This window comes from Aeromicrobium sp., assembly GCF_023146395.1.
GTDB lineage: Bacteria > Actinomycetota > Actinomycetes > Propionibacteriales > Nocardioidaceae > Aeromicrobium.
This window is the reverse complement of record NZ_JAGLCD010000002.1, coordinates 57,672-166,638: the sequence shown is the minus strand read 5'-3', so window position 1 is coordinate 166,638 and position 108,967 is coordinate 57,672. Positions and strand designations below refer to the sequence as shown.

107 protein-coding genes, 4 tRNA genes and 1 pseudogene (1 of these 112 running past the window's edge) are annotated in these 108,967 nt (G+C 69.2%); 48 read left to right on the top strand and 64 right to left on the bottom strand.

Going from position 1 to position 108,967, the window contains the following annotated elements:
* Positions 1–191 precede the first annotated feature (191 nt).
* Positions 192–761, bottom strand: a complete 570-nt coding sequence (locus tag KAG51_RS01835; RefSeq protein ID WP_290580011.1) for a dihydrofolate reductase family protein — start codon at positions 759–761, stop codon at positions 192–194.
* 74 nt (positions 762–835) lie between these two features.
* Between KAG51_RS01835 and KAG51_RS01830 the strand changes: the two genes are divergently transcribed.
* Positions 836–1,405 carry a TetR/AcrR family transcriptional regulator gene (locus tag KAG51_RS01830; protein WP_290580009.1) on the top strand — a complete coding sequence of 190 codons (570 nt, stop codon included), beginning with the start codon at positions 836–838 and terminating at the stop codon, positions 1,403–1,405.
* A gap of 9 nt (positions 1,406–1,414) precedes the next feature.
* Here KAG51_RS01830 and KAG51_RS01825 read toward each other — a convergent pair whose 3' ends face one another.
* Positions 1,415–1,546 (bottom strand): hypothetical protein, encoded by a 132-nt coding sequence (locus KAG51_RS01825; protein ID WP_290580007.1) that lies wholly within the window; start codon positions 1,544–1,546, stop codon positions 1,415–1,417.
* 43 nt (positions 1,547–1,589) lie between these two features.
* Between KAG51_RS01825 and KAG51_RS01820 the strand changes: the two genes are divergently transcribed.
* Entirely contained in the window at positions 1,590–1,847 is a 258-nt protein-coding gene (locus KAG51_RS01820) for a hypothetical protein (RefSeq protein ID WP_290580005.1), read from the top strand.
* A 76-nt stretch (positions 1,848–1,923) separates the two neighbouring features.
* Here the strand turns inward: KAG51_RS01820 and KAG51_RS01815 are convergent, their stop codons facing one another.
* Positions 1,924–2,208, bottom strand: coding sequence for a winged helix-turn-helix domain-containing protein (locus tag KAG51_RS01815; RefSeq protein WP_290580003.1), 285 nt, complete (start codon positions 2,206–2,208; stop codon positions 1,924–1,926).
* Between the two features lie 127 nt (positions 2,209–2,335).
* Between KAG51_RS01815 and KAG51_RS01810 the strand changes: the two genes are divergently transcribed.
* Both KAG51_RS01810 and KAG51_RS01805 read left to right on the top strand, forming a co-directional pair.
* On the top strand, positions 2,336–3,412 hold the full coding sequence (locus tag KAG51_RS01810; protein ID WP_290580001.1) for a sodium-dependent bicarbonate transport family permease: 1,077 nt from the start codon (positions 2,336–2,338) through the stop codon (positions 3,410–3,412).
* Positions 3,409–4,209 (top strand): SDR family oxidoreductase, encoded by an 801-nt coding sequence (locus KAG51_RS01805; protein ID WP_290579999.1) that lies wholly within the window; start codon positions 3,409–3,411, stop codon positions 4,207–4,209. Before KAG51_RS01810 ends, KAG51_RS01805 begins: the two co-directional genes overlap by 4 nt.
* Positions 4,210–4,268: 59 nt before the next feature.
* Here the strand turns inward: KAG51_RS01805 and KAG51_RS01800 are convergent.
* Positions 4,269–4,344 (bottom strand) — tRNA-Arg (locus KAG51_RS01800).
* 188 nt (positions 4,345–4,532) lie between these two features.
* Here KAG51_RS01800 and KAG51_RS01795 point away from each other — a divergent pair.
* From KAG51_RS01795 to KAG51_RS01785, 3 genes are read left to right on the top strand one after another with little or no spacing between them, the layout of a single operon-like run.
* Complete coding sequence (locus KAG51_RS01795) at positions 4,533–5,729, top strand: glycosyltransferase family 4 protein (RefSeq protein WP_290579997.1); 1,197 nt, start codon at positions 4,533–4,535, stop codon at positions 5,727–5,729.
* The gene (locus KAG51_RS01790; RefSeq protein ID WP_290579995.1) at positions 5,726–6,448 is read left to right on the top strand and encodes a hypothetical protein; all 723 of its coding nucleotides are present in this window, start codon (positions 5,726–5,728) and stop codon (positions 6,446–6,448) included. The genes KAG51_RS01795 and KAG51_RS01790 overlap by 4 nt, the downstream gene beginning before the upstream one ends.
* The gene (locus KAG51_RS01785; protein ID WP_290579993.1) at positions 6,445–7,179 is read left to right on the top strand and encodes a sugar transferase; all 735 of its coding nucleotides are present in this window, start codon (positions 6,445–6,447) and stop codon (positions 7,177–7,179) included. Before KAG51_RS01790 ends, KAG51_RS01785 begins: the two co-directional genes overlap by 4 nt.
* A 215-nt stretch (positions 7,180–7,394) precedes the next feature.
* On the opposite strand, the gene KAG51_RS01780 is transcribed toward KAG51_RS01785, so the two are convergent.
* Positions 7,395–8,258 (bottom strand): hypothetical protein, encoded by an 864-nt coding sequence (locus KAG51_RS01780; protein WP_290579991.1) that lies wholly within the window; start codon positions 8,256–8,258, stop codon positions 7,395–7,397.
* A gap of 140 nt (positions 8,259–8,398) precedes the next feature.
* On the opposite strand from KAG51_RS01780, the gene KAG51_RS01775 reads away from it, so the two are divergent.
* Positions 8,399–8,587 carry a hypothetical protein gene (locus KAG51_RS01775; RefSeq protein ID WP_290579989.1) on the top strand — a complete coding sequence of 63 codons (189 nt, stop codon included), beginning with the start codon at positions 8,399–8,401 and terminating at the stop codon, positions 8,585–8,587.
* 267 nt (positions 8,588–8,854) lie between these two features.
* Entirely contained in the window at positions 8,855–9,238 is a 384-nt protein-coding gene (locus KAG51_RS01770) for a hypothetical protein (RefSeq protein ID WP_290579987.1), read from the top strand.
* Between the two features lie 642 nt (positions 9,239–9,880).
* Here the strand turns inward: KAG51_RS01770 and KAG51_RS01765 are convergent.
* Positions 9,881–10,519: a hypothetical protein gene (locus KAG51_RS01765; protein WP_290579985.1), complete on the bottom strand. Its 639-nt coding sequence runs from the start codon at positions 10,517–10,519 to the stop codon at positions 9,881–9,883.
* 137 nt (positions 10,520–10,656) lie between these two features.
* Here KAG51_RS01765 and KAG51_RS01760 point away from each other — a divergent pair, with 137 nt between their 5' ends.
* Positions 10,657–10,953, top strand: coding sequence for a hypothetical protein (locus tag KAG51_RS01760; RefSeq protein WP_290579983.1), 297 nt, complete (start codon positions 10,657–10,659; stop codon positions 10,951–10,953).
* Positions 10,954–11,131: 178 nt separating this feature from the next.
* Here the strand turns inward: KAG51_RS01760 and KAG51_RS01755 are convergent.
* The 5 genes from KAG51_RS01755 to KAG51_RS01735 form a co-directional block, all read right to left on the bottom strand.
* Positions 11,132–11,221, bottom strand: a tRNA-Ser gene (locus tag KAG51_RS01755).
* 82 nt (positions 11,222–11,303) lie between these two features.
* Positions 11,304–11,744, bottom strand: coding sequence for a hypothetical protein (locus tag KAG51_RS01750; RefSeq protein WP_290579981.1), 441 nt, complete (start codon positions 11,742–11,744; stop codon positions 11,304–11,306).
* A gap of 136 nt (positions 11,745–11,880) precedes the next feature.
* Positions 11,881–11,973, bottom strand: a tRNA-Ser gene (locus tag KAG51_RS01745).
* 59 nt (positions 11,974–12,032) lie between these two features.
* The gene (locus KAG51_RS01740; protein WP_290579979.1) at positions 12,033–13,085 is read right to left on the bottom strand and encodes a hypothetical protein; all 1,053 of its coding nucleotides are present in this window, start codon (positions 13,083–13,085) and stop codon (positions 12,033–12,035) included.
* Positions 13,082–13,888: a carbon-nitrogen hydrolase family protein gene (locus tag KAG51_RS01735; protein ID WP_290579977.1), complete on the bottom strand. Its 807-nt coding sequence runs from the start codon at positions 13,886–13,888 to the stop codon at positions 13,082–13,084. Before KAG51_RS01735 ends, KAG51_RS01740 begins: the two co-directional genes overlap by 4 nt.
* Before the next feature lie 39 nt (positions 13,889–13,927).
* Here KAG51_RS01735 and KAG51_RS01730 point away from each other — a divergent pair, with 39 nt between their 5' ends.
* The 3 genes from KAG51_RS01730 to KAG51_RS01720 all read left to right on the top strand — a co-directional run bounded on the left by KAG51_RS01730 (position 13,928) and on the right by KAG51_RS01720 (position 16,343).
* Positions 13,928–14,917, top strand: a complete 990-nt coding sequence (locus KAG51_RS01730) for an NAD(P)H-quinone oxidoreductase (protein WP_363316129.1) — start codon at positions 13,928–13,930, stop codon at positions 14,915–14,917.
* Positions 14,918–15,224: 307 nt separating this feature from the next.
* Positions 15,225–15,737, top strand: coding sequence for a bacterial proteasome activator family protein (locus KAG51_RS01725; RefSeq protein WP_290579976.1), 513 nt, complete (start codon positions 15,225–15,227; stop codon positions 15,735–15,737).
* Positions 15,738–15,824: 87 nt separating this feature from the next.
* Positions 15,825–16,343: a WhiB family transcriptional regulator gene (locus tag KAG51_RS01720; protein WP_290579974.1), complete on the top strand. Its 519-nt coding sequence runs from the start codon at positions 15,825–15,827 to the stop codon at positions 16,341–16,343.
* A gap of 42 nt (positions 16,344–16,385) precedes the next feature.
* Here the strand turns inward: KAG51_RS01720 and KAG51_RS01715 are convergent, their stop codons facing one another.
* Positions 16,386–17,171 (bottom strand): HAD family hydrolase, encoded by a 786-nt coding sequence (locus KAG51_RS01715; protein WP_290579972.1) that lies wholly within the window; start codon positions 17,169–17,171, stop codon positions 16,386–16,388.
* A complete protein-coding gene (gene serS, locus KAG51_RS01710) occupies positions 17,168–18,451 on the bottom strand; it encodes a serine--tRNA ligase (protein WP_290579970.1) in 1,284 nt (427 codons plus the stop codon). The genes KAG51_RS01715 and serS overlap by 4 nt, the downstream gene beginning before the upstream one ends.
* 129 nt (positions 18,452–18,580) lie before the next feature.
* Here serS and KAG51_RS01705 point away from each other — a divergent pair, with 129 nt between their 5' ends.
* Positions 18,581–20,191 carry a phosphatase PAP2 family protein gene (locus KAG51_RS01705; protein WP_290579968.1) on the top strand — a complete coding sequence of 537 codons (1,611 nt, stop codon included), beginning with the start codon at positions 18,581–18,583 and terminating at the stop codon, positions 20,189–20,191.
* Positions 20,192–20,348: 157 nt separating this feature from the next.
* Here KAG51_RS01705 and KAG51_RS01700 read toward each other — a convergent pair whose 3' ends face one another.
* The 3 genes from KAG51_RS01700 to KAG51_RS01690 form a co-directional block, all read right to left on the bottom strand.
* Positions 20,349–20,735, bottom strand: coding sequence for a hypothetical protein (locus KAG51_RS01700; RefSeq protein WP_290579966.1), 387 nt, complete (start codon positions 20,733–20,735; stop codon positions 20,349–20,351).
* A 63-nt stretch (positions 20,736–20,798) separates the two neighbouring features.
* Positions 20,799–23,282, bottom strand: a complete 2,484-nt coding sequence (locus KAG51_RS01695) for a glycosyl hydrolase family 65 protein (protein ID WP_290579964.1) — start codon at positions 23,280–23,282, stop codon at positions 20,799–20,801.
* Positions 23,279–23,992, bottom strand: a complete 714-nt coding sequence (locus tag KAG51_RS01690; protein WP_290579963.1) for a beta-phosphoglucomutase family hydrolase — start codon at positions 23,990–23,992, stop codon at positions 23,279–23,281. Before KAG51_RS01690 ends, KAG51_RS01695 begins: the two co-directional genes overlap by 4 nt.
* A 126-nt stretch (positions 23,993–24,118) precedes the next feature.
* Here KAG51_RS01690 and KAG51_RS01685 point away from each other — a divergent pair, with 126 nt between their 5' ends.
* The 3 genes from KAG51_RS01685 to KAG51_RS01675 all read left to right on the top strand — a co-directional run bounded on the left by KAG51_RS01685 (position 24,119) and on the right by KAG51_RS01675 (position 28,850).
* Positions 24,119–25,816 carry an S-layer homology domain-containing protein gene (locus tag KAG51_RS01685; protein WP_290579961.1) on the top strand — a complete coding sequence of 566 codons (1,698 nt, stop codon included), beginning with the start codon at positions 24,119–24,121 and terminating at the stop codon, positions 25,814–25,816.
* 30 nt (positions 25,817–25,846) lie between these two features.
* Complete coding sequence (locus tag KAG51_RS01680) at positions 25,847–26,974, top strand: polysaccharide pyruvyl transferase family protein (protein WP_290579959.1); 1,128 nt, start codon at positions 25,847–25,849, stop codon at positions 26,972–26,974.
* A 67-nt stretch (positions 26,975–27,041) separates the two neighbouring features.
* Positions 27,042–28,850, top strand: coding sequence for a glycosyltransferase (locus KAG51_RS01675; protein ID WP_290579957.1), 1,809 nt, complete (start codon positions 27,042–27,044; stop codon positions 28,848–28,850).
* 13 nt (positions 28,851–28,863) lie between these two features.
* Here the strand turns inward: KAG51_RS01675 and KAG51_RS01670 are convergent, their stop codons facing one another.
* The gene (locus tag KAG51_RS01670) at positions 28,864–31,029 is read right to left on the bottom strand and encodes an S-layer homology domain-containing protein (protein ID WP_290579955.1); all 2,166 of its coding nucleotides are present in this window, start codon (positions 31,027–31,029) and stop codon (positions 28,864–28,866) included.
* A 91-nt stretch (positions 31,030–31,120) separates the two neighbouring features.
* On the opposite strand from KAG51_RS01670, the gene KAG51_RS01665 reads away from it, so the two are divergent.
* Positions 31,121–32,332 (top strand): arginine deiminase, encoded by a 1,212-nt coding sequence (locus KAG51_RS01665; protein ID WP_290579953.1) that lies wholly within the window; start codon positions 31,121–31,123, stop codon positions 32,330–32,332.
* 337 nt (positions 32,333–32,669) lie between these two features.
* Here the strand turns inward: KAG51_RS01665 and KAG51_RS01660 are convergent, their stop codons facing one another.
* Positions 32,670–33,365, bottom strand: a complete 696-nt coding sequence (locus KAG51_RS01660; RefSeq protein ID WP_290579951.1) for a nitroreductase — start codon at positions 33,363–33,365, stop codon at positions 32,670–32,672.
* A 65-nt stretch (positions 33,366–33,430) separates the two neighbouring features.
* Between KAG51_RS01660 and KAG51_RS01655 the strand changes: the two genes are divergently transcribed.
* A complete protein-coding gene (locus KAG51_RS01655; protein ID WP_290579948.1) occupies positions 33,431–34,288 on the top strand; it encodes an NAD(P)-dependent oxidoreductase in 858 nt (285 codons plus the stop codon).
* A gap of 99 nt (positions 34,289–34,387) precedes the next feature.
* Here KAG51_RS01655 and KAG51_RS01650 read toward each other — a convergent pair whose 3' ends face one another.
* From KAG51_RS01650 to KAG51_RS01630, 5 genes are all read right to left on the bottom strand, one after another.
* A complete protein-coding gene (locus KAG51_RS01650) occupies positions 34,388–35,233 on the bottom strand; it encodes an ABC transporter ATP-binding protein (RefSeq protein ID WP_290579946.1) in 846 nt (281 codons plus the stop codon).
* Positions 35,230–36,306, bottom strand: coding sequence for an iron ABC transporter permease (locus KAG51_RS01645; protein WP_290579944.1), 1,077 nt, complete (start codon positions 36,304–36,306; stop codon positions 35,230–35,232). Before KAG51_RS01645 ends, KAG51_RS01650 begins: the two co-directional genes overlap by 4 nt.
* The gene (locus KAG51_RS01640; RefSeq protein ID WP_290579942.1) at positions 36,306–37,367 is read right to left on the bottom strand and encodes an iron ABC transporter permease; all 1,062 of its coding nucleotides are present in this window, start codon (positions 37,365–37,367) and stop codon (positions 36,306–36,308) included. Before KAG51_RS01640 ends, KAG51_RS01645 begins: the two co-directional genes overlap by 1 nt.
* A gap of 336 nt (positions 37,368–37,703) precedes the next feature.
* The gene (locus tag KAG51_RS01635) at positions 37,704–39,884 is read right to left on the bottom strand and encodes a 3-hydroxyacyl-CoA dehydrogenase NAD-binding domain-containing protein (RefSeq protein ID WP_290579940.1); all 2,181 of its coding nucleotides are present in this window, start codon (positions 39,882–39,884) and stop codon (positions 37,704–37,706) included.
* Between the two features lie 35 nt (positions 39,885–39,919).
* On the bottom strand, positions 39,920–41,134 hold the full coding sequence (locus KAG51_RS01630; protein WP_290579938.1) for an acetyl-CoA C-acetyltransferase: 1,215 nt from the start codon (positions 41,132–41,134) through the stop codon (positions 39,920–39,922).
* A 244-nt stretch (positions 41,135–41,378) separates the two neighbouring features.
* Between KAG51_RS01630 and KAG51_RS01625 the strand changes: the two genes are divergently transcribed.
* Together KAG51_RS01625 and KAG51_RS01620 are read left to right on the top strand one after the other, a co-directional pair.
* Positions 41,379–42,119: a MerR family transcriptional regulator gene (locus KAG51_RS01625; protein ID WP_290579936.1), complete on the top strand. Its 741-nt coding sequence runs from the start codon at positions 41,379–41,381 to the stop codon at positions 42,117–42,119.
* A gap of 166 nt (positions 42,120–42,285) precedes the next feature.
* On the top strand, positions 42,286–43,248 hold the full coding sequence (locus KAG51_RS01620) for a TerC/Alx family metal homeostasis membrane protein (protein WP_290579934.1): 963 nt from the start codon (positions 42,286–42,288) through the stop codon (positions 43,246–43,248).
* Here the strand turns inward: KAG51_RS01620 and KAG51_RS01615 are convergent.
* The 3 genes from KAG51_RS01615 to KAG51_RS01605 are packed head-to-tail and all read right to left on the bottom strand — an operon-like array spanning position 43,245 to position 46,706.
* Positions 43,245–44,312 carry an alpha-hydroxy acid oxidase gene (locus tag KAG51_RS01615; protein WP_290579932.1) on the bottom strand — a complete coding sequence of 356 codons (1,068 nt, stop codon included), beginning with the start codon at positions 44,310–44,312 and terminating at the stop codon, positions 43,245–43,247. The two genes, KAG51_RS01620 and KAG51_RS01615, sit on opposite strands and share 4 nt — an antisense overlap.
* A gap of 45 nt (positions 44,313–44,357) precedes the next feature.
* Positions 44,358–45,500, bottom strand: a complete 1,143-nt coding sequence (locus KAG51_RS01610; RefSeq protein WP_290579930.1) for an acyl-CoA dehydrogenase family protein — start codon at positions 45,498–45,500, stop codon at positions 44,358–44,360.
* A gap of 39 nt (positions 45,501–45,539) precedes the next feature.
* Complete coding sequence (locus tag KAG51_RS01605; protein WP_290579928.1) at positions 45,540–46,706, bottom strand: CaiB/BaiF CoA-transferase family protein; 1,167 nt, start codon at positions 46,704–46,706, stop codon at positions 45,540–45,542.
* A 139-nt stretch (positions 46,707–46,845) separates the two neighbouring features.
* On the opposite strand from KAG51_RS01605, the gene KAG51_RS01600 reads away from it, so the two are divergent.
* Positions 46,846–47,664: an alpha/beta hydrolase gene (locus tag KAG51_RS01600; protein WP_290579926.1), complete on the top strand. Its 819-nt coding sequence runs from the start codon at positions 46,846–46,848 to the stop codon at positions 47,662–47,664.
* A 108-nt stretch (positions 47,665–47,772) separates the two neighbouring features.
* Here KAG51_RS01600 and KAG51_RS01595 read toward each other — a convergent pair whose 3' ends face one another.
* Positions 47,773–49,263: an MFS transporter gene (locus tag KAG51_RS01595; RefSeq protein ID WP_290579924.1), complete on the bottom strand. Its 1,491-nt coding sequence runs from the start codon at positions 49,261–49,263 to the stop codon at positions 47,773–47,775.
* A 70-nt stretch (positions 49,264–49,333) separates the two neighbouring features.
* Between KAG51_RS01595 and KAG51_RS01590 the strand changes: the two genes are divergently transcribed.
* Entirely contained in the window at positions 49,334–49,864 is a 531-nt protein-coding gene (locus KAG51_RS01590; protein WP_290579922.1) for a TetR/AcrR family transcriptional regulator, read from the top strand.
* A gap of 62 nt (positions 49,865–49,926) precedes the next feature.
* A complete protein-coding gene (locus tag KAG51_RS01585) occupies positions 49,927–50,925 on the top strand; it encodes a glycerophosphodiester phosphodiesterase (RefSeq protein WP_290579920.1) in 999 nt (332 codons plus the stop codon).
* Here KAG51_RS01585 and KAG51_RS01580 read toward each other — a convergent pair.
* Entirely contained in the window at positions 50,848–51,651 is an 804-nt protein-coding gene (locus tag KAG51_RS01580) for a crotonase/enoyl-CoA hydratase family protein (protein ID WP_290579918.1), read from the bottom strand. The genes KAG51_RS01585 and KAG51_RS01580 overlap by 78 nt on opposite strands.
* 9 nt (positions 51,652–51,660) lie before the next feature.
* The gene (locus KAG51_RS01575; protein WP_290579916.1) at positions 51,661–52,653 is read right to left on the bottom strand and encodes a MerR family transcriptional regulator; all 993 of its coding nucleotides are present in this window, start codon (positions 52,651–52,653) and stop codon (positions 51,661–51,663) included.
* 85 nt (positions 52,654–52,738) lie between these two features.
* Between KAG51_RS01575 and KAG51_RS01570 the strand changes: the two genes are divergently transcribed.
* Positions 52,739–52,978 (top strand): hypothetical protein, encoded by a 240-nt coding sequence (locus KAG51_RS01570; protein ID WP_290579914.1) that lies wholly within the window; start codon positions 52,739–52,741, stop codon positions 52,976–52,978.
* A gap of 216 nt (positions 52,979–53,194) precedes the next feature.
* Here the strand turns inward: KAG51_RS01570 and KAG51_RS01565 are convergent.
* A tRNA-Leu gene (locus KAG51_RS01565) sits at positions 53,195–53,277 on the bottom strand.
* 118 nt (positions 53,278–53,395) lie between these two features.
* On the opposite strand from KAG51_RS01565, the gene KAG51_RS01560 reads away from it, so the two are divergent.
* The 6 genes from KAG51_RS01560 to pknB all read left to right on the top strand — a co-directional run bounded on the left by KAG51_RS01560 (position 53,396) and on the right by pknB (position 60,565).
* Positions 53,396–54,118, top strand: a complete 723-nt coding sequence (locus tag KAG51_RS01560; RefSeq protein WP_290579912.1) for a DUF3662 and FHA domain-containing protein — start codon at positions 53,396–53,398, stop codon at positions 54,116–54,118.
* Entirely contained in the window at positions 54,118–54,612 is a 495-nt protein-coding gene (locus KAG51_RS01555; protein ID WP_290579910.1) for an FHA domain-containing protein, read from the top strand. Before KAG51_RS01560 ends, KAG51_RS01555 begins: the two co-directional genes overlap by 1 nt.
* A gap of 8 nt (positions 54,613–54,620) precedes the next feature.
* Positions 54,621–55,919 (top strand): BofC C-terminal domain-containing protein, encoded by a 1,299-nt coding sequence (locus KAG51_RS01550; RefSeq protein ID WP_290579908.1) that lies wholly within the window; start codon positions 54,621–54,623, stop codon positions 55,917–55,919.
* The gene (locus KAG51_RS01545; RefSeq protein ID WP_290579907.1) at positions 55,916–57,295 is read left to right on the top strand and encodes an FtsW/RodA/SpoVE family cell cycle protein; all 1,380 of its coding nucleotides are present in this window, start codon (positions 55,916–55,918) and stop codon (positions 57,293–57,295) included. Before KAG51_RS01550 ends, KAG51_RS01545 begins: the two co-directional genes overlap by 4 nt.
* A complete protein-coding gene (locus KAG51_RS01540; RefSeq protein WP_290579906.1) occupies positions 57,292–58,761 on the top strand; it encodes a penicillin-binding protein 2 in 1,470 nt (489 codons plus the stop codon). The genes KAG51_RS01545 and KAG51_RS01540 overlap by 4 nt, the downstream gene beginning before the upstream one ends.
* Before the next feature lie 64 nt (positions 58,762–58,825).
* Positions 58,826–60,565: a Stk1 family PASTA domain-containing Ser/Thr kinase gene (gene pknB, locus KAG51_RS01535; protein ID WP_290579904.1), complete on the top strand. Its 1,740-nt coding sequence runs from the start codon at positions 58,826–58,828 to the stop codon at positions 60,563–60,565.
* Between the two features lie 14 nt (positions 60,566–60,579).
* On the opposite strand, the gene KAG51_RS01530 is transcribed toward pknB, so the two are convergent.
* Positions 60,580–61,308 carry a DUF881 domain-containing protein gene (locus KAG51_RS01530; protein WP_290579902.1) on the bottom strand — a complete coding sequence of 243 codons (729 nt, stop codon included), beginning with the start codon at positions 61,306–61,308 and terminating at the stop codon, positions 60,580–60,582.
* A 115-nt stretch (positions 61,309–61,423) separates the two neighbouring features.
* Between KAG51_RS01530 and KAG51_RS01525 the strand changes: the two genes are divergently transcribed.
* Complete coding sequence (locus KAG51_RS01525; RefSeq protein ID WP_290579900.1) at positions 61,424–61,870, top strand: cell division protein CrgA; 447 nt, start codon at positions 61,424–61,426, stop codon at positions 61,868–61,870.
* Positions 61,871–62,122: 252 nt separating this feature from the next.
* Here the strand turns inward: KAG51_RS01525 and KAG51_RS01520 are convergent, their stop codons facing one another.
* Positions 62,123–62,977: a rhomboid family intramembrane serine protease gene (locus KAG51_RS01520; protein WP_290579898.1), complete on the bottom strand. Its 855-nt coding sequence runs from the start codon at positions 62,975–62,977 to the stop codon at positions 62,123–62,125.
* Between the two features lie 12 nt (positions 62,978–62,989).
* The gene (locus KAG51_RS01515) at positions 62,990–63,514 is read right to left on the bottom strand and encodes a peptidylprolyl isomerase (protein WP_290579896.1); all 525 of its coding nucleotides are present in this window, start codon (positions 63,512–63,514) and stop codon (positions 62,990–62,992) included.
* A 93-nt stretch (positions 63,515–63,607) separates the two neighbouring features.
* On the opposite strand from KAG51_RS01515, the gene KAG51_RS01510 reads away from it, so the two are divergent.
* Both KAG51_RS01510 and KAG51_RS01505 read left to right on the top strand, forming a co-directional pair.
* A complete protein-coding gene (locus tag KAG51_RS01510; protein ID WP_290579894.1) occupies positions 63,608–63,730 on the top strand; it encodes a hypothetical protein in 123 nt (40 codons plus the stop codon).
* Between the two features lie 76 nt (positions 63,731–63,806).
* Positions 63,807–64,580: an enoyl-CoA hydratase/isomerase family protein gene (locus tag KAG51_RS01505; RefSeq protein WP_290579892.1), complete on the top strand. Its 774-nt coding sequence runs from the start codon at positions 63,807–63,809 to the stop codon at positions 64,578–64,580.
* Positions 64,581–64,721: 141 nt separating this feature from the next.
* On the opposite strand, the gene KAG51_RS01500 is transcribed toward KAG51_RS01505, so the two are convergent.
* From KAG51_RS01500 to KAG51_RS01485, 4 genes are all read right to left on the bottom strand, one after another.
* Positions 64,722–65,096, bottom strand: coding sequence for a DUF3817 domain-containing protein (locus tag KAG51_RS01500; protein WP_290579890.1), 375 nt, complete (start codon positions 65,094–65,096; stop codon positions 64,722–64,724).
* Complete coding sequence (locus KAG51_RS01495) at positions 65,093–65,893, bottom strand: SURF1 family protein (protein ID WP_290579888.1); 801 nt, start codon at positions 65,891–65,893, stop codon at positions 65,093–65,095. Before KAG51_RS01495 ends, KAG51_RS01500 begins: the two co-directional genes overlap by 4 nt.
* A gap of 3 nt (positions 65,894–65,896) precedes the next feature.
* On the bottom strand, positions 65,897–67,165 hold the full coding sequence (gene glyA / locus KAG51_RS01490; RefSeq protein WP_290579886.1) for a serine hydroxymethyltransferase: 1,269 nt from the start codon (positions 67,163–67,165) through the stop codon (positions 65,897–65,899).
* Positions 67,166–67,237: 72 nt separating this feature from the next.
* Positions 67,238–67,876 carry a response regulator transcription factor gene (locus tag KAG51_RS01485; RefSeq protein ID WP_290579884.1) on the bottom strand — a complete coding sequence of 213 codons (639 nt, stop codon included), beginning with the start codon at positions 67,874–67,876 and terminating at the stop codon, positions 67,238–67,240.
* Between the two features lie 321 nt (positions 67,877–68,197).
* On the opposite strand from KAG51_RS01485, the gene rfbA reads away from it, so the two are divergent.
* The 5 genes from rfbA (at position 68,198) to KAG51_RS01460 (ending at position 73,957) form a co-directional block, all read left to right on the top strand.
* A complete protein-coding gene (gene rfbA, locus KAG51_RS01480; RefSeq protein ID WP_290579882.1) occupies positions 68,198–69,067 on the top strand; it encodes a glucose-1-phosphate thymidylyltransferase RfbA in 870 nt (289 codons plus the stop codon).
* 3 nt (positions 69,068–69,070) lie between these two features.
* Positions 69,071–70,069: a dTDP-glucose 4,6-dehydratase gene (rfbB, locus tag KAG51_RS01475; protein WP_290579880.1), complete on the top strand. Its 999-nt coding sequence runs from the start codon at positions 69,071–69,073 to the stop codon at positions 70,067–70,069.
* On the top strand, positions 70,069–71,469 hold the full coding sequence (locus KAG51_RS01470) for a bifunctional dTDP-4-dehydrorhamnose 3,5-epimerase family protein/NAD(P)-dependent oxidoreductase (protein ID WP_290579878.1): 1,401 nt from the start codon (positions 70,069–70,071) through the stop codon (positions 71,467–71,469). The genes rfbB and KAG51_RS01470 overlap by 1 nt, the downstream gene beginning before the upstream one ends.
* A gap of 320 nt (positions 71,470–71,789) precedes the next feature.
* Positions 71,790–72,536: a cyclase family protein gene (locus tag KAG51_RS01465; RefSeq protein ID WP_290579876.1), complete on the top strand. Its 747-nt coding sequence runs from the start codon at positions 71,790–71,792 to the stop codon at positions 72,534–72,536.
* Between the two features lie 239 nt (positions 72,537–72,775).
* Positions 72,776–73,957 carry a site-specific integrase gene (locus KAG51_RS01460; RefSeq protein ID WP_290579874.1) on the top strand — a complete coding sequence of 394 codons (1,182 nt, stop codon included), beginning with the start codon at positions 72,776–72,778 and terminating at the stop codon, positions 73,955–73,957.
* Between the two features lie 115 nt (positions 73,958–74,072).
* Here KAG51_RS01460 and KAG51_RS01455 read toward each other — a convergent pair whose 3' ends face one another.
* Positions 74,073–74,249, bottom strand: coding sequence for an excisionase family DNA-binding protein (locus tag KAG51_RS01455; RefSeq protein ID WP_290580023.1), 177 nt, complete (start codon positions 74,247–74,249; stop codon positions 74,073–74,075).
* A gap of 869 nt (positions 74,250–75,118) precedes the next feature.
* On the opposite strand from KAG51_RS01455, the gene KAG51_RS01450 reads away from it, so the two are divergent.
* On the top strand, positions 75,119–75,337 hold the full coding sequence (locus tag KAG51_RS01450) for a hypothetical protein (protein WP_290579872.1): 219 nt from the start codon (positions 75,119–75,121) through the stop codon (positions 75,335–75,337).
* 89 nt (positions 75,338–75,426) lie between these two features.
* Here KAG51_RS01450 and KAG51_RS01445 read toward each other — a convergent pair whose 3' ends face one another.
* A complete protein-coding gene (locus KAG51_RS01445; protein ID WP_290579870.1) occupies positions 75,427–76,248 on the bottom strand; it encodes a methyltransferase domain-containing protein in 822 nt (273 codons plus the stop codon).
* A gap of 75 nt (positions 76,249–76,323) precedes the next feature.
* Entirely contained in the window at positions 76,324–76,704 is a 381-nt protein-coding gene (locus KAG51_RS01440; protein ID WP_290579868.1) for a helix-turn-helix domain-containing protein, read from the bottom strand.
* Between the two features lie 55 nt (positions 76,705–76,759).
* On the opposite strand from KAG51_RS01440, the gene KAG51_RS01435 reads away from it, so the two are divergent.
* Complete coding sequence (locus KAG51_RS01435) at positions 76,760–77,464, top strand: NAD(P)H-binding protein (protein WP_290579866.1); 705 nt, start codon at positions 76,760–76,762, stop codon at positions 77,462–77,464.
* Positions 77,465–77,602: 138 nt separating this feature from the next.
* On the opposite strand, the gene KAG51_RS01430 is transcribed toward KAG51_RS01435, so the two are convergent.
* On the bottom strand, positions 77,603–78,268 hold the full coding sequence (locus KAG51_RS01430) for a DNA alkylation repair protein (protein WP_290579864.1): 666 nt from the start codon (positions 78,266–78,268) through the stop codon (positions 77,603–77,605).
* Entirely contained in the window at positions 78,265–78,750 is a 486-nt protein-coding gene (locus KAG51_RS01425; RefSeq protein WP_290579862.1) for a GyrI-like domain-containing protein, read from the bottom strand. The genes KAG51_RS01430 and KAG51_RS01425 overlap by 4 nt, the downstream gene beginning before the upstream one ends.
* Positions 78,751–78,839: 89 nt before the next feature.
* Here KAG51_RS01425 and KAG51_RS01420 point away from each other — a divergent pair, with 89 nt between their 5' ends.
* Together KAG51_RS01420 and KAG51_RS14005 are read left to right on the top strand one after the other, a co-directional pair.
* Positions 78,840–79,253 (top strand): helix-turn-helix domain-containing protein, encoded by a 414-nt coding sequence (locus KAG51_RS01420; RefSeq protein ID WP_290579860.1) that lies wholly within the window; start codon positions 78,840–78,842, stop codon positions 79,251–79,253.
* Between the two features lie 306 nt (positions 79,254–79,559).
* Complete coding sequence (locus tag KAG51_RS14005) at positions 79,560–80,018, top strand: DUF5946 family protein (RefSeq protein WP_363316126.1); 459 nt, start codon at positions 79,560–79,562, stop codon at positions 80,016–80,018.
* Here the strand turns inward: KAG51_RS14005 and KAG51_RS01415 are convergent.
* The 5 genes and pseudogenes from KAG51_RS01415 to KAG51_RS01395 all read right to left on the bottom strand — a co-directional run.
* Positions 79,927–80,301 (bottom strand): annotated as a pseudogene (locus KAG51_RS01415) (hypothetical protein); the annotation flags it as partial. The gene KAG51_RS14005 and the pseudogene KAG51_RS01415 sit on opposite strands and share 92 nt — an antisense overlap.
* A gap of 255 nt (positions 80,302–80,556) precedes the next feature.
* Positions 80,557–81,252 (bottom strand): TIGR02391 family protein, encoded by a 696-nt coding sequence (locus KAG51_RS01410; protein ID WP_290579858.1) that lies wholly within the window; start codon positions 81,250–81,252, stop codon positions 80,557–80,559.
* 1,105 nt (positions 81,253–82,357) lie between these two features.
* The gene (locus KAG51_RS01405) at positions 82,358–83,059 is read right to left on the bottom strand and encodes an HAD family hydrolase (RefSeq protein WP_290579856.1); all 702 of its coding nucleotides are present in this window, start codon (positions 83,057–83,059) and stop codon (positions 82,358–82,360) included.
* 147 nt (positions 83,060–83,206) lie between these two features.
* A complete protein-coding gene (locus KAG51_RS01400; protein WP_290579854.1) occupies positions 83,207–83,989 on the bottom strand; it encodes an enoyl-CoA hydratase/isomerase family protein in 783 nt (260 codons plus the stop codon).
* The gene (locus KAG51_RS01395; RefSeq protein WP_290579852.1) at positions 83,982–85,580 is read right to left on the bottom strand and encodes an AMP-binding protein; all 1,599 of its coding nucleotides are present in this window, start codon (positions 85,578–85,580) and stop codon (positions 83,982–83,984) included. The genes KAG51_RS01400 and KAG51_RS01395 overlap by 8 nt, the downstream gene beginning before the upstream one ends.
* A gap of 131 nt (positions 85,581–85,711) precedes the next feature.
* On the opposite strand from KAG51_RS01395, the gene KAG51_RS01390 reads away from it, so the two are divergent.
* Positions 85,712–86,365 (top strand): GntR family transcriptional regulator, encoded by a 654-nt coding sequence (locus KAG51_RS01390; RefSeq protein ID WP_290579850.1) that lies wholly within the window; start codon positions 85,712–85,714, stop codon positions 86,363–86,365.
* A gap of 129 nt (positions 86,366–86,494) precedes the next feature.
* Here KAG51_RS01390 and KAG51_RS01385 read toward each other — a convergent pair whose 3' ends face one another.
* The 7 genes from KAG51_RS01385 to KAG51_RS01355 all read right to left on the bottom strand — a co-directional run bounded on the left by KAG51_RS01385 (position 86,495) and on the right by KAG51_RS01355 (position 91,460).
* A complete protein-coding gene (locus KAG51_RS01385; RefSeq protein WP_290579848.1) occupies positions 86,495–86,863 on the bottom strand; it encodes a hotdog domain-containing protein in 369 nt (122 codons plus the stop codon).
* A 116-nt stretch (positions 86,864–86,979) separates the two neighbouring features.
* Positions 86,980–87,822: a transporter substrate-binding domain-containing protein gene (locus KAG51_RS01380; RefSeq protein WP_290579846.1), complete on the bottom strand. Its 843-nt coding sequence runs from the start codon at positions 87,820–87,822 to the stop codon at positions 86,980–86,982.
* Between the two features lie 27 nt (positions 87,823–87,849).
* The gene (locus KAG51_RS01375; RefSeq protein WP_290579844.1) at positions 87,850–88,497 is read right to left on the bottom strand and encodes an amino acid ABC transporter permease; all 648 of its coding nucleotides are present in this window, start codon (positions 88,495–88,497) and stop codon (positions 87,850–87,852) included.
* Positions 88,497–89,147, bottom strand: coding sequence for an amino acid ABC transporter permease (locus KAG51_RS01370; RefSeq protein WP_290579842.1), 651 nt, complete (start codon positions 89,145–89,147; stop codon positions 88,497–88,499). The genes KAG51_RS01375 and KAG51_RS01370 overlap by 1 nt, the downstream gene beginning before the upstream one ends.
* Positions 89,144–89,917 (bottom strand): amino acid ABC transporter ATP-binding protein, encoded by a 774-nt coding sequence (locus KAG51_RS01365; RefSeq protein ID WP_290579840.1) that lies wholly within the window; start codon positions 89,915–89,917, stop codon positions 89,144–89,146. Before KAG51_RS01365 ends, KAG51_RS01370 begins: the two co-directional genes overlap by 4 nt.
* An 11-nt stretch (positions 89,918–89,928) precedes the next feature.
* Positions 89,929–90,795 carry an enoyl-CoA hydratase/isomerase family protein gene (locus KAG51_RS01360; protein WP_290579838.1) on the bottom strand — a complete coding sequence of 289 codons (867 nt, stop codon included), beginning with the start codon at positions 90,793–90,795 and terminating at the stop codon, positions 89,929–89,931.
* Entirely contained in the window at positions 90,792–91,460 is a 669-nt protein-coding gene (locus tag KAG51_RS01355; RefSeq protein ID WP_290579836.1) for a haloacid dehalogenase type II, read from the bottom strand. Before KAG51_RS01355 ends, KAG51_RS01360 begins: the two co-directional genes overlap by 4 nt.
* 214 nt (positions 91,461–91,674) lie before the next feature.
* On the opposite strand from KAG51_RS01355, the gene KAG51_RS01350 reads away from it, so the two are divergent.
* Positions 91,675–92,193, top strand: coding sequence for an Lrp/AsnC family transcriptional regulator (locus KAG51_RS01350; RefSeq protein WP_290579834.1), 519 nt, complete (start codon positions 91,675–91,677; stop codon positions 92,191–92,193).
* Positions 92,194–92,266: 73 nt separating this feature from the next.
* Here the strand turns inward: KAG51_RS01350 and KAG51_RS01345 are convergent, their stop codons facing one another.
* From KAG51_RS01345 to KAG51_RS01320, 6 genes are all read right to left on the bottom strand, one after another.
* On the bottom strand, positions 92,267–95,758 hold the full coding sequence (locus tag KAG51_RS01345) for an indolepyruvate ferredoxin oxidoreductase family protein (RefSeq protein ID WP_290579832.1): 3,492 nt from the start codon (positions 95,756–95,758) through the stop codon (positions 92,267–92,269).
* A 1,003-nt stretch (positions 95,759–96,761) separates the two neighbouring features.
* A complete protein-coding gene (locus tag KAG51_RS01340) occupies positions 96,762–98,696 on the bottom strand; it encodes a biotin carboxylase N-terminal domain-containing protein (protein WP_290579830.1) in 1,935 nt (644 codons plus the stop codon).
* A gap of 5 nt (positions 98,697–98,701) precedes the next feature.
* Positions 98,702–100,261: a carboxyl transferase domain-containing protein gene (locus KAG51_RS01335; RefSeq protein WP_363316125.1), complete on the bottom strand. Its 1,560-nt coding sequence runs from the start codon at positions 100,259–100,261 to the stop codon at positions 98,702–98,704.
* Positions 100,258–101,091 (bottom strand): aldolase/citrate lyase family protein, encoded by an 834-nt coding sequence (locus KAG51_RS01330; RefSeq protein ID WP_290579826.1) that lies wholly within the window; start codon positions 101,089–101,091, stop codon positions 100,258–100,260. Before KAG51_RS01330 ends, KAG51_RS01335 begins: the two co-directional genes overlap by 4 nt.
* Positions 101,084–101,587 carry a MaoC family dehydratase gene (locus tag KAG51_RS01325; RefSeq protein ID WP_290579824.1) on the bottom strand — a complete coding sequence of 168 codons (504 nt, stop codon included), beginning with the start codon at positions 101,585–101,587 and terminating at the stop codon, positions 101,084–101,086. Before KAG51_RS01325 ends, KAG51_RS01330 begins: the two co-directional genes overlap by 8 nt.
* Positions 101,588–101,592: 5 nt before the next feature.
* On the bottom strand, positions 101,593–102,783 hold the full coding sequence (locus KAG51_RS01320) for an acyl-CoA dehydrogenase family protein (protein ID WP_290579822.1): 1,191 nt from the start codon (positions 102,781–102,783) through the stop codon (positions 101,593–101,595).
* A 100-nt stretch (positions 102,784–102,883) separates the two neighbouring features.
* Between KAG51_RS01320 and KAG51_RS01315 the strand changes: the two genes are divergently transcribed.
* Positions 102,884–103,471, top strand: a complete 588-nt coding sequence (locus KAG51_RS01315; protein ID WP_290579820.1) for a TetR/AcrR family transcriptional regulator — start codon at positions 102,884–102,886, stop codon at positions 103,469–103,471.
* Between the two features lie 16 nt (positions 103,472–103,487).
* On the opposite strand, the gene KAG51_RS01310 is transcribed toward KAG51_RS01315, so the two are convergent.
* The gene (locus KAG51_RS01310; RefSeq protein WP_290579818.1) at positions 103,488–104,258 is read right to left on the bottom strand and encodes an IclR family transcriptional regulator; all 771 of its coding nucleotides are present in this window, start codon (positions 104,256–104,258) and stop codon (positions 103,488–103,490) included.
* A gap of 123 nt (positions 104,259–104,381) precedes the next feature.
* Here KAG51_RS01310 and KAG51_RS01305 point away from each other — a divergent pair, with 123 nt between their 5' ends.
* Both KAG51_RS01305 and KAG51_RS01300 read left to right on the top strand, forming a co-directional pair.
* A complete protein-coding gene (locus KAG51_RS01305) occupies positions 104,382–105,173 on the top strand; it encodes a CoA transferase subunit A (protein WP_290579816.1) in 792 nt (263 codons plus the stop codon).
* A gap of 1 nt (position 105,174) precedes the next feature.
* The gene (locus KAG51_RS01300; RefSeq protein WP_290579814.1) at positions 105,175–105,813 is read left to right on the top strand and encodes a 3-oxoacid CoA-transferase subunit B; all 639 of its coding nucleotides are present in this window, start codon (positions 105,175–105,177) and stop codon (positions 105,811–105,813) included.
* 521 nt (positions 105,814–106,334) lie between these two features.
* On the opposite strand, the gene KAG51_RS01295 is transcribed toward KAG51_RS01300, so the two are convergent.
* The 3 genes from KAG51_RS01295 to KAG51_RS01285 all read right to left on the bottom strand — a co-directional run.
* Positions 106,335–107,555 carry an ABC transporter substrate-binding protein gene (locus KAG51_RS01295; RefSeq protein ID WP_290579812.1) on the bottom strand — a complete coding sequence of 407 codons (1,221 nt, stop codon included), beginning with the start codon at positions 107,553–107,555 and terminating at the stop codon, positions 106,335–106,337.
* Positions 107,556–107,613: 58 nt separating this feature from the next.
* The gene (locus KAG51_RS01290; RefSeq protein ID WP_290579810.1) at positions 107,614–108,651 is read right to left on the bottom strand and encodes a branched-chain amino acid ABC transporter permease; all 1,038 of its coding nucleotides are present in this window, start codon (positions 108,649–108,651) and stop codon (positions 107,614–107,616) included.
* Between the two features lie 145 nt (positions 108,652–108,796).
* Positions 108,797–108,967, bottom strand: partial view of a branched-chain amino acid ABC transporter permease gene (locus tag KAG51_RS01285; protein WP_290579809.1) — the final stretch only. 708 nt of this gene lie beyond the right edge of the window; only the last 171 of its 879 coding nucleotides appear in the window; the start codon falls outside the window, past its right edge; it ends in the stop codon at positions 108,797–108,799.

Sequence of the window (108,967 nt, the reverse complement as noted above, 5' to 3'; positions counted from 1 at the left end):
GCTCTGCGAGCGGCGTATCGAGACCGGGTCAGGTGCAGGCAGCCGTCGCGACCGGCGGCTCCGACCGCTCACGGTCACGCGGGCAGCATCTCGATACACGTCCTTCGTTCCTCAGGACGCACTCGACGACCGGGCTGACCGGCTCGTTCCTCAGGACGCACTCGACGACCGGGCTGACGGCGTCTGCAGCGTCAGCTCGGCCGGTACTCGTTGACGACGACGCCGCTCGCGTAGGGCGTGCTGACGTCGAGCTCCCACGGCCGGCTGCCGGAGGTGCCGTCGAACAGCGGCGTGCCGCCCCCGAGCACGACGGGGTTGACCTTCAGCACGAGCCGGTCGATCTCGTCGATCAGCTGACCGGCGAGGTCACCGCCTCCGCACAGCCAGATGCCGCTCCCTGGCTCGCCCTTGAGCTCGCGAACGAGGTCGACCGGGTCGGCGTGGGTCACCGTGATGCCGGGCGGCGCCTCGGCCTGAGCGTGCGAACGGGAGAACACGTACTGCCGCGTGTGCGGGTACGGGTCGCGGGTGTGCGCGAAGCCGGCGGCGTAGGTGGCCCAGCCCATCAACGTCGTGTCGAACCGGTCGCCGGCGGCCGTCAGGCCCAGGGCGTCGAGGGCGACCTTCGGCAGGGTGTCGCGGTAGTCGCGCACGATCATCTCGACGTGGTCGCCCTCGTACAGGAAGCCGCTGACGTCGTGCCCCGGCCCGGCGATGAACCCGTCGAGGGAGACCGCGACGTAGTAGGTCAGCTCACGCATGGGTGCTCCATTCACTACAGGTGTCGTACTCGATCAAACTACAACATCTGTCGTGGTTCGGCTAGGCTGGTCCCATGGCCCGCAACGACTCGCGTCGCGACCAGCTCGCTGACGCCGGCATCACGGTGCTCGCGCGTGAGGGGTCACGAGGACTCACCCACCGGGCCGTCGATCGGGCGAGCGGGCTGCCCACCGGGACCACCTCGAACTACTTCCGCTCCCGCGCCGAGCTCGTCGAGGGCCTCCTGCAGCGGATCGTCGAGCGACTCACGCCGGACGCCGCGACGCTCGAACGCCTGGCAGCGCTCCCGCCCGGCCGCGACTCGTTCACCCAGCACCTGCGCGACATCCTGCGCCGCCTGCTGGCCGACCGGGACGTGACCCTGGCGTGGTTCGAGATGCGCCTCGAGGCGGCACGCCGACCCGAGGTGTCGGCTCTGATGCACCAGGCCCTCCTGGCCGGCTTTCGGGGCGACGTCGCCTACCACGAAGCGGCCGGGCTCCCCGGTGGCGCCCGCCAGATCGCCCTGTTCCACTACGCCGTGGACGGCCTGGCGCTCGACCGCCTCACGGTCTCGATCGACCCCGAGACCGACCTTGACCAGATCGTGACGGACCTGGTCGAGGGCCTCCTGCCGGGCTGAGCTCCGGGCTCAGAGGGTGCGCCGCATGACGAGCCGGGGCATCTTGGAGGCGACGGCGTCGGTCTGGCCGACGACCTCGAACCCGACCCGCTCGTACATCGCGCGCGTGCCGACGAAGGCCATCGTGAGATCTTGGCCCATGCGGCCACGATGGCAGGAGGCACCGACAACCGAGGAGACCATGGTGGACACGACGATCTACCTGGCGTGGTCGTCCGAGCCGATCCCTGCGGACCTGCTCGGCCCGTGGACCGAGCTGCGGGTGCTGGCCGACGACCTGGTCGCGGTCGAGGGCACCGAGTCGCTGTCGCGCGTCTACCACGAGATCAAGTGGGCACTGCCGGACGACGCAGCGCTCTTCGTGACGCCCCTGAACGAACGCCCCAAGCTCAAGCACCTGCCGGCGGGCACGACCACGTGGTTCCGCGAACACCTACCGTGAGCCTGCCTGTGCTCCGTGCGCCGGCGTGGCTCGGACCCGCACCGACCCGGGGCCGGGTCGCCGGACGAGCCGGACCTCAGTCGCCGAAGATTGCGAGGAGGTCGCTCACCATCGTCCGGGACTCCTCGGGGTGGCGCAGCGGACCGTCGGGGTGCACCTCGTACCGGTTCCGCCGTCCGACCTTGGTGCGCGACAGGTAGCCCGCCTCTTCCAGGTCCCGCAGGATCGAGCGCGCCGCACGCTCGGAGATGCCGACGCGGTCGCTGAGGCTCGTGAGCAGGATCCCGGGCTCGCGCGCGACGAGAACGAGCACGTGCCCGTGGTTGCTGAGAAAGGTCCACGGGGGGCGGGCCGTCGTCACGCGACCAGCCTAGCGGGCAGGTGGCCTTGCTCACGTTCGCTATACCGGCATTACATTACCGGTAATCTGCTTCCCGTAAGTGGTCCTTCGTCCGCGTCGGGCCCGCGCCCCCGACCCAGGAGCTCCCGTGGATCTCGACACCCTCAGCAACCTCACCGACCCGGTGATCCTCTTCTTCGTCCTCGGACTGCTCGCCGGCGCCGTGCGATCGAACCTCGAGGTGCCACCCGCCGTCACGAAGTTCCTTGCGCTGTACCTGCTCATGTCGATCGGCTTCAAGGGCGGTCAGGCTCTGGCAGAGACCGGACTCACCGGCACCGGCGTCACGGTCATGGGCCTCGCGGTGCTGATCGCCGTGGCGATCCCGCTGCTCGGCTACCGGGTCCTGTGCCGGCGCGTCTCTGCGTTCGACGCCGCCGCCATCGCCGCCACGTACGGATCCGTCAGCGCGGTGACGTTCGTGGCTGCCTCGCAGTACGTGGCGTCACGCGGCCACGAGGCCGGCGGACACATGACCGTCGCCCTCGTCATGATGGAGACGCCTGCCGTGATCATGGCCGTGCTGCTCGCCACCTGGGTCCGGTCGCGTCGCCGCGTGGCGGCACCGGTGCCTAGCCACGCCGGGACCCCGGCCGCGGGAGGAGACGCCCTTCCCGCTGCCGGCACGACGCGCGGCGCTGACACCCCGGCGGGCGAGGCGAGCCACGCGCTCCCCACCGGCGTCAGCGGCGTCCTGCGCAGCGCCTTCACGGAGGGCACGTTCCTGCTCCTCACCGGCTCGTTGGTGATCGGCGCCGCGTCCGGCGCGACGGATGGCGAGACCATGGCGCCTCTCCTGGAGGACCTGTTCAAGGGGCTCCTGGCGTTCTTCCTGCTCGACATGGGCCTGGTCGTCGCGCGGCAGATCCGCGAGGTCCGGGGCATCCCGCTCTTCCTGGTCGGCTTCGCCGTCATGATGCCGCTGCTGGGGGCGACCCTGGCGTTGATCCTCGGCACCATCGCGGGCCTGTCGGTCGGCGACCTCACGCTCCTGACCGTGCTCGCCGCGAGCGGCTCCTACATCGTCGTGCCCGCCGAAGCCCGCCACGCGATCCCCGAGGCGCTGCCGTCGCGCTACCTGACGATGTCGCTCGGCCTCACCTTTCCGTTCAACATCGTCGTCGGCATCCCGCTGTACCACGCGATCGCCGGGATGCTCGCATGAGCGCGGCACTGCTGGCCGGCAAGGTCGTGCTCGTCACGGGAGTCGTGACGACGAGCAGCATCGCGTACGGCGTGGCCAGACGTGCCGGCGACCTGGGGGCCGACGTCGTGCTCACGGCGCTCCACCGCGACCTCGAGCGGGCCGAGGAAGCAGCCGCGGCGCTCGGCATCGACACCGTGCTGCCGTACGACGTGACCCAGGCGGGCTCGGGGACCGAGCTCGTGGCGTCCGTGGGTGAGCAGTTCGGGCGACTCGACGCAGCGCTGCACGCCATCGCGTTCGCCCCCCGCGCCGCATTGTCAGGCTCCATGCTGGGAGTCGACCCCACGGACCTCGAGCGGGCGTTCCGCACCAGCACCGTCTCGTACGCCGATCTCGCCGACGTGCTGCGCCAGCTGGCGCCCGCATCCGGTGCGAGCCTCGTCGGGCTCGACTTCGACGCCGGTGGAGCCTGGCCGGTCTACAACTGGATGGGCGTGTGCAAAGCGGGCCTCGAGGCGCTCAACCGCTACCTCGCCCGCGACCTCGGGGAGCTCGGGATCCGCGCCAACCTCGTCGCCGCCGGTCCGATCCACACCCGGGCCGCAGGCGGCATCCCCGGGTTCGACGCCCTGCTCGACGCCTGGTCCGACCGCGCACCGCTGGCGTGGGACCCCCACGCCACCGAACCCACGGCCGATGCGACGTGCTTCCTGTTCTCCGACCTCGCGCGGGCCGTCACGGGCGAGATCCTGCACGTCGACGGCGGCTATCACGCCATGGCTGCCCCGCTGCAGCGCAGTCCGACACCGGCCTGAGCAGGTCGAACGACGAAGGCCCGCCGCTCCCGGAGTTCCGGGGCGGCGGGCCTTCGTGCTGGTGCGCCCGTAGGGATTCGAACCCCAAACCTTCTGATCCGTAGTCAGATGCTCTATCCGTTGAGCTACGGGCGCCCGTCCCGCGCACGCGGCGCGAGGACTCCGAGAGTCTAGCCCAGGCGCTGCGCATTCCTCGAATCAGGTCGGTCGCCTCGTCCCAGCCGACCTCTGGCACGGTTCACCGCACGAGCCTCATAACGATGGATGCTCCGAGTCGTTGCTCTCACTGTTGACCGGTTCGGACACGAGGAAAGAGGCACCGCGTGCGACTGCTCGTGCACGACTTCAGTGGACATCCCTTCCAGGTGCAGCTGAGCCGGGAGCTCGCCCGACGGGGCCATGACGTCGTGCACTCCAGCTGCGACGCCTACGTCTCCGGCAAGGGCGCCCTCGTGGCCGAGCCCGGCGAGACCATCGTGTTCGAGACGATCGGCGACGGACTCGTGTTCGACAAGCTGCGCTTCGCCAAGCGTCTGGTCGTGGAGATCCGGCTCGGCATCGAGCTCGTGCGGCACGTGCGCTCGCACCGGCCCGACGTGGCCGTCCTGTCGAACGTTCAGATCCCGACGCTCGTGATCTTCGCCGTCGCGATGCTGTTCATCCGGATCCCGTGGGTGCTGTGGCACCAGGACGTCTACGCCGTCGCCGTGAAGTCGTTCGCGGGCGACAAGCTCTCGCGCGGGTTCACCGTCGTGTCCGCAATCTTCGAGATCGCCGAGAAGTGGTGCTCGCGCCGCGCCGTCGCGGTCGTCGCGATCTCCGACGCGTTCGTGCCGGTGCACGAGAAGTGGGGCACCGCCGACAAGGTCACGGTCATCCCCAACTGGGCGCCGCTGGACGAGATCGTGCCCGTCGAGCGCAAGAACGACTGGGCCGTCGAGCAGGGCGTCGACGACACCCTCACGCTGCTGTACTCCGGCACGCTCGGGCTCAAGCACGACCCGTCGCTGCTGGTGGCGCTGACCCAGCAGGTGCGCGAGCTCGGCGTCGACGCCGAGCTCGTCGTCGTCAACGAGGGCCCGGCAGCCGACGTGATCCGTGACGAGGCGCGCCGCCTCGACGTCCCCGTCACCCTCCTGCCGTACCAGCCGTACGACCGCCTGCCCGAGGTCCTGGGGTCCGGCGACGTGCTGCTCGTGCTGCTCGACCAGCGCGCCGGCGCCTTCTCCGTGCCGTCCAAGACGCTCTCCTACCTGTGCGCCGGCCGGCCGGTCCTGGGCCTGATGCCGCTCGAGAACGCCGCCTCGACCTTGGTCGAGCGCGCGGGCGGCGCGGTCTTCACCCCGCAGTCCGCGTCGCTGCCGGCCGCGGGCGCCTGGGTCGCCGAGATCCTCGGCGACCCCGAGCGCCGCGAGCGGGTCGGCGTCGCGAGCCGCGCGCTCGCCGAGGACGAGTTCACCGCCGAACGCTGCATCGACCGCTTCGAGACGCTGCTCACCGACATCCAGGACGCCCGATGAGCTCCCCCGTGCACGTCGTCGTCGGCCCCCGGACCCAGCTGGGAGCCACGCTGCTGGCGCGGCTCGACGGCCAGGACGTCGTGGCCGTCGCCCGGCACGAGCGGGACGCCGAGGCCCTCGCCGGCACGACGGGCGCCCGCGTGGTCCTCGCCGCGGCTGCGGCTGGTGCGGTGGCCGGCACCGCTGACCTGGTCGTGCACGTGTGCGCGCTCGGGCCGATCCATCCCGAGGACCCGCGCCCCGACGACGCCGAGCGCTTCGTGGCCGAGCTCGCCACGATCGACGCGATCGTGGCGGCCACCACCGGATCGGTGCGAGTCGTGCTGGTCTCGTCGGTCATCGCGCTGGCCCCCACGCCCGACCGGCGCCTCTACGGCGGGTGGAAGAACCTGGCCGAGGAGCATCTCGACCGCATCGCGCTGCGTCACGGTTCCCGGGTGAGCGTCTCGGTGGTCTACCCCGGGCGCATCATCGCGCCCGCCGACCGTTCTGGCCTGTCGGACCGGTTGTCGTCGACCTTCGAGAAGGTGGCGCGTCGCCTGCTCGCGGAGGCCGCTCGCAAACCCCGTCGGACCATCGTCGGCACCGACGCAAAAGTTTGGGCGGCACTTCGGGCCATGTCGCTCGTTGTCCATGTCGTGCGCCCCTCAGGGACGCCGACCCTGACACTGTCGTCAGACCTCACCTCGACCCCCGATCGACAAGAGGCAAGACCATGAAGCGCAAGCGTCTACTCGACCTGACTCTCATCGCCCTCACTGCGGTCGTGTGGGTCCCCGTGCTGCTCGTCGCCAGTTTGGCGGTGCTGCTCAGCGAGGGCCGCCCGGTCTACTACCGGTCCAACCGTCGCGTCTCGGTCGACCAGGTCATGAAGGTCGTCAAGTTCCGCACGATGGTGCGCAACGCCGACAAGATGGTCAACCGCGACACCGTCCCGGTCGAGGGCCAGGTCCGCTTCCTCAACATCCCGCCGGACTCCCCGCTCTACACCAAGATCGGCAGCCTGCTGGAGCGCTTCGGCCTCACCGAGATCCCCCAGCTCGTCCACGTCATCAGCGGCCGCATGTCGCTGATCGGCAACCGCCCGCTGCCCGAGAACGTGCAGAACCTGCTCCGCGAGGAGTTCCCGCACGCCGACGACCGCTTCCTGACCCCCTCGGGCCTGACCGGTCCCGCCCAGCTCGTCGGACGCCAGGCGCTCACCGACGACGAGCGCCTCACGATCGAGACGGCCTACTGCCGGGCCGCCCTGCGTGGCTACTCCTTCCGCCTCGACCTGTCGATCCTGTTCTCCACGGTGTTCATCGTGCTCCACCTCAAGAAGCCGATGACCTACCTCGAGGTCGAGGCCATGATCAACCGCCGCAGCCGCGTCCGCTCGAAGACCATCCTCATGAGCGAGCGCGCCGAGGCGCCGGTCAGCGACCTGGCCGCCGAGAAGGCCAGCTGACCCCAGCACCACCAGCGCCCGCCGTTCGTCCTCGACGAACGGCGGGCGCGGTCGTGTGCACCACCGCGCTGGTCGAGTGGGTGAGGGCGGCCGCGCCCGACGAACCACCCCACGGCACCACCGCGCTGGTCGAGTGGGTGAGGGCGGCCGCGCCCGAACCCGTGGGGGTACCTCCCAGGACGAAGTCCTTGGGGGAGCGAGACCCCGTTCCCTTCCTAGCTCCCGACCGGCTCCCACGTGCTGCCGTCAGTCGAGCGGATCAGCTCCTCGCCGACCACAGCGACGTAGCCGCCACCGCTGGCGGCGAGCAGCGTGAGCCCCTCGCTCTCCTCCGGCTGGACGCACCCCGAGAACGCCGCCGAACCCGCCGCGACCCGGTAGGACCCGACGGCACAGTCCTCAGCCGGGGCGAGAGCCACCGCGTCGTCTCCGGCGCGCACCACGCTCCGCAGCGACTCCAGGGCGACGTCGCCCTCCCACGTGGCTCCGTCGTCGTCCGACGTGCGGATCCGGCCGTCGGCGCACCCGACCAGTCCCTCCGCGTCGTCCGAGACGAACGAGACCGGCGCGCAACCGGGATCCACGACACCCACAGGGGTCGTGAGGGTCGTCGGGTCACCGGGAGTGAGGTGCCAGCGACGGATCGGACCAGGCGGGTCGATCCAGGCCGTGGCGCCCTCGGTCAGGAGCAGCTCGAGCGGCTGGCAGTCCGCGTCGGCTCCGATCACGTAGACGTCACCGGCGTCGTTGACGTCTAGCCGCAGCAGCTCGGTGATGCCGGGGTCGAGCTCCTCGCGGACGCCGGCATCGTCCCGGGTGAGCACGACCGGCGACCCGCTGCCGCACGAGCCGCGTGCGCCCCACACGGTGAGGTCCTCGGTGGCCTCCACGAGTCCGGCGACGGTCTCGGCCGCCGGAGCGGGATCGACCACCTCGGCCGACTCACCCGGCGCGGTCGCCACCGAGGTCGACGAGGCATCCTCGGAGTCGCCGGAGACGTGGCGGAACATCACCGCGACGAGCACCAGGTCCACGAGGACGAACAGGGCCAACCACCGCCAGGTGCGCTGCGTCGTCATCGGGTCCTCGTCGGTCTTCCTCTCCCTCCGGCAGGCTAGCCGAGGGTCGCGGGAGTCGCGCTCCCGTCCCCCACTTCCGGCCGGCGCCCGACCGACCTTCGGCCGATGCCACCAAGTCGCCGGGCTTCTAGGCTGGGCCCATGAGCGCCTCGATGCACCTGTTCACCGGCTCCCTGCTCGTCCTCGTCGGTGCCGTGCTGGCGATCGGTTTCCCCGAGGCCGAGTTCGCCTGGTTCACCGGCCGACCCTTCGGCGTGGTGCTGGCCCTCTTCGGCGTCGTCGACCTGGCCCAGGGCTTCCGCGAACGGAACCGCTCTACCGACGAGTGAGGGGCTGGCGCGGCGAGTGGATGCCCCGGGGCGACGCGGCGTCGGATCGTGAGAGGAACGCCGGCGAGCCTTCCCGCGCTCGCACACGACGAGGGCTCCCATCCGACTCATCTCGTTGAAGCGGCGGGCCCAGGATGCCCGTCCCTTAGTCCTCCGCACATCGCCGTGCCCGAGAACAACCACAGCCCCGCAGCGAAGAACGCGGCGGGGCTGTGATCGATGGCGGCCCAACTGACACAAGGTTGGAACCAAACTCTCTGGGACCGAGTGTCCCAAGTCGTCGTCCGTGGCGTGCCGGAAGTCTCCGAAGCACCGGTGTCACGAGCAGGAGAGCGACTGGTTCGACGCCACCTGACACGCCAGCAAGCAAGTGACATCGTCACCTCGTACCTGGCAGGCAGGACGGTCTATGCGCTGTCGGTGAAGTACAAGGTCGATGACAAGACGATCATCAAACGGCTCGTCGACGCCGGCGTTGAACTCCGAGTCGCAAAGCACGGGCTACCAGACAGCGAGCTCGAGACCATCGTGGGGCTACAAGCTGCCGGGTGGACGCTGAACCAGATCGGCCAGCACTACGAGCGCAGCGGCACGGCGATCCGGAAGTACCTGTTGCGGCACGATGCGCTCGAGGCTCACGCTGCGCGCTGATCCGAGTCCTGGTCACCCAGGTCACTCAAGGCAACACGAATCGCTCGAGCCACGGCGTCTTCATCGATCTTCGGCTTTGCAACTGCCCAAACGGTGAATGAGTCTTTCGGCAGGCGGGGCTGGAGAGGCGGGTCTTGCAGAGCTGCGCGACGAGACTCTGCGCTCTTTCGGTTCCCCACTCCAGTAGCGCACATGGCACTCCGTTCGACCGGACCGTCGCCTTGCGGTACGCCAACTGGTTCTTGGTCTCCGCCTACGCCTCGAGCTCAAGCCAAGCTCCTGCACGGCCTCAAGGATCACCGCTCAGTGACGCCCATCGCCGACGGATGGGAACAAGCCAGATCAGTGACGTTCCTCAAGTACCACGATCTCGCCAGATGCACCTCTGTAGAACGTCAAGTCGTACCCTCGGCCGCTCAAGCCAGAGATGACCCCGTTAAAGCGTGAGACCTTCACTTGACCCATGTCCTCGAGCGATAGGTCGGCGTTGTGAATTAGTACTCGCGGATCGCCATCAAGTTGCGCTACTAGCGCGCTGAGATCCCATCCGTAAGTGTCGGTTCGAACGATCCAATAGTCCTCGCCTTTCTCGTCCTTCAGGCGGTCACCCATCAACCGAATTCGCACTTTACTCATCGTCGTTTACTTCTTCCAGCGAATGTGAATGGTGTGCTTGAGTTCTCCGCGGCCGTTGAAGAAGTCCACATGACAGTGATTTCCTGCCTTACACGGTCCTCGATACTCTCCCCTTGTGCGGCTCGCGACTTGCTTCGCCTTTGCGATCGCGGCGGCTTTCGAACGTGCGCCCCATGAACTTCCTGAGTAGTTCGCGAAGGGCAATGCCGGGGCCCACTTCCCCGAGGATGACTGCACGTTGACCGGGGCCGACGATAGCTCGGTAGCACGCTGCCCATTTCCTACGTCATAGGTCGTCGACAGCTCGTCCCGCTCAAGCACCTTGGCATCGGCGAGATCCTCGGCCCAGTCCTGCGAGCGATCGTCAGACTCCAGCGCGCCCAGCAGATCCTTCGGGGTTCGGTCCTCATCCGGGACCGCCTCCTTCACAGGAACCTCGAACTCACCCACCGGCACCTCCGGCGCAGGCTCTGCGACGAGTTCCTCGGACTTCAGAGGCGCGACCTGGGCCAGAGACTCCTCCGGGGCCACGGGATCGGGCAGATCAAGACTTGGATCTGCCTGCACGGCCGACACCAGCAGACTGGCCGCCAACGAACCCGACACCATGGCAGCAACCACACGCACGCGACGAGACACGCTCACCCGAGACTCCCCCAACTCAGCACCGGCGCGAACCTGTGCGTGAACAATGAGCCGAAGACTAAGGTCAGACTCAGCTTCTGCTCAGTAAAATCTCATCAAACCTGTGGAAACCATCCGAAAGAACTAGGAGGAGCACCATGCGAACTGCCGCCACCGCGACGATGCTGGCTGCCGTGCTCGTAGCAACGACGGCCTGCTCCGGTGGTCGACCAAGCCGAGACGACCTCGCCTCGGCCCTGCGCTCTCCCGACTCCTTCGCCCAAGTCCCCAGCGAAATCGCCGACTGCACCGCTCAAGTCCTCGACGATTCAGACCTCAGCAACGAGACCCTCCGCGCCATCGTCGAAAAAGACACCGACTACGAAGGCAACGCCGAGGAGCAAGCCATCCTCACCGCGTCGCTCTCATACGCCCAACAGGTGTGCGTCGGTTAGCGGCATTCAACTCGGCTGCAAAGTCCCACTCAGCCTGAGACGGAAACTGGGGGCATTACATGAGTCCGGAGCTGACGGCAGAGATGGGCCACTCGCGTGTGCCCCGCTCCTCCGCACACCGACGAGCCCCAGAATCACCACAGCCCCGCAGCGAGGCGCGCTGCGGGGCTGTGGTCGATGGCGGAGATGGCGGGATTTGAACCCGCGAGAGGTTTAAACCTCAACCCGCTTAGCAGGCGGGCGCACTAGGCCACTATGCGACATCTCCTCGTCGCCGCCCGGAGGTGGCAACCCGGCCACGATACCGGCCACGCAGCCGTGGGGACCAATCGGCCTCCCGGCCGGACCGATCAGCCGAAGCGCGTGTAGCCGTGTGCGGTGTTCAGGCGGTCGTAGACCTCCCGAACGAGCACCTGCCGCGCATCGGGATCCAGCAGCCGCAGCTCGACCCGTGCGGTGCCCTCGCCCGTCAGCACGAGGAAGCCCGCGGAGTCGAGCGCCACGTCGTCGACCTGCTTCCAGGCGGCGCGCACCCGCGGCCTCGCCACGGTGAATCCCGTCGCGTCCAGGCGGATCACCGATGGCGGACGCAGCGCGAACCGGGCCGCCAGGAGCACCGACGCCGCCGCCAGGACACCGAGAACGACCGCGCCGATCAGGCGCGGAGTGGCGTCGTCGGCCATCAGGAAGGCCGCGAACACCAGGACGCCGGTCGCGATCGTCAGGACACCGGTGGCGACGAGCGCGGGGCCGCGCCCCAACCGGTAGACCGAGCTCTCGGGCAGACTCATGGGTGACTCACTTCGACGAATCGGAAACCGAACCAGCGCCCTCTGCGACACCGCTTCGCGGACTGGCAGAGGGGGCGGGACTCCGTCGCAAGCTCCTCCCCGAATCGGCGCCCTCTGCGACACCGCTTCGCGGGACTGGCAGAGGGGGCGGGATTCGAACCCGCGGCTGAGCTGTAGACCCAGCGACCGCTTTCAAGGCGGTTCCGATCGGCCACTCCGGCACCCCTCCTCGTCCGGTCACCGAGGCGTCCGGACGAGGTTCAGTCTCTCATTTACCCACTGAGACCGTCAGCGCAGGCCCGACCAGCGCGACGGCTCCACCCGGCGCGTGGACTCGACCCGGCGCGCCGAACGCTGCGTGCTGGGGGCGAGCACGTAGTGCGAGGCGAGCCAGCCGAGCGCGAAGCCGATGACGGCCGAGTACAGGACCGACAGCCCGATGTACGACGGGTAGGCCGAGGGCGAGACCAAGGAGGTCGTGACCGAGCTCGTGGCGAGGACCGCGAAGACGAGGACCCACCAGCCCTCACGACGCTGCGAGCGCAGCCGTAGTCCGACCACCAGGGCCGGGAATCCGGCGAAGGCCTGCACCGGGCGGGGGATGCCGCCGATCGTGGTGCGGGCCTGGAAGATCGCGTCGTCGATCGCGTTGATGACCGAGGTCGATCCATAGCTGCGGACCGCATACGTGTAGACGACCAGCAGCAGGAGACCCGTGGCCACGACCGCGAGGATCGCCAGGTGGCGGCGACCCAGCCCGTGCAGGCCCTCGCCGAGCGACCAGACCAGGCCGATCACGACGCCGAGCGAGATGCCGATGACCGCGACGCTGAACATCACGGCGTTGACCTGCGCGTTCCACGCAGCCACGCCGGCCGCGCCGCTCAGCGCGAGCCCGACGCTGACGACGAACTCCTTCAGCGTCGACGCGACGCCCTCGCTGGGGCGGGTCAGGACGACCGCGAGCACGGCGCCCACGACACCCGTCGCGGCAGCGGCGGCCGCGATCAGACCGGCCGTTTCGGTCGCGGCTGCGGCGACGCACAGGACCGAGACGAGGCTGACCCAGATGCGCATGTGCCCACCGGCTCGGTGCACCAGAGCGATGGTCAGCGCGATCGTGAGCAGGGCGGCCGAGGGGCGGTAGACCGCGACCGGGACGTCGATCGCCAGGACCGACAGCAGGCTGCCGACCAGGCCGACGAGCGCGGCGAGGGCGACGACGGCGCCGATCGTGGCGGCCGAGCGCCGTGACTCCAGACGAGGCGCGCGGACCGGCTGGTCGTACTCCGCCGGGACGGAGTCGTCGAGGCGACGACGGCCGGTGGTGGCCTCGCTCATGCGTCTCCTCGCGGTCGGTCGATGCGCCGGTTCGCGAGCGACGGATTGGTCGAGCGCGTGCGTCCGGGTTCCTCGGGGTCCAGCACCGCCGACAGCGTCTCGTCGCCTTCGGCGGCCTCGACCACGATAGAACCCTGCGGGTCGGCGACCAGGGAGTGCCCGGTGTAGCGGCGACCACCCTGGGCGGCGGCGAGGACGTGCACCGTGTTCTCGATCGCGCGCGCCGCGAGCAGGGTGCGCCAGTGGTGCAGCTTGCCCTCGCCGGCGACCCACGCCGCCGGCACCACCAGGGTGTCGGCGCCCGCGTCGACCAGGAGTCGCGCGAGCTCGGGGAACCGCAGGTCGTAGCACGTCATCAGGCCCAGCCGGCGGCCCGCGACGTCGACGACCACGGGCTCGATCGTCCCCGGGGAGAGCCGGTCGGACTCCCGGTACCCGAAGGAGTCGTAGAGGTGGATCTTGCGGTAGGTCGCGCTGAGCGTGCCGTCCGGCGCCACGACCACGAGCGTGTTGAAGGGCGGGGCCTCCGCGCCGAGCTCGGCCGTGCTCGGCTCGAAGGTGCCCGCGACCACGGTGGCGCCGATCCGGCGCGCGTGGCGGGCCAGGAGCGCGACGAACGGCCCGTCCAACGGCTCGGCGAAGGACGCCAGGTCCAGGTCGGTCGGACCGAAGTCGGTCATGGTGGCCTCGGGCAGCACGACGAGCGAGGCCCCGGGATCGATGGCCCCGAGTCTTGCGTCGACCAGATCGCGGTTCTCCGCCGGGTCGATCCCGGCCGCGAGCTGCACCAGGCGGACGTCCATGAGGCCCACGCTAGCGGGCTCCGAGTTATCGTCGCAGCCATGACGATCCCTGACCTGATGCGCGCCGTGACCGTCCCCGACCCGGGCGAGGCCGACGCCCTCGTGGTGGGCGAGCACCCCGTGCCCGAGCCGGCCGAGGGCGAGGTGCTCGTGCGCGTGGTCGCCGCGGGGGTCAACCGCGCCGACGTGCTGCAGCGGCAGGGCTTCTACAACCCCCCGCCGGGCGCCACCGACGTGCTCGGGCTCGAGGCTGCCGGCACGATCGTCGCCGTCGGCGCGGGCGTCGATGCTGCGCGGGTCGGGCAGGACGTCGTGGCCCTCCTGGCCGGCGGCGGGTACGCCGAGCACGTCGCGGTTCCGGCCGGCCAGGTCGTCGCGCGTCCCTCGGCGCTCGACGACGCCGCCGCCGGCGGGCTCGTGGAGACCGCGGCCACGGTGTGGTCGAACGTGTTCATGCACGCCGGGCTGCGTCCCGGCGAGACGCTCCTGGTCCACGGCGGTGGCAGCGGCATCGGCACCACGGCGATCCAGATGGCCGTGGCTCACGGTGCACGCGTCGTCGTGACGGTCGGTTCACCGGAGAAGGCGCAGTTCTGCCGCGACCTCGGCGCCGCCGCCACGATCAACTACCGCGAGCAGGACTTCGTGGAGGCGTTGACGGCGCAGGACCTCCGCCCCGACGTCATCCTCGACAACATGGGCGCGAAGTACCTGGACCAGAACGTCCGCGCTCTCGCCACGGGTGGGCGGCTCGTGGTCATCGGCATGCAGGGTGGGGTCAAGGCCGAGCTCAACCTCGGGGTCCTGCTCACCAAGCGCGCCTCGGTGGCGGCCACCTCGCTGCGGGCACGCCCGAGCGAGGAGAAGTCCGCGATCATGGCCGACCTCGTCGAGCACGCCTGGCCGTGGGTCGAGAGCGGCGCGCTACGGCCCGTCGTGCACCAGACGTTCGCGCTCGACGAGGTGGCCGACGCGCACCGCGTCATGGAGGCGTCGTCGCACATCGGCAAGCTGGTCCTCCTGCCGTAGGGGGAGGAGCAACCACGCCGGGCCGCACCACCCGGTGGTCGGGGAGGAGCAACCACGCCGGGCCGCACCACCCGGTGGTCGGGGAGGATCAACCACGCCGGGCCGAACCACCCGGTGGTCGAGTGGGTGCGAGCTCTGCGAGCGGCCGTATCGAGACCCCCGCACCTGACCCGGACGTCGACCATGGGCTGACCGGGTCTCGCTCCCCCTAGGACTTCGTCCTGGGAGGTACCCCCACGGGTTCGGGCGCGACCGCCCTCACCCACTCGACCAGCAGGTGGTTCCGCCGCCGTCCTAGGGTGGGAGCATGAGCGAGACACCCATGACGATCGGCCCCGACGGCAGTCCCGTCGCGGTCCCGGAGGACGACGAGTCCTCCACGACACCGTTGACCGACCTGGTCGAGCAGCCCGCCAAGGTCATGCGCATCGGCGGCATGATCCGTCAGCTCCTCGAGGAGGTGAAGGCCGCTCCGCTCGACGACGCGAGCCGCGCCCGACTGCGCGAGATCCACGAGCAGTCGATCACCGAGCTCAAGGAGGGCCTGGCGCCCGAGCTCGTCGACGAGCTGTCCCGGCTGAGCCGCCCGTTCGAGGCGGCGTCGCCGTCGGAGGGTGAGCTCCGGATCGCGCAGGCCCAGCTCGTCGGGTGGCTCGAGGGCCTCTTCCACGGGATCCAGGCCGCGCTGTACGCCCAGCAGGTGCAGGCCCAGTCGCAGCTCCAGACCATGCGACTGGCGCTACCGGCGTCAAACGACCCCTCCGGTGCCCAAGGTCACCAAACCGGCGAAAACGGCGCCAGCGGGGGGATGTACCTGTAGAGTCACCGTCGTTCGATCGGTTCAGGGAAGAGGGAGCCCATGACCATCGTCGATGATTCTGTCGTACCCGCGTGCGCAGACGACCCGATGACCTTTCTCGACGACGCGCTGGAGACGCCACTCGGGAGACACGGCCTGACCGCAGCGATGCGGCGCGAGGTCGCGCGCAAGCGTGCCGAGGCGCACCGTCGCTGCGCGGCCTGCCCGATCTTCACCGACTGCCTGTACCGGGCGGTCGTGGAGGTCAACGTCTCCGGTTTCGTGGCGTGCACCACCGAGTCCGACCGCCAGGACCTGCGTCGCCGGCTCGGCGTCTCGGTCGCCGACACGGAGATCGCGAGCTTCGGCGCGGCCCGGCTCGGCGGGGGACCGGTCGACCACGCCACGGTGCTCGCGACGCGTCAGTCGCACCCCGACGACACGTGCCAGCAGCTGGCCGAGCGTCTGGGCTGCTCCACGTCGACGATCAAGCGCCACCTGCGCCGCGCGCGGCAGCAGGCCGGGTCCGAGGTCACCGACCTGGTCGTCCTGGTGCCGAGCGTCGACCAGGTGCTCGACGCGTTCGACGACCTGGAGTCCGGCCGGCGCCTCATGCAGGTCGGCTGACCAGGCGTTCTCGACCGCCCCGGCACCTCGGGGCGGCGCGGGTCAGAGGTACGGCCGGAGCACGTCGACGACACCGTCGTCGTCGATCGATCCGGTGACGTCGTCGGCGACCGCGATGACCTCGTCGAGCGCCTGACCCATCGCGACACCACGGCCCGCCCACGTCAGCATCTCGATGTCGTTGTTGCCGTCACCGACCGCGAGCACGTCGGACTGGGCGATGCCCAGGTGGTCGCACAGGAAGTCGAGGCCGGACGCCTTCGACGTGCCCATCGGGGCGATGTCGAGCCACGCGGTGTACCCGATGTAGTAGTTCGTGTCGGTCAGACCGAGATCGGTCACGACCTCCCGGAACTCCTCCGTGCTGTGCTCGGGCGAGCGGATGATGACGCGCGTGACCGGCTCCCCGATGAGCTCCTCGACGCTCTGCACCGTGATGGTGCCGCCGAGCTCGTCGGACGGGAAGGCCCGGTTGACGCGGTAGCCGACGCCGACCTCCTCCACCGCCACGAGCACGTCGGGCATGCGGTCGAGGATCGACCGCACGGCCTCGGAGGCGTCGAACGTGACGGCCCGCAGCATCTCGGTGGGCCGGTAGGTGAAGACGAGCGAGCCGTTGCTGCCGATCGCGTACCCCCGCTCGAAGCCGAGCTTGTCGGCGGTGTCCATGACGCCCGGCACCGAGCGTCCGGTGGAGATGACGACCTCGATGTCCTTCTCCCGCAGCGCGCGCACGGTCTCGCGCACGACCGGGCTCATCTCGTTGCGCCCGTTGACGAGCGTGCCGTCGACGTCCAGCGCGACGAGCCGGGGCCGCCAGTCGCTCATGCGACCGGCTTCAGGACCGGGCCGAGGAACGGGTGCAGCGCCTTCGGCAGAGCGACCGAGCCGTCGGCCTGCTGACCGTTCTCGAACAGCGCCACGATCGTGCGGGTCATGGCACAGAGGGTGCCGTTGAGCGTGGCGGCCGGACCGGTGCTCCCCCCTCCGTCGGACGCAGTGCCGCGCACCCGGATGTCCAGACGCCGCGCCTGGTACTCGGTGCAGTTGGAGGTGGAGCTGACCTCGCGGTAGCGCTCCTGCGTCGGGACCCAGGCCTCGCAGTCGAACTTGCGGATGGCCGAGGAGCCGAGATCGCCCGTGGCCACGTCGATGACGCGGTAGGGCAGCTCGAGGGCGTCGAGCCACTCACGTTCCCAGCCGAGCAGGCGCTCGTGCTCGGCGTAGGACTCCTCGAGGGTCGTGTAGGTGAACATCTCGACCTTGTCGAACCAGTGCACGCGGAAGATGCCTCGGGTGTCCTTGCCGTGCGATCCGGCCTCGCGGCGGTAGCAGGGGCTGAAGGCGGCGTACCGGCGCGGCAGCGAGGATGCGTCGAGGATCTCGTCGGAGTGGTACGCCGCGAGCGGCACCTCCGAGGTGCCGACGAGGTAGAGGTCGTCCTTCTCGAGGTGGTAGACGTCGTCGGCAGCCTGGCCGAGGAAGCCGGTGCCCTCCATGGCCCGCGAGCGCACCAGCGCCGGCGGGATCATCGGGGTGAAGCCCCACTTCTGGGCCGTCGACATCGCGAGCTGCACCAGGGCGAGCTCGAGCATCGCGCCCACGCCCGTGAGGTAGTAGAAGCGCGAGCCGGAGACCTTCGCGCCTCGCTCGATGTCGATCGCGCCGAGCAGCTGCCCGATCTCGAGGTGGTCGCGCGGCGTGAACCCCTCGGCCGCGAAGTCGCGGGGGGTGCCGACGACGTCGAGGACCGTGAAGTCGTCCTCGCCGCCCTCGGGTGCCTCGGGCGCGACCAGGTTGGGCAGCGAGCGGAGCAGACCGTCAAACTCCTCGGAGGCCCGCGCCTGCTCGGCATCGGCCTCCTTGACCTGCGCGCTGAGCGCCTTGGTGCGCTCGAGCAGGGCCGTCTTCTCGTCACCCGAGGCCTGGGCGACCTGGCGACCGATCTGCTTCTGCTCGGCGCGCAGCGCCTCGAACTGCGCGATCGCGGAGCGACGGGCGGCGTCGGCGGCCACGAGGGCGTCGACCTTGTCGGGCGACTCGCCCCGTCGGCGCAGCGACGTGCGCACGGCGTCAGGATCGTCACGGAGCAGGCGGGGATCGATCACCCGGTCAGCGTATCGGCCGGGCGAACCCCTGCCCCGGCGGGCCGAACCGGATCCCGGGGCACGGCCGCTCGGGAGCCCCGCCGTTACGATTGCCGAGGCACGCACCGGGCGCGCCAGGGGAGGAAACACGTGTCGGTCGACCTGCGCCGCGCCGAGCCGAGCCGGGGGGGAGTGCTGTCGGTCGTGCTGGCGTGCCTCGCCCTGCTGCTGGTCCTGCTGACGATCGAGGTCGCGGCGGGCTGGGACCCGCTGGGCGATCTCGACCGCGCCGTCTCCCTGGATGCCGTCGCCCTCACCGCAGACACGACCTGGCTCCTGCGCGTCTGTGAGGCGCTCGCCGCGGCCTTCGCCACGGGGCCGGTCGTGCTCGTCCTGATCCTGGTCGCGGGCTGGGCCGCGTGGCGCCGCGAGTGGCGTATCGCCACGTGGATCGTCACGAGCGGTCTCGTGGTTCTGCTCGGCAACCCGGCCCTCAAGTCGCTCGTCGAGCGCCCCCGCCCGCCCTCGCTCGGCGAGCTGCACGACATCGGCGGCTGGTCGTTCCCGTCGGGCCACTCCGCCGGCGCGGGGATGCTGCTCGTCATCGCGACCCTGCTCACGATCATCACGACCGGCCGCGGGGCGAAGCGCCGCCTCCTGATCACGGTGTGGTCGCTCCTCGCTGTCGCCGTCGCCGCCAGCCGCGTGCTCCTCGGCGTCCACTACCCCACCGACGTCGTCGCCGGCCTGGCGTTCGGCGCCGGCGCGACCCTGGCGCTCTGGATCCTGATCGCGACCGACGCCACCCGTCTGCCGTCGGAGCTCGCGATGCTCACCGGCACCGGCGCACGCCAGGCCGCGGTGATCCTCAACCCCTCCAAGGTCGGCGAGGTCGAGGCCTTCAAGGCGCGGGTTCGGACCGCGGCGGCCACGCACGGCTGGAGCGAGCCGCTCTGGTTCGAGACGACGGTCGAGGACCCGGGCTACGGCCAGACGTTGCAGGCCCTCTCGGCCGGGGTCGACCTGATCATCGCCGCCGGGGGCGACGGCACGGTCCGCGCAGTGTGCGAGGAAGCCGCGCGCACGGGCGTGGCGATCGGGGTCATCCCGCACGGCACCGGCAACCTCCTGGCCCGCAACCTCGGCATCCCCCTCAACTGGCGCGACGCCCTGGACGTCGCGTTCGGCGGCCAGGACAAGGCCATCGACCTGGCGCGCTACCGCACCGACTCCGGGGTCGACACGTCCTTCCTGGTCATGGCCGGTCTCGGCATGGACGCCATGATCATGACCGGTGTCGACGACGACCTGAAGAAGCGTGTCGGATACCTCGCGTACTTCGTGTCCGGCATCAAGGCGCTGCGCTTCCCCGGCATGAAGGTCACGATCACGGTCGACGACGCCGAGCCCGTCAAGATGCGGGCCCGCACCGTCGTGATCGGCAACGTCGGCTTCCTGCAGGCCGGCATCCCGCTGCTTCCCGAGGCCGTGATCGACGACGGCGAGCTCGACGTCGTGGTGCTCGCGCCGCGCCGGTTCCTCGGCTGGCTCGGCATCGCGTGGAAGGTCATCACCCGCCGCAAGCGCAACACCGAGCGGTTCGCCCGGTTCACCGGCCGCACGGTGCACATCACGGCCGGGTCGTCGACACCGATGCAGCTCGACGGCGACCCCGTCGGCGACGGCACCGAGATCACCGCCGAGATCCGCCCCGGCGTCGTGCTGGTGCGGGTACCGGTCGTGCCCACCTCGTCGGTCTGACGCGGCTGACCCACGCCGCCCCGCCCACCAGCGAGGGGCGGTGAGTGTTCCACCGCGCCCGTAGGGGCGGTGGGTGATCCACCGCCTCAGCGCTCAGAGCGTGGAGGACTCACCGTCTCGGGTGGAGGACTCACCGCCCCTCGGGTGGTGGGGAGGCTTAGGCGGGGGTGGCGCTCTCGGGGAGGAGGCGCTCGAAGGTCCGCGGCCGGATGCCGAAGCTGATGTCAGCCGTGAACACGACCTCCCCGGCCAGGTGCAGCTCGACCCGGTTGGCGTCGGCCGTCAGGTTGGCGGCCGTGCCCTCCTCGAGCCAGCGGCGCTGACCCAGCAGCGTCACGAGCGCCACGAACGCGCCGTTGTCGCGCTGTCCCCGAAAGACCACCGGCCCGGGAGCGGTGTCGCGCACGACGAGCGCCTCGCGGCTCAGTCCGGGCAGGTCGAGCTCGACGGTGCAGCCCTGGCGGCCGAAGCTGAAGCGGTCACGCCCGCGCACCTCGACGCCGCCGGCTGTGCCGTCGGCCAAGCGCCAGGACACCGTGAACATGCCCCGATTGTGACGGACCCGCCGTCCGATGTCTGGCGTTCTGCCTGAAATCCCGGGGCTCGGTCAGGTGCCGGGCACCGTGGCGGTGATGACCGACCCGTCGCCGCGCTGGCGTCCGGGGACCGGCTTCGGCTGGCCGGCCAGGCGCGGACCCTGATCGCGCAGCGCGACCGTGACGGGCGCGCCCATCTTCACGACGAGCGGCTCACCCCGCACCGAGAGCTCGGCGCTCTCACCGTCCTCGACCACGAGCTCGACCTCGCAGTCGCGCACCGTGACCCGGACCCGCGTGCCCCGCAGCGTGACGCGGTACGTCAGCTCGTGCCAGCTCTCGGGCAGGCGCGGGTCGATCGTGAACTCGCCACCGTGGTCGCGAAAGCCGCCGAAGCCGGAGGCCAGCGCGCTCCACACACCGCCCGTGGACGCGACGTGCACGCCGTCGGAGGTGTTGGCGTGACGGTCGGCGAGGTCGACGTACAGCGCCGACAGGAAGTACCGATACGCGAGGTCGGCGTACCCGACCTCCGCCGCGATGATCGACTGGACGACGGCCGACAGCGTCGAGTCGCCCGTCGTGATCGGGTCGTAGTACTCGAAGTCGGCCCGCTTCTGCTCCGGCGTGAACTGGTCGCCCTGCAGGAACAGCGCCAGCACGACGTCGGCCTGCTTGAGCACCTGGAAGCGGTAGATCACGAGCGGGTGGTAGTTCAGCAACAGGGGGCGCTTGTCGAGCGGGGTGTTGTCGAGGTCCCACACCTCACGGTCGAGAAAGTGGAAGTCCTGCGGGTGGATGCCCAGGTGCTCGTCGAAGGGGATCGCCATGTCGATGGCGGCCTGCTCCCAGGAGGCGACCTCGTCGTCGGTCAGGCCGAGGCGCTGCACGACCTGGTCGTACTCCAGGCCGTCGCGCGCGGCGAGCTCGCGGACCGACGCGGCGGCGCTCGCGAGGTTGAAACGCGCCATGACGTTGGTGAACAGGTTGTCGTTGACGACGGTCGTGTACTCGTCGGGGCCCGTGACGCCGTGGATGTGGAACGAGCCGTCCTCCTCCGAGCGCCAGAAGCCGAGGTCGACGAACATGCGGGCCGTCTCGACCAGGATGTCGATGCCCTCGCGGACCAGGAAGTCGGTGTCGCCCGTGGCCTGCACGTACTTGTCCAGGGCGAAGGAGATGTCGGCGTCGATGTGGTACTGCGCCGTGCCGGCCGCGTAGTAGGCCGAGGCCTCCTCACCGTTGATCGTGCGCCACGCGTAGAGCGCGCCCTGCTGCGCCAGCTCGCGCGCCCGCCGACGGGCGGACTCCAGCAGCGTGTACCGGAAGCGCAGCGCCGAGCGGGCGATCCGCGGGGTCGTGTAGGTCAGGAACGGCAGGGCGTAGATCTCGGTGTCCCAGAAGTAGTGCCCGCTGTAGCCCGAGCCGGTGACGCCCTTGGCGGGGATGCCGTTGCCCTCGGCGCGGGCCGAGGCCTGCAGCACCTGGAACAGGTTCCAGCGCACGGCCTGCTGCACCTCGGGCTGGCCAGGGATCTCGACGTCGGAGCGGGCCCAGAAGTCGTCGAGCCACGCCCGCTGGTCGTCCAGCTGCTGCTCGAGGCCGTCCTCGCGGACACGGTCGAGCGTGCGCCGGCACCGGTCGACCAGCTCGCGCACCGGCACGCCGCGCGAGGTGTGGTACGCCACGACCTTGGTCAGCGTGATGGGCTCGCCGGGCTGGGCGTCGACCCGGAAGGTCATCTTGGCCAGGTCGTCCTCGACCGTGATCTGGGTCGTGCTGCGGTTGGCCGTCTCGAGCCGGTGGTCGGCCGCGACGGCCAGGGTCATGCCGCTGTCGTGGGTGCGGAAGCCGAGCTCGACCCGGCCGTCCTCGAGGCTGCCGCGGCTGTGCTGCGGGTCGAGCACGCGGCGCTCGAGCGCCTCCGCCTTGCGCGGGTCGACGCCCTCGCCCATCGACTTGGCCCGCACGTGGTACTCGTCCTCACCGTCCTGACGGTTGAGGATCTGCGAGCTGATTGCGACCGGCGCGGCGGAGTCGAGCATCGTGACCTCGAAGGTCATGACCGCCAGGTGGCGCTGCTGGAACGAGACCATGCGGCTCGAGCGGATCCGCACCCGCTTGCCCGACGGGCTGCGCCACACGACCTCACGGCGCAGGACGCCCTCGCGGAAGTCGATCGACCGCTCGTACTCGAGGATGTCGGCGATCGGCAGGAGCAGCGGCTCGTCGTCGACGTAGAGCCGGATGACCTTGGCGTCGGGGGCGTTGACGATGGTCTGCCCGACGCGGGCGAAGCCGTAGGCCTCCTCGGCGTGCCGGATGGGCCAGGTCTCGTGGAAGCCGTTGAGGAACGTGCCGTGCGCGTGGGAGTCGCGGCCCTCCTCGACATTGCCGCGCAGGCCGAGGTAGCCGTTGCCGACCGCGAACAGCGTCTCGGTGACGCCGAGGTCGCTGGCGTCGTAGCGCCGCTCGACGAGGCGCCACTCGTCGACGGGGAAACGGGTGCGGTCGAGGTACTCGTGCACCGGGGGTGCCTCGTGCGAGGGGCTCATGGCAGCAGTTCTTCCAGGTCGTCGACGACGATGTCGGCTCCATGGTCGCGCAGTGCGTCGGCCCCGGCGCCACGGTTCACGCCCACGACGAGACCGAAGTCACCGGCGGCGCCCGCCTCGACCCCGGACAGGGCGTCCTCGAGCACGACGGCCTTCTGGTGCGCGACGCCGAGCTGGTCGGCGGCGTACTCGTACGTGTCGGGCGCGGGCTTGCCCGCCAGGCCCACCTCGGCGGCGACCCCGCCGTGCACGATCAGCTCGAACTGGTCGGTGATGCCGGCAGCCTCGAGCACGGCCGGCGCGTTGCGCGAGCTCGACACGATCGCACGCCGGACACCGGCCGCGGTGAGCGCCTCGACCAGGCGCAGGGAGCCGGGGTACGCCTGGACGCCCTCGTCGTGCAGCACCTGCAGGAAGACGTCGTTCTTGCGGTTGCCCAGACCCCCGATGGTCTCGGCGTCGGACGGGTCGTCGGGGGTGCCCTCGGGCAGCGTGATGCCCCGCGACTCCAGGAACGAGCGCACCCCGTCGTAGCGCGGTTTGCCGTCGACGTAGCGGTGGTAGTCGACGTCGGTGTACTCCGCGTCGACGCCCCGGGCGGTGAGGAACTCGTTGAACATCCTCGACCAGGCACGCATGTGCACCTCGGCAGTCGGCGTGATCACGCCGTCGAGGTCGAAGAGGGCCGCGTCGTACTCGTTCCAGTCCACCCCAGAAGCCTAGGTGGAGCGTGTGTCACGGACGTGAACCGGTGTTGGCACTTTGCCCGTTTCCACCCTGCGCCGACCCCGCGACCTCTACATTCGCGGCGACGCCCTGTCTCGGAAGGACGCCCCATGCGCCGACGTTCGCTGCTCGCGACGACCACCCTGGTCCTGCTCACCGCTCTGGTCGGCACCCTCTCCGCCTCGGCGGAGAGGGCGGAACCCGATCGGATCGGCGGGCCGCAGCAGGCGTGGTACGACACCGGTTTCGAGGACGTCGATGCGTCGCACGTGTTCGCGGACGACATCGCATGGCTCGCCTTTACCGGAATCAGTACCGGCTATGAGCGCGAGGACGACTACCTCGACTTCCGCCCGTCCCAGCCGGTGCTCCGCGAGCAGATGGCCGCATTCCTGTACCGCTACGCGAGTGAGGACTCGACCGACTCGGACGGCGCCTCGTTCACCGATGTCGCTCCGAGTCATACCTTCTTCGACCACGTGGAGTGGCTCGCCGGCACCGGCATCTCCACCGGGTACGCCACACCGAGCGGACCGCAGTTCAGCGGCGCGCAGCCGGTGCTCCGCGAGCAGATGGCCGCATTCCTGTGGCGGTACGCCGGTTCCCCGGCCGTCCCGGATCTCCCGGCGACCTCACCGTTTCGCGACGTCGCGACCAACCATGCCTTCTACGAGGCGATTGTCTGGTTGGCCGACCAAGGTATCTCGACCGGCTACCCCGACGGGACCTTCCGCCCGTCCCAGCCGGTGCTCCGCGAGCAGATGGCGGCCTTCCTCTCCCGCATGGACCTTGCTCCGTTCGGGCCGTACCAGCGGCTGCTCGACTCGTGGGACTCGCCCGTGCTGTCGGCCGATGGCACCTGGGTGGCCTTCGCGGGGACGGATGACCTCCTCGACACGGGTTCCACGGGACGGCGAATCTACGCCGGCAACCTCGTCACCGGCGAGCTGCGACAGCTCGACGCCTCGACCTCCCCACTGCCGCAGACGGGTTTCCAGTCAGTGCACGCCAGCATCACCGACGACGGGCGGTACGTCGCCTTTGCCTCGAACTTCAGTGACATCGTCCCCGGTGTGACCGGTTCGGAGATGTACCTCCACGACCTGACGACCGGCGCGACGACACGAATTCCGCGTCCGGCCACCTCGGGGCCGAGCGGCGTCACACGCGGCGCGATCTCCGGTGACGGTTCGACGGCCGCCATGGCCGTGGTCACCGCGAACTCCACCATCACGGTCGTGCGGGTCGATCTTGCCACCGGGGCGACGACGTCGATCCCGACGACCGAGTACTTCGCCAACTTCGTCGATCTCTCCTACAACGGCGACCGGATCGTGTTCTCGCTGGGGGGTGAGTACCTGTGGGAGCGCGAGTCCAACGCCCTGGAGGAGCTCAAACTGAGCTACGGGGGCTCCCAAATCAGCCCGGACGGAGCGTGGGTCACGAATGGGCGAGAGATCTTCGCGCTCGACTCCGACGTCGTCCACCCGTTCAGGGACTACGTACCCACCTTGAGCATCGGCAATGCCTCGTCGGCATTCTCCGGGGACAGCAGGCACCTGATCCTCGGTGGACCCGCGGGCGAGTCCGGGGGAGCGTTGGTGCGTATCGATCTCTCGACGCAGGAGGTCGAGTCCCTCGCAGAGACGATGGATGGCCAGCCGCTCGAGGGTGACGTCACCGTCGGCGCAGCTTCGTACGACGCGTCACTCGTCGTGTTCGGAGCCGCGACGCGCAACCTGATGCCGGTCCACCTACCGTCGGGTCGCGCGGTGTACTCCTGGCAGGAGGCCCTGACAAGCCGATGATCGGCTGACCCTGACCGATACGCTCCGAACATGCTCCGCGCGCACGGGCGACGACGTCGCCGCACCTATCTGATCGGTGTGGCCGGGCACCCCAACTTCGGCGACGAGGCGATCACCCGTGGCTGGCTGCGCTGGCTCGCGAAGCACCGTCCGCGCGACGAGGTCTGGCTCGACGTCCTCAACCCCGGCGGCGCCGCCGCTCTGCTCCACGACGAACACCCGCGCCTCGTGGTGGTCGACACCGCGCACCGGCTGGGGCTCGAGGCCGACCAGGGCACGCCCGAGTCCGTCGCGGCCCACGTCGACCAGGTCCTCGCCGAGCCGTGGCGCGCTCCGCGGTGGCTCGCCGGGCTCGACGCACTCCGCAGCGCCGATGTCGTGCACGTCCTCGGCGGTGGCTTCGTCAACGCCCACGGCAACCACACCGCGTCGATCCTCGCGACGATGCACTGGCTGGGCGTCAACACCGACGCGCGGCTGGCGGTCAGCGGTGCCGGGCTGACCCCTGCGTTCACCGGCCTGAGCCAGCGGTACGCCGAGCTCGGACCCCGACTCGAGGTCGCGACCGTGCGGGACCCGGAATCGGTCGCGGTGCTGCCGGGGTCGGTGCTCGGGGCCGACGACGTCTGGCTCGGGGGCGTCGACCAGCACGTCGACCAGCGCACCAGCGGACCCGACGTCATGGTCCTCGCCCAGGGCGACGGGCACGAGCGCGCCGACGAGCTCGCGGCGACGGTCGGCGACCTGATGGAGTCGTGGGGCGTGACCGACGGCGCGTACGGTGTCGTCGAGGCCAACCCGCCCGTCGACGGCTACGTCCGTGCCGCCCTCGAGGAGCGGTTCGGCGACCACCAGTTCCACTCCTTCGGCGACGTCATGGCGCACGGCCTGCCGGCGCGACCCGGTCAGCGGTGGATCTCGACGCGCTACCACCCGCACCTCCTCGCCGCGGCGGTCGGCGCGAGCGGGGTCGCGATCTCGGTGTCCGACGGGTACTACGACGTCAAGCACCGTGCGGTCACGGCCGCAGGCTCCCACTGGCCCGTGATCGGCATCGGCGACGCCCCGGTCGAGGCCGGTGGCGCCGGAGACCTCCCCGCCCGCGCCGCTGGACACGCCGCCGAGCTCGAAGCCACCGCGCGCCGCATCCACGCCTGAGACCCCGCGAGATCCGTCCCCGAACCGCCCGCCTCCACCACGCCGACGCCACTAGGATGCCGACGACATGACCTCTCCTGGCACGCTGCTGCAGCGAATCCACCTCGCGGCCACCGTTCCGGCTCCCGACGAGCTGTACGTCCGCGCGGACTCCGGGACGATCGAGAGCAGCCGGACGTCGGTGACGGTGCACCCGTCGAGCGCGGCGTCCACGCGCACGTACTTCGGCCGGGTCGAGGCGTCGCACTGGCAGCGCTGGACGCGGGTCGGCGAGGTCCATCTGAACATGACGGTCTCCGGCCACGGCGAGGTCAAGCTGGTGTCCGACGACTTCTCGACGACGACGCGGATCCTCGAACGGGCCGACATCGACGCGGGCAGCACCCCGACCGCGCTGACGCTCCGGGCGCCGCTCGACTGCTACCTGGACGAGGGCCATCTCTGGCTGGAGATCTCGACGACGACCGGCACCCTGACGGTCAGCGACATCACCGCGACGACGCCGACCCCCGCCGCCGAGCGGCTGACCGGCATCGTGATCTGCACGTTCAACCGGCCGGTCGACTGCCTCGCGACCCTCACCGCCCTCGCCGCCGATCCAGCGATGCTCACGGTCGTCGACTCCGTGGTGGTCGTCGACCAGGGCGACCAGCTCGTCGAGGAGCAGGACGGCTTCGACGCCGTGGTGACGGGGCTGGGCGACCGGCTGCGCATCGTTCGCCAGCCCAACCTCGGCGGGGCCGGCGGCTTCACCCGCGGCATGCTCGAGACCCGCGACCGCTTCGGCGACCGCGACGGAGACGTCCTGCTGATGGACGACGACATCCGCCTCGATCCGGAGACGGTCCTGCGAATGACCTCGTTCGCGTCCCTCACCCTGCGCCCGACCCTCGTGGGCGGCCAGATGCTCAACCTCCACCACCCGTCGCAGCTCGTCGCCCAGGGCGAGAACACCGCCCTCGACCGGTTCCTCGCCGGCGTGCCCAGCGACCGCTTCTCGAACGCCGACCTGCTGACCGAGCTGCCGGGCAAGCGCGTCGACTCCGACTACCCCGCCTGGTGGGCGTGCCTCGTGCCGGCCGAGGTCATCGAGGAGGTCGGTCTCCCGATCCCCCTGTTCTTCCAGTGGGACGACATCGAGTTCGGCATCCGCGCGCGCAGCCGCGGGTTCGCCACCGTGGCGCTGCCAGGCACCGGCGTCTGGCACGCGGACTTCGCGATGAAGGACTGGGACGACTGGCCGCTGTTCTTCCGCTGGCGCAACGCTCTCATCGTGTCGTCGCTGTACCTAGGCGAATTCCCGGGCCAGGGCGCTGACGAGCTCGCACGCCAGCTGCGGCACTTTCTCGTCGAGTACCGGTACGGGCTCATCGCGACGGTCGTGTCCGCGGTCGACGCGTTCCTGGCCGGGCCCGACGAGCTGCAGGACGGCGGTCGCACCGCCCTGGCCGCAGTCCACCGACTGCGCGCCGACCACCCCGAGACCAAGCGCGTCACCCCGACCGAGCTGGCCGAGTCCGGCCTCGGCGACGTCCGCCTCGCGCTCGAGCTGCCCGGGCCGAAGGACCCCGACAAGTTCCTTCGCCGGCTCCTGCGCCGCCAGTTCCTCCTGCAGGTGTCCGGCACCGCCGCGATCGACTCGGTCACCAGCTGGTGGCACGCCGGGTCGTTCAGCACCGTCGTCGCGACCGACCGCACGCAGGCGACGGTCCGCGTGCGACGCATCTCGCGGCGCAAGTCCCTGCGGTCGTACCGCGAGATCCGACGGGCGATTCGTCAGCTCAAGCGCCGCGGTCCGGCCGCGCAGAAACAGTGGCAGGCTGCGATGCCGGCACTGACGAGCCACGAGAACTGGGACCGGCTCTTCCGCTCCTGACCCGCGGTCCGGCCTACAGGCCGGCGTCGTCGTAGCGGAACAGGAAGGCCGCCATCTGCTCGCGCAGCACGGGCTGGCCCGGGCGGAACGTCCTCGTCCCGTTCGGTTCCTCGTAGCCCGTGGAGATGCCCTCGCTCGCGAGCCAGCAGATCTGCTTGGCGAACGTGAGACTCGGCGGCACGTCGACGAAGCCGCAGCTGGTCGACGTGGACGTGGCCCCGGCGAGTCGGTAGAGGAACGCCGCCATCTGCTCGCGCAGCACAGGGGCGCTGGGACGGAACGAGAACGTGCCGTTGCCGTTGTCGTACCCGGTCGAGATGCGCTCGTTCGCGAGCCACTTGATGTGGCTGGCGAAGACGTGACTGGCCGGGACGTCGGTGAACGGCGCCGTGCTGACGACCGGGAGGTCCGCGTCGGCGTAGCGAGCGATGAACGCGGCCATCTGCTCCCGAAGGACGGCCGCTGAGGGCTCGAAGCGCTTGGTGCCGTCGCCGTTGGCGTAGCCCTTCGAGATTCCCTGGCCCGCGAGCCACTCGATCTGCGTGAAGAAGAAGGCCGAGGAGGGGACGTCGGTGAAGCTCGCGGTGCCCGGCGGCGGCGCCGAGACGCCGTCGCAGGTGGCGGACAGCGTGTACGGACCGAGGTTGCCGTAGCCGCCGTCCGGACCGGAGGTGCTGCCGCGCACCAGCGCGTAGTACGGGGTGTCACCGGCCGTCCGGGTGATGCTGCTGGCGACGCCGGTCGCCCGTAGCTGCGAGCCGGACCCGCTCTGCCCCGATGGCGGGTCGGAGGTCACGAGGACGACTGGAGCACTGTTCGTGCCGGTCACCAGGCTCAGCGAGACGTCGAGGTTGGTGGAGTAGGTCGAGGGGGTCGCCGTGACGGTGACCGTGCCGTCGCACCGCCCGAGATTCCACATGTCCTGGTCCCCCGGCGCGGAGACGAGGCCCCTGCGGCTCGTCGTCCACCCGGACGCGGCGGCAGTGCCGATCGTGGCTCCGGCGTCGTCGGCGCGGGCCCGGATGCCGTTGCTGGCGAGGATCGTCAGATCCGGGCCGTCCCCGTTGTTCGCGCCGGAGTACGCGTGCGTGGTCCACTGGCTCAGGGCACGAGCATAGGGCGTGCCCATGATCGGACCCCAGTTGCCGGTACCGCTGTAGTACGCCTGCCCGCCGAAACCCGCGTGGTTCAGTCCGCCGTTGTGCCCGACCTCGTGGCTGATGATCGTCGTCAGCGCCAGCGGGTTCGAGGTGGACGCCGCGTTGATGAACGCACCCTCGTAGTAGCGGTGTCCAGGACCTTGGAACAGGTCGAAGACGTCGACGTACGCCAGGCCGGCGCAGCTCGACGTGATGGGACAGTCTGCGGGGAAGTCGGCCTGCACGACCGGGGTCGTGATGATCGCACGGGCACCGTAGACCTGGTCGGACGAGGACGACCGGGTGATGGCAGCCTGGCCGGGGTCCTGCGTCGTCACGTTGACGTCGAACGGGGCATAGTCCTCCGACACCGCGACCCAGACGTTCTGGATGAACTCCAGCTCGGTGTTCGAGAACGCGGCGGATCCGTCGAGGCTGAACGGCGGCACGGTTCGGCCGTTCGGGATGCCCTGCATCTGGTTCCAGACGGTGTTCGTCAGCGTGTGCCCGGTGAAGTCCAGGTAGATCGTGCGGGTCGAGCCAGGCAGGCTGTTGAGCCGGAACGTCTGGTCCAGGGGCACGACCGCGGCGAGCGCGACCGGATCGGTGCCAGCGGCCGGAGCCTCGGCGGAGTCGTGCGCGTGCCCGGGGTCGCGTGCCTGATCCGCATCGAGGAACTCGGCGACGAAGAGCCGGCCGTCGGGACCGACTCCGTAGGTCGGGTCCTGCAACACGGTGGTGAGCTCGTCGACGCTCAGGTCGTTGAGGGCCGCGACCGCGTCGAGGTCGTCACCCATCGCCTCGACGGCTGCGGGACCGAGCACGGTCTCGTCCGGGCCGACCGGATCGGCGTCCTCCGGGGTCGTCTCCGAATACAGAGCTGACGGAGCGGGGTCGGGGTCCGGTGCCGCCGCAGCGGACGCTGCCCTCGTGGTCGCGCCGCCGGATCCCGGCGTGAAGCCCGAGGCGGACAGACCGGCCACGACAACGGCAGCGACGGCGAGCCGGCCGACCGCACGGGCATGGCGAAGCGTCGTCATACCTCCATCGTCGGTCATGGCTGGCTCACCCAGGCCCGGAACGCAGAGATGACCTCCCCGTCAGGCGCGCACGATCCCTTAGCCTCGGACCATGACGACGCAGCCCGCGCTCGGTGTCGACAGCGAGGTCGGACGACTGCGCACCGTCATGCTCCACCGGCCCGGGGCGGAGATCGCCCGCCTCACCCCCCGCAACAACGACGCCCTGCTGTTCGACGGCGTTCCGTGGCTCGGTCGGGCCCAGGAGGAGCACGACGCCTTCGCCCAGGCGCTGCGCGACCACGACGTCGAGGTCCTGTACCTCGTCGAGCTCCTGCAGCAGACCCTCGAGTCGGCCGAGGCTCGCGATGCCGTCATCGCCGCGACGACCGCGGCCCTCCATCTGGGCGACGGTCTGCGCGCGCACCTGAGCGGGTGGCTGGCGGGCCTGCACCCGACGGAGCTCGCCACCGTCCTCACCGCCGGTCTGCGCAACGACGAGGTGCCCGTGCGCACCCTGGTCACGAGCCTGCTCGCGCACGACGACTTCGTGATCGACCCGCTCCCGAACCTGCTCTTCACGCGCGACTCCTCGGTGTGGCTGCCGGACCGCGTCGCGGTCACGAGCCTCGCGATGCCGGCCCGGGTGCGCGAGACCCAGCTGACCGGGCTCGTCTACGGCCACCACCCCCGCTTCGCGGGCGTCGCCCAGGTGCACGGTCCGCACCTGGAGCACGTCGAGGGCGGCGACGTGCTCCTCCTGGCGCCCGGGGTCATGGCGATCGGGGTCGGTGAGCGCACGACACCGGCCGGGGCGGAGCGTTTCGCGCGGCAGGTCCTCGCCGGGGGTCTGGCCCACACCGTGCTGGTGGTGCCGATCGCCCAGGACCGCGCGACGATGCACCTCGACACGATCGTCACGATGGTCGACGTCGACACCGTCGTGATCTTCCCGACCATGGCCGACGACCTCACGGCCACGACGCTCACGCTCGGCGAGCAGGGCCTCGTGATCGGCGCCCGGGAGCCGTTCTTCGCCGCGGCCGCTCGGGCGATGGGTCTGGAGGAGCTGCGCCGCATCGACACCGGGCTCGACCCCGTCACGGCCGAGCGGGAGCAGTGGGACGACGGCAACAACACCCTGGCGATCGCCCCACGGCTCGCGGTGGCCTACGAGCGCAACGAGCACACCAACGCTCGCCTGGCCGAGCAGGGCATCGAGGTCGTCGCGATCAGCGGCAGCGAGCTCGGCTCGGGTCGCGGCGGCCCGCGGTGCATGTCGTGCCCCATCGTGCGCGACCCCGGCGCCGCTCCCGGCGGTTGAGGTGGCCCCGCCCCCGCCGGTTGAGGTGCGAGTGCGCTCTGGCGCGCGAGCCTCGAAACCTCGGTCACGTGACGGCCCTAAGGTCACACCGGACAAGCGGCCACAGACGACCCGGTGTGGCGGACGGACGATGATGCATCCGGAGTGCCCTGGCTACCGCGAAGCATCTTCCCTGGTGGTCGTGGACGGAATCTGAGGGGTTGCGGGCGTTCTGACACCCTCAACCCCTCAGCCAGCGTCCACCCGGCAACGCGAGGTCACCACAGCCATCCGTCCGTCGCGGTCTGGGGCCGCCTGTCCCCCACCACCGACGACGGCTGACCAGCCGCGCGCTGCGTCAGTCGAGGAACGTGACGGCGTCGCTCACCGGTGCGCGGTGCGCACGGAACGCGTTGCTCGGGTGCTCCGGGTCCGGCCAGCCGAACGAGATGCCGCACACGACCTGACGGTCCTCGCCCCAGCCGAGACGCTCGTGGAGCAGTTCCGACTTCATGGCCACGGCGGCCTGCGCGATCGTGGCCACGCCGTGCGCGTGCGCCGCGAGCAGGAACGACTGCACGTAGAGCCCGCAGTCGACGTACCCGTACGGCCCGAGGCTCGCCGGCGCCGAGACGATCGCCACGTGCGGGGCGTCGAAGAAGTCGAAGTTGCGCAGCATCTGCAGGGCCGAGGCCTGGCGGTCGCCGCGCTCCACCCCGACCGCGTCGTACAGCTGCAGGCCGACCTCGCGACGACGCTCCTGGTAGACGCCGGTGTACCCGGGCGGGAAGTCGATGTCGGGGGTCATGCGCTGGTCGGTCGCGAACGAGGCCCGCAGGTCGTCGATCGCGTCGCCGGAGAAGATCGCGACCTGCCACGGCTGGGTGTTGCACCACGACGGCGTGCGCTGCGCCGACTCGACGATCTGCTCGATCGTGGCGCGCGGCACGGGTTCTGGGCGGTATCCCCGGCAGCTCCACCGCTCCGCCAGGGCCTGGACCACGGTCACGTTGGGGTCGTCCGCGGCCGTGGATGATTGATCGTGCGCCGCCATGGTCATCGTGCCACCACCACTGTCATGATGACCAGACTGCCACACGCGATCCACCTGGAGGACCCATGTCTTTGGCCGGAGTCACAATCATCATGTCCGGCGGCAGCCGCGGCATCGGCGAGGCGATCGCGGTGCGCGCGGCCCGCGACGGTGCGAACGTCGCCCTGCTCGCCAAGACCGCCGAGCCGCACCCGAATCTGCCGGGCACCATCTACACCGCCGCCGAGGCCGTGGAAGCCGCAGGCGGCAAGGCTCTGCCGCTCGTGGGCGACGTGCGTGACGACGCCTTCGTGGCCGACGCTGTGGCGCAGACCGCCGAGACGTTCGGCGGCATCGATGTCGTGGTCAACAACGCGAGCGCGATCGACCTCTCGCGCACCGAGGACATCGCGATGAAGAAGTACGACCTCATGAACGACATCAACTGCCGGGGGTCGTTCCTGCTCGCCAAGACCTCCATCCCGTGGCTGAAGCAGTCGGCGAACCCGCACATCCTGACGCTGAGCCCGCCGATCAGCCTCGACCCGAAGTGGCACACGACCTTCACGGCCTACACGATCGCCAAGTTCGGCATGAGCCTCGTGACGATGGGACTGGCGGGCGAGCTGGCAGGCGACGGCGTCGCCGCCAACTCGCTGTGGCCGCGCACCGCGATCGACACCGCCGCCGTGCGCAACGTCGTCGGCCCCGGGCTCGGCGCCAGCTCGCGCACGCCGGCGATCATGGCCGACGCCGCCTACGAGATCCTCACGCGCCCGAGCCGGGAGTGCACCGGCAACTTCTACATCGACGACGACGTGCTCGAGGAGGCGGGAGTCACCGACTTCAGCGTCTACCTCAACGGGGGCAAGGAGGAGGACCTCGCGCTCGACTTCTGGGTCGAGCCCAAGGGCCCCCACAACCCGGACCTCAGCCTCCACTGAGGGCCGACAGCAGGATGTGGACACTTCCGCACGAACTTTCCGTCAGATCGGGTGCGTCAGTGTCCACATCGTGCAATCGGGGGTCAGCGGTGGTGGGTGCTAGCCGCGCTGGCGGCCGAGGGGCACGACCAGCGGGGTGCCCGTGACGGGGTCGGGCACGACCCGGCACGGGAGGCCGAAGACGTCGTCGACGACCTCGGCCGTGATGACGTCCTTCGGCGCACCCTGAGCGACGACCCGGCCCTCCTTCATCGCGACGATGTGGTGCGCATACCGGCACGCGAGGTTGAGGTCGTGCAGCACCATGACGACGGTCTTGCCGTGCACGTGGTTGAGGTCGTCGAGCAGGTCCAGCAGATCGACCTGATGGCTGATGTCGAGGAACGTCGTCGGTTCGTCGAGCAGGACCAGGTCGGTGTCCTGGGCGAGCACCATCGCGACCCACACGCGCTGGCGCTGACCACCGGACAGCTCCGCGAGCGTGCGTCCGGCGAGCTCGGTCGTGTGGGTGGCCGCCAGGGCCACCTCGACCGCGGCATCGTCCTCGGCGCTCCAGCGACGGAACCAGCCCTGGTGCGGGTACCGGCCGCGGCTGACCAGGTCGGCGACCGTGATGCCGTCGGGCGCCACCGGGTTCTGCGGGAGCAGGCCCATGACCCGGGCGATGTCGGCGCTGGCCCACTCCTTCAGCGGACGCCCGTCGAGCTCGACCCCACCCGCGCGCGGCTTGAGCAGACGGGCCAGGCCCCGCAGGAGCGTCGACTTGCCGCAGCCGTTCGCACCGACGACGACCGTGACGAGTCCGTCGGGCACGACCAGGTCGAGCTCGTGCACGATGTCGACCCCGGCGTAGCCGAGCGTGAGGCCGCGGGCCCGCAGGTCGTGGTGCCGCGACTGCGGGTCCGCCGGTGCCTCTGAGGGGGCCTGCGTGTCGAGATCGGTCATCCTCCACGTCCTTCCCGGTTGACCGAGACGAGCAACCAGATGAGATAGGGAGCGCCGATCGCCCCGGTCACGACACCGGTCGGCAGCTGGGCCGGCAGCGCGTGCTGGGCCACGAGGTCGGCGGCGAGCACGATGCTGGCCCCCACGAACGCGGCGGCGAGCAGCGCCGAGCTGCCGGCCCCCACGAGTCGCGTGGCGATCGGGCCGGCGATCAGCGCGACGAACGCCATCGGCCCGGCCACGGCCGTGGCCAGGGCGATCAGCAGGACGGCGGTCAGCATCAGCGCGAGCCGCATGACCTCGACCCGCACGCCGAGCGCCTTGGCCGTGTCGTCACCGAGCTCGAGGGCCGCGAGCTGGCGCGTCATCAGGAACACCACGGGAAGCACGACGGCGAGGCTGAGCCAGAGCACGCGCAGCTCGGTGTCGCCGGCCTGCCCCACCGCGCCGACGAGCCAGGTCATCGCCTCGCGCGCGTTGTACTGGTTGGCGCGCGACAGGACGTAGCCGGAGCCGGCGAGGAAGAACTGGCTCACGCCGATGCCGATCAGGATGAACCGGTACCCGGTGATCCCGTCGCGCCAGGCCAGCAGGTAGACCAGCAGTGCCGCGACCAGCGCGCCCACGAGGGCTGCTGCGGAGACCAGCTCGCCCTGCAGGTTGAGCACGACGATCGAGCTGACGGCAAAGAAGCTCGCCCCGGCCGAGACCCCGACGAAGTCGGGCGAGGCCAGGGGGTTCGCCAGCAGGCGCTGGAAGATGATGCCGGCCAGCCCCATGGCGAGGCCTGTGCCCAGCGCGGACGCGGCGGTCGAGAGCCGCACCTCGCGGACGACGTACGCGACGCCCGGCTCGGTCTCCAGGCCGAAGGTCGCCCGCACGACCTGCCACGGCGACACCGCGAAGCTGCCGATCATCATCGTGCCGACGAACAGCGCGAACGCGAACGCGGCGAGCGCGAGCGTCACCGCGATCGTGCGTCCCCGCCGCAGCAGGCGCACCCGGGTGACGACCGACCTTAGGGGCGACGGGTCCGGGGGACGGGTGACCACCTCGCGCTCGATGACCGCCATCACAGCTCCGACAGGTTGCGGCGGCGGACCAGGAACGCGAACACGGGGGCGCCGAGCAGGCCGAGGACCACCCCGACCTGCACCTCCCCGGACACCTTGGCGACCCGTCCCAGCACGTCGGCGGTCAGGAGCACGATCGGGCTGAGCAACAGGCAGTAGGCCGTGATCCAGCGGTAGTCGGGACCGCAGATCGCCCGCGCCATGTGCGGCACGACCAGACCGATGAAGACGATGGGCCCGCACGCCGCCGTGGCTCCGCCGGCCAGGAGGGTCACGATCACGAAGAGCCCGGCCCGGGTCACGCCGACGCGCTGCCCGAGCGCCGTGGCGACGTCGTCACCGAGTGCGAGCCCGTTGAGCCAGCGTCCCGTGAACAGGGCCAGGACGATGCCAGCGATCAGGAACGGGGCGGTCTGCTCGACGATCGGCCAGTAACGGCCGGCCAGCGAGCCGACCTGCCAGAACCGCAGCTGGTCCAGCGCGCCGGAGTCGAGCATCGTGACGCCGGTCGTGACGGAGTAGCAACCGGCGCTCACCGCGGCCCCGGCGAGCGCCAGCTTGATCGGGGTGGCGCCCTCGCGCCCGAAGGACGCGACGCCGTAGACCAGGGTCGTGGCCGCCGCCGCACCGGCGAACGCCCACCAGATGTAGGTCGTGACGTCGCTCTGACCGGTCAGCATGATCGACAGCACGACGGCCGCGGCGGCACCGGAGTTGATGCCCATGATCCCGGGGTCGGCGAGCGCGTTGCGGGTGACGCCCTGCAGGATCGCCCCGGCGAGGCCCAGGGCCGCTCCGGCCAGCAGTCCCAGGATCGTGCGCGGCAGACGCAGCTCGCGGATCACGGTCTGGTCGGTGCTGGTCGGGTCGTGGTCGGAGACCGCGGCCCAGACCGTCGACAGTCCCACCCCGCGCGAGCCCAGCACGACGCTCACGAAGGCGACGACCGCGAGCACGCCCACCAGCACCAGGAGCCCGAGGCTCAAGCTCGCGCTCGAGCGGTGCTCGGGCCGGGGGGCCTCGACCTCCGGGGAGGCCGGCGCGGTCAGGGTGGCGGTCACAGTAGACGAGCCTAACTGAGGCGAGCCTCACCTGACAGGCCACGTGACCAGATCGACGGCGAACGCCCCCGTCCCCCTCAGCTGGTCGCGTGGGTGAGGGCGGTCGCGCCCGATCCCGTGGGTACCTCCCAGGACGAAGTCCTCGGGGAAGCGAGACCCGGCCAGGTCGAGGATCTCGGTGGGACTGGTCGCGGCTGAGGCTGCGGTCAGCCGACCGGGTCTCGATACGCCGGCTCGCCAGGGCTCGCCGAGCATTCGACCACCGGAGGGTGCGGGCCCGGACATGACGAACGCCCCCGTCCCGCGCGGGGACAGGGGCGTTCGTGGCAGAGCGGGTCAGGCGTAGTTCTCGCCGTTCTTCGCCTTCTCGACGAGCGAGGCCGGCGGCAGGAAGCGGTCGCCGTACTTCTCGGCCAGCTCGTTCGCGCGCTCGACGAAGGCCTGGATGCCCAGGCGACCGTCAGCGGCCTCGTAGCCGTTGATGTACTGCAGCACGCCACCCTGGTTGGGCGGGAAGCCGATGCCGAAGATCGAGCCGATGTTGGCGTCGGGCACCGAGCGCAGCACGCCCTCGTCGAGGCACTTGACCGACTCCAGACTCATGATGAACGTCAGCCGCTCACGCAGGTCCTGTAGCGGAGGCTGCTCGGCGGCCGTCGGGAACTTCTCGGCCAGACCCGACCAGAGCCCGGTGCGCTTGCCGTCGACGTACTCGTAGAAGCCCGCGCCCTTCAAGCGGCTCGGTCGGCCGGCGTCGATCATCTGGTCGATGACGTCCTCGGCGGCCGCCGGGGTCCAGGTGCCGCCCTCGGCCTCGGCCGCTGCCTTGGACTCGTTGCGGATCTTGACCATGAGCTCCATGTTGAGCTCGTCGGTCAGCTGGAGCACCGGAGCCGGGAAGCCGGCCTGCGTCGTGGCCTTCTCGATCGTGGCCGGGGCCACGCCCTCGGCCAGCATGCCGATGCCCTCGTTGACGAACGTGCCGATGACTCGGCTCGTGAAGAAGCCACGACTGTCGCCCACGACGATCGGGGTCTTCTTGATCGCGAGGGTGTAGTCGAAGACGCGGGCGATGGCCTCGTCCGAGGTCTCCTCGCCGGCGATGATCTCGACGAGCGGCATCTTGTCGACGGGCGAGAAGAAGTGGATGCCGATGAAGTCCTTCGGACGCGAGACGCCCTCGGCCAGACCCGTGATGGGCAGCGTCGAGGTGTTGGAACCGAGCAGCGCGTCGGGCTTGACGACCTTCTCGAGCTCGGCGAACACCTCGTGCTTGAGCTTGACGTTCTCGAACACGGCCTCGACGACGAAGTCGGTGCCCTCGAGGTCGGCGTAGTCGGCGGTGGCCGTGATGCGACCCAGCACCTCGGCCTTCTTCTCCTCGGTGATCTTGCCGCGCGAGACGGCCTTGTCGAGCAGCTTCTCGCTGTACGACTTGCCCTTCTCGGCGGCCTCGAGCGAGATGTCCTTGAGCACGACCTGCATGCCGGCCTGCGCCGTGACGTAGGCGATGCCCGCGCCCATCATGCCGGCGCCGATCACGGCGACCTTCTCGGGCACCTGCTTCTCGACGCCCTCGGGACGCGACTTGCCGGCGTTGATCGCGGCCAGGTCGAAGAAGAACGCCTGCGTCATGTTCTTGAACTGCTGACCGACGATGAGCTCGACGAGGTAGCGGCTCTCGATGCGCGACGCGGTGTCGAAGTCGACCTGGGCGCCCTCGACCGCGGCGCTCATGATGTTCTTCTGCGCCCGGTAGTCGGCGCCCTTGACCTGCTTGCGCAGGTTGGACGGGAACGCCGGCAGGTTCGCGGCGAACGACGGGGTCGACGGCGTGCCGCCGGGGATGCGGTAGCCCTTGCGGTCCCACGGCTGCGTCGCGGCCTCGGCGTCGTCGGCGTGGGCCTCGACCCAGGCCACGGCGGTCGAGAGCAGGTCGTCGGGGGCGACGACCTCGTCGACCAGGCCGAGCTCGAGGGCCTTGGCCGGCTTGAAGCGCGGGCCCTGGAGCAGCACCTTCATGAGCGCGTCGGCGATGCCGAACATGCGGACCGTGCGCGTCACGCCACCGCCACCGGGGAGCAGGCCGAGGCTCGCCTCCGGCAGACCGATGTCGTAGCGGCCCTCGGCCGCGACGCGGTGGTGGGTCGCGAGCGCGATCTCGAGTCCACCGCCGAGGGCGGCGCCGTTGATAGCTGCCGCGACGGGCTTGCCCGCGGTCTCCAGGCGGCGCAGCGCCGCCTTGACGCTCTCGACCTCCTCGAAGAACTGCGGGGCGTCGTCCTTGGTGGCCTTGAGCATGAGCTTCAGGTCGCCGCCGGCGAAGAAGGTCTTCTTCGCCGAGGAGATCACGGCGCCCTTGACGGTGCCGGCCTGGACGTCGGCGACGTAGGCGTCGACCGCGGCGGCCATGCCGTCGCGGTAGGCCTCGTTCATCGTGTTGGCGCTCTGGTTCGGGTCGTCGAGGACGAGGTGACCGATCTGGTCCTTGACCTCGTAGCGCACGGCTGCAGTCATGAAATGTGTCTCTCTTCTCTCAGGTCTCGTGCGGGTCAGAGGGCTTCGACGACCGTGGCGATGCCCATGCCGCCGCCGACGCAGAGCGTGGCGAGGCCGTAGCGCTTCTCACGGCGGTGGAGCTCGTCGATCAGGGTGCCCAGGATCATGGCGCCGGTCGCACCGAGCGGGTGGCCCATCGCGATCGCGCCACCGTTGACGTTGGTGCGCTCGTGCGGGAAGTCGCCGAGGTCCTTCATGAGACGCATCGCGACGGCCGCGAAGGCCTCGTTGATCTCGATCAGGTCGATGTCGTCGATCGACAGGCCGGCCTTGGCGAGGGCCTTCTTGCTGGCCGGGCCGGGGCCCGTCAGCATGATCGTCGGGTCGGCGCCGGAGACCGCGGTGGAGAGGATGCGCGCGGTGGGCGTGAGGCCCGCCTTCTTGCCGGCCTCCTCGTTGCCGATCAGCACGAGGGCCGCGCCGTCGACGATGCCGGAGCTGTTGCCGGCGTGGTGGACGTGGTTGATCTTCTCGAGCTGCGTGTACTTCTCCAGCGCAACGGCGTCGAAGCCACCGAGCTCACCGATGTCGGCGAACGAGGGCTTGAGGCTGCCGAGCGACTCGACCGTGGTGCCCTCGCGCACGAACTCGTCGTGATCGAGGATCGTGAGGCCGTTCTTGTCGACGACCGGGATGACCGACTTGCTGAAGTAGCCGTTGGCGATCGCCTTGGCGGCGCGCGCCTGCGACTCGGCGGCGAACGTGTCGACGTCCTCGCGGCTGTAGCCCTCGATCGTGGCGATCAGGTCGGCACCGATGCCCTGCGGGACGAAGGAGGTGTCGAGGTTGGTGCGCGGGTCCATGGCCCAGGCGCCGCCGTCGCTGCCCATCGGCACGCGGCTCATCGACTCGACGCCGCCGGCGAGGATGAAGTCCTCCCAGCCGGAGCGGACGCGACCGGAGGCCTGGTTGACGGCCTCGAGACCCGAGGCGCAGAAGCGGTTGAGCTGCACGCCGGCGACGGTGTCGGGCAGACCGGCGGCGATGGCCGCGGTCTTGGCGATGTCGCCGCCCTGGTCACCGACGGGCGAGACGACGCCCAGGACGAGGTCGTCGATCGTGCTCGGGTCGAGCGACGGGTTGCGCTTCTGGATCTCGTCGATCAGACCCGTCACCAGGTCGATCGGCTTGACCTCGTGGAGCGAACCGGTCTTCTTGCCGCGCCCACGGGGCGTGCGGATGGCGTCGTAGACGAAAGCTTCGGTCATGGGGGGGTCCTCGCAGACGGGTGGGCAGGTCGGCCGACGTGGTGTCAGCACTGTGCCGACCGGGGGCCAGCACGGAGGCGACTCGGTGTCTCCACCGGGCCGAGCCATTGTGACACTACAACTGTCAGGATACTCCGGTCATGCGCACGGCGGTAGGGCCGCACGATGAACAGTCAGCGCAGACTGTACGCCCTGGCGGACGAGGACCGGACCGTGACACCGGAACTGCCACTATCCTCGGCGTGTGAGTGCCACCGAGGGATCGACCGCCTCCGCGTCGCTGAGCGTCGAGCAGCTGGCGGCCCGCGTCGGCATGACCGTCCGCACCGTCCGCTTCTACGCCGGCCGCGGCCTGATCCCCCCGCCGCGGCGCGAGGGCCGCAACGGCTTCTACGGTCCGGACCACCTCGCCCGGCTCGAGCTCGTGCGCGAGCTCCAGGCACACGGTCTGACGCTGTCGGCGATCGAGGGCTACCTGGAGCGGATCCCGGCCGACGCGACGCCTGAGCAGGTCGCGCTGCACCGCACCCTGCTGGCGCCGTGGAGCCCCGACCTGCCCGAGCAGATGGACCGCGAGGCGCTCCAGACGCGGTCCGGACGCCCGCTGAGCGACGACGACCTCGACGTGCTCGTGGCGATCGGGGTCGTGGAGCCGACTCCCACCGAGGACGTCTTCCGCGTGGCCCCGGCGCATCTCGCGGTCGGCATCGGCTTCCTCGACGCCGGGCTGCCCGTCGAGGCCGCCCGCGCCTCGCGCCGCATCGTGCTCGAGCACGGCACCCAGCTCGCCGACCAGCTGACCGAGCTCTTCCGCCAGGAGGTCTGGCCCCACCTGAAGGCGTCCGGCCAGCCTCCCGAGGCGATCACCGCGATGGTCGAACGCTTCAAGCCCCTCACGGTGCAGGCCCTGGTGTCCGCCTACGAGGACGCCGTCGACGAGCTCAAGCGGCGCACCGTGATCCGCCAGACCGGCCAGCACGACTGACGAGCGGTCCCGCGCTGCGCCCGGTAGGATCGATGCTGAAGGGAAGTATCCCGACGATCCGGCTGCGTCAGCACGGTCCGCGCTTGAGGACCCGCACCGGATGGGCCCGGTCACCGGGTCGGAAAAACCTTCGCGACCCACCACCGCGAAGGAAGGACCCTTCTTCATGCCCCTGGGCTCACCCACCGACTGGGCGCTGCTCGTCGCTGCCCTCGTCGTCCTGCTCGTCATCGACCTGATCCTCGTGCGGGGTCGAGGGGAGATGACACCACGCGTCGCCGCGGTCTGGAGCGTCGTCTGGATCGCCATCGCCATCGCGTTCGGTGGTGTCCTGTATCTCTGGGGCACGACCGAGCAGTCGACGACCTACCTTGCCGGCTACCTCGTGGAGAAGTCGCTGTCGCTCGACAACGTCTTCGTCTTTCTCGTGGTCCTGGGCGCCTTCGCGGTGCCCACGCCCCGGCGCGTGCGGCTCCTGACCTACGGCATCGTCCTGGCTCTCGTCCTGCGGCTGATCTTCATCCTGGTCGGGGCTGCAGCGCTCGACGCCGCCTCGTGGCTCACGTACCCGTTCGCCGCCCTGCTGGGCTGGACCGGCCTGCGCCTGTGGCGTCACCGCCACGACCACGACGGCGACGAGAAGCTCATCGCGGGCGTGCGCAAGCGGATGACGATCGCCGAGGGCGACCACGGCGACAAGCTCACGACCAAGATCGACGGCAAGCGCATGCTGACCACGGGCGGTGCGGCACTCGTGGCGATCGCGATCGTCGACATCATCTTCGCCGTCGACTCGGTCCCGGCGATCCTGGGCATCACGACCGACACGTTCGTCGTGTTCGCCGCCAACGCGTTCGCCCTGCTCGGCCTGCGCCCGCTGTTCTTCCTCGTGGCTGAGCTCGTCGCGCGCCTGCGCCACCTCAAGGCCGCGCTCGCGGCCCTGCTGGTCTTCATCGCGGCGAAGATGGTCTACGGCGAGATCTTCGGCAAGGTCGGACCGGAGTGGTCCCTGGGCGGCGTCCTGCTGATCCTCGGCGCCGGCGTCCTCGCATCGCTGCCGGGACTCAAGGAGGACGGCACGGCGACCGACGACGAGGTGGAGGACGACGAGGCGCGCACCGACGCCTAGGGCCAGGACGATGCCTCGCCCGCGCGGCGCGGACCGACGTATGACGCGTCCAGGTCTGCGGCGCGCGGGCAGCCGAGGAGGGCCAGCGTCGAGTCGAGCTCGGCGAGCAGCTGCTGCAGCACCTCCTCGGCGCCCGCGGCACCACCGCGAGCCAGGCCCCACAGGACGTGGCGTCCCACCAGCACGGCGTCGGCCCCGAGCGCCAACGCCTTGGCGACGTCCCACCCGCGGGTGACGCCGCCGTCGACGAGCAGGTCGGCCCGGCCGGCGACGGCGTCGACGATCGGGGGCAGCGCGTCGATGCCGGCCAGCGTCGTGTCGAGCTGGCGGCCGCCGTGGTTGGACACGATGATCCCCGCCGCACCGGCCTCGACGGCCCGTTCGGCGTCGTCGGCCCGCAGGACGCCCTTGAGCACGACGGGCATCCCGGCCGCCTCGGCGAACTCGGCGAGGTCGTCCCAGGTCAGGCTCGCATCGTGCATCGCGAACAGCTGCTCGATCGTGAGCGGCGGTCCCGACGGGTTGAGCGCGATGGGGTGCTCGACCCGGAACCCCGTGCGCTTGTCCCGCTCGCGCCAGCCCGCGACCGGGAAGTCGACCGTGATGACGAGGGCCTCGTACCCGCTCTCGCGCGCCTCGGCCACGAGGTCGTGCGAGACCGAGCGGTCGGTGAAGACGTAGAGCTGGAACCACCGGTCGGAGGGCCCGAGCGCCTCGGCCACCGCCGAGGGGCTCGTGGTGGTCTGTGACGAGAGCACGTACAGCGACTCGGTCGCCGCGGCCGCTGCGGCGGTGCCCAGCTCACCCGAGGCGTGGGCATGCTTCTGGTACGCCATCGGGGCCACCACGATCGGGTGCGGCCGGCGGCGGCCGAGCAGCGTCGTGCCGAGATCGCGCTCGGACACGTCGACCAGCACCCGCGGGGTCAGGGCGATGCGCCGCCAGGCATCGAGGTTGTCGCGCAGCGTGAGCTCGTCCCCGGCGCCCCCGGCGAAGTAGCCGTGGGCGCCGGGGCCGAGAAGAGCCTCGAGGTCCGCGTCGTCGAGTCCGGGGCGATCGCTCACGCTCGCGACGCTAGCGGACTCAGGGGCCCGCCTCGGGGATCGGACTCAGATGCCGAGGCCGCGGCCCACGATCTCCTTCATGATCTCGGTCGTGCCGCCGTAGATCGTCTGGATGCGGGTGTCGAGGTAGGCCTTCGAGATCGGGTACTCGGTCATGTACCCGTAACCGCCGTGCAGCTGGAGGCACTCGTCGGCCGCGCGCTTCTGCAGCTCGGTCGTCCACCACTTGCCCATCGCGGCGTCCTCGACCGTGAGCTCCTTGGCGTTGTGGCGCACGATCGACTCGTCCACGAACACCTGGGCGATCGAGGCCTCGGTGTGCAGCTCGGCGAGCGTGAAGCGCGTGTTCTGGAAGTTGCCGATCGGCCGGCCGAAGGCCTTGCGCTCCTTGACGTACTCGAGCGTCATGTCGACGATGCGGCGCGTGGCCGCGGCGGCGACGACGGAGATCGACAGGCGCTCCTGCGGCAGCTTCTCCATCAGGTAGATGAAGCCCTTGCCCTCCTCGCCGATCAGGTTGGTCACCGGCACGCGCACGTCGTCGAAGAACAGCTCGGCGGTGTCCTGGGCCTTGAGGCCGATCTTGTCGAGGTTGCGACCCCGCTCGAATCCTTCCGCGCCGCGCTCGACGGCGATCAGCGAGAAGCCCATCGCGCCGGCGGACGGGTCGGTCTGGCAGACCACGAGCACGAGGTCGGCGTTGATGCCGTTCGTGATGAACGTCTTGGAGCCGTTGATGACGTACTCGTCGCCGTCGCGCACTGCCGTGGTCTTGATGCCTTGCAGGTCCGACCCGGTGCCGGGCTCGGTCATGGCGATCGCCGTGATGATCTCGCCCGAGCAGAAGCCGGGGAACCACCGATCCTTCTGCTCCTCGGTCGCGTGCGACAGGAGGTAGCCCGAGACGAGATCGGTCTGGATCACGAAGCCCACGCCGGAGGCGCCGATGCGGGTGATCTCCTCGGTCAGGATCGCGTTGTAGCGGAAGTCGTCGACACCGCCGCCACCGTGCGACTCCGGCATCATGAAGCCGAGCAGGCCCATCTCGCCGGCCTTCAGCCAGAGGTCGCGGGGGACGATGCTGGCCTTCTCCCACTCGTCGTGGTGGGGGGCGATCTCCTTCTCGCAGAAGGCGCGGACGGTGTCGCGGAACGCGTCGTGGTCGGCGTCGAAGATGGTGCGCTTCATGGGGGTGCTCCTCGGGTTGGATCAGGCTGCGGGTGGTGGTCAGTCGTTCTGGACGGCGACGCCGCGCTCGACGAGGGAGTCGATGTCGTCGATCCCCCACGCGGCCAGCGCCGTTCGGGTGTCGGCACCGGTGCGCGAGGGCGGGGTTCCGAGAGTCGCCGGGGTGGCCGAGAAGCGCGGTGCTGGAGCGGGCTGCACGAGCCCGTCGCGCTCGACGTACGTGCCACGGGCGACGTTGTGCGGGTGCTCGTAGGCCTCCGTCAGCGGCACGACCGGGGCGATGCACGCGTCAGTGCCCTCGAAGACCTCGGCCCACTCGGCCTGCGTCCGCGAGGCGAAGGCCTCGGTCAGGCGGGCCCGGAGGTCACGCCAGTTCCGGGGGTCGTTGCGGTCGGGGAGGTCGGCGAACCCGGCCTCGGCGAGCAGCTTCTCGGTCGCCGCCCAGAACTGTGGCTCGAGGCCACCGACCGACATCCACCGACCGTCCGAGGTCTCGTAGACGTCGTAGAACGGGGAGCCGCCGCCGAGCAGGCTCGTGCCCCGCTGGCCGTCCCACACCTGGTTCTGCTGCATCGTCACAGCCATCGACATCAGGTGCGCGACGCCGTCGGTGATGGCGGCGTCGACGACCTGGCCCTCACCCGTGGCGCGGGCGTGCGTGAGTGCCGCGAGCACGCCCGCGACGAGGTACAGCGAGCCGCCACCGAAGTCGCCGAGCAGGTTCTGCGGGAATGCCGGCGCGCCACCGCGGCGCCCCAGCGGATCGAGGCCGCCCGCTACGGAGATGTAGTTGATGTCGTGGCCTGCGCTCTGCGCGAGCGGGCCGTCCTGACCCCATCCGGTCATGCGCCCGTACACGAGGCGGGGATTGCGCGCGTGGCACTCGGCGGGGCCGAGGCCCAGGCGCTCGGTGACACCGGGGCGGTAGCCCTCGAGCAGGATGTCGGCCTTCTCGACAAGGTCGAGCACGAGGTCGATGCCGCCGTCAGCCTTCAGGTCGATGGCCACGCTGGGCCGACCGCGACCCAGGATGTCGCGCTCGGCGGGCCCGAGGGTCAGACCGCCGCCGCCGGGCCGGTCGACCCGGATCACGTCGGCGCCGAGATCGGCGAGCATCATCGCGGCGAAGGGGCCAGGACCGATGCCGGCCAGCTCGACGACACGGACACCGGCCAGGGGGCCTCGGACAGGATTGTCTACGCTCACAGCATCATTGTGACAGTAGTGGTGTCACGGTTGTCAACATACTCGCGGTACGCTGCCGGCCGGAACGTGCCATCATCAATGGCGCATCCCCGTACGGCCCGGAACACCGCACGGCCCGGAACAGAGAGAAGAGTCCCCGATGCTGCTCCCCGACCTCACCTACGTCCGCAAGGGCTCCGGACCCGCGCTGGTCCTCCTGCACGGCATCGGCCACAACAAGGGCGCGTGGGACCCCATCATCGACGAGCTCGCGACGCGGTACGACGTCATCGCGCCGGACCTGTCGGGATTCGGCGAGTCCCCGGCCTTCGCCGGTGGCGTGCCCTACACGATGCCGAACGCGGTCGACCATCTCGCGACGCAGTTCGAGCGCTGGGGCGTCACCAAGCCGCACGTCGTCGGCAACTCCCTCGGCGGCGCGATCGCGCTCGAGCTCGGCGCGCGCGGCCTCGTCTCCTCGGTCACGGCCCTGAGCCCGGCGGGCTTCTTCGGTCCGCTCAGCAAGTTCCAGGCCCTCGCCGCGCTGTTCGTGCTGCGCATCTTCGCGGTGATCTCGCCCGAGTTCCTGGTCAAGCGGCTCACCCGCACGCAGCTCGGCCTGCGCCTGTCCGGGCAGCTGCTCTACGCCCACCCGGAGCGCATCCCCCAGGACGCGGCGCTGCGGGACGCGCGCGGCCTCAAGTACTGCACGGCCTTCGAGCGCACCGCGATCCAGGCACTCGGGTACTTCTTCGCCCACCAGGTGCCGGTCACCACGACCGTCGCGTGGGGCACGAAGGACCTGATCCTGCCCTACTCGCAGTCACGCACCGCCCGGTCGCGACTTCCCCAGGCCGAGCACGTCGACCTGCCCGGCTGCGGACACGTCCCGATGATCGACGACCCGCAGCTCGTCACGCGCGTCATCGACACCACCGTGGCCCGCGCCGACCAGGCCCGGACCGCCACAGCGGCGTAAGGGGCAGCCGTTGGTTCCGCGCAGACCCACCAGATGTGGACACTTCCGCACGCTTTCGAGACCGATTTCCGTGCGGAAGTGTCCACATAGTGCAGGCGCTCCGCATGACTACCTCGGGAGGGTGCGCCAGCTGATGGCGGCGGCCAGGAGCGCGACCAGGATCGCGGCGCCGGACGCGTGCTGGACCCCGAGGTCGAAGGCCGCGACGGCGGAGTCCGACAGCGCGGTGCCGAGCCCGGTCGGCAGCGTCACCGCGTGGTCCAGGGTCGCGCCGAGGGTCTCGTGCGAGCCGCCGCCCACGGCGTCGGCCGGCACCACGAGGTGCGAGCGGTAGGTCGCCGTCAGGACGCTGCCGAGGACCGCCGTGCCGAGGACCGCTCCGACCTCGTACGCCGTCTCCGAGATCGCGGACGCGGCGCCCGCGCGGTGCGGCGGCGCATGGCTGAGCACCATGTCGTTCGTGAGCGTCTCGGCCATGCCGATGCCCAGGCCCATGACGGTGAACGCGATCATGACGCTTGCCACGGTCGGATGACCTGTGAAGGCCGCGATCGCGTATCCGCCGGCCGACGCCACGAAGCTGCCCGCCACGAGGACCCGCGCCGGCACGACGCGCACCAGCGCGACGGCGACGAATCCGGCGGCCACCGTCACGAGCAGGCCCGGGAGCAGCACGAGCGCGGCGATCATCGGCTCGAGGCCGAGCACGAGCTGCAGCAGCTGGGCCGCGAAGAACAGGAACCCGGTGAGCGCCATCAGGCTCAGCAGGTTCGCCAGGACCGCCCCGGAGAACACGCGGTTGCGGAACAGGTCGACGTCGAGCATCGGCGTCACGCTGCGCCGCTGACGTCGCACGAAGGCGATGCCCGAGGCGATGGCCAGGGCGAGGCAGGCGACCGTGACGTCGTCGACCCCGGCGTGGGCCGCGTGCTTGATCGCGTAGACCGCCGGCAGCATCGCCGCCAGCGACAGGGCGATCGAGGCAGGATCGACCGGGCCGGGGCGGGGGTCGCGCGACTCGGGCACGAGCCACAGCGCCAGAGGGACGAGGATCGCCACGACCGGGGCGTTGATCAGGAACACCGAGCCCCACCAGTAGTGCTGCAGCAGCCAGCCGCCGAGGATCGGGCCGAGGGCCGCGCCGCCGGAGAACATCGCCGCCCAGGTGGCGATCGCGATCCGGCGGTCCCGCGCGTCGGTGAAGATGTTGCGGATCAGCGACAGGGTCGAGGGCATCAGCATCGCGCCGAAGAAGCCCTGCGCCGCGCGCATCGCGATGAGCGCCTCGGGGCTCGGGCTGAACGCCGCGGCCAGCGACACGATCCCGAAGCCGATCGAGCCCGTCACGAGGAGTCGGCGCCGGCCGAGACGGTCGCCCAGGCTGCCCATCGCGATGAGCAGGCCGGCGAGCATCAGCGCGTAGATGTCGACGATCCACAGCAGCTGGCTGCCGGTCGGCGCCAGGGCCGAGCTGAGGCTCGGCAGGGCAAAGCTCAGCACGGTGTTGTCCACCGAGACGAGCAGGACGGGAAGCATGAGGGCGGCAAGAGCGGCCCACTCGCGGCGCGTGGCGCGCGCGGAGAGGACGTCGTAGGTCATGCCCGCAACTGTACCGTCTGGACGGTACAGTCCCAAACGTGGCGAGGGTGACTCGTCCTACACTCCCGCCATGGCCTCGAGCGACGACCGCAGCACGCGCGACCGACTCCTCGACGCGTTCGAGCACCAGCTCGTCGAGGGCGGTGGCCGCGCCGCGACGCTCGACGCGGTCGCCGCCGCAGCCGGGGTCTCGAAGGGCGGGCTGCTCTACCACTTCCACAGCAAGGACGAGCTCGTCGAGGGCATGCTCGAGCGCCTCTACGACCAGGCCGACGCCGATGTCGCCCGGATGCGCACGGCCCCGGCCGGGCCCGTCGACTTCTACCTCGAGACCTCGGTCGACTCCGGGAGCGACTTCGACCGTGCGCTCATCGCGGCGACCCGCATCGCCCAGGAGAGCGACCCGCGCGCGGCCGAGGCCATGGCCCGCGTCCGCGAGGCCTGGTTCCAGGTGCTGGCCGAGCACCTGGGCGACGAGGCACTGGCCCGCACCATTCAGCTGATCGGTGACGGGCTCTACTTCGACGACTCCACCGGACTTCGCGACCCGCACGCGCTCGCGCACGTGCGCGCGGTGCTGAAGCGCCTCGACGTGCTCTGAGATTCGTCCACCCGGCGCGTGGATGTCACCTGCCGGACACGTTCAGGGCGTGCAGTCGAGACATGGACCCACGTCCGGTCACCGTCTTCGCCCACCGCGGAGCGTCCGGGTACCGCCCGGAGCACACGATCGAGGCCTACCGACTCGCGATCGAGATGGGCGCCGACGTCATCGAGCCCGATCTCGTCAGCACCCGCGACGGGGTGCTCGTCGCCCGCCACGAGAACGAGATCAGCGGCACGACCGACGTCGCCGACCACCCCGAGCTGGCCGACCGGCGCACGACCAAGGTCGTCGACGGGGTCACCGTGACGGGGTGGTTCACCGAGGACCTGACCCTGGCCGAGCTGCGCACCCTGCACGCGCGCGAGCGGCTGCCCGCCGTGCGCCCGGGCAACACCCTCTACGACGGGCTCTACCCCGTGCCCACGTTCGACGAGATCCTCGACCTGGCCCGGATCGAGGCGGTGCGACGCGGCCGCGTCATCGCCGTGGCCCCCGAGACCAAGCACCCCAGCTACTTCGCCGCACTCGGGCTCGACCTCACGCCCCCGTTGCTCGTCAGCCTGGCTCGGGTCGGGTGGACCGGGCCGGACGCACCGGTGGCCGTCCAGTCCTTCGAGCCCGGGAACCTGCGGGAGCTGCGCCGCCTGGTCGACGTGCCGCTCGTGCAGCTCACCGGGGCGTCAGCGGACCACGCACCGCTGTTGACCCCCGCCGGCCTGCGCGAGGTCTCGACCTACGCGACGTGGCTCGGCCCGGAGAAGAACCAGGTGCTCCCGCGGGACGCCGCGAATGCGATCGGCGCGCCCAGCAGCCTCGTGGCCGACGCGCACGCGGCGGGGCTCAAGGTCGTGGTCTACACCGTGCGGGCCGAGCCCCAGTTCCTCCCGAGCAACGTCGACGTCGACCGCGAGCTCGACGCCCTGGTCGCGGCCGGGGTCGACGGCATCTTCGCCGACCAGCCTGACCTGGCGCTCGCCTCAGTCGAACGTGCGCGGACCGAAGACCGGTGTCTCGCCCTTCGTGCCCGCCGATCGCGCGATCTTCGTGTTGGGTGAACGGAACATCGCGAGCTGGAGTCGGCGCTCGAGCCGCAGCTGAGCACGCAGGCCCCGACGCGCGGCCTCGTTGAGGAGCGTCTTGCTGGCACTGACCGAGTCGGGTGAGCGCTCGATCAGCTGATCGGCGAGCTCGCGGGCCAGCTTGTCGGGATCGACGTCGCTGCCGGTCGCGAGGCCCCACGCGGCGGCCTGCTCGCCGGAGAAGACCTCGCCGGTCATCGTGAGGCGCTTGGCCAGGTCGAGCGGGATCTGCTCGACGAGCGGGACGGTGCCGCTCATGTCGGGCACGAGCCCCCACTTGGCCTCGAGGATCGACCACTTCGCCTCGGGCGTCGTGAAGCGGAAGTCGGCCGCCAGCGCGAGCTGGACGCCGGCCCCGAACACGTGCCCCCGCGTGACCGCGATGACCGGCACGGGCAGACGGCGCCAGGCCCAGAGCGCCTGCTGGAACCGGTTGGTGCCGCGCAGCGGATTCGCGATGAAGTGGGCGACGACCTTGCGCGGGGTCCGGTTGACCGACGGGAAGTCGAGACCGGAGCAGAAGGACTTGCCCTCGCCCGAGAGCAGCACGACCCGGACGTCGCGGCGTCCCGCGATCTCGGACGCGCTGGCGAGCAGCCCGTCGAGCAGCGGAAGGTCGACCGCGTTGAGCTTCTCGGGCCGGTTCAGACGCACGTGGGCCACGGGCCCGTCGATCTCGGTGATCACCCGGGGTTCGGTCATGGGCCGATGCTACTGGTCGGTACGGAGGGGCTTCTCGGACAGATCGGCCAGGCGCGCCAGCACGACGTCGACGGTGTCGGTCAGGCTCGTGGGTCGCGCGACCCGACTCGGCTCCTCGTGGTGCATCCGCGCCGGCCACCCAGGGCCGGCGAGCACGACGAGCGCATCGGCGCGTGCGGCCGAGGACACCTGCCACACGTGGTCGTCGGGCGACATCTCGGCGCTCGACCACAGGAAGACCACGGCGGGGTGCACCGTCGCGATCACGTTGGCGAGCGCGCCGGCCGGGAGCCGGGCACCGAAGGAGTGGCTGGCGACCCCGCGGCCCGCGAGCGCGGCCTGCAACGCCACGACCGGCAGCGAGTGCGGATCGTCCTCGACGGTCGCCAGGAGCACCCCGGCGTGCCGGCGGTCCAGATCGGGCCAGGCGCGCACGTAGGCCCGCAGCTCCGTGGCGAGCGTGTCGCTCACGAGGTGCCCGGCGTCGACGCCAATGATCCCGTCGGCCACCGAGTCGCCCACGTGGCGCAGGGCCGGCTGCAGGTAGGTGTCCCAGGCGTCGATGACCCCGTGCTCGACCACCACGACGGCCAGGAGCCGGCTCAGCCGGCCACCGTCGAACCGTGCGGCCGCGGTCAGCACGTCGGCCGCGAACAGCTCGGGAGCCTCCAGGGCATCGGCCACGTCGGCCGTCTCCCCCGTGTGGGCCACGGGGGTCACGCCCTGGGTCGCCGCCAGCCGCGCCGCCGTACGTGGCGCGACCCCGCGACCGATCAGGCCGTGCAACAGCTCCACCCGGGAGATGTCGAGCTCGGAGTACCGGCGGTGTCCACCCTTGGTGCGCTCGGTGGGCCCGAGACCGTAGCGACGCTCCCACGTGCGCAACGTCGACGGGGAGACGTGCAGACGCCGGGCCACCGCGCCGACGCTCCACGCCAGTGCGCTGACCTCGGGCTCTGCCGACCCGGTGGGCTCCAGGCTCGGGCTCTCGTGGTCGACCATGATCTCAGCACGAGCGTAGGGGGTGGCGGGCGATCCGCACGCCGAGATCGGGCCCCGACCACCCCCAGGAGCTAGCCTCGGCTGCATGGACCCCGTCGGGCTGCTCATCTGGGGCGGCGGACTCCTGGGCCTCGGGGCACTGCTCGGACTCGCTCGGCGCTGGCTCGCCGCGCCGGTCCTGGTCGCACTGCCTGCCGGCATCGCCTGCGTCGTGATCGGCCTGGTCGGCGACGACGAGATCTCGATCCGCTGGGCGGCCCTCCCGGTCGCGGCCGCCTCGCTCGTGCTGGCCCTGGCGTTGATCGACTGGGTGCGGGGGGCGTGAGGGGGCGCGGGGTGGGGGGCTCGCGTCACGCCCGGCGGGGCGCGGCTTTCGCCGCGGTTGCACCGCGGCGGGTGGTGCGGGGTGCGGCCCGGCGCACCTGCGGGCGTGCGCGAGGGGGACCCCGTCGCTCGTTCCTTGCTTCTCCTCAAATCCCCAAGTCCATGAAATGAATCAGCCGGGCCCCCAAAAGAACGGGGGCCCGGCTGATTCATAGCGTGCGCGAGGGGGGATTTGAACCCCCACGCCCTTGCGGACACTGGCACCTGAAGCCAGCGCGTCTACCATTCCGCCACTCGCGCGACAATCATCCGGCCTGAGCCGAACGACGACCGAGTCTAGCACCGGAGGGACGCGCTCCAGACCCGGTGTCGATACGATCGACGAAGGTGCACGACCGATGCGAGCGAAGGGGGCGTCATGGCTGGAGTTCTCCAGCGCTTCGAGCAACGGCTCGAAGGGGTGGTCACGAGCGCTTTCGCCCGAGCCTTCCGCAGCGCCGTGCAGCCCGTCGAGATCGCCGCGGCCCTGCAGCGCGAGATCGACAACTCCGCCCAGGTCCTGTCCCGCGACCGCCGGCTCGTCCCGAACGACTTCACCGTCGAGCTCTCGCCCGAGGACCACGCGCGGCTCGTCCCCTTCGGCGAGACCCTCACCGGCGAGCTCAGCACGCTCGTGCGCGAGCACGTCCACGAGCAGCGCTACACGCTCGCCGGCGGGCTCGCGATCGAGTTCGTCGAGGCCCCCGAGCTCGGCACCGGCCGCTTCCGGGTGCGCAGCCGCACCAACGCCGCCGTGCGCCCGGCCGCTGGCGCACGCATGACCGACTCCGCCGCCCGCCGTGCCGAGGCGTACCTCGAGATCGGTGGCCAACGCCACCCCCTGACCCCGCCCGGCCTCGTGATCGGTCGCGGCTCGGAGTCCGACCTGCGCATCGACGACCCGGGTATCTCGCGGCGCCACTGCGAGCTCACGATCCACGACACCGGCGAGACCGTCCAGATCACGGTCACCGACCTCGGATCCACCAACGGCGTCGTGCTCAACGGCCACCGCGTCTCGTCGGCCGCCGTGCCCGACGGGTCCGAGATGCGCCTGGGCAACACGACCGTCGTCGTCCGACTCACGGCACGGGAGGCCTGATGTCCGAGCTCACCTTGACGCTCATCAAGCTCGGCTTCCTGGCCGTGCTGTGGATCTTCGTCCTCTCGGCGGTCTCGGTCATCCGCACCGACATCTTCGGCACCAAGGTCACCGAGACCCCGGCCGGGCCCGGCGTCGCCGCGCGCACGCCCAAGCCGGCCCCCAAGGCCAAGGTCACCAAGCCGCGCCGCCCCCAGCGCGGCACGCCCAAGCTCCTGTACGTCACCGACGGGCCCAACGCCGGCCAGAGCGTCCCGCTCGGCGACCAGCCCATCCTGCTCGGGCGTGGCACCGACGCGGCGATCCGGCTCGACGACGACTACGTCTCCACCCGGCACGCCCGCTTCGCGAGCAACGGCGCCGAGTGGTTCGTCGAGGACGTCGGCTCCACCAACGGCACCTTCATCGGCAGCCAGCGGGTCACGACGCCCGTGCCGATCGCGCTCGGGGTGCAGGTCCGCCTCGGCAAGACCATCGTCGAGCTGCGGAAGTGACGACGCCCGTGTCCGAGACCCCGCTCGCGCTGCGCTACACCGCGCTCACCGACGTCGGCCTGCGCCGGTCGAACAACCAGGACTCCGGGTACGCCAGTCCCCACCTGCTGCTGCTGGCCGACGGCATGGGCGGCGCCGCGGCGGGTGACCTCGCCTCTTCCGAGGCCGTCACGATCATCCGGTCGGTCGACGACACCACCACCGACGACCCGGGAGAGGGCGACGCCCTCGAGCACCTGACCGACGTCGTGAACGCCGCCAACCAGCGACTCGGCGACCTGATCGAGGCCGATCCCGCGGTCGAGGGCATGGGCACCACCGTCGAGGCGATGCTGTGGGACGGCGAGAAGTTCGCCGTGGCCCACCTGGGCGACTCGCGCGCCTACCGCCTGCGCGGCCAGCGCCTCACGCAGCTCAGCGCCGACCACACGTTCGTGCAGAGCCTGGTCGACGAGGGCCGCATCACGCCGGAGGAGGCACGGCACCACCCGCACCGGTCGCTCCTGCTGCGCGCCATGCTCGGCCGCGACGACTTCGAGGCCGACTACTCGTGGCTGCAGCCACAGCTCGGCGACCGCTACCTGCTGTGCAGCGACGGCCTCTCCGACATGGTCGAGGACGACGCGATCGCCCGGGCACTCGGTGCGGAGTCGATCGACGTCGCTGCCACCGAGCTCGTCCGACTCGCGCTCGAGGGCGGCGGCGCCGACAACGTCACGGTCGTGATCGGTGAGATGGTCGAGGCCTCGTCGATCGACGAGGAGTCCGATCTCGCGTGCGCCGACGGTCGGCCCCAGCTCGTCGGTGCGGCCGCCGAGTCCCCGCAGCCGCGCCGCGGTGCCGCGGTCGACGTCCACGACTCGACGGCGCGGTTCGCGGTCGACCCCGAGGAGCTGCGCTACGCGCCCCGCGAGCCCTCTCGGTGGCGGTGGGCCCGGTGGATCGCCGCGGTCGTCGTGCTGCTCGCGGTCATCGGGGCGGCCGCCTGGTATGCGTACCAGTGGACGCAGGACCAGTACTTCGTCAGCGACTCCGACGGCACCGTCGCGATCTACCGCGGCGTCGACGCCGACCTGCCCTTCGTGACCCTCAAGCACCTCGAGACCGAGACCGACATCCAGGTCGACGACCTCTCCTCGTTCCAGCAGAGCCAGGTCCGTGACGGCATCGAGGCCACCGACCTGGCCGATGCCGAGCAGATCGTGCGCGACCTGCGCGACGACGCGATGCCGGCGCCCACCCCGACCACGCCGACCACCCCGGTCGCTCCGACGATGCCCGCTCCGACGGAGACGGTGGTTCCGTGAGCGGCACCGGAGAGACCACCTGGGTGCCCCGCAAGCGCCGCGGCGCCGAGCTGGTCCTGACCGTCATGGCCGTCGGGCTGGCGATCTTCGCCTACTGCGCCGTGGGCCTGGGTGCCGAGGGACGCGTGCCCGCCGGCGCGGTGGGCCTGGCCGTCACGTTGGTCGTGGTCGCGGTCGCCGCGAATCTGCTGATCCGCCGCTTCGCGCCGTACGCCGATCCCGTGCTCCTGCCGCTCGTGCTGTGCCTCAACGGCCTCGGGCTCGCGATGATCTACCGGATCGACCTGGGCATGGAGGCCCGGCGCGACAGCTGGACGTCGCTGGCCCCCAACCAGCTCATGTGGACCGGCATCGGGGTCGCCGCCTTCGCGACCGTGCTGCTCGTGGTGCGCGACCACCGGCGCCTGCAGACGCTCACCTACTCGTTCGGCCTCGCCGCCGTGGTGCTGCTGATCCTGCCGCTGCTGCCGGGCATCGGCCAGAACATCCGCGGCGCCCGCATCTGGATCAACCTCGGCCCCTTCAGCTTCCAGCCGGGCGAGGCCGCGAAGATCTGTCTCGCGATCTTCTTCGCCGGCTACCTCGCCGAGAAGCGCGAGGCGCTGGCGCTGGCCGGACGCCGCGTGCTCGGCGTCGACCTGCCGCGCGCCCGTGACCTCGGCCCGATCATGATCGGCTGGCTCGTCAGCATCGGCATCCTCGTGCTGCAGCGCGACCTCGGGTCCTCGCTGCTGTTCTTCGGCCTGTTCGTCGTGCTGCTGTTCATCGCGACCGAGCGCGCCGGCTGGATCGTCGTGGGCGGCGGGCTGTTCGCCCTGGGCACGTGGTTCGGGTACCTGCAGTTCAGCCACGTCCGGCGACGCTTCGAGGCCTGGCAGGACCCCTTCGGCGATCCTGACCAGAACGGCCAGATCATCAACGCGCTCTACGGACTCGCCCACGGTGGTCTGCTGGGTCGCGGCTGGGGACAGGGCAGCCCCGAGCTGACCCCGATCGGCTACTCCGACTTCATCGCCACCTCGTTGGGCGAGGAGCTGGGCCTCACCGGCCTCATGGCGATCCTCCTGATCTACGGGCTCATCGTCGAGCGCGGTCTGCGCATCGCCCTGACCTGTCGTGACGCGTTCGGCAAGCTGCTGGCCGCCGGTCTGGCGATCTCGATGGCCATCCAGGTCTTCGTCGTGGTCGGCGGCGTCACGCACCTGATCCCGCTGACGGGTCTCACGACACCCTTCCTGTCCCAAGGCGGGTCGTCGATCGTCATGAACTGGGCGATCATCGCGATCCTGCTGCGCATCAGCGACCAGACGCGGCGCCCGGCCCCGCCGGTGCAGCCCGTCAGCGAGGACGAGGCGACCCAGGTGGTCAAGCTGTGAACACCCCCATCCGACGACTCGCGGTCGCCTGCCTGGTGCTGTTCCTGGCGCTGATGGGCAATGCCACGTACGTGCAGTTCATCGACGCCGACAACCTCAACGCCGAGCCCAACAACAAGCGGGTCATCGACGACGAGTACTCCCGGGAGCGCGGCGCGATCCTGGTCGACGGCGAGCCGGTCGCTCACAGCGTCCGGTCCGACGACCAGTTCGAGTTCCTGCGCACCTATCCGGAGGGCGCACTCTTCGCGCACCTGACCGGCTACTTCTCGTACACCTACGGTCGTTCGGCGGTCGAGAACAGCGAGAACCCGATCCTCTCCGGCAGCGACAACCGGCTGTTCGTCAACCGGGTCGTCGACCTCGTGGCCAACAAGCAGCCCAAGGGCGGCAGCGTGGAGCTCACGATCGACCGGTCCGCGCAGACCACGGCGGCCGCGGCCCTCGCCGCTCTGCCGAGCGGCACGAAGGGGTCCGTCGTGGCCCTCGACCCGCAGACCGGCGAGATCCTCGCGATGGTGTCGCAGCCCTCGTACGACCCGAACGCGCTGGCGTCGCACGACTTCGGCGCCGTCACGCAGGCGTGGACCGCGCTCAACGACGACCCCGCCAAGCCCCTGCTGAACCGCTCGACGCAGGAGATCCTGCCGCCCGGCTCGACCTTCAAGCTCGTCACGGCCTCGGCCGCGCTCGAGCAGCTCAACCTCACGCCCGCCTCGGTCGTCCAGGGCGGATCGGAGCTCAGCTTCCCCGGCATCGAGTACACGCTGCCCAACGCTGGCGGCGGCAACTGCGGGGGCGACCAGATCTCGCTCGAGCAGGCGCTCAACGTCTCGTGCAACGTCTCCTTCGGGTCGCTCGCCACGCAGGTCGGCCAGGGTGCGCTCGAGGAGCAGGCCGCGAAGTTCGGTTTCGGCGACAAGCTCATCGAGGGCATCGCGTCCAACGCGAGCCGGTTCACGACCGAGGGCACCGAGCTCGAGGCGCCCCAGCTGGCCCAGTCCGGCATCGGCCAGTTCGAGGTCGCCGCCACCCCGCTGCAGATGGCTATGGTCGCCGCAGGCATCGCCAACGACGGGGTCGTCATGAAGCCGCACCTCGTCCAGACCGTCCGTGACCCGAGCCTGCGGATCCTGGATGACGCCGGCGACGGCGAGGAGTACGGCCGGGCGCTCTCGCCCGAGCACGCCGCGATGATGCAGCAGATGATGATCAGCACCGTCGAGGGCGGCACGGCCAGCTCGGCCCGCATCCCCGGCCAGACCGTCGGCGGCAAGACCGGCACGGCGCAGCGGGGCGGCGACCTGCCGAACCTCGCCTGGTTCGCCTCGTTCGCCGGCTCCGGCGAGAACCAGGTCGCGGTCGCGGTCGTCGTCGAGTCGGCCACGGCCACCGACGACATCTCCGGGGGGCGGCTCGCAGGTCCGATCGCCAAGGCGGTCATGGAGGCGCTGCTCTCCTCATGACCACGTCACGACTTCATTTCCCCGGTTCGCCCGGGATCGACCTCGACTTTGGGAGAGTGTCCTCATGACGGAACCCCACAGCTCCGCCCTCCTCGGTGGCCGCTACGAGCTCGGCGAGATCCTGGGCCGTGGCGGCATGGCGGACGTCCGCCTGGCCAGCGACCGCCGTCTGGGGCGCACGGTCGCGATCAAGCAGCTCCGTCCCGACCTGGCGTCCGACCCCACGTTCCAGGAGCGCTTCCGCCGTGAGGCCCAGTCCTCGGCCGCGCTGAACCACCCGTCGATCGTCGCGGTCTACGACACCGGCGAGGCCCCCAACGAGCAGGGAACCTCGATCCCCTACATCGTGATGGAGCTCGTCGAGGGTCAGACCCTGCGCGAAGTCCTGCGCGACGGCCGCAAGATCCTTCCCGAGCGCGCCCTGACGATCACCGCCGACATCCTCAGCGCGCTCGACTACAGCCACCGCTCCGGCATCATCCACCGCGACATCAAGCCCGCCAACGTCATGCTGACGCCTTCCGGGCAGGTCAAGGTCATGGACTTCGGCATCGCCCGGGCGATCGCGGACGCCTCGTCGGCCATGACGCAGACCGCGGCCGTCATCGGCACGGCCCAGTACCTCTCGCCGGAGCAGGCCCGCGGCGAGACCGTTGACGCCCGCAGCGACATCTACTCCACGGGCTGCCTGCTGTACGAGCTGCTCACGGGACGTCCCCCGTTCGTCGGCGACAGCCCGGTCTCGGTCGCGTACCAGCACGTGCGCGAGGAGGCCCGGCCGCCGTCCCAGCTCAACCCCGACGTCTCGATGTCGATCGACCACATCGTGGCCAAGGCGCTCGCGAAGCGCGTCGACGACCGGTACCAGTCCGCGGGCGACATGCGCCGCGACATCGAGCGGGCCGTCGCCGGACACCGGGTCGACGCTCCCACCAGCACAGTCCCCGCCACGGCCGCGACCCAGGTCGCGCCGGCGGTCGCCATGCCGCCGCGCGAGCCGGGTGCGCGTCGCGCCGTCGACGAGGACGAGTCCTCCGGCACGGGCAAGTGGTGGGCCATCGGCGCCCTCGTCGTCCTGCTGCTGATCGCGGCCGGTTTCGGCATCTGGAAGCTCACCGAGCCCGATCCGCCGCCCACGCCCACCGTCGAGGTCCCGGACGTGGCGGGGCAGACCGTCGACGCCGCCACCGGACGGCTCACCGAGGCCGGGCTCACGGTCGCCGCCCAGCAGGAGACCCGCGCCGACGCCGAGGTGCCCGACGGCAGTGTCATCGGCACCGATCCCGACGTCGGCACGACGGTCGACGAAGGCACCGAGATCACCCTGATCGTCAGCAGCGGGCCGGAGCCGGTCGAGGTGCCGGACGTCCGTGACCTCACGTACGAGCAGGCAGCTCAGACCCTGCAGCAGCTCGGCCTGCAGGTGACCCGCGAGGATCGCGACTCCGACCAGCAGGCCGACACCGTGATCCAGTCCAACCCGCCCGCCGGCACGATGCTCGATCCCGGCCAGAGCGTCACGCTGATCGTCTCCAAGGGACAGATCCAGGTGCCGGACGTCACGGGCATGGACGTCAACGCGGCGATCGCGGCCCTCACGCAGGCCGGGTTCGATCCGGCGAAGATCGCCCAGCAGAGCCGTACCGAGCCGGACGAGACCGCCGGCACCGTGCTCGAGCAGTCGCTCGATGCCGGCAGCCGCGTCTCGCCGGACTCCACGATCGCCCTGACCGTGGCGGCGGCACCCACCGATGGTGGGGGCGGCGGTGGCGGTGGCGGTGGCGGTGGCGGCAACGGCGGCTGACCCCGGCTCGCGGGTCAGCCGTCGGTCGGCACCTCGGCGTGCCGCAGGTCGACCCGGCCGGTGTAGGCCGGCGCGGTGATGGTGCTGTCGATCTCGGTCTGCAGTCCCAGGCTGTACCGGCGCACGTACTCGCGGTAGACCTCGACCTGGGACGATCGGTCAAGGGCGTTCAGCAGACGCGAGGTCGTGCCGATCGCCTCGATCACGTACGGCGGCGAGTAGGGCACGCCGTCGATCACGACGGTGCTGCCCACGCACTTGATGCCGGACGTCGAGATGAGGCGCTGACCCTGGAGCGTCACCGCACGGGCGCCGCCGGCCCACATCGCGTTGACGAATCCCTGGATGTCCTGCTGGTGCACGACGAGCTGGTTCGGGTCCGTGGCTGCCTCGTCGGCCGAGCGTGGCGCATCCGTGAGGGTGATCCGCAGGCCGGAACCGGACAGCTCGACGATCCCAGCGTCACGAGCGGCGATGTCGCCGGCACTGATCAGCTGGTCGAGCCCTGGCGCACCGACCGCTGCCGACAGCCCGGCGATCTGATCCTCGAGCGAGGTCGCGGACGCGCGCTTGAGCTCGACCTCCCGGGCACGGTCCTGCAGCAGCGGGGCGATGTCGCCTCCCGCGGGGCGCAGATCGGATCCGCGCGAGGTCACGGCACTCGACACGAAGGCGTACCCGGCCACGACGCTGACGCACAGGGCGCCGATGCGCCACGCGCGTGAACGCGTCGATGCGGCCATCGTCTCGCCTCCTCCCGTGCCCCTCCCGCGGGGTGTGCACCTTCATGACTACGCTAGCGGAGGCACCGCAGCCCGGTCGCCACTCGTCGATCGTCCCCCAACACCGAGGTGACCCGTGAGCAAGTCCACCCCCAAGTCCCGAATCCGCGGCGGCTGGTGGCATCCGGCCGCGATCGTCCTCGGCATCCTCGGCCTCGGCTGGTTCGTGACGTGGCTGTTCTACTCGATCGACACCAACCTCCCCGGTCCCGAGACGCCGTCCTTCGTGACCGATCTCGGCAACTGGAACTGGGCCATCGCCGGCGTCCTCGTGGTCGCCGCCTCGCTGATCGCCTCGAGCACGGCCCCCGAGCCCGAGCCCGGTGCGTCGCTGGGCTGGCGCTACGCACCGCAGCTCATGGTCGGAAGCGCACTGATCGGCCTGCTCTGGATCGTGACGTTCTACACGATCTCCAACACCGAGGTCGAGATCCCGGTCATCACCGACCTCGGCAACTGGAACCTCGTCATCGGCATGGGCTTCATCGTCGCGGCCTTCGGGTTCGCGACCAAGTGGGAGTAGGGCGCGCGGCTTCGCCGCTCCAACGGCTCGTTCCTCGCCGTTGACGGGCTTCCCCGTGGGCCTGCCTCGGCTTCGCCTCGGCCTGTGGTCACCACGTAGGCCGGACTTCGTCCGGAACTCTAGCCTCGGCTTCGCCTCGGCCCGTGGTTGATGCGGGCGCTGCTGCCAGTGCCTGGTGACGCTGTCGCCGCTCCGCTCGGCGGACTTACATGGGTGTAATTCTGCACAGGGTGGGGACAAGGCTGTGGATAACTAGCCGTTCAGGGCGAGGGAGCGCAGGGCCGTGATGACCACCGTGAGCACGATCAGCACCGCGACCCCGATCGTCTGGGCCAGCGCACCGCGACCCCGCGGTGCCACCACGATCGCGAGACCGAACAGCACACCGGCGACGAACCCGCCGAGATGGCCCTGCCAGCTGATGCCGTCGCGCAGGCTCAGCAGTGCGTTGATGCCCAGCAGCACCACGAGGGTGCGGACGTCCTGGCCCGACTTCAGCAGCAGCACGAGCGCCAGGCCGAACAGGGCGAAGACCGCACCGGACGCCCCGACCGTGGGGACGTTGGGCCCGGTCAGCCAGAAGACCACGGCCCCCGAGAACACCGCGGACGCCAGGTAGAAGGCCACGAAACGCGCCGTGCCGAGCCGCTCCTCCAGGAACTGGCCGAAGATGTACAGCCCGAACATGTTGAACAGCAGGTGCATGGCCCCTACGTGCAGGAACGCCGACGTCAGGAGTCGCCAGTACTCGCCACCGGCCACGCCCTCCACGAGCTGGCCGTCGTAGACGACCGCGTGGCCCACGATGGCTCCCCACACGTCGAGCCCGGTGCGACCCAGCTCCTGCAGCAGCACCGACACGACGTAGACGGCCACGTTGAGACCGATCAGGACCCAGGTGGCCGCCCCCGCGTTGCGCGGGATGGCACCGCCCGCGGCGGTGCGGGGCTGCCGGACCGCCTTGGCCCCGCGCGCGATGCACGCGGGGCACTGGAAGCCGACAGAGGCGTCGCGCATGCACTCGGGGCAGATCGGCCGCTCGCACCGCTGGCACGAGATGTAGGCCTCCCGGTCCGGATGCCGGTAGCAGACGGACTCAGCGCTCACGACGCGTCTCGATCACGCGCGGGTGATGCTGACCTTGTCGATCGTGACGGCCTCGAGCGGGCGGTCGAACCCGTCGGTGCTGACCGCCGCGATCGCGTCGACGATCGCCCGGCCCTCGGGATCGGTGACCTCGCCGAAGATCGTGTGCTTGCGGTTGAGCCACGGAGCCGGTCCGACCGTGATGAAGAACTGCGACCCATTGGTGCCCGGTCCGGCGTTGGCCATGGCCAGCAGGTACGGGCGGTCGAACTGCTTCTCCGGGTGGAACTCGTCGCCGAAGGTGTACCCCGGACCACCCGTGCCGGTGCCGAGCGGGCAGCCGCCCTGGATCATGAAGCCGGCGATGATGCGGTGGAACGCGAGGCCGTCGTAGAACGGCTCGGTGCTGACCGAGCCGGAGTTGGGATCGACCCACTCCTTGGTGCCTTCGGCAAGACCCACGAAGTTCTCGACCGTCGCCGGAGCGTGGTTCGCGAAGAGCTCGACGGGGACGTCGCCGAGGTTGGTGTGCAGGGTCGCGATCAGCTGGGCGGCCACGTGTGTCCTTTCGGGGGGGAAGTACGCCGCTATTCTCCCACGTCACTCCAATCACTGACGCGCCGCCGGGCCGATGGCCGATAGGTTGGCTGCATGAGGTCTCTTCGTCCACGTCGCACCCTGGTGCTCCTGCTCGGCATCGCGCTCGCCGCGGTGGTCCTCCGCCTGGCCACGGCTGACACCGGCGGGGTCTACGACCCGGCGGTGGCGTCATGAGCGAGCGCCAGCGAGCGAACCACCAGATGGTCATGACGGTGCCGCCTATCGTTGCTTCTCCTGTGGCGGTGGCGTCATGACGGTCGAGGTGACGCGGCACGGTGACGTGGCCGTCCTGACGTTCACCGACGGCGGCGTCAACCTGTACTCCCTCGATCTGCACGCGGAGTTCGACACCGCGCTCGACGCGCTCGAGGCCGACCTGCCCCGGGCGCTCGTGGTGCGCGCCGAGGGCAAGCTCGTCTCCGGCGGTGTCGACGTCGCCCAGTTCCACGCCCGCACGACCAAGGCCGACACCCAGGCGCTGTACGACCGCATGCTCGAGCTGCCCGACCGGTTCGCCGCGCTCGACGTGCCCACGATCTTCGCCGCGCACGCCTTGACGCTCACGTGGGCGCTCGAGGTCGCGCTCGCCTGCGACGTCCTGCTCGCGACGCCGAAGGCGAAGTTCGGGCTCGTCGAACGGGTCATCGGCCTCACGCCCACGATGGGCGGCACGCAGCGTTTCGCCTCCCGCGCCGGGGTGGCCCGCGCCAAGGAGTTTGTCTTCACGGGCGACCTCTACGACGCGGCGACGCTCGAGCGGTGGAACGTCGTGAACCGCGTGATCGAGGACGACGACTTCGATGCCGCGGTGCTGCGGTTCGCCGAACACCTGGCCGTGGGGCCCACGAAGGCCTTCGGCGCCGCCAAGCAGATCCTGCGGCACTTCGAGAGCGGCGGTGTCGCCGAGGCCAACACCCACACGACCGCGATCGCCGCGGAGCTGTTCGACACCCAGGACCTGCAGGACGGCATGGTCTCGTTCCTGACCGACGGACCGGGCCAGGCCACCTTCCACGGACGCTGACGTCTCCCGCCCGGGTGGACGCAATCTGAGGGTTTGTGGTTGCTGCGCCGGCAGATCTGAGGGGGTGAGGGGGCCGGAGCACCCTCAACCCCTCAGATTCGGTCGCTCAGGACGACCACCAGACGAGGCCCGCCGGCCGGGTCAGGCGGCGGGGTGCCCGGCGTGCACGGCACGGGTCGTGCGGCGCTCGGCCCAGAAGCTGACGACCGGGATCGTCGCGAGCAGCATCGTCGTGATCGTCATGCTCGGGCGCCAGCGGAAGCGGCTGGCGATGATCGCGATGATGACCAGCAGCACCATGAACAGGACACCGTGCACCTGGTCGATCGTGAAGATGAGGTCCTCGTTGAGGTTCCACCACGACGTGGGATCGGTGACGCGCTGGGCCACGGCCGCCGTGATGACGAAGATCAGGTTGAGCCCGACGACCGTCGCGACGACCTGGTAGGCCCGCAGGATGCCCGGGGTGGGGGACGCCGCGGACGGCGCCGGTGGGGTGGGGGAGGAGTCACTCACGGCGTCAGGCTATCGACTCGCTCCGAGCGGTCGGGGTCGGGAGCCGCGCGGCGAGCCCGCTCGGACGAGACGAGCTCCAGACCCATGCGCCACCACATGAACAGGGCGAACAGACCGAAGACCCACCACTGCAACGAGTACGCGAGATTGCGCAGCCCGACCGTCCAGGAGACCTCGGGCTCCGGCACCTCGGCGAGGGCGAGCCCACCGGCGACGTCGGTGGACGTGCTGATGCCGAACCCGGGGAACAAGGCGTACGGCAGCTCGTTGACCAGGGCGGGGACGCGGATCGAGGCCATGACCTCGGCCTCAGCGCTCGCGGAGACGTCCGCCGGGTCGACCGGCTCACCCGGTTCCAGGACGACGCGGAAGGTCTGCTCGCTCGCCGGCGGCGTCGGGAGCTCGCCGAGCTCGGGGCTGAAGCCGCGCACCACCAGGATCGCGGTGCCCGGGTCGTCGGCGAGCTCGAGCGGGGTGAGCAGCCAGTACCCGTCGAGACCGCCCTGGGTGCGCCCGGAGACCCAGTGCTGCTCCTGCGCCGGACCGAACGTGCCCGTGACCGTGACCGGCCGGTGGTTCATCGTGTCGAGGAACGGCTGGTCGGGTGACCAGACCTCGTCGATCGGGACCGTGGGCACCTCCTGGCGGTCGGCGCGCTCGTTCTCCTGACGCTGGTCGTAGGTGCCAAGCTGCCAGGCGCCACCGACGAAGCAGATCGTCACGGCCACCACGGCCAGGGCGTGCAGACCCCACATGGGGAGCCGCAACCACAGGCGCAGCGTGCCGTCGCGACCCACGAGTCAGGCGTACGGCGCGACGTCGGGGTACAGCGGGAAGCGCTCGGCGAGGGCGGCGGTGCGCTTGCGCAGCGAGTCGAGGTCGGCGCCCGGCTTGAGGGCCTCGGCGATCACGTCGGCGACCTCGGCGAACTCCTCGGCCGCGAAGCCGCGGGTCGCGAGGGCCGGGGTGCCGATGCGCAGGCCGGAGGTGACCTTCGGCGGACGCGGGTCGTTGGGCACCGCGTTGCGGTTGACCGTGATGCCGACCTCGTGGAGGAGGTCCTCGGCCTGCTGGCCGTCGAGCTCGGAGTGGCGCAGGTCGACCAGCACGAGGTGGACGTCGGTGCCGCCGGACAGGACCGACACGCCAGCCGCGCTGACGTCGGACTGCAGGAGACGGTCGGCGATCAGCCGAGCACCCTCGATCGTGCGCTGCTGACGCTCGGCGAAGCCCGGCTCGAGCGCCATCTTGAACGCGACCGCCTTCGCGGCGATGACGTGCTCGAGCGGGCCGCCCTGCTGGCCCGGGAACACCGCCGACTGCAGCTTCTTGGCCACGTCGAGGTCGTTCGAGAGGATCGCGCCACCGCGCGGGCCGCCGAGCGTCTTGTGGGTCGTGGTCGACACGACGTGCGCGTGCGGCAGCGGACTCGGGTGCAGTCCGGCGGCCACCAGACCGGCGAAGTGCGCCATGTCGACCCACAGGTAGGCCCCGACCTCGTCGGCGATCTCGCGGAACTTGGCGAAGTCGAGCTGGCGCGGGTAGGCCGACCAGCCGGCGATGACGACCTTCGGGCGACGCTCCAGCGCGAGCTGACGCACCTCCTCCATGTCGACCAGGCCGTTCTCGTCGACGTGGTAGGCCGCGACGTCGTAGAGGCGACCGGAGAAGTTGATCTTCATGCCGTGGGTCAGGTGACCGCCGTTGGCCAGGTCCAGGCCGAGGATCGTGTCACCGTGGCGGGCGATCGCGTGAAGCACCGCGGCGTTGGCGGTCGCGCCGGAGTGCGGCTGCACGTTGGCGTACTCGGCACCGAAGATCTGCTTGAGCCGGTCGATCGCGATCTGCTCGACCTCGTCGACGACCTCGCAGCCGCCGTAGTACCGGGCGCCGGGGTAGCCCTCGGCGTACTTGTTGGTCAGGACGCTGCCCTGGGCCTCGATCGCGGCGACGGGGGCGAAGTTCTCCGAGGCGATCATCTCGAGCGTCGTCTGCTGACGGCGCAGCTCCGCGTCGAGCAGTGCGGCGATCTGGGGGTCGGCCTCGGCCAGACGGGCGTTGTGGTCCATGCCGAGAAGGATATCGGCCCGTGAACAGGTGGTGGACCGGGCCAGCAGGACGGTGGGCTCAGGGGCGTGGGCTCAGGGGCGCTTGTGCGTGGCCGCGAGGACCGCGGCCTGCGTGCGCCGCTCCAGACCGAGCTTGGCCAGGAGCTGGGACACGTAGTTCTTGACGGTCTTCTCCGCGAGGCTCATGGCCTCGGCGATCTGGCGGTTGGTCATGCCCTCGCCGATGAGGTCGAGGATGCGACGCTCCTGCGAGGTCAGGCGGGAGATCGGGTCGTCACCGTGGCCGTTGCGGATGCGCTCGAGCACCTGCATCGTGATGGCCGGGTCGAGCAGCGACTGCCCGTCCGAGACCCGGCGGACGGCCTCCACCAGCTCGTTGCCGCGCACCTGCTTCAGGACGTAGCCCGCCGCACCAGCCATGATCGCGGCGAACAGCGCGTCGTCGTCGTCGTACGACGTCAGGATCAGGACCTTCACCGACGGGTCGGCCGACCGGACCTCGCGGCAGACGTCGATGCCGGAGCCGTCGGGGAGCCGGGCGTCGAGCACCGCCACGTCCGGCTTCAGGCGCAGAATCTCGGGCACGGCCTCGGTCGTGGTGCCGACGTCGCCGACGACGTCGAGCCCGGCACCCTCGAGCAGTCCGCGCAGCCCGTGACGCACGACCTCGTGGTCGTCGAGCAGGAAGACCCGCACCGATGGTGTGTCCATAGGCCACATGGTGACGGGTCCCGGGGTCAATCGCAGGTCAATCTGATGAAGGACGGCCCAGGACCTTGGTCACAGAAACTCCACGACTTCCGGCCGCGGTGCCAGCTGGGTGGCCGGTGGCACGATGGAGGGACGACACCCCACGGTGTCGACGCAGCACACGTCCCGCCCCGCGCGTCCTCCCACGCCCGGCCGGGACGGGGCGTCCGGCGCTCCTCCCACGCCGACTCCCACGGGCCCCCGCCTCGGCGGGGGCCTCTGCTGTTCTCACCGACGACGAGTGTTCAGGCGCCCGGCCGCGCCGTGGCAGGATGAGGTTCCGTGAAAGGCATCATTCTCGCTGGCGGCTCAGGGACGCGACTGCACCCGATCACCCTGGGTGTGTCCAAGCAGCTCGTGCCGGTCTACGACAAGCCGATGGTCTACTACCCGCTGTCGACCCTGATGCTGGCCGGGATCGACGAGATCCTGGTCATCACGACCCCACACGACGCTCCCGGGTTCCACCGGCTCCTGGGCGACGGTTCGCAGTTCGGCATCTCGCTGACGTACGCCGAGCAGCCGTCGCCCGACGGGCTCGCCCAGGCCTTCACGATCGGTGCCGACTTCATCGGCGACGACAAGGTCGCCCTCGCGCTCGGCGACAACCTGCTCTACGGCCCGGGCCTCGGCAGCCAGCTGCAGCGGTACGCCGACCTCGACGGCGGCGCGGTGTTCGCGTACTGGGTCAGCGAGCCCAGCGCGTACGGCGTCGTCGAGTTCGACGACGCGGGCAAGGCCGTCTCCCTGGAGGAGAAGCCGGCCGACCCGAAGAGCAACTACGCCGTGCCCGGCCTGTACTTCTACGACAACGACGTCGTCGAGATCGCGCGCAACCTGCAGCCCTCGGCCCGTGGCGAGTACGAGATCACGGACATCAACCGCGCCTACCTCGAGCGGGGTCGGCTCTCGGTCGAGGTGCTTCCGCGGGGCACGGCGTGGCTCGACACCGGCACGTTCGACCAGATGACCGATGCGGCCGACTACGTGCGCACGATCGAGCGCCGCACCGGTCTGCGCATCGGAGTTCCGGAGGAGGTCGCCTGGCGGCGCGGGTTCCTGTCCGACGCCGAGCTGCGGGTCAGGGCCGAGAAGCTCGTGAAGTCCGGGTACGGCGCGTACCTCCTGACGATCCTCGAACGGGGAAAGTGACCCATGGCCCATCTGCTCGTCACGGGGGGCGCCGGTTTCATCGGCTCCAACTTCGTGCACCACGTCCTCGACCAGACCGATCACCGCGTGACGGTGCTCGATGCGCTGACCTATGCCGGCAACCGGTCGTCGCTCGACGGGCTGCCCGAGGACCGCTTCACGTTCGTGCACGGCGACATCACCGATGCCGAGCTCGTCGACCAGCTCACGGGTCAGGTCGACGCGGTCGTGCACTACGCCGCCGAGTCGCACAACGACAACTCCCTCGACAACCCGCGGCCGTTCCTCGACACCAACATCATCGGCACGTACACGCTGCTCGAGGCGGCGCGGAAGCACGGCACCCGGTTCCACCACATCTCGACCGACGAGGTCTACGGCGACCTCGAGCTTGACGACCCAGAGCGGTTCAGCGAGTCGACGCCGTACAACCCGTCGTCGCCGTACTCGTCGACCAAGGCCGGCAGCGACCTGCTGGTGCGCGCCTGGGTGCGCTCGTTCGGCGTGCGGGCCACGATCAGCAACTGCTCGAACAACTACGGGCCGTACCAGCACGTGGAGAAGTTCATCCCGCGTCAGATCACCAACGTCATCCGTGGCATCCGTCCCAAGCTCTACGGCGCCGGCGAGAACGTGCGCGACTGGATCCATGCCGACGACCACTCGTCCGCGGTGCTCACGATCCTCGACCGCGGTGAGATCGGTGAGACCTATCTGATCGGCGCCGACGGCGAGAAGAACAACAAGGAGGTCGTCGAGCAGATCCTGACCGTGATGGGTCAGCCCGCCGACGCCTACGACCACGTCACCGACCGAGCGGGCCACGACCTGCGCTACGCGATCGACTCGACGCGGTTGCGCACCGAGCTCGGCTGGACGCCGCAGTTCCAGGACTTCGAGGCCGGCCTCTCGGCCACGATCGACTGGTACCGCGAGAACGAGGCCTGGTGGGCGCCGGCCAAGGACGCCACCGAGGCCTTCTACGCCTCGAAGGGCCAGTAGTGACGACGTACGGCCGCGAGCTCGCGGTGCACGAGACGCCGATCCCTGGTCTGCTCGTGATCGACCTTCCGGTGCACGGCGACGACCGCGGGTGGTTCAAGGAGAACTGGCAGCGCGAGAAGCTCACCGCCCTGGGCGTGCCGGACCTCGGTCCGGTGCAGAACAACATCTCGTTCAACGACGCCGTGGGCACGACTCGCGGCATCCACGCCGAACCGTGGGACAAGTTCATCTCCGTCGCGACCGGCCGCGTGTTCGGCGCCTGGGTCGACCTGCGCGAGGGTGACTCGTTCGGCATGGTCTTCACGACCGAGATCACCGGGGACGTCGCGATCTACGTGCCCCGCGGCATCGGCAACTCGTACCAGTCGCTCGAGCCCGACACGTCGTACACCTACCTCGTCAACGACCACTGGTCGCCGGAGGCGACGTACACGTTCCTGAACCTGGCGGACGAGACCGTCGCGATCGACTGGCCCATCCCGCTCGACCGATGCGAGCTGTCCGACAAGGACCGCACTCATCCGCGGTTGGCCGACGTCGTGCCGTTCGGCCCGCGACGCACGCTGGTCTCCGGCGCCGATGGGCAGCTGGGTCAGGCCCTGCGCACCGCGTTCGCCGGACAGGACCACGTCGATTTCACCGACGTGGACACCCTCGACCTCACCCTCGACCTCAGCACCGCTCGGCACTGGCGCGAGTACGACACGATCATCAACGCCGCCGCCTACACCGCAGTCGACCTGGCCGAGTCACCCCAGGGCCGCGCAGCGGCCTGGAAGGTCAACGTCCAGGCCGTCGCCAATCTCGCCCGGGTCGCGACCGAGAACGACCTCACGCTCGTGCACGTCTCGACCGACTACGTCTTCGACGGCACCCAGGAGCTGCACACCGAGGACGAACCCCTGACCCCACTCGGCGTCTACGGCCAGACCAAGGCCGCCGGCGACGTCGTCGCGGCCACCGTTCCCCGGCACTACGTGCTGCGCACGAGCTGGGTCATCGGCGACGGCAACAACTTCGTGCGCACCATGGCCTCGCTCGCCGAGCGCGGTATCGACCCCACCGTCGTCGATGACCAGCACGGGCGACTCACCTTCACCGAGGACCTCGCCGCCGGCATCACCCATCTGCTGCGGGAGCGGCCCGCCTACGGCACGTACAACCTCTCCAACGACGGCGCCATCGTCTCCTGGGCCGACATCGCCAAGCGCGTCTATGAGCTGACCGGCCACGACCCCGCCCGGGTCACGCCGGTCTCGACCGCGACCTACTACGCCGCGGCCGAGGGCCCGATCTCACCTCGACCCACCCACAGCGGCCTGGACCTGGCCAAGATCCGCGCCACGGGCTTCGTGCCCCGCGACGCCGACGCCGCACTGCGGCAATACCTGTCCTGATCCTCCCTCGACGGGGACACGACCACGCGTGGCACCTGCGCTCTCTCGACCCCGCACAGACCCGCCTCCGGGGGCGCTGACGGGCCACGGTGGAGGCGGTGCTTCGCGATCCCGTGGTGCTTCTGATCGCGTGCGGGACGACCCGAGTTACATCGATGTAGTTCTCCACAGGTGTGTGCACAGCTGGGGAGAACTTGTGGTGGGAGGCGGTCTCGGACGGGGGCCCGAACTCCCGCACGCGCCGAAGCACCGCAGCCCGGCGTGGTCGTGCTCTCGAGCAGACACTGTGCAATTCTGGTCGCGACCCGAGGGGGTACGACGTGACCGCACCGAGCGACCGACCGCTGTGGCAGCTCCACCAGCAGCTGCAGTCCCGCACGTTCACCGATCTGACCCACGCCTTCTTCCCGGGGATGCCGCACTTCCCGGCCTTCCCCGACGAGGTCCGCACCCAGACCTTCCAGGTCGACCCGGACGGCTTCGCGGTGCACCGCTACGAGCTGGTGGGCCAGTGGGGCACCCACTGCGACCCGCCGTCACACTTTGTCGACGGGGCCCGCACGATCGACGACATCCCGGTGCAGCAGATGATCCTGCCGCTGGTCGTCCTCGACATCTCCGACCGCGTCCGTGCCGACCCCGATGCCGTCCCGACGCTGGACGACGTGGCCGCATGGGAACGCCGCAACGGCCCAATGCCCGCGGGCTGCTTCGTCGCGCTGCGCACCGACTGGCACCAGCGGTGGCCCGACACCGGCGCGATGGCCAACCACGACGACGCCGGCGTCAGCCATGTTCCGGGCTGGTCACGCGAAGTGGTCGTCGATCTCGTGGAGCGGGTCGGCGTCACCGCCATCGGTCACGAGACCACCGACACGGACGCCGGATCGTCGACCTCGGCCGGAGACTACGGGCTCGAGCTGCTGCTCCTGCAGCACGACAAGTGGCAGATCGAGCTGATGGCGAACCTGGACCAGGTGCCGGAGGCCGGCGCGCTCCTCGTCGCGTCATGGGGCAAGCCCCGGGGCGGCTCGGGCTTCCCGGCCCGCGTCTTCGCCATCCACTGACAGGACCCGGGTTCTCGAGCCGCAGTCATGCGGGATGGAACTGGTGGTGGAGCCTAGGGGACTCGAACCCCTAACCCCCTGCTTGCAAACCGAGCCTGATCACACAGGGCAGAACGCTCGGCCCTGGAACGGCAAGGACCTAGCGAGTCAGGAGTGACCAAAAGTGGACACTCCTTCCCCCACTGGTCCCCCAGGGACCACTCCCACTGCTAAAGCAGTAAGGGGTTAGGAGTTGGAAGATGGCTCGACGTCGAGGATTCGGAGAGGTCGAACGACGCAAGAGTGCGCGGGGCGAGGTCACCTACCGTGCGCGGTACGCGATGCCGGACGGGACCAGGTACTCGCGCACCCTCAGCACGGCGATGGACGCAGAAGCGTGGCTGGTCGCCGAACGCACTCTCGTCGACCGGGATGAATGGACCCCACCTCGCGCGCGCATTGCGGCTGAGGAGAAGCGGAAGGCCGAGGCATCGTCGAACACCTTCGGCGGCTTCGCTGAGCGGTACCTGACCGAGCGCGGGCTCAGGCCGAACACCGGACGGCACTACCGCCACCTACTCGACACGCGGATCCTTCCGTACTTCGCAGTGATGCCGCTTAGCGCGGTGACGCTCGGCGACATCAAAACCTGGCGTGCGGCACTCGGTCCGGAGACGGAGTCAACGAATGCCGCCGCCTACCGTCTACTCCGCTCGATCCTGACCTCGGCCGAGGAGGAGGAGCTGATCGACCGCGCACCCCCGAAGATCCGCGGGGCCGGAACGGCTCGGGTCAAGAAGGTCACCACACCCGCCACCTTCGATGAGCTCGCGGTCATCGTCGAAGGTATGCCGGTCCGACTGCGACTGTTTGTCATCCTCGCGGCGTTCGTCGGCCTCCGCGAAGGGGAACTGCTCGAGCTCCGCCGATCCGACATCGACGGCCTGATCGGCCGCGTTGACATTCGGCGGAAGATCGACAAGGACGTCATCGCCGGGGCACCGGGCGCGTGCCCGAATTGCGGTCGTTCGATCTCCACACCGAAAACGGCCAAGGGCATCCGGACGGTCCACGTCCCGCCGCCATTCCTGCCAATGCTGCAGCGCCACCTTCTCGAACACGCCGCACCAGGAATCGATGGACTCCTCTTCCCGGGCGAGCGGACCGATCATATGAGCGTCCGATACCTCACCGACCAGTACCGGTCGGCACGCGAGGCCGCTGGCCGGCCGGACCTCACGATCCACGACCTCCGCCACACAGCGCTGACCCTTGCCGGCCAACACGGTGCAACTGCAGCTGAGCTGCAAGCCCGGGCTGGTCACGCTTCGCAGACGGCTATGGCGATCTACCAGCACGCGACAGCCGACCGTGACTTGAAGCTCGCTGAAGCGATCGGTGAGACCTACGAGCGGTGGAGCAGGTCCCAGAACGAGAAGTAGTTCAGAGCTACTGGCGAATCACCCGGCGACTCCGGCGCGGACCACTGGTCGACCCGGCGCCCTCCCTATCGACGCCGCACTCAGTCTCGGAGACCCTCAGCATCGGGGACCTCCGTCACCATCTCGCGGAGGGAATCCGACGAAAGGCACTATCGAGATCAGCGATGCGAACTCGGATGACTCGACGACCGCAGCGATAAGCGGGAAGTGTCCCGTCCGCGATTCGTCGACGTACAGTCTTCACCGAGACGGACATCAGTTCCGCTGCTTGGAGCAGGGTGACGTAGTCCACGGGGCGCGGGTCAGTCACGGTGCGCCACCTCCCGCGAAGGTGGCTCGACACTCGGGCCGGAAGTCGGCTCCGCCGCGGGAAGTGGGATCTTGCACGTGTCCTCGGGAATCTTGCCGATCAGCATCTGATTGTCCTTCCACCGGGCCGCAGCTAGCCGCGTATGTCCGACCAGCGGTTGTACTACAAGGCATCGCCGCCCTCCCTAGGTGATCACCCCGACGAGGAGACGGGCATCAGGTCACAAGCCCGACGAATGTTTGAGATCACCGGGGCGATCTGGGTGATGTCGAAGTCCCGCTCGGAAGGACCGCAGACCACCTCGAACGAGCTGGGCCCAACATCCAGGAGCATGACTTGCAGGTCGAGGCGAGACCCACCCGAGACCGCCCGGGCTCTGCTCCGCGGCTTTCTCAGCGAAGCCACGTAGTCCACGCCGCCCATCAACGACCCCGTGCGTCACGGTGACGGCCCAAATCACCTGCCCCAAGACCACGAGCGCCCACCGCCAAGCACAACTTCCGGAAGCGGCGCGAGCTCGGCGTCAGTCGACGAGGACCGCTGTCCACGGTCCACGGCGGATCAACACGGTGTCAGCCCTCGCCTTCGCCCGGCGTCGCTGGGCGCCAGCCACCTCGATGGCGAGTACCTGGATTGCCGTGCCCCCAGCCCCCGTGGGTCGCCGTCGCTCGCGGCGAGCGCACGGCCGACGTACTGACTGGATTCGGGGACATGGCATCGCTTGATCTCGCCACTCTGTCCGCCCTGGAGCGCCGCGGGTGGGAGTCGCTATGCCGAGGCGATGGTGCCGCCTTCTACGGCGACATCATGGCCGAGGCCGGGGTCATGGTGCTGTGCTCGATCGGGATGCCGTGGTCGATTCGCTCGACCAGGCCCCGGCCTGGGACTCGTTCGACCTGAGTGATCTGCGCCGCGTGCCGGCCAGCGTGGACGTTGCCGCGCTGGCCTATCGCGCTGTGGCGACCCGCCAGGGCGAGAAGCCGTTTGAGGCCCTGATGTCATCGGTCTACCGACAACGGGTCGACGACGTCGAGCTTGTGTTCTACCAGCAGACGCTCGCGCCTGCCTAGTCCCTGACCAGCTCGCGCTCAGGTCCCCGCGGCTGATCCAGCTGCAGCGATCGGCGATCGCCTCGCTCACCGCTGATCACGGCGGGCCGTCAGACGTGCGCGAGTATCTCACCATGCAGGATCGCGAACCATGCGTCCGACGCGGCGCCCCAGGCACGCCAGGCGTCGGCGATCGTCGCGACGGCGTCCGACCCAGCACCGAGGGCCGCCGCCTGGTTTGTGAAGCTCGCGCCGAGGCATCGGTCGGCCTGTCCGTCACCCCACCAGCGACATGTCTCCTCATCGGCGTAGTTCCAGACGCTGGCCGTGTACCGCACGCCCTGCAGCCCGGCGGCCTGCGCCCAGGACCTCAGTCGTCGCGCCGCGTCCGGCTCCGCACCGTTCGCGCGGGCGGCCGCGCGGTAGACGCGTCGCCACTCGTCGAGCCCCGGCAGCTCGGGATACCAGGTCATCGCCGCGTAGTCGGCGTCCCGCGCCGCCACCCACTCGCCCGGACGGCACACCCGGATCATCTCCCGCAGGGCGGCGACCGGGTCCACCAGGTGCTGCAACACCTGGTGAGCGTGGACCACGTCGAACGTGTCGTCGTCGAACGGGAGCGCCGTCGCGTCGCCGATCTCGAAGCGCGTGCGCGTGTCATCGCGACGAGCCGCCTCCTCACGCGCCGCCACCAAGGGGGCCTCGACGTTCTCGACGCCAACCGCGACCCCTGGCGCCACGATCTCGGCGAGGTCGAGCGTGATCGTGCCCGGGCCGCAGCCGAGGTCGAGCACGTCCATGCCGCGACGCAGCTCCGGGAGGAGGTAGGCCGCGGAGCTCGCCGCCGTCCGGGCGCCGTGAGACGCGAGGGCCGCTCGTTCATGTCCGTGCGTGTACCGCGGCCGTTCGCTATTCGAGACATTTTCGCTCATGATATGAGACATTTCTATGGCAGGCCCGACGTCGTCCAGCCATTATCCGGATGCCGGTCGCCGCTCGGGTGTCGGTCAGACCCGGTGGCGCTCCCGGTGCTCGAGAAGCTCAGCCAGGTGGGCGTCGCTCCAGGCGCGCATCGTGTCGATCACGGGCAGCAGGCTGCGCCCGAGGTCGGTCAGCTCGTACTGGACGCGCGGCGGATTCCCGCCGAGGTCGTGACGTCCGACGAGTCCGTCTCGCAGCAGGTCGCGGAGCGTCTCGGTCAGCACCTTGGGCGTGACAGGCGCCAGGGCATCCTGCAGCTGCGAGAACCGTCGGGGCCCGTCGACCAGGGAGACGACGACCAGGCCGGTCCACTTGCCGCCGACCTGGAACGGGAAGGCGGCCATGGGGCAGGCGTCGTCGATCGGCCCACGTCTCGCGGGCGGCCCGATCGGGAGTGCAGGAGTCATCGCTCGTCTCCGCTTTCGTTGAAGTAAGCCGATCCTCGTCGATACCGTCGCGGCCATGACGACGGGATCAACAGGCGAGATCGTGGTGTTCGGCGCCGGCGGACGGGCGGGCCGGGCGCTGGTGCACGAGGCCCGCGCTCGAGGACACCGCGTCATCGGCGTGGTGCGCGACCCGCACCGGCACCCCGACCTGAGCGCCAACTCCGACGGCGCGTTTCGCGTCATCGCCGCCGACCTCACCGACCGGACAGCCACCGCAGCGGCGCTGTCGGAGTCCGAAGGTCGCGCCGCCGTGCTGGTCAACGCCGTCACCCCGTTCACCGCTCCGCCTGAGTCGTTCGAGGACTTCGACGACGACCACTTCGTGTCGCTGGTCGACACGCTCGCGGACCTGAGCAGGCCGACGGGCGCCCGTGTCGTGGAGATCGGACTGTTCGCGACCCTCCGCACCGACACGGGGCGGGTCGTCGACGATCCCGAGGCGTTCCCACCCTTCTTCCGACCGTTCGGGCAGGCACGGGTGCGTGGGTTAGATCGCTGGGACCACCACCGCGACGTCGACTGGCTCGTCGCCACCCCTCCGCCGGGCCTGTCGCCCGACGCACCCCGCACGGGCCGCTACGTCCTGACGGACGGGACCCTCGCGTCCGACCTCGCTCACCTGCAGCTCTCCTACGCCGACCTGGCCGTCGCCGTGCTCGACGAGATCGAGACGCCCGCTTACCGCAGAACTCAGGTTGGCGTCCACGCAGCGCCGTGACACGCGGCCCGACGGATCAACCAGGCGGCTGCTCTGCGCCAACGGTTCTACGGTGAGATGTGAACCCACGGTGGGTTTGACCCCACATTGCGTCGCCCCACCGACCGAGCGCGGACCCGTCGTCGCAGGCTGGAGGTGTCAGTGCGATCGGCGCTTCGCGCTGGTGCCGACGGAGGCCGCGCGGCGCGCGTGCGGTCGGAGGTCGTGCGTGGCCTCGAAGGCCTCCGCGGCCTCGGGGTGGGCGCGGCGGAGCTCGCGGACCGCAGTGCCGACAGCGGTCTGGACGAACTGTTCGGGGTCGTCGACGAGGGTGGACAGGATGGCGACCGGGTCGCCGGGTTCGCCGTGGCGGATGGTCCAGTAGCTGGCGACCGCGGCGGTGCGTCGCTCCCAGAGGTTGGCCGACCGGGCGAGCCGGTGGAGCGGTTCGCGGGGCCGGTCGAGCAGGTACGCGCCGACGACCCGGGGTGCGGCGCGGTCGACGAGGTCCCAGGTGTCGATCCCGGCGTGGCCGTCGAGGTAGGTCTCGTATAGAGCGGTGCGCTCCGGCGTCGTGGGGTCGTGGCGGCGGGCCCGGGCGTCGAGGATGCTGACGGCGACCATGCGGAGCTCGTACCAGGGCGCGTCGAGCAGCGACCGCACGACGGCCAGGTCGAGGTGCTGGTGCTCACGGGCGAGGTCGAAGGTGTGCTTCATGCGCACGCCGATGACCTGCTCGCGGGGGACGCGCTTGGCGATCGCGTCGACCTGGTCCGGGCTGGCCATCGCGCGCAGACGCGCCTCGATGGCGTCGACGGAGGTCATCGATCGACGGCGGCCGCAGTGACGGGCTGCACCAGGAGGGTGCTCCACTGTGCGGGAGGGGCCCACGTCGCGGGGTTCGGCTCGACGTGGAGCGGGATCCACTCGTACACCTCCCACGGCGGCCCAGCCGGCTCGTGCGCGCCGGTCGCCTCGGCGAGCCGCGCGTAGGCCGCGCCGAGGGCGTCGTGCGCGCCGTCGTGGCGGACCACGACGTGCGTCCCGCCAGGCAGCGACCCCGCCAGGTCGGACGGGTGGGCCGTCGGTGCGGCGAGCGGGATCCCGACCTCGACGTCGACCTCGTCCGCACCCATGTCCCAGTACCGCACGTACGGATGGCCGCTCTGCTCGCCGGCGACCTTCTCGAGCTCGGCCCAGACCGCGGCGAGCGCCTCGCCCTGGAAGGCCATCAGCTCGCCGATCGGCACTCGGCGGCGCAGAGAGAGCGTGGGGGTGTCGGTCGGTTCGTGCCTCAGCTCGCTCATCGAAGCTCCTCAGTGGTAACATTTGCGTACTACTCAGGACGCTATCGTGAGCGGTACGGATCCGCAACTACTTTTTCCGGGAGGCGCCCATGCCGACAGGACGATCGGACTGCCCCATCAACCGGGGCGTCGAGCTGCTCGGCGACCGGTGGAGCCTGGTGGTCATGCGGGACATCCTGTTCTCGGGTCGCACCGGGTTCCGTGACCTGCTCACCCACTCCCGCGAGAACATCAGCGCCCCGACTCTCTCGCGCCACTTGCGGGCCCTGGTCGAGATGGGATTCCTGACCCATGAGCCCGCACCGCGGGGCAAGTCGGGACGCTACGTGCTGACCGAGGCCGGCATCAGCCTGGTGCCGCTGCTCTTCGAGCTGGCGGCCATCGGCCACCAGCTCGACCCCACCACCTTCAGCACCGAGCCCCGGTTCGACGGCTGGTACGGCGACACCGCCAAGATCGCCGCCTACCAGGACGAGCTCCGCGCCTTGCACCTGCAGACCTGACCAACGCCCGCAGGTTCGCAGCGGTCTGAGAATCGCGACCCGACGGAACCCTCCACGGACTCTTTCCGCACCGGGTCCTGGCACCGGGCGAACATGATGCCGCCACCATCAGCACGCCGCCAATGCCAGGGCAACCATTCCCATCCTCGGCGGCGGGCACGTGGTCCCTTCTTCCGACACTGGGTACGGTGCTGTTCAGTGAGTTCGGGCAGCGACCCGCTTGTATTGGCGGACACTTCGACCATCTGCACGTCACCGTCAAGGCAGAACCAGCGTTGAGTGCGTTTCCGAGCGACCAGCCCCGCGATGACCCGAGTTCGTAAACTTGGGCGCATGCCAGTGTGTGAGGACTGCGGTGCGAGCGGTCGGTTTGGGAGCTGCGAAGACCTCTTTCACATGCTGCTGGCATTGGACCATCAGCGGCTCGCTCCCTGGGGACCTCATCATGGCCTGAATGTCGCCTGCTACTACCTCCAGCATCCATCGACGGCGCCACCCAACACCGCCAGCGGGCAGTGGTCTCTTGTCGAGGCGTACCGAGCTGGCGGGCTGGAATCGGCGAATCAGATCGAGAGACACCGTGTTGCCCGGAACAGGCTCAACCTGTTCGACGCGGATGACGCAACGCCAGCGCCCGCCCGAACACGCCCATCTCACTTAACGATCGAGCACCTCAGCGTCGACGGATCATTCCCGGCCGAGGGGTACGAGCAACGCATGAACCAGTGGGTCTCCGCGGTCCTGTTCGAACGCACGACCGAGTAGGCCCCACGCGGGTTGTGAATCGCCCCGGGTTCAGTGGCGGGCGTGTTCTGACCTGCTGATGGCGGTGGTTGTGGGTGGCTTCGAACTCGGCTGGTGGGACGTTGCCGATGGCCTCGAAGAGGCGCCTGTTGTTGAACCAGTCGACCCACTCCAGGGTCGCGATCTCGACGTCTTGAACAGGCCGATGACCGATTCGGCCATAGCGTTGTCGTAGGAGTTCGTCGACCGACCCCATCGAGGGGCTGACACCGGCTTCGGCGAGGAACTCGGGGTAGCGGATCGAGGTCTGCGCTTGCTTGACCTACCCACGCAACTTGTCGACATTGATCCCGACAACGTATCGGGAACTCAGTTTGACGACGAGCTGCTCCCTGAACCCTGGCGGAGGCGCGACGGGGTCCGGACCCAGAATGGGTTGCTGAGATCTGGCCGCAGAGACGGATCGACGCTCACTTCCGACCAACGGCAGCTCCGCGCACCATCGACCTCCGACACCGCAACGCGCACTCCACCACAGAGCTGGCCTGGGGAGGCGCATCTAAGGACTGACAGATCGCCTATTGAGCAGGCGCAGGAGGAGGTCTGCTAACAGAACTGCCTCAGCGGCCACCATCGGGTCGTCATAAGTGACGGTTCGATGACTCGACGGATTCTTGAACGTGCCCAGTGCTCCGGCGAAGAGCCCGCTTAGCGCTTCCTTCTCTCCGGCTTCGGCATTCTGATCTGCCAGCGGACCCCCATCAGGCTTGAACGCTTTCCGCATCAGGCTCACGCCAAGGTCTCCTGCAGCCATCCCAGATCGTTCTCGAACCACTTCCTCGACCTTCCTGAACGCCGCGAAGACCGCCTCCTCATAGTCGCCCTGCAAGAACTGCCGTTTCGCTTTCCCGAGATCTGGAAGAAGTTCGCCCTCGAGTCGCTCGGCCGCGTGCAGGCGACCTAATCCCATCGCTAGAGCCCGTTCGCCTTCAGAGCTGACGCGCCGCGAGTCTGGAGAGTTCTGACCGGGAAGCCGAGACACGAACGTACGGCTGTCCAGCCAGGACCATGCTTCGGCCAGGCGCTCCATGACCCCGGAGGTCGCGGTTTGGTCACGGTGCATCTGGTCCGCACTGTTCAACCAGTTCCACTGGTTCCAACCGCCACCTTCTTTGAAGTCAGCGAGCACCAAAAGGGATAGATCTGGCAGAGGCAGTTCGAGAAGTTCCTGTGCGGTGTGTTCCCAGATCTTCATCTGCCGATCGTTCCAGTTTCCGTCGAGTTGCGACAGATGCGTGGGAAGCCTCCGCTCGGCTGGCGGGTCGTTCGAACCACCATGGGACCCACCAACATCGTTCGACGCGAGGTCGGGCCCATGAGCTTCGAGATTTGGAGCCAAGAGCCGGGGAACCGTCTCTCCGTAATCTCCGCCCGGGTGGCAGTTAGCGACACCTCTATCCGACGGCGCTAGGCAAGATTCTCGGAGGTCTCGTGCGACGACTTCAGCGCATGGGACTGGAGTGGAGCGCAGGCCCACGGGCGGACGCCAGGTGGATCCGCGGCCAACCATCGTCCGCAGACCCCACGAACATTCGCACCAAAGTCCTCTGCACCGTCACGAAGTCTGGCTAAAAGTCATCTTGTCCTACTCCGCGGAATGCATCGCGCTCTCCCGAATCCGGCTAGGCGTCGCAACGACTGCGGCCCGAAGTTCGACCATCCGCTGGTGAGAGCAGGCACAAGAAGGCCGGTTGCAATTTGCTCGGATCGATCAAGGGCAGGCTCCGCAGGCACACGACCGTGCCCACCCCGCGCCCACTGGAACGACGAAGCCCCCGCTCCGCGCTGGAATTCCGGCGGAAACGGGGGCTTCGCAACTGCGGTGGCGGTGGGATTTGAACCCACGGTGGGTTTGAAGGGTCCGAGGGAATCCTCGAGACGCCACGGTCAAGTTGGGCCACTGGCCTTTGGTCTCCGGATCATGCGCAGGCGAGACACGAACTCAACAGCAGCCCTAGCGTTGAGGATGTGACCGTGACCTAGAACGCTGACGCGCCACGAGCGGACCGGGGCAGACCTAACACCCGCCCTCCTCGGCACGGACGCGCTTCTCCCCGGAGGCCTCTCTAGACAAGGTCTCAGAGGTGGTTGAGGGTCCCTAGACTGGTCGTGTTCAACTTCTAGCTGAATCCGGCGCGCCGAAGCGATCGGGTCCTCAACGAGCAGGTCGGCAACCTGACCTTCACTGGATGACGAGAGCCCTTGCTTGCATGGCGAGAGCAGCGCCTCCAGCCAACAGAAACCCCCGATCGCGCTGAACATCCAGCGAAGATCGGGGGTCTCCTATTCGCCGCGTCGCGTCAGTCGTCCTTGGTCAGGTCGCGGAGACCCTGGGGGAGCCCGGCGAGGTCCGGCAGCACCAGGTCGGCACAGATCTCGTCGGTGCCTCCGATATGGATCCACTCGTTGTTCTCAGGGTTGTCCGAGCGGTGGACGAACACGGTTCTGAAGCCTCGCTGGTGAGCCGGCTCGCAGTCATGCCAGACGCTGTTTCCTACGTGAATCCAGTCCTGGGGCGACGGACGGTGCCGGGCGACGAACTCGTCGAACATGCCGTCCCCCGGCTTGTAGCTCTCAACCTCTTCGGCCGTGATCACCTCATCGAATTCGACCGGCAAAGGGCCGGCCAGCGTGCCCCTCATGAGATCAGCATCGGTGTTCGTCAGAATCCCCAGCCGATAGCCGTCTCGCTGCAACTCCTGCAACGCCTCGACGCTGTCGCCGAACGAGGGCCACGAGGGCAGCGTGGTGGATAGGACCCGCAACTCCTGACCCGCGAGAGGGATCTTGAGCTCACCGGCCGCCCGACGAAGTCCCTCCTCGAGAACGTCTCGATAGTTGCGGAAAGGCGACTCTGCCTCCACTGCCGGCTCGTGCCGGTAGTAGGTCTCCATGAGTTCGACTGCCCGGCCAGGGGCCACCGATTCCAGCGCCTCGGTCATACCGGTACGCCAATCGATGATCGTGCCGTAGCAATCGAACGTGACCCAACGATCTGCCATCAATTACACCTATCTCGTGTTCGGCTGGCGCACCATCTCCAGTGTCGCATCGTGGGTAACCAGCACATGGTGGGATTTCGTCTCTCCAGAGGGATCGCGGCCGGCACCGTGGCGGTGCCGGCGTATGCGAGCCGACGCCGAAGGCGCCTAGTCGTACGTGGAGTCGGCACGAAAGCGGTCGATGAGAGCTGCCGACTCCGGGTGAAACTGCGTCGCGTGAATCTCCTCCCGCTCGGCGCGGAGAGCCTCGGCGAAGGGTTGGTCGAGACCGCGACGCATTGCGGCCTTGACCGCGGCAATGGCATAGGGGGGACGCGAAGCAAACTTGGTGGCCAGGCTAAACGCAGCAGAAGGGAGCTCGGCGCCGTCGACCACTTCACTCACCATGCCGAAGGAATGAGCCTCGACCGCGCCGATCGGCTCGCCGAGCAGCACGAAGTAGGAAGCGCGCAGACGACCCACCGCGCGCGCCAGAAGGAATGACGTCCCGCCCCCCATCGCCGTGCCGACGCGAACCTCAGGAAGTCCGAAGACCGCGTCCGAGGCCGACAAGACGACGTCGCACGCCAACGCGATCTCGCAGCCGCCACCGATCGCCAAACCATTTACGGCGGCAATCACCGGCACCGGCATCGTGGCGAGGGTCTCGCCCAGGCGTTGTTGCGCGTCGATCTGTCGGACGCCGTCGTCATCGCGTTCCTCTCGAAGGTCGAAGCCCGCAGAGAATGCTCGGCCCGTCCCTGTCAGGATCACGGCCCGACGCCTTTCAGCGACCGCCCCGGCCAAGGCTTCCTCGAGCGCTCCGACGAGCGACTCGCTGAGAGCGTTGAGCCGCTGCGGACGGTTGAGGCGCATCGTGACGATGCCGTGGTCGTCGTCCGCCGTAATGACGAGCTCCTCGTCGGACGCCGCTCTCGCGATCTCAGGCATCGGCTCGCTCCGCAGCATTCGTGGCCGTTGCTGGACTACTGGTGGCAACGGCTTCTTCGGCGATGGCCCGGAGCGCACGCTTGTCGACCTTGCCGATGGGCAGTCGCGGGAGCTCAGCTCTGATGAAGAGACCCTTGGGAATCTTGTAGTTCGCCAGCTTGGTGCGGAGAAAGGCGCGCAACTGCTCCTCCGTGGGGGGATCACCCTGAGCCACGACGAACCCTGCCCCCACTTCCCAGTAGAGCTCATCCGGGATGCTCACGACGGATGCAGCGGCAACCTGGGGGTGTTCCTCAAGCGCCAACTCGATCTCGCGGGGGTAGACGTTGTAGCCCCCCGACTTGAACATGTCGGTGAGACGTCCACCGAGCCGCACGCGGCCCTCGTCATCCCATGAACCCACGTCGCCCGTGTGGAGCCACCCATCATCGTCGATGGCTTCACGAGTGGCGTCCGGACGATTGAGGTATCCGAGCATGATGTAGTCGCCCCTGAGTTGGATCTCCCCCGCCTCCCCGACGCCACAGACAGCTCCGTCTGGTGAAGCGATCCGGAGCTCGTACCGCGGATCGGGGCGACCGACGGTCTCCAGAAGCGACTCGAGGTCGTCATCATCGTCGGTGTACGTCACGGATCCGACCGTCTCGGTCATGCCGTAGCTGGTGCAGACGATCGGGATCCGTCGCTGGAGCTCCAGCACCAGATCTCGCGGTGGTGCCGCTCCACCCCAGATCGCCCGCTTCATGCTCGAGAGGTCCGCACCGGCCCACTCTGGGGTGCGGGACGCCAGGAGGAACATCGTCGGGATGGCGAGCCAGTACTCGATTCGCTCGGACGCGATGACCTCGAGAACCCCCACGCGGTCGAATCGCTCCATGTAATGAACCGTCCCGCCAGCGATCACGACTGAGGAGCTGATGTCGCCGAGGCTTCCGACATGGTTGATCGGCAGGTCGCACAGCATGCGAGGTCGCGCCTCGTACCAACGCTCTGCCTGAATCGCCGAGCATCGGACCAGTCCTCGGTGCGGAAGCAACGCTCCCTTGGGACGTCCCGAGGTTCCGGATGTGTAGACGAGCACGGCAGGGTCGCTGGGGAGCACCGAGCGCTCCGCTCGCTGGAGCTCGACGTCGGTGACGCTCTCCCCTGTGCGGACGAATTCGTCCCACTCTGCACCGGCCACCACGATCGGCCCGGACAGCCCGACCCGGGACGCAAGTGCCGCAAGCTTCGGTCGGTCCTCTGCCGACAGGCCCAGCAAGACGCTCGGCCGCGAGTCGGAGGTCACGTGGTCGAGCTCACCGTCGGTGTACTTCGGATTCAGCCCTTGCCAGGTCGCGCCAATCCTGACGGCGGCGATGAACGAGACGTAGAACTCCGGACGCGGATCCCCGAGCACAGCAACACGGTCACCGTGACGGACGCCTGCAGCCATCAACGCCCGAGCGAGCGCCGCCGACTGCTCTTCAACCTGCCGCGCCGTCAGCCTCGTCTCGACGTGCGTCAGCATCTCCTCATCAGGCTGGTGCTGAGCCCAGTACTTGACGTAGTCGGAGATCAGCGGGAGATCGGAGAACGATAATGTTGACACAATATCAATGTTGCATGGGCAAGGCATTGTGTCAACATTCACTCCAATGCCACTCGCTTCGCGCGAAGATTGATACAATCCCAAGGCACCCCGGGCGAGCTGGTCCGGGGAGAATTCGAAGGATTCGCTTTGTGACTGAAGAGCTGGGCCGAGTGACGACAGTCGATGCACTGGTCACGTCACTGCGGCAGAGGATCCTGTCCGGCGCCTTTCCGGCCGGCTCCAAACTGCAGGAAGTTCCGCTGTCCGAGAGTTATGGCGTCGGCCGCTACTCTCTTCGCGGCGCCCTCCGCATCCTGACCGACGAGGGACTCCTGCGATATGAGCAGAACCGCGGCGTATTCGTGCCTTCACTGGCCCGAGAAGATGTCGAGGACCTCTTCCGTTTTCGTGCGGCCCTCGAGGTGGAGGCCGCCCGCCTCGCCGTGCAGAGCAACGCCTCGCTCGCCGCAGCCGAGGCGATGGTGGGACGCCTGGAGTCGATGGAACTCGACGTTCCGTGGGCGGAGGCAACGACTGCGGACCTTGGATTCCACCGGGAGGTGGTTCGGGCGGCAGGAAGCATGCGACTCCTCCGGGCCTTCACAGCAATGTCGTCCGAGCTGCAGTTCGCGCTCGCGCGAAGCCAAGAGCTCTACATTGATCCGCAGCGGATCGGGCGCGAACACCGGGAGATTCTCGAGGCTCTCAAGAGCGGAGATTCTCAAGCCGCCGAGGCTGCCCTCCGCTATCACCTCGAAGTGGCATCCCAGGAGCTGTTCGACCTCTTCGACCCCGCCACCTGACAATGGTGCCCTCGGCAGAGGCCGAGGGCACCATCCGGCACCTCTGGCCTGAACCAGACCGACTGCCAGGCCCACTGAGCAGCGATCTCGCCGACATGCGTGGGCAGGCCGGTCCCGGTCGCTCTCACCTCATGCTTGAAGCGCGCCCTCGATCACGGCTCGTTTCAGCACAGCTCGTCGATGCTGGACGCGGGCGACGACGACGCTGCCATCGGTCACCTCGACCTCGAACCGCGCCTTCGTGCCGTTTCGCTCGACAAGTACGGCCGTGGCCGTCAGATGTGCACCTACCGGGCTCGGGCGATCGTGACTGAGCTCGACGCCGGCCCCGACGGTAAGTTCATCGTCGGCCAAGTCAGGCGCGAGCACGCCGTGGCATGCCAGTTCGGCCAGGCTCAGAATGAAAGGTGTCGATGCTGCCGGTGGGAACTCAGGCCCCCACGCCGCTGCCGTGTCACGGGGCTCAACCGTCCGACTGACGGAGTTCTCGGGATTCATGGTGGGATTCCTTCGTTTGAAGTCTGGGATCAACGATGTGAGGTCCGCAGGTCGCCGCTGGATGCCATAGCGAGACGCCGGGGCGGGCATCATCCTCCGCCCCGGCGCCGCACGAACTAGCCGATCAGGTTGAGCGGGCCCGGATCCGCGGCCGAGGGGTCGAGACCGTTCTCCTCCATGATCTCCGCCAGCCGCCCGCTCTCGCGGAGCGAGATGATGTTCTCGTTGATGGCTGTCAGCAACGACTCATTCCCGTTCGCCATGGGGAAACAGACTTGACCCGGGTCGTTGCTCGAACCCACCCGAGGGTCCGCTTCGGCCAGCTCGATCTTCCACGACCCTCCGTTCTGTTCGTTCGCGTAGGAAGCCGACCCGAAGGAGTCAATGGCGGCATCCAGACGACCCGACTGCAGGTCGGCGTACTCGGCCGCAGGAGTCGGATACACCTTCAGGTTGGAGCCGTAGATCACCTGAAGCTCGTCGTTCCAGAGGTAGCCCTCAACGGTGCCCACCGTCCTGCCCTGCAGCGCCTCGAACGTCGACGCGCCGTCGTCGGAGATGATGGCGATCTGGTCACCGTAGACAGGGCCCGCCAAGGTCAGGACCTCGGAACGATCCTTGGTGCAGTACCAATCCCCAGCGGCCAGATCGGTTCGCCGGTTCTGCGCGGCCGGAATGACCGATCCCGTGTCGAGTGGCTGCACCGTGAGGTTCAGGCACTCCATCTCCGCGATCTCGTTGAGGATGTCGCCCTCGACACCCGACATCTCGGTGCCATCGAGCATCACGAAAGGCGGGAAGTTGTAGGTCGAGACCGTCAGGGCTCCGTTCGTCACGGTCTTCAGATCTGGGTGAGCAGGCTCGCAGTCCGAGTCCGGGCCATCCGAGCCGGATCCGCATGCCGTGAGGGCAGACAAAGCGAGGACGCATCCCGCTGTCGTGGTGACGATCTTGCGCATAGTGCCTCTTTCTTCGGGGTTGAACTCTTAGACGTGCCGTTGAAGCTTCTTCTCGACCTGCTCGGTCACGAGGCTTGCGGAGACGGTGACGATGGCGTAGAGCACGCCAGCGATCACGAAGAGGTTGAGGTAGTGGAAGGTGTTGTTCGCGATGGAGCGAGCCTGCGAGGTCAGCTCGGGGACAGCGATGATGAAGGCCAGCGACGTCGCCTGGAACATGAGGATGCAGAAGCCCATGAGCGGAGGGATCGCGATGCGGAGGCCCTGAGGGATCACGATGTCGCGGAGGACGTCGAATGAGCTCATGCCCAGGGCTCGGCCGGCTTCGATCTCCCCACCCGGGACCGACTGGAGACCACCCCGGATGATCTCGCTGGTGTAGGCAGCCGTCGTCAGAGCAAGGGCGATGTAGGCACATACGAATCCCGTGAGAGTCACCGGAATTCCGTTGTAGACGACCTGGAGCATGACCAGAGCGGGCGTGCCGCGCCCGATCTCGATCACGACCACGATGAATCCACGGAGCACGCGGCGCCTCGACGACGCCCCGACCGCGAGAACAAGACCCGCCGGCAGACCCAAGAGGAGGGCCATGAAAGCAAGGCGCAGGCTGACCCAGAGTCCACCGAGCAGCTGATCGTGATGGGTGAGCCAGTCGTTCCAGATCTCCGTCATCACGCAGTCCTCTTCATCAGGTAGCCCTCGAGGCTGCGCGCCGCCCAAGCGGAGGGAAAGGTCAGGGCGACGTAGTAGATGCCCGCCACGAAGAAGGGCGTCACCGAGGCGGTGTTGCTTGAGGCGACGCTCGCGTAGTACGTGATCTCGAAGACGCCGATCGTCGACGCCAGCGATGAGTCCTTCAGCAGGCCGATGGCGTACGAGGCGGACGATGGAATGGCGACCCGGACCATCTGGGGCCCGATCACTCGAGTTGCCGTGTCCAGCCGCGACATGCCGAGCGCTCGGCTGGCCTCGAACTGTCCCTGCTTCACGGCGCGCAGGGCACCGCGATAGATCTCAGCCATGTAGGCCGCCGAGACCAGCGCGATCGCGAGGACCGCCGAACGCCACGAGGTGAAGACCGAGCCGAGTGCCGGGTCGATCTGCGTGGGCCCGTTGTAGATCAGGAATAACCAGATGATCAGCGGGACACCTCGAGTGACCTCGATGTAGGTCCGGGCCAGGGCACGCAATGGCCAGGCTGCCGAGATGCGCAGTACCAGGAGCGGCAGCCCGAGTAGCGCGCCCAAGGCGAATCCGACGGCCGTCAATTGGAGTGTCCCGAGTATGCCCTGAGCGACGATCTGCCACGTGTCGACGGTCACTGTCGGTCCAGGACGGCTCGCAGGAACGCGCGAGTGCGCGGCTGACTCGGCGAAGCGAAGATCTCGTGGGGCTTGCCCTCCTCCAGGATCGCGCCATCGCTCATGACCACGACATGGTCACTCACGTCGCGCGCGAACTGCATCTCGTGCGTGACGACCACCATCGTCATTCCCTCGTCGGCCAGCTCTCGCATGACGGCCAGAACCTCGAGTCCCAGCTCAGGGTCGAGCGCTGACGTCGGCTCGTCGAAGAGCATGACCTTGGGATCCAGCGCCAGAGCTCGCGCGATCGCAATCCGCTGCTGCTGCCCGCCTGAACACCTTCCCGGATACTGCTTCGCCTTATCGGCCAGCCCGACCCGCTCGAGGAGGGTCATCGCCCGCTCCTCAGCTTCTGCCTGGCTCCGCCCGAGCACCCGCTGCTGCGGAAGCGAGATGTTGCGCAGGACGGTCAGATGCGGGAACAGGTTGAACGACTGAAAGACCATACCCACGCGTGACCTGAGTGCAGCCAGCTCCTTGGCCTTGATCGAATGGTCGACCTGGATCGTGACTCCTTCGACGGTAATTGACCCCGACGTCGGGCGCTCAAGCAGATTGATGCACCGCAAGAGGGTGCTCTTGCCGGCACCGCTCGGCCCGATGAGCGCGACAACCTCTCCGGAGCTGACTGACATCGAGACGTTGTTGAGGACAACGTGGTCCCCAAACTGCTTCTCGACGTTCTGCAGCACGATGGCGTCGTGCGGGAGGGCTGGTGAAGTGGTCATGACACTCGCATTCAGGTGACGTCGTTGACGATGGGATGGGCGGGCGCGGATGACACGCCCGACGCGGCGGACGGTGGCCGCAGGGGCCGAGCCGGGTCGGTTAGCGCGCGACTATCCCCCGCGTCCGGTTCGGTGTAGGTACCGTGCGCGCGAAAGTTGCGGACGGTTGCCGCTCCGGCCGGTGCGTACTTCGTCGCGAGCATGTCGTCGAGCTCGCGAGCCAGTGCGTCATCGAGCTGGCCGAAGCTGCCTGCATCGATCGATGCCCGCACTCGCGCGACCGCTTCCGGCGCGAGATCGGCCAGGCGCCTGCTGATCGTCGTGGCTTCGTCCTCGAGGTCCATCTCCGCACAGGACGCAGCGACCATGCCGATCGCATGTGCCTGCGCCCCACTCACTTCGCCTCCTGTCAGGAGGAGCATTCGTGCGCGTGCAACGCCGATGAGCCGAGGAAGTACCGAGGTGACACCGCCACCGGCCGCGAAGCCGGCGCGAACGTCTGGGAAGGACAGCCGAGCGTCAGTCGCAACGACGACGATGTCGCATGCGAGCGCCAGCTCCGCTCCTGCACCCACGGCGACGCCCTGGACCGCACACACGCTGGGAACATCCATCTGCCGCAGCCGAGCCGTGAGTGCTTGCAAGCGAGCCAGCTGGCCCTCCTCGGCACTTCGGGAGAGTTCCTGCTTCAGGTCGAAGCCTGAGCAGAAGGCCCGACCTCGACCACGAAGGAGGACCGCACGTGCTCCGCTTCGTTCCGCATCCTCGAGGCGCGCGTGCAGGTTCTCCACAGTGTCGACGTCGAGCGCATTGAGGCGGTGGGGCCGATCGAGATCAAGAACCTCGACACCGCCTTGTCGGGAGGCGACGACGCTCACGTGAGCGACTCCAACGCGGCTTGCAAGGACGCCAAGTCTGGGACGACTGCGGTGGCGCAGCCTCCGTCACGCGACTCGTTCCTCCGGTGGACGTACACGGACCGGAATCCGCGCTCATGAGCCGGCTCACAGTCGTGCCACACACTGTTTCCGACGTGGATCCAGTCCGCACGACCAGGCGCATGTCGACTGATGAAGGCATCGAACTGCCCGGGGCCGGGCTTGTAGCTGCGCACCTCCTCGGCCGTGATCACGGTGTCGAACTCGACGGGGAGGGGCCCGGCCAGCGTCCCTTGAATCATGTCGACGTCGGCATTGGTCAGAATGCCCAGTCGGAAGCCGGCCGAACGCAGCCCGTCCAACGCAGCGATGCTGTCAGGAAAGGCTGGCCACGTCGGAAGCGATTCGCCCAGCACACCGCCGGCATCCGCATCAAGAGTGATGTCGAGTCGATGCGCCGCGCGGGTCAAGGCCTCTCGCTGGATCTCTCGGTACACGCGATACGGCGTCTCCGCCTCGACCTGCGGCTCGAACTCGTGGTACGCGGCGATGAGGTCGTCGGCCCGTCCGGGCGCCACCGCATCCAGTGCCGCCTCCATGCCGACCCGCCAGTCGATCATCGTTCCGTAGCAGTCGAACGTCACCCAACGCTCTGACATCGCCATCACCTGCCCTCTCCTCGACGCGGACGCCACGAGAACGTGATCAGCGCCACTCAAAGTATTGATACAATGTCCATGTTCAAACGACTCGTGTCAAGCGACTTCCGAAGATCGGCGTGGCGTTCAACCCCTCGCCCTGATGAGCGGGCCTGCGCGACCCCGGGTTGGTGGAACGCCAAGGACGACGCGTGCGAAAACATCAACCGGGGAGGGTCCCGTGCCTATCGATCACCTGGACACCCAGATCATCGCTTTGCTGAGTGCGAATGCACGGCGAGGTCCGGTCGACCTCTCCGCGGCCTTGGGAGTCACCCGCAACACGGTGCAAGCACGGATACGACGCCTCGAGGAATCGGGGATCATCGACGGATTCACCCCCCGCATCGCCCTGCACCAGGCGGGTATCGGAGTCGAAGCTTTCGCCGCCCTAGCGCTCCATCAAGGAAGGCTTGATCAGGTGGTCAGTGCGCTGAGCACGATCCCCCACGTCCTTGAGGTACATGCGACGACAGGGCGCGAGGACCTCCTGATCCGCGTGGCAGCACAGGACAATGCGTCCCTCCAGATCCTGATTCAGCAGATCGTCGCGATCCCGGGAGTGGCGCACTCCAACACGACCTTGTGCCTCAGCACGCCCCTGCCATACCGCGTGCAGCCACTGCTCGACGCGGAGACGCGAGCCAGTGGCTGGGGACGCTCGACCCCCCGACCCGACATCGGGGTCGGGGCGATCTGACTCCATCGCCCCGACTCCTGACTCGAGCATCATGCGTCCGAAATGGCGCACGACACCTGGCTCGGTCAAGAACTCACGCCTCGCTCAGCAAGCGTAGAAGTGTGACGCGCTCCTCCTCATATGCCGCGACCGAACGAAGCTTGATGTCCTCGTAACCTCGCACCATGTCCGGGAGACCCGCGAGGCGGACAGCGTGATCGATCGTGGCCACGTTCATGACACCAAGGCAGGCCGAGATCGTCTCCTCGTACTCCGTGACCAAGCCTCGTTCCACACGACGAACCTCGGCTCGCCCGAAGGGATCGAAGGGCGTCCCCCTGAGGCCACGCAAGCGGTAGAGGGCAGACAGTGCCGGGCGGAACCACGCCCCGAGCGACAACTTCCTTTTCATACCGAGTGCGCGGAGGGTCGGCGGGTGCAGCCGCCACGCGATGCGAGCATCCGCTCCGAACGTCTGGGCGACCTCGTCGCGGACGCTGGTGTCGAGTGCCAAGCGAGCAACCTCGTACTCGTCCTTGTAGGCCATCAACTTGAAGGCGTAGGTAGCGACAGCTTCTGCAAACGGACCGGGAGCCCCCATGACGCGGTCCTCGACAGCGCGGGCGCGTTCGACGAGTTCCGCGTATCGCATCGCGTACTTCTCGTTCTGGTAGGCGGCCAGTTCATGGGCGCGAACTCGGACGAGCCGTTCGAGCTCGGATCCGGGTGACGCTTTCACCATCTGGCTCGACCTGGTCGGGGCGGCCTCGTCGGCCACGTCCGGCGTCGGGAGGGCCGCATCGAGGCTCCGTCGGTCACTGATCCATTGCCGCCCACGGCGGAAGGACTGCACGTTCTTCTCGACGGCGACCCCGTTCAGAGTGATCGACTCCTCGACGGCAGCGGCCGACAGTGGCAGCGCCCCTGCCTGGAGGGCAACACCGAGGAGAAACATGTTCGCGAACTGCTCGGCGCCGAACAGGCCCTCCGCGTACCGACGAGCGTCGAAGGCCAGGACGCGTTCGGGATCGGATCGCTCACGGATCGGCACAAGGGCCTCGTCCACGTCCGGGAACAGCACCGACTTGTCGCTGACCATCGCACCTGTGGGCACGACGGACGTCGACACGATCGCCGTTCCTTCCCGGGCGAGTACTGCGTAGTTGCGGGGGTCGACGGCCACCAACAGGTCGTAGCCAAGGTAGAGGTCGCAACCGCCGTCACCGACCTTGTTGCCGGCCTCGATCGGACGTCCCGAGATCTTCACGTCGGAGACGACGGCGCCACCCTTCTGCGCGAGACCCGTCTGATCGAGGGTGCGAACGTGATGGCCGGACAGGACTGCGGCGATGGCGAGGACTTGTGACGTCGTCACGACTCCGGTGCCGCCGACGCCCATGAGCCGAACAGTGTGCACGCCTGACAACTGTCGGTCGGGCGGAGCGGGTAGATCATCGGCCGAGAGGAGGGCGACCGACTCGCGCTTGCTCGGGCCCGACCCCTTGGTGATCGTCATGAAGGCAGGGCAGTCACCGGACAGACACGTCAGGTCGGAGTTGCACGAGCTCTGGTGAACCGTGGTCTTACGCCCAAACTCTGTCGCGACCGGGTGGACCGACAGGCAGTTTGACTTCTCACCACAGTCCCCGCACCCCTCGCACAAACGTTCGTTGATCATCACGGCCTCGCTCGGCTGCGCTGCCTTCCCTCGCTTGCGCTTGCGACGAAGTTCTGTCGCGCACTCCTGCTCGTGGATCAGGACGGTCGTGCCCTGTGTCGCGGCAAGGGCCTCTTGCGCATCACCGATCCGCTCGCGGGGCCAGACACTGACACTCCGCGGCAGCCCTGCCTTTCGCAGAGCCTTCACATCGGTCGTGGTCACGATGATGCGTTCGACCCCTTCGGACAGGAGGTTGCGCACCATCGCCGGGACGTCCATCTGTCCCACCGCGTCCTGGCCGCCCGTCATGGCGACCGTCGAGTTGTAGAGGATGCGGTAGGTGATGTTGCGGCCGGATGCCACCGCGGCACGAATGGCCAAGCTTCCCGAGTGGTGAAAGGTGCCGTCGCCAAGGTTCTGGATGAAGTGTGGCGCCTTGACGAACGGCGCCATCCCGAGCCACTGCGTACCTTCACCGCCCATCTGGGTCAGACCGACGACGTCCCCGACCTGCTTGGGGTCCATGAGCAGGACCATCGCATGGCATCCAATTCCGGCGCCGACGATCGAGTCCGAGCTCGGGCGCGTCGAGGTGTTGTGGGGGCAGCCAGAGCAGTAGTACGGCGCTCGCTGGATCAGCGGGAGATGAAGTCGCTCGCGGGCGAAAGTTCGGTTCCGCTCCTCAAGCCATGCCCCGACACCCGGCATGCCGTCCCGTCCATCGAGCCGCTTTGCGAGTCCCAGTGTCACCGAGTCCGCGTCCAGCTCGCCGTACGATGCGAAGAGCTCGCCGCCCTGAGGGTCTGCCTTTCCCGTGATGGTCGGGGTGGAGTCCGAGCCGTACAGCGCCTCTCGTACCAGAGTCTCGATGAAGGCTCGTTTCTCCTCGACGACGATGATCTCGTCGAGGCCCGAGGCGAAGCGCCTGACCTGCTCGGGGTCGAGCGGCCAGACCACGTCGAGCTTCAGGAGCCTCACGCGGTCGCCATGGTCGCTCCCCCCGCCGTTCAGACCGAGGCGAGACATAGCCTCCCGCACGTCAAGATAGGTCTTGCCCGAGGCGACGATCCCCACACGTGCATCAGGTGCTCCCGTGATCCGGTTCAATTCGTTCAGACGCAGATAGTCCATGACGATGCGCATGCGCGTCGTCATGAAGTCACGCTCAATGGGACCGAGGGTCGGTTGCAGCAGCTTGGAGCTGGGCACGTGGCGTCCAGACCCCTCAGGTAGGACAGGCGCTACGGGATCGGCGAGAAGGTCCATCGAAGCCGACCCGTCCGCTACGGCAGTCACCACCTTGATCGAGGTCCACAGGCCTGATGCGCGCGACAAGGCAACCGCATGACGCCCCGCGAAAAGGACCTCGGCAGGGTCTGCCGGATAGAACACCGGCATCCCGAGATCAGCAAGGGCTCGCTCTGACGTGCACGGCACGCTCGAGGACTTGGCCGCCGGGTCATCCCCCACCAGCGCGACTGCGCCGCCGCGTGGGTGCGTTCCCATGAGGTTTGCGTGACGAAAGGCGTCTGTCGCCCGATCCAGACCTGGGGCCTTCCCGTACCAGAACCCCACGACGCCTTCGACACGAGGATCGAGGCCGTCGATGAGTTGGGCGCCCTGTACCGCCATGGTCGCGGCTTCCTCGTTCAGTCCCGGCTCGAAGGTGATGTCGTGCTCGTCCAAGAGAGCGGTCTGACGCAGCAGCTCCAGGTCGTATCCAGCGAGGGGTGAACCCTCGTAGCCGCTGATGTAGGTGCCCACCAGGCGACCTTCGGCACGATCCGCTCGCGCTTGGTCGATCGGCACCCGCGCAAGAGCCTGGATGCCGGTCAGGTGCACTCGTCCCTCGTGGCGCTCGTAGCGATCGCGCAACTCGAAGTCAGATCCTGCGAGCTCAGGGGCTCGCTCAAAAGCCTGAGTCACGCTGCTGCACTCCGGCGCGTGAAACTGATACGGGCGAACCCTCGGGAGCCAACTGACATGACCGTTCTCCTCGCTGACACGGCGGCGAGGACGGACGTGCCGTCCCCGAATGTGAACCGTGCCAGCGTCGACGGAGCCGCGACTCGGGTCAACGAATCTGAGACGTACTACACGATCGGGTCAGCACGACGTCCATCCGACGACCTCCTGTGAACCGTTCGATCAGCCATCCACATGACGATGGAAGGTTGAGGTTCGGCCGGTGCCGGTGATGTCACTGACCTCTCACCGATTTCACCCGTGTCAGGCCGAGCGCCGCGAGTGCGTGCACCTGGCCGCTCCGATACGTTCGGCCGCCCGCCACGGCAGCGCCATGGCCGATCACGCGGCGCTGCCGGATACGTGAGCTGAGAAGGCTGACGCGTGGTCGGAACCTCACGCTCACGTATCAAGGGCGCGATCGACCCACCGCCCGCCCGGTTGAAGTCCGCGACGCGTCGAAGGCCGTGGGACTCTGCGCCTGCGATGACCGCCTCATTCACACCATTTCGGTATTGCGTCGAACGCACGAGTCCGGTCCTCGGCACCCCGGCCGGCTCCCGCGATCTGCTCAAGCGCGGCATAGTCGGCGTCCACGCGAGGTCGTGCTCCTCGTCGATGAACTGACGCACCGCCGACAAGAGCGCCTCGAGGTCACGTGCTGCGCGAGGCGCTGCGCGCCATCCGCTTGCAGCTCAATCGCGAGCTCACCTAGCCAATCGCTCCGTGCCCAACAGCGTCGCCACGCAGACTGCACACGCTTCCGGGGCACGATGATCAAACGGCTCGGTCATCAGCATCGGCCACTCGGCTGCCGACGAACCACACGCAGCCGCGAGCGTGCCAATCCGACGCGCATGCACCAATCCGTCCAGACGCCACCTGGGCGGACCGTCCGTAGGGAACTCGAGGACCCTTACTGGAGCGGTAGGGTGCCAGGCGCCGTCGACCCATGCCATGCGTCTCAGGCTCCTCGACTCGAGGCAGTCTCGGACACCTGCCCTGCCGCCTCGACACCCACCTGGAACAACTCCGCGCCGAGCGCCACTTGGCGGCCGATCACAGCGTGAACCCCCAGAACCTGACCGGCTCGCGGCGCCCGCAGCGAAAGTTCCATCTTCATGGCCTCGATGGTGCAGAGGAGGTCCCCCTCGGCTACGGCGTCGCCCTCCGCCACGCGGACGTCCAGCACAGTTCCGGGCATCGGAGAGACGACCCGGCCGTCGTCGAGACCCACAACGGCGCTGGCGCTCGGGTCGAGCGGACGCAGCACGTGGCGCTGGCCAGCGAGCACGACCTCGACCCCTTCAGGGTGCAGCAGTCGGACGTGGCCGACCAAGCGCCGGCCACCGAGCCACGCCTCAGCGCGTACGAAACGGCCGCGATCCTCCACGATGAGCCGCCGGAGCAGCCGACCGCCGACGGTCGACGCCTGCCTGTCGACCACGACGGCCTCATCGAGGCGGACCTGCATCGGCGCTGGAGATCCAGCGACGCGGAATCCGTCCGCGGTGAACGGGCTGGCCTCGCTGGCCCGTCCGGCCGATGCCTGCACCCAGGCCGCCAGGGCCCGCGCGTCCTCGATCGCCGGCGGCGCCACCTCGTGGACATCGAGCCACGCGGTGTCGATTCTGCGGTCGCGAAACTCCTCGCTAGCCGCGAGGGCGCGGAGGAAGCCGGTGTTGGTCGTCAGGCCCAGGACGACGGTCTCGTCGAGCGCGGTGACCAGGGCTGCGCGAGCCTCCTCGCGGTCCGATCCGAAGGCAATGATCTTGCCGAGCATCGGGTCGTAGCTCGTCGAGACCCGTTGCCCCGAGAACAACGCGTGATCCACCCGCACACCCTCCGGCCAGGCCACGTGGCTAGCTGTACCGGCCTGCGGCAGAAATCCGCCGAACGCGTCCTCGGCATAGACCCGCGCCTCGATCGCCCAACCGTCGCGTCCCACATCGTCCTGGGTGATCGGCAAAGGCTCGCCTGCAGCGACACGCAACTGGAGCTCGACCAGGTCGAGGCCCGTGATGGCCTCGGTGACGGGGTGCTCGACCTGGAGGCGGGTGTTCATCTCGAGGAAGTAGAACTCTCCGGTCGCGTTGTCGAGCAGAAACTCGACCGTGCCTGCGCCGACGTAGCCGACCTCGCGGGCGAGGTCGACGGCGGAGGCGACGAGTCGCTGGCGCGTGTCCTCGTCGATCGTCGGCGCGGGGGCCTCCTCCAGCACCTTCTGGTGGCGACGCTGCGTCGAGCAGTCACGCTCCCACAGGTGCAGCACGGTGCCGTGGGTGTCGGCCATGACCTGCACCTCGAGGTGGCGGCCCGACTCGACATACTTCTCGACCAGCAGCGTCCCGTCGCCGAACGAGCTCTCGGCCTCTCGGCGGGCTGCGGCGGCGCCCTCGGCGAAGTCCTCGGCCGAGCGCACGACCCGCATCCCCTTGCCGCCGCCGCCCGCGGCGGCCTTGACCAGGACGGGGTACGCGAACGTCGCCGGGTCGTCGTCGAGCGCGTACGCGGGCACGACCGGCACGCCGGCCGCGACCGCGACCTCACGGGCGAGGTCCTTGCGACCCATCTGCTCCATGACCTCCGGACTCGGCCCCGCCAGGGTCACGCCCGCGTCGCGCAGTGCCGCGGCGAACGCGGACCGCTCGGAGAGGAAGCCGTACCCCGGGTGCACGACGTCGGCCCCGACCTCGCGCGCCGCTGCCACGACGGCTTCGACATCGAGATAGTCGGGAACCGCGACAGCCACGTCGGCGGCGAGAACGTGCGGCGCGGCGGCGTCGACCTGCGTGTGGATTGCCACCGTACGCAGGCCCATCGCCTCGGCAGTACGGAAGACACGCAGTGCGATCTCGCCGCGGTTGGCGACCAAAACGGTCCTGGACTGCTGCGACATCGTCATCACATCCTGAAGACGCCGTAGGACGGCGCGGGGATCGGGGCGTTGGCGGAGGTAGCCAGCGCCATGCCGAGGACGCGGCGGGTGTCGCCGGGGTCGATGATCCCGTCGTCCCACAGCCGCGCGGTGGAGTAGTAGGCCGATCCCTGCGTCTCGTACTGGTCGCGGATCGGTGCCTTGAACGCCTCGACCTGCTCCTCGGTCTCGAGGTCGGAGCGCACGGTCGCGAGGACCGAGGCGGCCTGCTCGCCACCCATGACGGAGATCCGGGCGTTGGGCCACATCCACAGGAATCGCGGGTCGTAGGCGCGTCCGCACATGCCGTAGTTGCCGGCACCGAAGGAGCCGCCGATCACGACCGTGAACTTCGGGACGACCGAGCAGGCCACGGCCGTGACGAGCTTGGCGCCGTCCTTGGCGATGCCGCGGTTCTCGTACTCCTTGCCCACCATGAAGCCGGTGATGTTCTGCAGGAACACGAGCGGGACGCCGCGCTGGTTGCACAGCTCGATGAAGTGCGCGCCCTTGAGCGAGGACTCGCTGAACAGGATGCCGTTGTTGGCGACGATGCCGACGGGGTAGCCGTGGATGCGCGCGAAGCCGCACACGAGCGTCTCCCCGTAGAGGGGCTTGAACTCCTGGAGGCGCGACCCGTCGACGACCCGGCGGATCACCTCGCGCACGTCGTACGGCGTGCGGGTGTCGCTGGGCACGACGTCGAACAGGCCGTCAGGGTCCTCGAGCGGCTCCTCGACCGGAGCGGCGACGATCGAGCCGGCCGTGGGTCGCTCGAACGTCCCGACGATCCCGCGCAGCAGGTCGAGGGCGTGGGCGTCGTCGTGCGCGAGGTGGTCGACGACGCCCGAGGTGCGGGCGTGGACCTCGCCGCCGCCGAGCTCCTCGGCCGTCACGACCTCGCCCGTCGCGGCCTTCACGAGCGGCGGACCGCCCAGGAAGATCGTGCCCTGGTCCTTCACGATGACGGTCTCGTCCGACATCGCGGGCACGTAGGCGCCGCCCGCGGTGCACGAGCCCATGACGGCAGCGATCTGGGGCACTCCCTGTGCAGAGAGCTGGGCCTGGTTGAAGAAGATGCGACCGAAGTGCTCACGGTCGGGGAACACATCGTCCTGCATCGGCAGGAACGCGCCCCCGCTGTCGACCAGGGCGATGCACGGGAGCCGGTTCTGGGCCGCGACGGCCTGGGCGCGCAGGTGCTTCTTGACCGTCATGGGGTAGTACGTGCCCCCCTTGACCGTCGCGTCGTTCGCGATCACCATGACCTCGCGGCTCGCGACACGGCCGATGCCCGTCACGATGCCAGCGCTCGGAACGGCCGAGTCGTCGCCCCCCGTGCCGTACATCCCGTGGGCCGCGAGCGGGCTGAGCTCCAGGAACGGGCTGCCGGGATCGAGCAGCCGGTCGACCCGGTCGCGCACGAGCATCTTGCCGCGACCCGTGTGCTTGGCGCGGGCCGCCTCGCTGCCTCCGGCGCCGGCGTCGCGCACCGCCGCGAGGCGGGCGTGCAGCTGATCGGTCAGGTCTCTAAGGCTGTCCATCATCGTCCTCCGGAGGTCGCGGCGGCGAGTCGGAGGACTCGCTCGGCCTGGGCGTAGATGGGGCCGTCGACCATCCGGCCCCGGAAGGTCGTGACGCTGCGGTCGTCGCCGACGTGGGCCAGCAGCTGCTCGGCCCACACGACGCGCTCGGCGTCGGGCGCGTAGGACCGGCGGATCACCGCGACCTGCGTCGGGTGGATCGCCACGGTCGCGTCGAACCCCGAGGCCACGGCGTCCTCGCACTCGGCAGCAAGTCCGGCCGTGTCGGGGATGTCCATGTGCACCGCGTCCAGGGCCAGCCGACCGGCCGCCTTCGCCGCGAGCAGCGCGCGGGCCCGGGCGTGCCGGGCCAGGTCGCGGTACCGGCCGTCGGGGAAGCGGCTGGAGGTGCCGCCGAGGCCGGCCACCAGGTCATCGGCCCCCCACATCACGGCCACCACGTTGTCGACGGAGGCGAGCTCGTCGGCGTCCCGGATGCCCGCGGGCGTCTCGAGCAGCAGCACGACGTCGTGCGGCACGGCGCGCACGTCGTCCGCGCGCTCCGACTTCGACAGCATGACGGTGCGGACGCCGATATCCTGCGTCAGCGCGAGGTCGGCAGCGTGGTCGACCGTGTCGGCACCGTTGACGCGCACGACCGTGCGCGCCCAGTCGACGATCCCGTCGGCCGCGAGGCCGCGCAGGGCCTCGCGTGCCGACGCCTTGGCAGCCGGTGCCACGGCGTCCTCCAGGTCGAGGATCACGACGTCGGCCGCGGCAAGCGCCTTGCCGTACCGGTCGGGGCGGTCGGCGGGGCAGAACAACCAGGCCGGGCCGGGGCTCGCGTCACGCATCGGGCGCCATCCTCACGAGGGTCTTGCGGACCGCGACCGCCACGACGACGTCGTCCTGGTTCCGGGCCGTGTGCCGCATCGAGACGACGCCCTCGCCCGGCCGGCTGCCCGAGGGTCGCTTGTCCTCGACGAGGGTCTCGGCGTAGAGCGTGTCGCCGTGGCGGACTGGCGCCGGGAACGAGATCTCGGAGAAGCCGAGGTTCGCGACGATCGTGCCCTGGGTGAGCTGCGTGACCGACAGGCCGACCAGCGTCGACAGGGTGAACATCGAGTTGACCAGGCGGTCGTGGAACGGGGCGAGCAGCTCGCTCGCGGCCTGGTCGAGGTGCAGCGGCTGGGTGTTCATCGTCAGGGTCGTGAACAGCACGTTGTCGGTCTCGGTGACCGTGCGGCCCGGCCGGTGCGCGTAGATCGTGCCGACCTCGAACTCCTCGAACCAGAGGCCGCGCTGCTGGATGCGCTTCACGGTGTCGCCCGTCGCGGGTGCCGTCGCCATGCCGGTCACTCGACCGGGAGCCCGAGGCCGCGGGCGATCAGCATGCGCTGGACCTCGCTCGTGCCCTCGCCGATCTCGAGGATCTTGGCGTCGCGGTAGAACCGGGCGACGGGGTACTCCTCCATGAAGCCGTAGCCGCCGAAGACCTGCGTCGCGATGCGCGTCGCCGTCACGGCGGACTCGGTGGCGTAGAGCTTCGCGACGGAGGCGGCCTGCTTGAACTCGGCGCGGGAGGGAGCGCCCGAGGCGCCCCGGTCCATCGCGTCCTTCATCGCCGCCGCCTTGTAGGTCAGCAGACGCGAGGCCTGCAGCATGACCTCGAGGTCGGCGATCTGGAACGCGACGCCCTGCTTGCGCCCGATGGGGCCGCCGAAGGTCTGGCGCTCCCCCGCGTAGGTGACGGTCAGGTCGAGGCAGGCCTGCAGCAGGCCCACCGCGAGGGCGGCGATCGCCACGCGGCCGTCGTCGAGCGTGCCGAGGAACTGGGCGTAGCCACGGCCGCGCTCGCCGAGCACGTTGCCGGCCGGGACGCGGCAGTCGGTGAAGGCCAGCGGGTGCGTGTCGGAGATGTGCCACCCGAGCTTGTCGTAGGACGGCTCGACCTCGAAGCCCGGCGTGCCGGACGGGACGATGATCGCCGAGATCTCGGCGGACCCGTTCTCGCGCTGTCCCGTGCGGGCCGTGACGGTCACGAGCGAGGTGATCTCCGAGCCCGAGTTGGTGATGAACTGCTTGGCACCATTGACGACCCACTCGTCGCCGTCGATCTCGGCCCGGGTCCGGGTGGCGCCGGCGTCCGAGCCTGCCCCCGGCTCGGTCAGGCCGAAGCCGGCGAGCGCGCGTCCCGCGACGAGGTCGGGCAGCCACTGCTCCTTCTGCTCGTCGGTGCCGTAGGTGAGGATCGGGTTGATGCCGAGGCCCACCGCCGCCTCGAGGGTGATCCCCATCGACTGGTCGACGCGGCCGATCTCCTCGATCGCGACGCAGAGCGACGTGAAGTCGCCGTCCTCGCCGGCGCCGCCGAGGGACTCCGGCGCCGTCAGACCCATCAGGCCCAGGTCGCCCATGTGGCGGACGACGTCCACCGGGAAGTGGTGGTCACGGTCCCACGCGGCGACGTGCGGGGCGATCTCGCGCTCGGCGAAGTCGCGCACGGATCCGCGGAAGGCCTCGTGCTCCCGGCTGAGCTCGAACATGCGGCGGTCCCCTACCTTCTCGGCGTCGGTTAACGATCATTAACCAGCGCCAGGTTAGCAATCATTAACCTCGACGTCCAGACCCGTCTACGATGCTGGGGTGGACGTCGACGCTGCAGCACCCCCACCCGCTGGCCGTCGCCAGCAGATCGTCGAGGTCGCGGCCGGCCTGTTCGCCGTCCAGGGCTTCCACGGCGTGTCGATGCACGAGATCGGCCGAGCCGTCGGCACCTCCGGGCCTGCGCTGTACAAGCACTTCACGAGCAAGGAGGCGTTGCTCGGCACGATGCTGGTCGACATCTCCGAGCTCCTGCTCGCCGAGGGCCTGCGCCGGGCCGAGGCCGCGGCGGCCGATGGCCCTCGCGCCGAGCTGCTCGCCCTGGTGCGCTGGCACGTCGAGTTCGCGCTGACCCGACCGGCCCTGATCAGCGTGCAGTTCCGTGACCTGGAGAGCCTGGGCCAGGACGATCGACGCACGGTCCGTCGCCTGCAGCGCCAGTACGTCGAGCTGTGGGTCCGCGTCGTCCGCGCCACGACCGGCGCCGACGACGCCCACTCGCGGTCCGCCGCGCACGCCGTCTTCGGACTGATCAACTCCACCCCGCACAGCGCCCGACTTGAGGGCCACGAGATGGCGGCCCTGCTCGAGCAGCTGGCGATCTCGGCGCTGGCGGGCCTGTCTCCGTGACGTCGGTGTTACCGGGTCAGCGCTGACGACCCGACCGCGCGACCTGGGTCGACAGACCGTGAGCGGCTCGCAGCAGCTGCTCGCCCAGCTCGGCCTGCCGCGGCGCGATCCGCGCCTCGATCCCGGTCAGGCTCACCGCCCACCGCGGCGTGTCGTGACCGTCGAGGACCGCCGCACCGAGTCCCCAGCTCCCCTCGACGATGAGCCCGGGGTTGACGGCGTACCCGCGGTCGCGGGTGGCCGCGACGCGTGCGGACAGCGGCCCGACGCCGTGCTCGACCCCGAACTCGCGCTCCAGGTCGGTCGACGCCAGGTAGGTCTCGCGTTCTCGGTCGGGCAGCAGGGCCAGCACCGCCAGGCTCGCCGATGCGACACCGAGCGGGAAGCGGATGCCCTCGTGGAGCACGTGCGAGCGGATCGGGAAGCTGCCGTCCTCGCGCAGGACGCAGACCGTCTCGTCACCGCGGCGCACCGAGAAGAACGCGCTCTCGCCCGTCTCCGCCGCCAGCCTGCGCACGGTGGCGCGAGCCAGCGGCGTGACGTCGTGACGGTTCGTCGCGGCCGCGCCGAGGAGGAAGCACTCCGACCCCAGGTGCCACGCGCCGCTGTCGACGTCGCGCTCGACGAGGTCCTCCGCGCTGAGCGCGATCAGGAGACGGTGCGCGGTAGGGCGGGGCACCTCTGCGGCGTCGGCGAGCGCGGTCGTGCTGGCGCCCGAGGGCTCGTGCGCCGCCAGGGCACGCAGCAGGGCTCCCGCTCGCCGCACGACACTCGGGGACTCGGTCACGCGCTCATCGTAGGGCGTCCGCTGAATGGACGCCGTTGATCCCCTGATTCCACTGAACGAGCAATTGGCAGGTTTTGCAGGAGCAGGCTTGACCACGGATCGGACGCGCTCTTTGATCGCCGCATGGACAAGGTCATCAGCTCGGCCGCCGACGCGATCTCCGACGTGCCCGACGGCGCGAGGCTCACGGTGGGCGGATTCGGCCTCTGCGGCATCCCCTCCACGTTGATCCAGGCCCTCCTGGACGCCGGCACGCGCGACCTCGAGGTCGTGTCAAACAATGCGGGGGTCGACGACTGGGGGCTCGGTCTGCTGCTCTCGGCCGGGCGGCTCCGACGCGTCGTGGCTTCGTACGTCGGCGAGAACAAGGAGTTCGCCCGGCAGTTCCTCTCCGGTGAGCTCGAGGTCGAGCTCACGCCGCAGGGAACGTTGGCCGAGCGGATGCGCGCGGGCGGGTCCGGCATCGCAGCGTTCTACACCCGCACCGGCGTGGGGACCCAGGTCGCCGAGGGCGGGCTGCCCTGGCGCTACGACGCCTCCGGCGCCGTCGTCCGGCAGTCGCCGGAGAAGCCCGTCATGACCTTCGACACCGCGGACGGTGAGCGCGACTACGTCCTGGAGGAGGCGATCGTCTCCGACTTCGGGCTCGTTCGCGCCTGGAAGGGCGACCGCCACGGCAACCTCGTCTTCAAGGACGCCGCCCGCAACTTCAACCCGCTCGCCGCGATGGCGGGCCGCGTCACGGTCGCGGAGGTCGAGCACCTCGTCGAGCCGGGAGAGATCGACCCGAACCACGTGCACCTGCCCGGCGTCTACGTGCACCGCGTCGTGCCGCTGACGCCCGAGCAGGCGCAGGACAAGCGCATCGAGAAGCGCACGGTCCGCCCCACCCCCACCGAGAACGAGGTGCGTTGAGATGGCGTGGAACCGGGAGCAGATGGCGGCCCGCGCCGCCGCCGAGCTCAGCGACGGCGACTACGTCAACCTCGGCATCGGGCTGCCGACCCTCGTGCCGAACTACGTGCCCGACGACGTCGAGCTCGTGCTGCAGAGCGAGAACGGGATCCTCGGCACCGGCGCGTACCCGACCGACGACGCGGTCGACCCGGACCTCATCAACGCCGGCAAGGAGACCGTCACGGTCCGTGCGGGCGCGAGCTTCTTCGACTCCGCCACGAGCTTCGGCATGATCCGTGCCGGCAAGGTCGACGCCGCGATCCTCGGCGCGATGCAGGTTTCAGCCGGCGGCGACATCGCCAACTGGATGATCCCCGGAAAGATGGTCAAGGGCATGGGCGGGGCGATGGACCTCGTCCACGGGGCCAGCCGCGTCATCGTGCTCATGGAGCACGTCGCCCGTGACGGCGCCTACAAGATCGTCGAGGAGTGCTCGCTCCCCTACACGGGCCGCGGCGTGATCCAGCGCATCATCACCGACCTGTGCGTCCTCGACATCACACCCGACGGACTTCAACTCATCGAGCTTGCGCCAGACGTTGCTCTCGCAGACGTTCGCTCCCGAACGGAGCCGCACGTCTTCGAGAACAGGCACTGACCCACGCCGCCAAGACATGGCAGCCGCAGGGGCTTCAACGGGCGGCTCCCTCCCTGGACCCACCGGGATCACGATCTCGCGTGGGCGGCACGAAGCCGACGCCAACTCGAGCATCCCGAGTTTGATACGACGCTGACCGACTTGGCGTTCGTGACCCGCAACTGACCTTGGACCCGATCAGGGCCCTATCGATCATGTCGCGGCAGAGGCTTGAGCCATCGCGCTGCGAAAGCACCTGTCGCGCCGCCGCCAGTCGTCGATGCTTTCACTTCGTGCGGTGCGTTGCGACCCTCGCACTGACAATCGTCTCGAAGCATCAGACGCGGGGGCTCATCGAGTACTGGAAACCTTCGACGTCCAGGTGCAGGCATCCAGAGGTGCAGCCGCCGCCCACGGGATCGATTTCAACGATTACGCGGACCTGGTACTCCTGCGGCACCGGGCACGGACCGGCAGTCCGCTGAGCATGGGAAGGCAGACCGTGGCCCAACCTTCCCATGCTCAGCATCACATCGGACCGGTCAGTCCTGCTGCTCCGGCGCCCGGTACGTCTCAGCGTCCTCCGAGACGAAGAGCTCGCCCTGCTGATCGAGACCGCCGGGGGTGTCGATGTTCGGGACCGCCACGTAGACCGCCCGAGTAGCCGGGCTTCCGGGACTCGAGAAGTCCAGCTCGGCCACGAGGTCCTCCGTGTCCAGTGAGTCGGCTTCGTCCTTGGCCTTCTTCACGCCCTCGCGCGTCAGATCATCGCAAGTGCCCTCGAGAAGCTGGCCCCAGATCTCGCCGATCGCGTAGCCGTAGGGGACCCCGGCGTGGGGTACACCGTCGCCGCGCGCTTCGAAGAGATCCGCAACTTCCTGCGCCTTCGGCACATCGGACGTGTAGGGCGTGGCCGAGGCAACGACGTACACGTTCCGCAGGGCGTCGGCCGTCTCTGGCGTCAGGATGTTAGGGCCGAACGCCGGGTTGTTCCCGACAATCGGGACATCCAAACCAAGCTGCTGGTTGACAACCGCCACGTTGAGCGTCTGCGCCGGCGTGGTGGTCATCGCGATGGCCGCCACATTGCTGCCCTTGAGTCCCGTGACCGCGTTGCGCAAGTCAGAGTCGGTCGGAAGCACCTTGACCTTCTCGATGGTGAGGTCGTGCTGCGCGGCGAAGTACTCAGCACCGAGTAGACCGTTCTCCCCGTACTCGCCTTCAAGGTAGATGTGTCCGATCGTGTCTCCCGGCTTGATCTGTCCTTGCTCCATCAGGTAGGAGAGCCCGTTGATCATCTCAACGTCGAACGTCGTCCCCGGGACGATGATGTAAGGGTTCTTCAGGATGAAGGACGACCAAGACAGCGCGACCGTCGTGGTCTCGTTGTCGAGATAATTCTGATCGAGTGCGGCATTGATCGGCGATCCAAGGACATGCATGAACCCCAAGACCTGCGACTCAAGTTCCTGGTAGGCGACGACGCCAGCATCCGCGTCGTACCCATGGTCGCGGACGACAAGTTCGACGTCGCGACCGCAGACCCCTCCCGAGGCGTTGACCTGCTCGACCCAGATCTCATTGCCCGCGAGGATGGCCTCCGACAGCTCGAGGAACGGGCCGGACAGGTCCGTCAGCACACCAAGCTTGATCGTGTCGTCGGTCACCCCGGTGTTTTCTGACTCCGACTTGGTTCCCCCACATGATGCGAGGGTGAGGGTGCCGACCGTCACGGCGGCGACCAGCGAGCGAGTGATTTTCATGATGAGTCTCCTTGGATGAGGACGATCAGCGCTGGGCCTGACGGAGGACGTCAGGGAGTCAGCGGCCGAACCTTGCGGTGATTCGCCGGCCGATGGCGGCCAGCCCGCCGGGTTCGAAGATCACGACCAGCACGATCAACGACCCGTAGGCGAATGCAGTGATCACCGAAGGCGTGAATCCCCCTGATCCTTCGGTGATGCTGGCAAGCAGCGGAACGCTCGGCACGAGCAGCCTGAGCGCAAGAGGAAGGCCAAACACGAAGGCCGCTCCGAGTACGGCACCCCACACCGACCCCAACCCGCCGATGATGACGATGGCTAGCAGGCTGATCGCAGCCGCGATCGACCACGAGCCTTGAAACTCGTTCTCGTCAGCCTTCAGCAGTCCAAACCAGAGCACCATCATGACCCCGGCGAGACCGGCGTAGCCTGCCGAAACGGCGAAGGCCGTGGCTCGAGCACGAGCAACGTTGACACCCATCGCCGCAGCCGAGGCGGGGTTGTCCCTGACGGCCCGCCACGACCGCCCCGGTCGGGATCGGACCGCCCCCAAGGCCAAGAAGATCCCGCCGATGACCAGGATGAGGAAGAGGTACCACATGCGTTCCTGAGCACCGAACGGAACGCCAAGCACGGTCAATTCGGGTTCACGAGTCGTCAACGAGAAGCCGAAGATCGTGAAGGGCGGAGCCGGGCGCCCTGTGGCAGCACCGCCAGTGAACTCCGTGAACCGCTGCCCAAGATAGAGCCCAAGAAAGACCAAGGAGAGGGTCGCCACCGCTAGATAGATGCCGCTGACTCGACCAGCCACGGGAGCGAACGCGAGACCAGCCAGGGACGATACGACGACAGCACCTACGATCGCGATCACGGGGGGAAGACCAATGCCGACGAGATCCGACCCGGCTTCCGCGTCGGCCGCGAGTGCGGCGTAGGCGGTCCCACCGACCAGCATGAAGAATGGCGTTCCGAGCGAAAGCTGCCCACAGTGTCCGCTCAGCAGGGTGAGGCCGATGGCGGCCACGGCTCCGACCATGGCGTACTCGAAGACGCGGAGCCACACCTCGCTGACGTAGAGCGGGAGAGCGAGCGCCACGACCAAGGCGACAACCCCGCTAGCGATCCTGACGAGCCGTCCCCTGCTCGATCTGCTCCATGGCCTGGTGGGAGTCGGTTCGTTGCGGTCAAGGACTTGAGACCGGTCGGAGGTGGCGCCGGCAACATGCAGCCTGTTCGGTGAGTTAGACACGTTGGACCTCCTTGGTCCCAAAAAGTCCCGACGGCCGTACGACGAGGACCGCCAACATGACGAGGTAGACCGCGACTCTGGCGAACTCGAAGGAGACGTACTGCTGGCTGTATGCCCCGGTCAGCCCCACAATGAAGCCGCCGATCACGGCCCCATTCGTTGA

What these genes read in the sequence shown, in the direction of transcription:
- KAG51_RS01775 (WP_290579989.1), top strand. Translation starts at nt 8,399, where the DNA reads ATGAGCGCCTCGATGCACCTGTTCACCGGCTCCCTGCTCGTCCTCGTC.
- KAG51_RS01620 (WP_290579934.1), top strand. Translation starts at nt 42,286, where the DNA reads ATGCCCCTGGGCTCACCCACCGACTGGGCGCTGCTCGTCGCTGCCCTC.
- KAG51_RS01295 (WP_290579812.1), bottom strand. Translation starts at nt 107,555, where the DNA reads ATGAAAATCACTCGCTCGCTGGTCGCCGCCGTGACGGTCGGCACCCTC.
- KAG51_RS01305 (WP_290579816.1), top strand. Translation starts at nt 104,382, where the DNA reads ATGGACAAGGTCATCAGCTCGGCCGCCGACGCGATCTCCGACGTGCCC.
- pknB (WP_290579904.1), top strand. Translation starts at nt 58,826, where the DNA reads ATGACGGAACCCCACAGCTCCGCCCTCCTCGGTGGCCGCTACGAGCTC.
- KAG51_RS01375 (WP_290579844.1), bottom strand. Translation starts at nt 88,497, where the DNA reads ATGACGGAGATCTGGAACGACTGGCTCACCCATCACGATCAGCTGCTC.
- KAG51_RS01440 (WP_290579868.1), bottom strand. Translation starts at nt 76,704, where the DNA reads ATGACTCCTGCACTCCCGATCGGGCCGCCCGCGAGACGTGGGCCGATC.
- KAG51_RS01780 (WP_290579991.1), bottom strand. Translation starts at nt 8,258, where the DNA reads ATGACGACGCAGCGCACCTGGCGGTGGTTGGCCCTGTTCGTCCTCGTG.
- KAG51_RS14005 (WP_363316126.1), top strand. Translation starts at nt 79,560, where the DNA reads ATGACCCGAGTTCGTAAACTTGGGCGCATGCCAGTGTGTGAGGACTGC.
- KAG51_RS01665 (WP_290579953.1), top strand. Translation starts at nt 31,121, where the DNA reads ATGACGACGCAGCCCGCGCTCGGTGTCGACAGCGAGGTCGGACGACTG.
- KAG51_RS01485 (WP_290579884.1), bottom strand. Translation starts at nt 67,876, where the DNA reads ATGGACACACCATCGGTGCGGGTCTTCCTGCTCGACGACCACGAGGTC.
- KAG51_RS01685 (WP_290579961.1), top strand. Translation starts at nt 24,119, where the DNA reads ATGCGCCGACGTTCGCTGCTCGCGACGACCACCCTGGTCCTGCTCACC.
- KAG51_RS01740 (WP_290579979.1), bottom strand. Translation starts at nt 13,085, where the DNA reads ATGAGCGAGGCCACCACCGGCCGTCGTCGCCTCGACGACTCCGTCCCG.
- KAG51_RS01330 (WP_290579826.1), bottom strand. Translation starts at nt 101,091, where the DNA reads ATGCGTGACGCGAGCCCCGGCCCGGCCTGGTTGTTCTGCCCCGCCGAC.
- KAG51_RS01380 (WP_290579846.1), bottom strand. Translation starts at nt 87,822, where the DNA reads ATGCGCAAGATCGTCACCACGACAGCGGGATGCGTCCTCGCTTTGTCT.
- KAG51_RS01355 (WP_290579836.1), bottom strand. Translation starts at nt 91,460, where the DNA reads ATGGCGATGTCAGAGCGTTGGGTGACGTTCGACTGCTACGGAACGATG.
- KAG51_RS01700 (WP_290579966.1), bottom strand. Translation starts at nt 20,735, where the DNA reads ATGTTCACGGTGTCCTGGCGCTTGGCCGACGGCACAGCCGGCGGCGTC.
- KAG51_RS01725 (WP_290579976.1), top strand. Translation starts at nt 15,225, where the DNA reads ATGAGCGAGACACCCATGACGATCGGCCCCGACGGCAGTCCCGTCGCG.
- KAG51_RS01590 (WP_290579922.1), top strand. Translation starts at nt 49,334, where the DNA reads ATGGCCTCGAGCGACGACCGCAGCACGCGCGACCGACTCCTCGACGCG.
- KAG51_RS01715 (WP_290579972.1), bottom strand. Translation starts at nt 17,171, where the DNA reads ATGAGCGACTGGCGGCCCCGGCTCGTCGCGCTGGACGTCGACGGCACG.
- KAG51_RS01600 (WP_290579926.1), top strand. Translation starts at nt 46,846, where the DNA reads ATGCTGCTCCCCGACCTCACCTACGTCCGCAAGGGCTCCGGACCCGCG.
- KAG51_RS01585 (WP_290579920.1), top strand. Translation starts at nt 49,927, where the DNA reads ATGGACCCACGTCCGGTCACCGTCTTCGCCCACCGCGGAGCGTCCGGG.
- KAG51_RS01805 (WP_290579999.1), top strand. Translation starts at nt 3,409, where the DNA reads ATGAGCGCGGCACTGCTGGCCGGCAAGGTCGTGCTCGTCACGGGAGTC.
- KAG51_RS01385 (WP_290579848.1), bottom strand. Translation starts at nt 86,863, where the DNA reads ATGAATCCCGAGAACTCCGTCAGTCGGACGGTTGAGCCCCGTGACACG.
- KAG51_RS01610 (WP_290579930.1), bottom strand. Translation starts at nt 45,500, where the DNA reads ATGAAGCGCACCATCTTCGACGCCGACCACGACGCGTTCCGCGACACC.
- KAG51_RS01530 (WP_290579902.1), bottom strand. Translation starts at nt 61,308, where the DNA reads ATGGCCGCATCGACGCGTTCACGCGCGTGGCGCATCGGCGCCCTGTGC.
- KAG51_RS01510 (WP_290579894.1), top strand. Translation starts at nt 63,608, where the DNA reads ATGAGGTCTCTTCGTCCACGTCGCACCCTGGTGCTCCTGCTCGGCATC.
- KAG51_RS01645 (WP_290579944.1), bottom strand. Translation starts at nt 36,306, where the DNA reads ATGGCGGTCATCGAGCGCGAGGTGGTCACCCGTCCCCCGGACCCGTCG.
- KAG51_RS01575 (WP_290579916.1), bottom strand. Translation starts at nt 52,653, where the DNA reads ATGGTCGACCACGAGAGCCCGAGCCTGGAGCCCACCGGGTCGGCAGAG.
- KAG51_RS01410 (WP_290579858.1), bottom strand. Translation starts at nt 81,252, where the DNA reads ATGAAGATCTGGGAACACACCGCACAGGAACTTCTCGAACTGCCTCTG.
- KAG51_RS01460 (WP_290579874.1), top strand. Translation starts at nt 72,776, where the DNA reads ATGGCTCGACGTCGAGGATTCGGAGAGGTCGAACGACGCAAGAGTGCG.
- KAG51_RS01650 (WP_290579946.1), bottom strand. Translation starts at nt 35,233, where the DNA reads ATGACCGATCTCGACACGCAGGCCCCCTCAGAGGCACCGGCGGACCCG.
- KAG51_RS01635 (WP_290579940.1), bottom strand. Translation starts at nt 39,884, where the DNA reads ATGACTGCAGCCGTGCGCTACGAGGTCAAGGACCAGATCGGTCACCTC.
- KAG51_RS01400 (WP_290579854.1), bottom strand. Translation starts at nt 83,989, where the DNA reads ATGCCTGAGATCGCGAGAGCGGCGTCCGACGAGGAGCTCGTCATTACG.
- KAG51_RS01430 (WP_290579864.1), bottom strand. Translation starts at nt 78,268, where the DNA reads ATGACCTCCGTCGACGCCATCGAGGCGCGTCTGCGCGCGATGGCCAGC.
- glyA (WP_290579886.1), bottom strand. Translation starts at nt 67,165, where the DNA reads ATGGACCACAACGCCCGTCTGGCCGAGGCCGACCCCCAGATCGCCGCA.
- KAG51_RS01835 (WP_290580011.1), bottom strand. Translation starts at nt 761, where the DNA reads ATGCGTGAGCTGACCTACTACGTCGCGGTCTCCCTCGACGGGTTCATC.
- KAG51_RS01670 (WP_290579955.1), bottom strand. Translation starts at nt 31,029, where the DNA reads ATGACGACGCTTCGCCATGCCCGTGCGGTCGGCCGGCTCGCCGTCGCT.
- KAG51_RS01320 (WP_290579822.1), bottom strand. Translation starts at nt 102,783, where the DNA reads ATGTTCGAGCTCAGCCGGGAGCACGAGGCCTTCCGCGGATCCGTGCGC.
- KAG51_RS01555 (WP_290579910.1), top strand. Translation starts at nt 54,118, where the DNA reads ATGTCCGAGCTCACCTTGACGCTCATCAAGCTCGGCTTCCTGGCCGTG.
- KAG51_RS01630 (WP_290579938.1), bottom strand. Translation starts at nt 41,134, where the DNA reads ATGACCGAAGCTTTCGTCTACGACGCCATCCGCACGCCCCGTGGGCGC.
- KAG51_RS01560 (WP_290579912.1), top strand. Translation starts at nt 53,396, where the DNA reads ATGGCTGGAGTTCTCCAGCGCTTCGAGCAACGGCTCGAAGGGGTGGTC.
- KAG51_RS01750 (WP_290579981.1), bottom strand. Translation starts at nt 11,744, where the DNA reads ATGAGTCTGCCCGAGAGCTCGGTCTACCGGTTGGGGCGCGGCCCCGCG.
- KAG51_RS01335 (WP_363316125.1), bottom strand. Translation starts at nt 100,261, where the DNA reads ATGATGGACAGCCTTAGAGACCTGACCGATCAGCTGCACGCCCGCCTC.
- KAG51_RS01300 (WP_290579814.1), top strand. Translation starts at nt 105,175, where the DNA reads ATGGCGTGGAACCGGGAGCAGATGGCGGCCCGCGCCGCCGCCGAGCTC.
- KAG51_RS01720 (WP_290579974.1), top strand. Translation starts at nt 15,825, where the DNA reads ATGACCTTTCTCGACGACGCGCTGGAGACGCCACTCGGGAGACACGGC.
- KAG51_RS01420 (WP_290579860.1), top strand. Translation starts at nt 78,840, where the DNA reads ATGCCGACAGGACGATCGGACTGCCCCATCAACCGGGGCGTCGAGCTG.
- KAG51_RS01680 (WP_290579959.1), top strand. Translation starts at nt 25,847, where the DNA reads ATGCTCCGCGCGCACGGGCGACGACGTCGCCGCACCTATCTGATCGGT.
- rfbB (WP_290579880.1), top strand. Translation starts at nt 69,071, where the DNA reads ATGGCCCATCTGCTCGTCACGGGGGGCGCCGGTTTCATCGGCTCCAAC.
- KAG51_RS01735 (WP_290579977.1), bottom strand. Translation starts at nt 13,888, where the DNA reads ATGGACGTCCGCCTGGTGCAGCTCGCGGCCGGGATCGACCCGGCGGAG.
- KAG51_RS01325 (WP_290579824.1), bottom strand. Translation starts at nt 101,587, where the DNA reads ATGGCGACGGCACCCGCGACGGGCGACACCGTGAAGCGCATCCAGCAG.
- KAG51_RS01595 (WP_290579924.1), bottom strand. Translation starts at nt 49,263, where the DNA reads ATGACCTACGACGTCCTCTCCGCGCGCGCCACGCGCCGCGAGTGGGCC.
- KAG51_RS01825 (WP_290580007.1), bottom strand. Translation starts at nt 1,546, where the DNA reads ATGGGCCAAGATCTCACGATGGCCTTCGTCGGCACGCGCGCGATGTAC.
- KAG51_RS01655 (WP_290579948.1), top strand. Translation starts at nt 33,431, where the DNA reads ATGTCTTTGGCCGGAGTCACAATCATCATGTCCGGCGGCAGCCGCGGC.
- KAG51_RS01445 (WP_290579870.1), bottom strand. Translation starts at nt 76,248, where the DNA reads ATGAGCGAAAATGTCTCGAATAGCGAACGGCCGCGGTACACGCACGGA.
- KAG51_RS01425 (WP_290579862.1), bottom strand. Translation starts at nt 78,750, where the DNA reads ATGAGCGAGCTGAGGCACGAACCGACCGACACCCCCACGCTCTCTCTG.
- KAG51_RS01730 (WP_363316129.1), top strand. Translation starts at nt 13,928, where the DNA reads ATGACGATCCCTGACCTGATGCGCGCCGTGACCGTCCCCGACCCGGGC.
- KAG51_RS01570 (WP_290579914.1), top strand. Translation starts at nt 52,739, where the DNA reads ATGGACCCCGTCGGGCTGCTCATCTGGGGCGGCGGACTCCTGGGCCTC.
- KAG51_RS01695 (WP_290579964.1), bottom strand. Translation starts at nt 23,282, where the DNA reads ATGAGCCCCTCGCACGAGGCACCCCCGGTGCACGAGTACCTCGACCGC.
- KAG51_RS01580 (WP_290579918.1), bottom strand. Translation starts at nt 51,651, where the DNA reads ATGACCGAACCCCGGGTGATCACCGAGATCGACGGGCCCGTGGCCCAC.
- KAG51_RS01340 (WP_290579830.1), bottom strand. Translation starts at nt 98,696, where the DNA reads ATGTCGCAGCAGTCCAGGACCGTTTTGGTCGCCAACCGCGGCGAGATC.
- KAG51_RS01505 (WP_290579892.1), top strand. Translation starts at nt 63,807, where the DNA reads ATGACGGTCGAGGTGACGCGGCACGGTGACGTGGCCGTCCTGACGTTC.
- KAG51_RS01365 (WP_290579840.1), bottom strand. Translation starts at nt 89,917, where the DNA reads ATGACCACTTCACCAGCCCTCCCGCACGACGCCATCGTGCTGCAGAAC.
- KAG51_RS01830 (WP_290580009.1), top strand. Translation starts at nt 836, where the DNA reads ATGGCCCGCAACGACTCGCGTCGCGACCAGCTCGCTGACGCCGGCATC.
- KAG51_RS01435 (WP_290579866.1), top strand. Translation starts at nt 76,760, where the DNA reads ATGACGACGGGATCAACAGGCGAGATCGTGGTGTTCGGCGCCGGCGGA.
- KAG51_RS01675 (WP_290579957.1), top strand. Translation starts at nt 27,042, where the DNA reads ATGACCTCTCCTGGCACGCTGCTGCAGCGAATCCACCTCGCGGCCACC.
- KAG51_RS01790 (WP_290579995.1), top strand. Translation starts at nt 5,726, where the DNA reads ATGAGCTCCCCCGTGCACGTCGTCGTCGGCCCCCGGACCCAGCTGGGA.
- KAG51_RS01660 (WP_290579951.1), bottom strand. Translation starts at nt 33,365, where the DNA reads ATGGCGGCGCACGATCAATCATCCACGGCCGCGGACGACCCCAACGTG.
- KAG51_RS01405 (WP_290579856.1), bottom strand. Translation starts at nt 83,059, where the DNA reads ATGGCAGATCGTTGGGTCACGTTCGATTGCTACGGCACGATCATCGAT.
- KAG51_RS01785 (WP_290579993.1), top strand. Translation starts at nt 6,445, where the DNA reads ATGAAGCGCAAGCGTCTACTCGACCTGACTCTCATCGCCCTCACTGCG.
- KAG51_RS01760 (WP_290579983.1), top strand. Translation starts at nt 10,657, where the DNA reads ATGCGAACTGCCGCCACCGCGACGATGCTGGCTGCCGTGCTCGTAGCA.